Source organism: Streptomyces sp. NPDC111507, assembly GCF_055638955.1.
Genome location: NZ_JBVKBU010000003.1, coordinates 990,348 through 1,105,690 on the forward strand (window position 1 = coordinate 990,348; position 115,343 = coordinate 1,105,690).

The window sequence follows — 115,343 nt, forward strand, 5'->3', positions numbered from 1 at the left end:
CGCCACCCGCCTCGGCCTCACCGCCACCGGCGACACCGACATCGAGGAACTGACCAAGGCCCGCACCGCCGCGACCATCGCCGCGCTGGTCGCGGGCGCCCGGGGTGAGGCGGCCGAACCCGCGGGCCCGGAAGCCGGGCCCGCCGCCCCCGAACCCGTCGTCGTGGCGCCCAAGCGTCTCGTGATGCGGGAGTTCGATCTCGCCCCCGCCGATCCGGCGCCCTCCAGTGACCTGCTGATCGGCCGCAGTTTCCTGCTGCTCGGTTCCGGACCGGTCGCCGAGGCGCTGACGGCCCGCCTGACCGTGCACGGCGCCCATGCCGTGACCGCCGAAGAGCCTCCGGCCGAGGGAGAGTTCGACGGGATCGTGCACCTCGTCGCGCCGGACGCCCCGCCCGTCCTGCCGGACGTCTTCCCCGCCTACCAGCGGGTGCTGGCGGGCAATCCGCGCTGGGTGCTCGCCGCGGGCGCCTCCGCCGGGCTGCGCGGCTTCTTCCGCTCCCTCGCGCGGGAGTACCCCGAAACGGTCGCCCGAGTCGTCGAGCACGCGCCCGGCACCGCGCCCGAGGACATCGCCGCGGAGCTGGTCGCCGAGCTCACCGCGCCCGGCCACGAGCCGGTCGTCCTGCGCTCCCCCGGCACGAGGCGCGGACTGCGCATGGCCGAGGAGGGGCTCGGTCTGCTCGGCAGCACGGGCGCGGGGCCGGCCGGGGACGGTGCGGCCGAGGCCGCCGCGCTCGGCCTGGACGCCGACTCGGTCGTCCTGCTCGTGGGCGGCGCCCGGGGGATCACCGCCCGGTTCGCCGCGACCCTGGCCGCCGCGAGCCGCTGCCGGATCGAACTGTTCGGCCGCACCGCCCTGCCCGAGGGCGCCGAGAACCCGGTGCTCGCCGCCGCGGACACCGCCGGTGAACTGCGGAGCGCGCTCATCGCGGGCGGGCTGCGCGTCCCCGCCGAGATCGAGCGGGCGATCGGCCGGATCCAGGCCGAACGCGAGGTGCGCGCCACCCTGCGCACACTCGCGGCGCTCGGCTCCGAGGTCCGCTACCGCACCGTGGACGCCCTGGACGGCGACGCCGTGCGCCGGGCGGTGAAGGAGATCCACGCCGAGCACGGGCGACTCGACGGCGTCGTGTACGCGGCGGGCGTGATCGAGGACAAACTGATCGCCGAGAAGAGCCCGCGGTCCTACGACCGGGTGTTCCGTACGAAGGTCGACGGCGCACGCGAACTGCTCGCCGCGCTGGGCGAGTTGCCGGACGGGGAAGGCCCACGGTTCGCCGTGCTGTTCGGCAGCATCGCCGCGGCCCTCGGCAACCGCGGCCAGTCCGACTACGCCGCCGCCAACGACGCCCTGGAGACCCTCGGCGCCCGCTGGGCGGAATCCGGTCCCGGTCGCCGCGGACTGACCGTCCACTGGGGTCCATGGGCGCCGACCGGCGACGGCAACCACGGCATGGTCACCCCCGAGCTGATGCGGCACTACGCGGGCCGCGGCATCCAGCTCATCGACCCCGACGAGGGCACCATGAGCCTGCTGCGCGAGCTGGCCTGGGGACCCGAGGGCGACACCGCCGTCGTCTACACGGCGTCGGGCTGGTGACCGAGGTGACCGGTCCCCGCGCCGAACCCGTCGCCATCGTCGGCATGTCGGTGCTCTTCCCGGGCGCCCCCGACCTCGCCACGTACTGGCACAACCTGGTCTCCGGTGTCGACGCCATCACCGAGGTGCCGCCCGGCCGCTGGGACGCCGGAGAGTACTACGCGCCCGGCGCCGAGCCCCGAGCCGACCGGGTCTACTGCCGGCGCGGCGGCTTCGTGGACGAGCTGGCCGAGGTGGACGTCACCGAGTTCGGGATCATGCCGGCCGCGGTCCCGGCCACCGAGCCCGACCAGCTGATCGCGCTGCGGGTCGCCGCGGCGGCCCTCGCCGACGCGGGCGGACCCGACCGGCTGCCCGCCGACCGGCACCGGGTCGGTGTCGTGCTCGGCCGGGGCGGCTATCTCACCCCCGGCCTGGTCCGGCTCGACCAGCGGGTGCGGACCGCGAGCCAGCTCGTGCGCACCCTGGGTGAACTGCTGCCGGACCTCGGCGCCGACCGACTGGAGGCGGTGCGGCAGGCGTTCACCGACCGGCTCGGGCCCGAGGCACCGGAGTCCTCGATCGGTCTCGTGCCCAACCTCGCCGCGTCCCGGCTGGCGGGCCGGCTCGACCTGCGCGGGCCCGCCTACACCGTGGACGCCGCCTGCGCCTCCTCGCTCATCGCGGTCGACCACGCCGTGCGTGAACTCGGCAGCGGGCGCTGTGACGTGATGCTCGCGGGCGGGGTGCACCACTGTCACGACATCACCTTCTGGAGCGTGTTCAGCCAACTCGGCGCGCTCTCCCCGAGCGAGCGCATCCGGCCGTTCGACCGGGGCGCGGACGGCGTGCTGATCGGTGAGGGCACGGGCGTCGTCGTCCTCAAGCGGCTCGCCGACGCCGAGCGGGACGGCGACCGGATCTACGCCGCGATCACCGGCACCGGCGTCGCCTCCGACGGACGTACGACCAGTCTGATGGCGCCCGACTCCGGCGGCCAGGTCCGCGCGGTCCGTCAGGCCTGGGAGGCCGCCGGGCTCGATCCGTCCGCCCCCGGCTCGATCGGTCTCCTGGAGGCGCACGGCACCGCCACCCCGGCGGGTGACGGCACCGAACTCACCACGCTCGCCGAGGTGTTCGGACCACCACCGACGGACACCCCGGGGGACGCGCCGGACGCCGTCATCGGCTCGGTGAAGTCGATGATCGGCCACACCATGCCCGCGGCGGGCGTCGCCGGGCTGATCAAGGCCGCGCTCGCCGTCCACCACCAGGTGCTCCCGCCGACCCTGCACTGCGACGACCCGCATCCGGCGCTCGCCCGTACCCGGTTCACCCCCATCGGCGCCGCCCGGCCCTGGCGGACCGACGACCGGCAGCCGGTGCGCCGGGCCGCCGTCAACGCCTTCGGGTTCGGCGGCATCAACGCGCACGTCGTGCTCGAAGAGGTCGCGGTCGCCCGACGGCCGGCCGAGGTGTACGAGCCGGAGCCGGTGCTGCGGCTGACCGCGCCGACACCCGAGGCGATGGCCGCGCTCCTCGACCGCTCCGACTCCGCGCTCATCGCCGCCGGCCTCGACGAACGCGCCCCCGCCACCGATCCGGTGCGGCTCGCCGTCGTCGGGCCGACGGCCAAGCGGCTGGCGCTGGCCCGCAAGGCGGCCGCCAAGGGGAAGGGGTGGCGCGGTCGGGGCGACGTGTGGTTCGTGCCGCGTCCCCTGCTGGGCCCCGGCGGCGGCAGGCTCGCGTTCGTCTTCCCCGGCCTTGAGGCCGAGTTCGCCCCCAACTCCGAGGACATCGCCCGGCACTTCGGGCTGCCCTGGTCGCGCGCCGTCACCGACGCCACCGTGGGTGACGTGGGCCGGCAGGGCACCGGCGTCTTCGAGCTCGGCCGGCTCCTCGACACCGCGCTGCGCCGCCTCGGCGTCGTGCCGGACGCGCTCGCCGGGCACAGCCTCGGCGAGTGGACCGCGATGGCCGCCGCCGGGATCCACCCTCCCGACGAGGTGGACGCCTTCCTCGCCGGCTTCGACCCCGACGCGCTGAGCGTCCCCGGGCTGGCCTTCGCCGCGATCGGCGCCCCCGCCGAGGTGGTACTGACCGAGCTGGACGGCCGCGGGGACGTGGTCCTCTCCCACGACAACGCGCCCAACCAGTCGATGATCTGCGGCCCCGAGCCCGCCGTCGCCGCACTGGTCGAGGTGTTCCGGTCCCGGGCGGTGATCTCGCAGATCCTGCCGTTCCGCTCCGGCTTCCACACCCCGATGCTGGAGCCCTACCTTCGCCCGATCAGGAAGGCCGCCGAGGCCTACACCCTGCGCCCGGCCGCGCTGCCCCTGTGGTCCGCGACGACCGTCGCCCCCTACCCGGACGAACCGGCCGCGATCCGCGAGCTGTTCATCCGCCATCTGCTGGAGCCGGTCCGCTTCCGGCCCCTGGTGGAGACGATGTACGCGGCGGGCTTCCGGGCGTTCGTCCAGCTCGGCGCGGGGCAGCTCGGCTCGCTCATCGACGACACCCTGCACGGCCGCGACCACCTCGTGGTCCCCGCGCACTCCCCGCACCGCCCGGGCCTGCCTCAACTCCACCGCGTGGCGAGCGCGTTGTGGGCGGACGGGGCCGCGCCGGACCTCGTCCCGCTGCTGGGCGGCGCCTCGACCGTCGCACCGGCCCGTACGGTACGCCGTCCGAGCCGTCCCGTACGGCTGGACCTCGGCGGCGCGAACGTCTCGCTGGACGCGGAGACCCGCGACCGGCTGAGCACCGCGCTGGCCCGGCCGCCGCACACCGTGCCCCATGATGCGGGTGCCCTGGCGGAACAGGGCCCGCTGGGCGCGGAGTTGTCGGCGCTGCTGCGGGACGCGACGGCGCTCGCCTCGGACGTGGTGACGGCAGGGCGGCGCGGACGCGGGGCCCCGCCCCGCCCCCGTACGGGCGGCACGCCCCCGGAAAACGGCGCCGGTGTTCCCGCGCCCGAGCCCGCCACCCCCGAACCCCAGCACGAACCCAAGCCCGACCCCAAGCCCCTCGAAGCCACCCTCCACGTCTCCGTCGACACCATGCCGTACCTCCTGGACCACTGCTTCTTCCGGCAGCCCGCCCAGGCCGATCCCGCCGACCGCTGGCCCGTGGTCCCCGGCACCACCGTGATCGCCCACCTCATGGAGTTCGCCGAGCGGGCCGCGCCCGGCCGGCGCGCGGTGGCCGTCCACGACGTACGGCTGCACCAGTGGATCACCGCCACTCCGGCCGTCGACATCCCCGTACGGATCGTTCCCGAGGGCCCGGACAGAGTCACCGCCTCACTCGGCCCGTACGCCCGCGCCGTGGTCGAACTCGCCCAGGACCGCACCCGGTTCACGCCTCCGGAGCCCTGGACCTTTCCCGCCGCGCGGGAGGAGAAGCCCGAGCTGACCGCGGCGGAGCTGTACGCGCGCCGCTGGATGTTCCACGGCCCGCGCTTCCAGGGCCTGGACGAACTGACCGCGGTCGGCGACCGGCACGTACGCGGGGTGCTGGTCACCCCGCCCGCGCCCGGCGCTCTGCTGGACAACGTGGGGCAGCTCCTCGGCTACTGGATCATGGCCCGGCAGCCGGTGCGGACGACGGTGTTCCCGGTCGGCATGAAGGAGATCCGCTTCCACGGCCCGCACCCCGCTCCCGGCGAGCGCCTGGAGTGCCTGATCCGGATCACCTCCGTCACCGACGCCACCCTCGAGGCGGACATGCAGCTGGTCCACCGGGGGCGGGTGTGGGCGGAGTTCAGCGGCTGGCAGGACCGCCGGTTCGACAGCAATCCGCGCATCCGCAAGGTGGACCGGGAGCCCGAGCGGTACACGCTGTCCCGGATGCAGCCCGGCGGCTGGGCGCTGGTCCACGAGGAGTGGCCCGATCTGGCCACCCGCGAGCTGATCATGCGCAACATCCTGGCGGGCGAGGAACGCGAACGGTACGCGGCGCACGCCCCGCGCGGCCGGCGGCAGTGGCTGCTCGGCCGGATCGCCGCCAAGGACGCCGTACGGAGCGTGATGTGGGACGCCGGGGCGGGCCCCGTCTACCCGGCCGAGGTGAGGGTCGGCAACGATCCGGCCGGCCGCCCCTTCGTGACCGGCGGCTACGGCAGGACCCTGCCCGAACTGCACGTCTCCATCGCCCACCGCGGCGAGACGGCCGTGGCGATGGCCCGGAGGGAGGGTCCCTGCGGCATCGACATCGAGGAAGTCACCGACCGCCCCGAGACCACCCTCGCCGTGGCCCTCACCACCGCCGAACGCGAGCTGCTCACATCGCTCGTCCGCCGGCCCCGAGGAGCCCCCGAACGGCTCTGGTTCACCCGCTTCTGGGCCGCCAAGGAGGCCGTCGCGAAAGCGCGCGGCACCGGACTCGGCGGCGAGCCGAAGCGGTTCGAGATCACCTCGGTCGACGGCGACCGGCTGACCGTCCGCACCGCGGGCGAGGAGTACCGCGTGCGGCACTGTGCGCTGACCACCCCCCGGCCGTCCGCGGGGCCCGGCAAGGAGTACGTCGTGGCCTGGACGGCAGTCAACGATCAGGAGAACGAAGATGACCACTGAACTCGACCGTCCCGTGGGCCAGTCGGACAGGGGACAGGCCTCGGCGCCCGACGCGGCGACCGCGCTCGCCGACATCTCGGCCATCCTGCGCACCGTCCTGGAGGAGTACGGGCTCGACGACTCCGAGATCACCCTCGACACGTCCTTCCACGACGATCTGGAGCTGGAGAGCATCGACCTCGTCACCCTCTCCGCCCAACTGCGCGAGTTCTACGGCGAGCGCGTCAACTTCGCCGCGTTCATAGCCGACCGCGGGCTGGAGGAGATCATCGCGCTCACCGTCGGCGATCTCGTCGGCTACGTCGTGGACTCACTGGCCGTCGCGGAGGTGGGCTGACATGGCGACGATGCGGGTGAACGGCATCGACGTACACGTCCAGCGGCTGGGCCACGAGAGCGGCTCCCCGCGCCCCGTCGTGGTCCTCATCCACGGCCTGCTCATCGACAGCCTCGCCAGCTACTACTTCAGCCTCGCGCCGCGCCTCGCCGAAGAGGGCCTGGACGTCGTCATGTACGACCTGCGCGGGCACGGCAAGACCTCCCGGCCGCCGACCGGCTACCGGATGGAGGACTTCGTCGACGACCTCGACGGACTGCTGGACGCGCTGGTGATCGACCGCCCGGTGCACCTCGTCGGCAACTCCTTCGGCGGCGCCGTCGCGTACGCCATGGCCGCCGCCCGCCCCGAGCGGGTCGCGAGCGTGATCGCCATCGAGGCGGAGCCGCCGGCCCGGGCGTGGGCGCGGAACATGTACGAGGGCCTGGTCGGCGAACAGGGCGGACTGGTGGTCCAGCAGGTCACCCAATGGCTGCGGGAGAACCCGGGCGAGCGCAACGCCCGGCCGTTCCGGGCGGCGGGCCGGGTGCTCGACGAGACCGCGCTCGCCGAGGAGATCCCGCTCAGCGCTCTCCTCGACGAGGACCTGTCCGCGATCCGCTGCCCGGTCTTCGCCATCTTCGGCGGCGCGTCCAAGCTGTCCGCGCAGACCGGGATGCTGGAGGCCTCGCTCCCCCACTGCCGTACGGTCGTCCTGCCCGACCTCGGCCACTCGGTGCTGGTGGAGGCCACCCAGCAGACGTACGCCCTCGTACGCGACTGGCTACTGCTCGGCCAGGAGGCGCACGCGCTGCGGGAGGCCCGCTAGATGGGCCGGTTCCTGTTCGTGGTGCCGCCGCTGGTCGGGCACGTCAACCCGGCCGTGGGCACCGCGGCGGCACTCGCGGGGCGCGGGCACGAGGTCGCGTGGGCGGGCCACCCGGAACTCGTCCGCGCGCTCGTCGGATCCGACGCCGTCGTCTTCCCCTGCGCCCTCCCCGAGGACGGAATCTCCCGGCCCGCCGACCTGAAGGGGCCGGCCGCGTTCCAGTTCCTCTGGGAGAGCTTCCTCGTCCCGCTGGCGGACGCGATGGCGCCCGGGGTACGGGCGGCGATCGAGGCCTACGACCCCGATGTCGTCGTCTGCGACCAGCAGGCGGTGGCGGGTGCGCTGGTCGCCGAGTCCCTCGGGCGCGTCTGGGTGACCTCGGCCACCACCTCCGCCGAACTCGTCGACCCGCTGGCCGGTATGCCGAAGGTCGCGGCGTGGCTGGACGGGCTGCTGGCCCGGTTGCGGAACCGGATCTGCGACGGGGCCGGCTCGGCGGACCCCCGCTTCTCCCCGCACGGCGTCCTGGCGTACACCACCCGTGCGCTGCTCGGCCCGGCCGAACTGCCCGACCGGGTCTGGCTGGTGGGCCCGTCCGTCGCCGCCCGCCCCGCGAGTGGCGACGACTTCTCCTGGGACTGGCTGGACGCGTCGCCGCTGCCCACCGTCCTGGTCAGCCTCGGCACGGCCAACAACGACGCGGGGGCCCGCTTCCTGAACGCCGCCGCGCAGGCGCTCGGAGGACTGGCGGGCCGCGTGCGGGCGGTGCTCGTCGACCCCGGCGGCCTCGTCGGGGGCCCGGTCCCCGACAACGTCCTCCTGCGCCCGCACGTTCCCCAACTCGCCCTGCTCCCCCGGCTCGACGCGGTCGTCTGCCACGCCGGGCACAACACCGTGTGCGAGGCGCTGTGGCACGGTGTGCCGCTCGTCGTGGCGCCGATCCGCGACGACCAGCCGATCGTCGCCGGGCAGGTCGTGGGCGCGGGCGCCGGGGTACGGCTGCGGTTCGGCCGCGCCGACGCGGCCAGGATCCGCGCGGCGGTCGAGACGGTCCTCGACCCGGCCGGGGGCCACCGGAAGGCTGCCGAGGCCGTCGGGGAGTCCTTCCGCGCCGCGGGCGGCAGCGCCTCCGCCGCCGCCCGCCTCGCGGCACTGCCGGCCGTGCCGCGCGCGCGAGGCGGCGCATGAACGGCAACGGCACGACCGAGCAGCGGCCGCCGGCCGACGGCCGTCGTCCCGACCCGGCCCAGGGCACCGCCCACACCCAGGACCACGGCCCGAAGGCGCCCAAGACGCCGAGTCCGGGCCCGCGGGCGCCCCACCTGGCGCCGAGCGCCGACACGCCCTCCGCCGAGCGGACGGACATACCCGCACCAGAACCCGAACCAGCCTCGCCGCCCCCGCCGACCGGCTCGTTCGTCGCCCTTCTCGACTACGCCCGGCCCCACTGGCGTGTGCTGCTGCTCTCCCTCGTGCTCACTCTGCTGGCCGGCGTGTCGGGGCTGGTGCAGCCGAAGTTCGCGCAGGCGATCCTGGACCGGCTGGACGACGGCGGCAGCGTGGTCGCCCCGGTCGCGCTGCTCGCCGTGTTCCTGGTCGCGGGCGCCCTGCTCACCGGTCTCAACGCCTGGCTCCAGCAACGGACTTCGGAGCGGGTGGTGCGTGAGGTGCGGCGCGGTCTGGTGCACCGCCTGATCCGGCTGCGGGTCGCCGAACTGGACCGGCGGGCACCGGGCGACCTGATCGCCCGCGTCACCTCCGACAGCACACTGCTCAAGAGCGCCGCCACCGAGGGCCTGATCATGACGGTCAACGGCGTCCTGACCTTCGCCGGGGCGCTGTTCATGATGGCGACGCTCGACGCGCGTCTGCTCGGCGTCACGCTGCTCGTGCTGACGACGGTCGGTGTCGTGATCACCGTCGTCCTGCCCCGGATCAAGGCGGCCGTGGCCCGCTCCCAGGCGTCCGTCGGAGCGGTCGGCGCCGTCCTCGACCGCACCCTCGGCGCGGCCCGCACGGTCAAGGCCAACGGCGCCGAGGGCCGCGAGACGCGCACCGCCGAGGACGCGGTCGACGAGGCGTACGCCGCAGGGCTGGTCGGCGCCCGCTACAGCGCCCTCGTCACCATGGTCGGCGGCGCCGCCATCCAGAGCGCGTTCCTGGTGGTGCTCGGCGTGGGCGGCACCTTCGTCGCCCACCACTCGATGTCGGTCTCCGAACTGATCGCCTTCCTCCTGTACGTCTTCTTCCTGGCGAGCCCGGTGTCACAGCTGGTCGGCGGCGCGGCCCAACTCCAGCAGGGGCTGGGCGCGGTGGGCAGGATCCAGGAGGCGGGCGCGCTGCCGGTCGAGGACGACATCGACGCGACCGAACCCGCGCACACCCCCGCCCACGCCGCGCCACCTGCCGTCGAACTGACGGGGGTCGAGTTCGCCTACCCCGGCCGCGACCCGGCCCTGCGCGGCGTGAGCTTCACCGTCCCCGGCGGCACCCGGACCGCGCTGGTCGGGCTGTCGGGCGCGGGCAAGACCACCCTCTTCTCCCTCCTCCAGCGCTTCTACGAGCCGACCGCGGGCACCATCAGGATCGGCGACCAGGACATCGCGGCCCTGCCGCGCGCCGAGGTCCGGCGCAGGATCGCGTACGTCGAGCAGGACTCCCCCGTGATGGCGGGCACCCTCCGCGAGAACCTCCTGTACGCGGCGCCCTCGGCCACCCGGGAGCAGCTGGCCGAGGCCCTGGTCGTCACCCGTCTCGACGGTCTCCTCGCCCGCCTTCCCCAGGGTCTGGACACGCCCGTGGGCCCGCGCGGCGTCACCCTGTCCGGCGGCGAACGCCAGCGCCTCGCCAGCGCCCGCGCCCTGCTGCGCCGCCCCCAGGTACTTCTCCTCGACGAGGCGACGGCCCAGCTCGACGCCCGCAACGAACAGGCCCTCGGCGAACTCGTCGCCCGCACCGCGGGCCGCTGTACGGTCCTGCTGATCGCCCACCGGCTGTCCACGGTCACCGACGCCGACCAGATCGTGGTCCTGGAACACGGCGACGTCCGCGCCGTGGGCACCCACCACTCCCTGGTCGACGACGACGATCTCTACCGCGAACTGGCCGCCACCCAGCTCCTGGCCGCCGAGCCCCCTGCGTGACCGCTAACGGGCTCCGTGCGCGGCCCGGTACGCGGCGACGGCCATGACGACGACGGAGATCAGGACGATGCCGGCGCCGACGTAGAGCGGCGCCGTGTAGCCGAGGCCCGCGGTGATGGCCAGGCCCCCGAGCCAGGCGCCGAGCGCGTTGCCGATGTTGGACGCGGACACATTGGCGCTGGCGGCCAGCGCCGACCCGTGGGCGAAATCGGTGACGCGAGTGATCAGGCCGGGCACACTGGCGAACCCGAACAGGCCCATCAGAAACACCAGTATCACCGACGCGATGGCGTTGCCGGCCAGCAGGCCGAACACGGCCAGGGTGATGGCGAGTCCGAGCAGGGCGAGGACCAGGGCGCGGTCACGGTCGCGGTCGGCCGCTCGCCCGCCGACCAGGTTCCCGACGACCAGACCGACGCCGTACACCATCAGCAGCCAGGCGACATCCGCCGGGGAGAAGCCGCCGACCTCGGTGAACGTGTAGGCGATGTAGCTGAACGCGCCGAACATCCCGCCGTAGCCGAGCGCGGTGGCTGTCAGGGTCAGCCAGACCTGCCAGGACCGCAGCGCACGGAACTGGGCCCGCAGGCCGTCGGCCGGTGTCGGGTCGTAGCGGCCCGTCGCGGTCTGCGGCCGTGTCTCTCCCGCGCCGGCGGGGACGAGGGCGACGATTCCGGCCAGCGCGAGCAGGCCGATTCCGGTGACCGCCCAGAAGGCCGCTCGCCAGCCCCAGCGCTCGCCGACCAGCGCACCGAAGGGCACGCCCAGCACGTTCGCGACCGTCAGCCCGGCGAACATGACCGCCACCGCGCGGGACTTCTTCTCCGGCGCGACCAGACCGCGGGCGACCAGCGAGCCGATACCGAAGAACGAGCCGTGACACAACGCCGCCACGATCCGCCCGAGCAGCATCACCGGATAGCTCGGCGCGAGAGCGGACAACAGGTTGCCGATGACGAACAACGCCACCAGGCCGACCAGGATCGCCTTGCGGGGCAGCCGCGCCGTCGCCGCGGTCAGCGCGATCGCGCCGACCGCGACACTCAACGCGTACCCGGAGATCAGCCGCCCCGCGGCCGCCTCGGACACCGCGAAACTCGACGCCACCTGCGGCAGCAGCCCGGCGATCAGGAATTCGGTCAGCCCGATGCCGAACCCGCCGAGTGCCAGCGCGACCAGCCCACTCGGTATCCGTCGCTCCGCGATCAGGGGGCCAGGGCGCGTCTCGAACTTCACCTCAGCGTCAACCGGTACGTCAGCGGTGAGCGCCCCGTGATCAGTACCCGCACCCCGTCCGGGGTCAGGGAGCCGCTCAGCCAGGCGTAGCGTTCGCCCGGGTCGACCACCGCGGGCCGGCGGCCGCCCTTGCCGTTGCCGGGGCCGAAGGTGATGTGGTCGGTGCCGACGGTGTAGGTGGCCTCGCCGGAGACGAGTTGGAAGGTGTCCGGGGAGCCGGGGACGGGTTCGAGGCCGTCCCCGGTCAGGGTGCCGCCGGGGCGGAAGCAGAGTTCGAGGGCGAGCGGGCTCGCGCAGCCCTCGCCGGAGAGGTCGAAGGAGATGTCCCAGGCTCCGCCGCCGACCTCACGGACCAGGACTTCGGTGCGGAGTGTGCGGTACTCCTTCGGGCGGTGCGGGAAGTCCATCGCGGACCAGAAGCGGCTGTCGTCGGTCAGGGGGTAGGCGCCGTCGGGGCGGCGGTGCTCGGGGGGCAGCGGGTGGTGGAAGGCGCCGCGGACCTCGGCGTGCAGCCGCCAGCCGTCGTCCGTGCGCTCGAGTCCCTCCGCCCGGAAGTGGCCGAGTGCGAAGAACCGCGGGGCCAGCCGGAGCGAGTCGAGGATCGCCGCGCCCTTGCGCATCTTGAAGAAGGTCGGGTTGGTGGACAGGCCGGACGAGATGGCGTGCAGTTCCGGGAAGTCGGTTCCGCCGAAGACGCTCGCCGTGTGCGTGCCGCGGCGGACCCGGACGAGGCGGCAGCTGTCGTCGTGGTGCTCGAAGTCGTCGGGCAGGGAGGTCACTTCGGGCAGGGGGGCGGCCAGCTCCGGCCGGTCCAGGACCTGGGCGAGGCGCTCGCCGATCGGGGTCTCGCCGAAGGGCTGGTCGGTGCCGCGCTCCTGGAGCAGCGCGGCCACCGCCGCGAACCGTCCGTCTCCGTCGCGCAGCGCCATTTCCCGGTACTGGAGCCAGAACTCGGGCAGGTGGCGGACCCTCGTCTGGTCCTGGCGGCGCGAATGGACCGTCTCCACCTCGCCGTTGGGCTCGATGACGTACAGGTTGGCGGCCAGGTTGTCGCGTACGTTCGCGTAGAGGTCCGTACGTCCGTAGTGGCGGGCCAGTACGAGCAGCGCCGGATTGGTCACCGCGGCCGAGTAGTTGGGGCTGCGTTCGCTGTACTCGCCGCCGGGCAGCTGGTCGATGCCCTCCGCGAGCCACGTCTCGATGCGCTCGGGGTAGGCGGGGTCGGGCCAGCGGGCGTGGATGCGGGCGAGGGCCGCGCAGACCAGCCAGCGGTGGTTGGCGGTGTGGACGCCACCGGTGGCGAGGGAGGGGCCCGCCAGGCGCAGGATCCGCTCGATCGTCGCCCGCAGTTGGGTGGTCGGCTCGTGGGCGTCCTCGTCGAGCAGGTGGTGGATCAGGCTGAGGTCGACGATCGAGAAGGCGGTGTCCGCCGGGTTGCCGTCCGCCCCGTGCTCCCACAGCCCGTTGTCGTACTGCTCCTCGGCGAGCGCGTCGGCGAGTTCGGCGGCGGGGCCCAGGAGCGCGGCGGAATGGTGGTACACCGAGCCCTCGTGCACGTACACCGAGACGAGGGTGCGCAGCGCACGAGTGGCCGCGCGCGCCTCGCCGCCGTCACGGAGTTCGACGAGATCGGCGGCGTACCCGTCGAGGACGGCCTTGGCGCTGGTCTCGGCGGTCGCGGTGAGCAACTCGACGAACGCGGTGTCGAGGGGGACACCGGCGTCGGCGAGCGCGGCGAGGAAGGTCTTGCGGGCTGTCACTGGGGCTCCTGGGAGAGGTCGTGCTTGCTCTTCTACGGCGCTGTAGTCGATGTGCTTGTCTGTGTCCTCGATGTCATCGCCCCTCCCGTTCGGAAAGCGCTTGCACCTGGAGTGACCCTAGAGAAGGTACGGATGTCACTACAAGACGTACACCGATCCACGGGACGGATCGGGGGTAAGGAACTGCTGCCGCTGGAGGCGGTCCTCGCGAAGGGTGTGGTGGGGGTGGACGTGAGCGATGACCACCTCGCCGCCTGGCGCCTGGATACGCATGGCAACCCGGTCGGCGAACCCCAGCGCTTCTTCTACGAACGATCGGGCGCCGCCGCGCACCGGGACGCGCAGATCCGGTGCACGCGCTGACCCGCCTGCTGCACCACACCCGGCGCAGCGGGGTTCAGCCTCGCGGTGGGGAGTCGGGAGATCGGGCGGCGGAACCGCTTGTTGCGGCCGTGCCGCTCCCGGCCGGTGCCATCGGTGAAGTCGTGGCGGTGTATCCGGCGTACACCTCCCGGTGGGGCGCCCAGCACGGGCAGCAGCCCCTCACCAGCAGCAACCGCAAGGTTTCCCGGCACGATGCGGCGAGCATCGCGATCGGGCGACGCGCCCTCGGGCATCCGATCCGGCTGGGGCACCTCCCAGGCCCTTGAGGCACTGGGGGCGGAGCGTCCAGGCCCGACCGGAAACCCTCAGGCGTGAAAAACCCCGCCCCCACATTCCCGGACCACGCACCAGATGCGTGCCGCCCGACCGTGGAACGAAAGCGGGCGACCAGAACACCCAACACCGTTCGGGATGTTCGGCTGAGCGTCAGCCCTGGCCACAGGACGCACTCCCGCTCAGTCTCGAGGAACGGTACGTGTTCGCGACCGTGCCGCAGCTGCCGGCGCCAGGGAAGGCCAAGCCAAGTACCGTCTACCGCCCCTGACCGCCGCGCGTCAGCCCAGCCGCACCGGCAGTACCCGGTAGCCATGGCCGATGAAGGACTCGGCGAGGCGGGCCGGGCCGCTGGTGTCGTCGAGGCTCAGGTCCGGGAAGCGGGCGAAGAGCGCGGGGAGCGCGAGGGACGCCTCCAGGCGGGCCAGCGGGGCACCGATGCAGTAGTGGACGCCGTGGCCGAAGGCGAGGTGCTCCTTGTCCGCGCGGCCGAGGTCGAAGCGGCCCGCGCTCTCGCCGTGCCGCAGGGGGTCGCGGCCGGCCGCCGCGTACGTCGCCAGGATCGCGTCGCCCCGAGCGATCAGCGTGCCGTCGGAAAGCTTGATGTCCTCGACGGCGTACCGCAGCGGGAGGTTGGCGATGGAGGGCGCCCAGCGGAGGGTCTCCTCGATCACCTCGCTCCAGGGGATCTCGCCGCCGCGCACCCGGAGCAGCTGCTCGGGGTGGGTCAGCAGGGCGTGGACCGCGTTGCCGATCAGGTTGACCGTGGTCTCGTGGCCCGCGCCGATGACAAGGAGGAGGGTGTCGATCAGTTCGCTCTCGGCGAGCTGCGAACCCTCCTCGTCCCGGGCCGCGATCAGGGCGGTCGTCAGATCGTCGCCCGGCCGCTCACGCTTGGCGGCGACCAGTCCGGCGAGCAGTTCGTGGATCTCCCGGTAGGTGGCCATGGCCTGTTCGGGCGTGATGGTGGTGTCCATGTTGGCCTCGATGAGGCGCGCGGTGTCGGCGCGCCGGTCCTCGGGCAGGCCGAACAGCTCGCAGATCACCTGCATCGGGAGCGGGTGCGCGTAGGCGGACCGGAGGTCGACCCGCCCGTCGGGGGCCTCGGCCATCCGGTCGAGCAGCGTGGCGGCGAGTTCCTCGATGCGGGGCTTGAGCGCGTCCGTACGGCGTTTGGTGAACGCGGGCGAGACGAGTTTGCGCAGCCTGCGGTGGTCGGCGCCGTACGCGGTGAACATGTTGGTCACGCCGACCCAGAGGGTGATCCAGCTCTCGCGGTACTCGCCGCTGATCCAGGCGGGCCAGTGCTGGTTGGGGTCCTTGGAGACCCGGTCGTCGGCCAGGAGCCGCTTGAGGATCTCGTACTGGGTGGGCGCCCAGGCCCTTATCCCGCCCGGCAGTTCGATGAGGGCCGCGGCACCGCGCTCGCGCAGCAGATCCGCCTCGCCGTGGAGGTCGGCGCCCGCGGGGTCGATGACGTGGGGCTGGTCCGGCACGTGGACTCCTGCTCTCCGGGTCTTTGGGTCTCTGGGTCTCTGGATCTCTGGACCGGTTGATCACGGGGGTGCGGTGCAAACGGGGAGTGCTCCCCGGATAGCCTGGTGCCTGACGGACGGTGTGTCAACAGCACGGTAACGAGCGGGGGTTGTCCGTGGGCAGATCGAAATCGACGGGCGGGTGGTCGGGCGGCGCGGTTAGCATCTCGTGCCGTCGGTCTCGTGCGGCGGGGCTTCGGTGAGGGAAGCGGGGGCGTATGGGCGGGGAGTCGCTGACGGCGGCGGTGCGGAGTGGAGACGTGAAGGCGGTGACGGCCCTCCTGGCCGGTGCCGATCCCGACGCCGTCGACGACCGGGGCACGCCCGCGCTCTGCCTGGCGGTGGACGGCTTCGACCTGGCCACTGTCGAGGTCCTGATGGGCTCCGCCCGGCTGGACCGGGTCGTGGACGGCCGGACCCCGCTGCTGCGGGCGGTCGACCGTGGCGCCTCCGACATCGTGAACGCGCTCATCAACCATGGGGCGCAGCTGTGGCACAAGGACCCCGAAGGACGCGACGCCCTCGCGCTGGCCCGGTCCTGGCACGAGACGGATGCCGTGGCCGAGCTGCGCCGCAGGAGCGGTTCGGCGGGAACGGTGCGGCGCGAGACGGTTCGTGACGAGCACGGGGTGAGCGTCGAGGAGCTGACGCTGGCCGGCCTGACGGTCCGTACCGGGCACGGCGCGATCCTGACGGCGCTGGAGCCCCGGTACGGGATCAGGACCTCGTTCACCGAGCTGCTGTCGAGGGCGCTGGCCGAACCGGACGTCGACCACGAGATCTGGTGGGTGACGACGGATGTCCTCCAGCAGCGCCGCGATCGCGCCACGTGGGACATGTCCGCCGCGCTGCGGGACCGGCCGGACCCGCGGGAGCGGTACTTCGGTGCGGAAGTGCTCCGGCTGTTCAACCTCTTCGACTACAGCGACGAGGCACCGTTCGACGCCCCGCTGGTCGATCTCTTCCTGCCGTGGGCCGCGCGTGAACCGGATCCGCGCGTGCTGCGGCCCCTGACCGCGGGACTGTCCGGCGCCCTGGATCCACGTGCCGAGCGACCCCTGCACGACCTCGCCCGGCATGCCGACAGCAGGGTCCGGGGGTGGGCGGTCTTCGGTCTGCGGTACGGAGTCGACGCCGGGCGTCGTGACGCCCTGGCCACGGTCCTCGCGTGCACCCGGGACGAGGCGGCCGAGGTCCGCCGGGGGGCCTGCGCCGCACTGGTCTCCGCGCCCGCGGATTGCGAGGTCTCGGACGCGCTCGCGGCGTGCCTCACCGACGAGACGGAGGACGTACGGGTCACCGCGGCCGTGCAGCTGGCCCTGCGCGACGATCCGCGCGGGGACGAGATCCTGGCCGCTCTCGCCACCACCGACGAGGACGGTCCGTACTTCGGGCAGCTCTACGACGTATGGCGGCACCGCCGGGCATCGGACGCGGCCACGACGCGCTGACCCGCGGGGTCGTGGGTGGGTCGGGGCCGTGGCGGTACGTCGAGCCCGTCGCCGCCGGATCAGGCGTGGGCCGGGCAAGGGAGCCGCCGCTCGCTCCGGACGTGGGCGACGGGCTTGCGACATACCGCCACGGCCCCTTCCGTGCGTGCGCGGCTGCGGGTGAGTGGGGCGGACGGTCGGGCCGCCTACGATCGGGCCGTGGTCCTCTTTCAGCTGGAACGCGTGTCTCCTTCTCCCGTCGAAGCGAGTTGGCGTCGCCTCACCGACTGGCCCCGGCATGCCGCCGTCGTCCCGCTGACCCGGGTCACCGTGCGCACGCCGCCGCCGACCGGCGAGGGCACGGTGTTCGTCGCGCGGTCGGGGGCGGGCCCGTTGGTCTTCGACGACCCGATGGAGGTCGTCACCTGGCGGCCGCCCCGGGACGGGGGCGCGGGGAGGTGCCTGCTGGTCAAGCGCGGCACGTTCGTCACGGGGTGGGCCGAGATCGAGGTCCGTGCGGTGGCGGGCGGGGGCTCGCGGGTGCTCTGGCGGGAGGATCTGAACGTGCGGTGGCTGCCGCGGTTCTTCGACCGGCCGCTGGGGTGGGCGGGGCGGTGGATGTTCGGGCGAGCGGTGGAAGGGCTGCTGCGGCCGACCTCCCCAAGATCCTGACGCTCCGTGCCTGCGGCGGGTCGCACGCCGGTGCATGAAACGGGGTAATTGTAGGCTTTACATCATGAATACACGGCTGGCTCTGCTCAGCGCGGTGGACCCTGGTGTCACGGAGAGTGAGATCTTCCGGCTGACGCTCCAGCACGCGGTGGGAGAGCTGAGTGCCCTGGGGGGAATGATCCATCTGCGGGGCCCCATGTCCGCCCTGCGCCTGGTGTCGGCGGCCGGCCTTCCCGCGGTCCTCACCCGGCCCTGGGAGATCATCGACCAGGAAGGCCCGTTGGCCCCGGCCCGGGCCCTGCACCAGGGCCGGGGTGTGTGGATTGCGCCGGGCTCCGGCGAACAGCCCGGATCCGGTGCGGTCTCATGGCCCGGGACCGGGCTGGCGGCCGTGCCGGTGTTCAACAATGACCGCGGTATCGGCGCGCTCACCGTGGTGATGGGCGACCAGGGGGAGCCCACCGTCGAGCAGTGGGGTTTCCTGCAGGCCGTGATCGCCTGGACCGAGGAGCGCATGCGGCAGGCACCGCCGCCCGCTCGGCCGCCCCGGGAGGAACTGAGCGGTGACCGGCTGCGGCAGGCTCTGGAGGAGGTCCGGGTCGGCTCGTGGGACTGGAACGTCGAGACCGGCGAGCTGGTCTGGGACGAGGCCGCCCTTGAGATCTACGGCACCAGCCCGGCCGAGTTCACCGGCAGGATCGAGGACTGGATGAGGATCGTCCACCCCGACGACCTGGCGCCGACCCTGGGGGCGGCGGCGAAGGCGCTCCGGGACCATACGGTGTTCGAGGCCGAGTACCGGGTGCGCCGCCTGGACGGCACCTACGGATGGACCCAGGCCCGCGCCCGGGCGACGTACGACGCTCAGGACGAACCCGTACGGATGATCGGCGTGGCATGGGAGAGCAACGAGTCCCGCTCCGCCCGCGACGCGCTCAGCCGGGCTCTTCGCCATATGAGTGACGGCTTCCTCGCCGTGGACGACCGCTGGCGGATCACCTTCCTGAACCTGGCGGCCGAGCGCATGCTGGGCTCCTCCGAGGAGGAGCTGTTCGGTCGCGTCCTGTGGGAGCTTCCCTCCGTCCGGCAGGTCCCCGATCTGGAGAAGCGCTGCCGGGAGGCGGCCGCCGTGGACCAGCCCGCCGGCTTCGACGTGGATGCTCCGAACACCGGGCGCCGCCTCCACCTGCGGCTGGTCCCGGGGCCCGACGGCCTCACCCTCTACTTCACCGACGTGACCGAGATCCGGCGGCACGAGGACGAACGGTCCGCCGCCGAGCAGGCCGCCGCCGAGCGCGCCGCCCGGATCGCCGAACTGACCGAGTCCCTCGCCAAGGCGACGACCTCCCGGGACGTGGTGGACGCGGTCGCGCAGCGCGTGCTGCCGCCGTTCGGCGCCACCGGCCTCCTGGTTCAGGCCATCGAGGGCAACCGGACGTACAACGTCGGCTCCGTCGGCTATCCGGCCGCCTTCCTCGACTCGATCAACGGCCGTATGCGGGTGGCCCGCGACCCGGTCTGGGACCCGATCCTGACCGGCACGCCGCTGTTCATCTCCTCAGCCGCCGAGTACACGGCCCGCTACCCCGAACTCGCCGCCCGGCCGCGCCAGGCGGGCAAGCAGGCCTGGGCGTTCATGCCGCTGACCGTGTCCGGACACACGTTCGGGTCGTGCGTGGTCTCCTTCGACCGGCCGCGCCGTCTCAGCGACGAGGAGCGCACCCTGCTGACCACGACCAGCGCCCTCGTCGCCCAGGCCCTGGAGCGGGCCCGGCTCTACGACGCCGAACACACCCGTTCCCAGGAGCTCCAGCGCAGCCTGCTTCCCAGCTGTCTGCCCGAACTGCCCGCGTGCACCGCCGCCGCCCGCTACCTCCCCGCCGGACAGGGCATGGACGTCGGCGGCGACTGGTACGACATCATCCCTCTCTCCGGCGGCCGGGTCGCCCTGGTCGTCGGTGACGTGATGGGCCACGGGCTGCCCGAGGCGGCCACCATGGGGCGGCTGCGCACAGCGGTCCACACCCTGGCCGACCTCGAGCTTCCCCCCGACGAGATCATGAGCCACCTCAACGACATCGTCGGCGGCATGGCGAAGGAGTCCTACGCCACCTGCCTGTACGCGCTCTACGACTCCACCACCCATATCTGCTCCGTCGCCCGCGCCGGGCACCCCCCGCCCGCCGTGGTCCACCCCGACGGCAGTGTGCATTTCCCCGAGGTCGCCCCCGATCCGCCGCTCGGCGCGGCGGAGCCGCCCTTCGAGACCTTCGAGATGGCGGTGCCGGACGGGAGCCTGCTCGTCCTCTACACCGACGGCCTGGTCGAGTCGGCCACCCGCGAGATCGACGACGGCATGGCCGAACTCGCCCGGCTGCTGCGAGCCGCGCACGAGGGTCCCGGCGACACGGCGGCCGACCTGGAGCGCCTCTGCGACACCGTCACCGCAGGACTGCTCCCCTCCGAGCACTCCACCGCCGACGACGCGGCCCTCCTCATCGCCCGCCTGCACGCGCTGACCGAGGACGACATGGCTTCCTGGCTGCTCCCCGAGGACCCGCGAGCGGCCGGGCAGGCCCGCCGCCACATCCGCGAGCAGCTCCACACCTGGGGCCTGGACGACCTGACGCCGACCACGGAACTCCTCGCGAGCGAACTGGTCGGCAACGTCGTGCGCCACGCGAAGGGACCCGTGCGACTGCGCCTGCTGCACGGCCCCGAGCTGGTCTGCGAGGTCTTCGACGGGAGTCTGACCGTGCCGCGCATCCGCCGGGCGTCGGAGACCGACGAGGGCGGACGCGGACTGCAACTCGTGACGGCGCTGTCCCAGCGCTGGGGCACCCGCTACACGGCGACCGGAAAGTGCATCTGGACCGAGCAGCCGCTGTTCGGTCCGGAGGGCCCGACAGGGCTGCCCACCGACGCCCTGGACCTTCCGTTCCTTAACACCGAGGAGTTCGCCCGGGACCTCGACGAGCTCACCTCCGGGGACCGGGAACTGCCGGGCCCGGCCCCCCAGTAGCCGACCGGCTGCCGCATCACCCCCGCACTCCCCCGACGCCGACGCGGCTCAGGCCACCGACCCGATCCGCCGCGCCGGAACCGACATCGCGTCGTGGTGGATCGGCGTGTGTGCCCCGGTGAGCGACACGCCGCTCCCTCCGCGCCGGTCGGCCACGATCTCCGAGGCGATGGACAGGGCCGTCTCCTCCGGGGTGCGGGCGCCCAGGTCGAGGCCGATGGGGGACCTGAGGCGCGCCAACTCCAGCTCGGTGACGCCGACTTCGCGCAGGCGGTCGTTGCGGTCCAGGTGGGTGCGCCGGGAGCCCATCGCGCCGACGTACGCGACCGGAAGCCGCAGCGCGAGCCGCAGCAGCGGTACGTCGAACTTGGCGTCGTGGGTGAGGACGCACAGGACGGTCCGGGCGTCCACCTCCGTGCGCTCCAGGTACGTGTGGGGCCACTCGACGACGATCTCGTCGGCGTCGGGGAAGCGGGTGGCGGTCGCGAAGACCGGGCGGGCGTCGCACACCGTGACGCGGTATCCGAGGAACTTGCCCATGCGGACCAGCGCCGACGCGAAGTCGATCGCGCCGAACACGATCATGCGCGGGGGCGGCACGGACGACTCGACGAGAACCGTGAGCGGTGCTCCGCAACGAGAGCCCCGCTCTCCGATCTCCAGGGTGCCGGTGCGGCCCGCGTCCAGGAAGGCGCCCGCCTCGCCGACCACCGTGCGGTCCAGCTCCGGATGGGCGCCGAAGCCGCCCTCGTACGAGCCGTCGGGGCGGACGAGCAGCGCCCGGCCCCTGAGTTCGGCGGGACCGCTGACGATCCGCGCGACCGCCGCCGCCTCCCCGCTCGCGGCGGCGGCCAGCGCGGAGCCGAGCACCGGCCGGGCGGGGTCGCCCGCGCGGACCGGTGTGACGAGGATGTCGATGATGCCGCCGCAGGTCAGACCGACGGCGAAGGCGTCCTCGTCGCTGTATCCGAAGCGCTCCAGGACACTCTCGCCGTCCTCGAGCGCCTGCCGGCACAGTTCGTAGACCGCGCCCTCCACGCACCCGCCGGAGACCGAGCCGATCGCCGTGCCGTCGGAGTCGACGGCGAGTGCGGCGCCGGGCCGGCGGGGCGCGCTGCCGCTGACGGCCACCACGGTGGCCACGGCGAAGTCGCGTCCCTGCTCGACCCACCGGTGCAGCTCTTCGGCGATGTCCAGCATGTCTCGGTCTCCTTAACAGGGGGTGCGTGGAGGGTCGCGGACCGGAAGAGGCGTGTCAGTGCACGCCCATCCAGCTCTCGATCGGATTCAGGGCGAAGAAGACGAGGAAGATCGCCGCCAGGCCCCACATGAACGCCCCGATCTCCCGGGCCTTGCCCTGGGCGATCTTGATGGCGACGTACGACAGCACTCCGGCCGCGACGCCCGCGGTGATGGAGTACGTGAACGGCATGACGACGACGGTCAGGAAGACCGGGATCGCGGTGGCGCGGTCGGCCCAGTCCACATGGCGGGCGTTCATCATCATCATGGCGCCGATGACGACCAGTGCCGCCGCCGCGACCTCGCCGGGGACGATCGCCGTCAGCGGGGTGAAGAAGAGACAGGCCGCGAAGAACAGACCCGTGACGACGGAGGAGAGACCCGTACGGGCGCCCTCGCCGACCCCGGTCGCGGACTCGACGAAGACCGTCTGGCCCGACGCGCCCGCGACCCCGCCGACCGCTCCGCCCGCGCCGTCGATGAACAGCGCCTTGGACAGGCCCGGCATCCGGCCCTGCGCGTCGGCGAGCTTGGCCTCCGTGCCGACGCCGATGATGGTGGCCATCGCGTCGAAGAACCCGGCGAGGACCAGCGTGAAGACGATCATGCCGACCGTCATCACTCCGACGTCGCCCCAGCCGCCGAACTCGACCTTGCCGAAGAGTGAGAAGTCCGGCATCGAGACCGCGCTGCCGTGCAGTTCGGGGGCACCGCTCGCCCACTGCTTGGGGGCGATGACGCCGAGGGCGTTGAGGACCACGGCGAGTACGGTGCCGCCGACGATGCCGATCAGGATCGCGCCGGGGATGCCGCGCGCCTGGAGCATGAAGATGGCGAGCAGCGTGGCGGCGAAGAGCAGGACCGGCCAGCCGGCGAGTTCACCGGCCGGGCCGAGGGTGACCGGGGTGGCCTTCCCCTGGTGCACGAATCCGGCCTTGTAGAAGCCGATCAGCGCGACGAACAGGCCGATGCCCATGGTGATGGCGTGTTTCAGCGCCAGCGGGATCGCGTTCATGATCATCTCGCGCAGGCCGGTGACGACCAGGAGCATGATGACCGCTCCGTACATCACACACATGCCCATGGCCTGCGGCCAGGTCATCTGCGGGGCGACCTGCGAGGAGAGCACTCCGGACACGGAGAGTCCGGCGGCGAGGGCCAGGGGAACCTTGCCGAAGAAGCCCATCAGGAGCGTGCTGAAGGCCGCCGCGAACGCGGTCGCGGTGATCAGCGCGTTCTGGCCGAGCGTGTGCCCCGCCGCGTCCTTTCCGGACAGGATCAGGGGGTTGAGCAGGAGGATGTACGCCATCGCCATGAAGGTGGTGACGCCGCCGCGCACCTCACGCGCGACCGTGGATCCCCGCTGGGATATGTGGAAGTAACGGTCGAGCCAGGACCGCCCGGCCGGGACGCGGGTACCCGCACCCGCGTCGTCGGCGACGGTCCTGGGCTCCACTGACTGCTGGGTCATGGTGCCATCTCCCAAGGTTCACAGGGGCACCCGCGTCAGCAACCACGGTGGTTGCTGCGGGATTTGGGATGGTGCACGACCCGGGGGACGGCCCGAGACGAACAGAGGGTTACTTGCCGGTCAGGTGCTCGGGACGTACCGGCGTCCTGTTGAGCTCCAGACCCGTCGCGTTCCGGATCGCCGCGAGGACGGCCGGGGTGGACGACAGGGTCGGGGCCTCGCCGATGCCACGGAGCCCGTACGGGGCGTGGTCGTCGGCGAGTTCGAGCACGTCGACCGGGATGGTCGGCGTGTCGAGAATCGTGGGGATGAGATAGTCCGTGAAGGAGGGGTTGCGTACCTTCGCGGTCCTGGGGTCGACGATGATCTCCTCCATGACCGCGATGCCCAGGCCCTGGGTGGTGCCACCCTGGATCTGGCCGATGACGGACAGCGGGTTGAGCGCCTTGCCGACGTCCTGGGCGCAGGCCAGCTCGATGACCTTGACCAGCCCGAGTTCGGTGTCGACCTCGACCACCGCGCGGTGCGCGGCGAACGTGTACTGGACGTGGCCGAAGCCCTGTCCGGTGCGCAGGTCGAAGGCCTCGGTCGGGCGGTGCCGCCACTCGGCCTCGATCTCGACGGACTCGTCGCCGAGCACGTCCACCAGGTCGGCCAGCACCTCGCCGCCGTCGGTGACGACCTTGCCGCCCTCCAGGAGCAGCTCCGCGGTCGCCCAAGCGGGGTGGTACGTACCGAACTTGCGGCGGCCCAGCTCCAGGACCTTCTCGCGGACGAGTTCGCAGGAGTTCTTGACGGCGCCACCGGTGACGTACGTCTGCCGCGACGCGGACGTCGAACCGGCGCTGCCCACCTGGGTGTCGGCCGGTTGGATGGTCACCTGGGTGACGCCCAGCTCGGTGCGGGCGATCTGCGCGTGGACGGTGACGCCGCCCTGGCCGACCTCGGCCATCGCGGTGTGCACGGTCGCGACCGGCTCGCCGCCGACGACCTCCATGCGGACCTTGGCCGTCGAGTAGTCGTCGAAGCCTTCGGAGAAGCCGACGTTCTTGATGCCGACCGCGTAGCCGACACCGCGTACGACGCCCTCGCCGTGCGTGGTGTTGGAGAGGCCGCCCGGCAGCTGCCGTACGTCGGCCGCCTCGCCGGCGGTGAGCCACTGCTGCTCCGGCGGCAGCGGCATCGCCTTGACCCGGCGCAGGAGTTCGGCGACCGGGGCCGGCGAGTCGACGACCTGTCCGGTCGGCATGACGGTTCCCTGCTCCATCGCGTTGAGCTGACGGAAGGCCACCCGGTCCATGCCCACCAGGTCGGCGAGCTTGTCCATCTGGGCCTCGTAGGCGAAGCAGGCCTGGACCGCGCCGAAGCCGCGCATGGCGCCGCAGGGCGGGTTGTTGGTGTAGAGGGCGATGGCCTCGATGTCGACGTCGTCGACGACGTACGGGCCCGCGCCCAGCGAGGAGGCGTTGCCGACGACCGCGGGGGAGGCGGAGGCGTAGGCGCCGCCGTCCAGGACGATCCGGGCCTTCAGGTGGGTGAGCTTGCCGTCCTTGGTCGCCCCGTGCTCGTAGGAGAGCTTCGCGGGGTGGCGGTGCACGTGCCCGAAGAAGGACTCGAAACGGTTGTAGACGATCTTGACGGGCTTGCCGGTGCGCAGGGCGAGCAGACAGGCGTGGATCTGCATCGACAGGTCCTCGCGTCCGCCGAACGCGCCGCCGACGCCCGAGAGCGTCATCCGGACCTTGTCCTCGGGCAGGCCCAGGACGGGCGCGATCTGGCGCAGGTCGGAGTGCAGCCACTGGGTGGCGATGTAGAGGTCGACGCCACCGTCCTCGGCGGGCACGGCGAGACCGGACTCGGGGCCCAGGAACGCCTGGTCCTGCATGCCGAAGGTGTACTCGCCCTTGACGACGAAGTCGGCCTTCTTGGCGGCCTCTTCGACGTTGCCGCGGACGATCGGCTGGCGGTGCACGATGTTGGGGTGCGGGACGTGGCCGATGTGGTGGTCGTCGCGGCCCTCGTGGATCAGGACGGCGTCCGGCGCGGTCGCGGACGCCTCGTCCGTGATGACCGGCAGCTCGCGGTACTCCACCTTGATCTTGGCGGCGGCACGGCGCGCGGTCTCCGGGTGGTCGGCGGCGACGATCGCGACCGGCTCACCGTGGTGGCGGACCTTGCCGTGCGCGAGGACTGGGGTGTCCTGGATCTCCAGGCCGTAGTTCTTCACCTCGGTCGGCAGGTCGTCGTACGTCATGACGGCGTAGACGCCGGGCGTCGCGAGGGCCTCGCCGGTGTCGATGGAGACGATCTCGGCATGGGCGACCGTGGAGCGCAGGATCTGGCCCCAGAGCATGTCCTCGTGCCACATGTCGGACGAGTACGCGAACTCGCCGGTGACCTTGAGGATGCCGTCGGGGCGGAGCGTCGACTCGCCGATGCCGCCCCTGGTCTTGGAGCCCTGCGTGAGGTTGGTGGGTGTACCCGTGGTTCCCATGGTCAGACCGCCTCGGACTGCCGGGCGGCCGCGAGGCGGACCGCGTCCATGATCTTCTCGTAGCCGGTGCACCGGCACAGGTTGCCGGAGAGCGCCTCGCGGATGTCCGCGTCGGTCGGCGTGGGGTTGCGCTCCAGCATCTCGTCGGCGGCGACCAGCAGACCCGGGGTGCAGAAGCCGCACTGGACGGCGCCGGCGTCGATGAACGCCTGCTGGATCGGAGAGAGTTGTCCGCCCTCGCCCGTGTGGGAGTCCTGGGGCTTCGACTCCCAGCGCCTGGCCTCGTCCAGCGAGGTGCCGCAGGAGCCGGTGGCGCAACCGCCTTGCTCAGCACGCTGCTTGGCGAACTCCGCGAGGCCCTCGACCGTGACCACCTCGCGGCCCTCGACCTGGCCGGCCGCGACCAGGCACGAACACACCGGCACACCGTCCAGGCGGACCGTGCAGGAACCGCACTCGCCCTGCTCGCAGGCGTTCTTGGAGCCGGGCAGGCCCAGCCGCTCGCGCAGCACGTACAGCAGGGACTCGCCCTCCCACACGTCGTCGGCTTCCTGGGGACGGCCGTTGACCGTGAAATTGACGCGCATTACGCGACACCGTCCTTCTGGAATGTCTGGCCGTCAGTGCCGCGGTACGACTCCCAGGTCCAGGTCAGGGTGCGGCGCGCCATGATGCCGACCGCGTGGCGGCGGTAGCTCGCGGTGCCCCGGACGTCGTCGATCGGGTTGCAGGCGGCGGAGCAGAGGTCCGCGAACTGCTTGGCGACCGACGGGGTGATGATCTTGCCGTTGTCCCAGAAGCCGCCCTCGTCGAGCGCGGCGTTCAGGAACTCCTCCGCCGCCTTGGCGCGGACCGGCGTGGGCGCGGCGGAGCCGATGCCGGTGCGGACCGTACGCGTCTGGGGGTGCAGGGCCAGGCCGAAGGCGCAGACCGCGATCACCATGGCGTTGCGGGTGCCGACCTTGGAGTACTGCTGGGGGCCGTCGGCCTTCTTGATGTGGACGGCGCGGATCAGCTCGTCGGGCGCGAGCGCGTTGCGCTTCACGCCGGTGTAGAACGTGTCGATCGGGATCAGGCGCGTTCCCCGTACGGACTCGGCCTCGACCTCGGCGCCGGCCGCGAGGAGGGCGGGGTGGGCGTCGCCGGCCGGGGAGGCCGTGCCGAGGTTGCCGCCGACACCGCCACGGTTGCGGATCTGGGGAGAGGCCACGGTGTGGGAGGCCAGGGCCAGGCCGGGAAGCTCGCCGCGCAGGTTCTCCATGATCCGGGTGTACGGGACGGAGGCGCCCAGGCGCACGCTCTCCTCGCCGACCTCCCACTCGCTCAGCTCGCCGACGCGGTTCAGGTCGAGGAGGTACTCGGGCCGGCGGTGATCGAAGTTGATCTCGACCATCACATCGGTGCCACCCGCAATCGGCACAGCGGTGGGGTGCTCGGCCTTCGCGGCGAGCGCCTCCTCCCAGCTGGCGGGGCGAAGGAAGTCCATGAGTGGCTCTCTTCTTCGTATCGTGGGTCGTTCTGATCAAGCCAGATCGTGTGCGGCGGCCCGGGCTCGTTCATAAGTTGTTCACGTGGAGTGAGGTCAGTACACCGCGCTGTCCTCCACCGGGGTCAGTCACCGAAACCATGAAGGAGTTGGCTGGCCAGGGCGGTCATCTTGTAGATTCGTATGAACGGAGGTCATCAGTAACCTCCTCGTTTTCCTATGGAAACGACAGGAAACATCCAGCACACGCTGGGACCAGGGAGTACGGCTCGCGGACCCGCTCGCCCATTGCTCACCTTCAGATCCATCGTAGATTTCGAGACAAGAACGGCGGCGACGAGAATGCGGCTGCGCGCACTGCTGGACACCGACGCGCTGGGCCTGCGGCTGCTCGGCGGCGAGGACGAGCTGGACCGCACCGTACGCGGTGTGATGACCACGGACCTCAAGGACCCCAGCCGCTACCTCTCCGGCGGCGAGCTGGTCCTCACCGGGCTCGCCTGGCGGCACGGCGCCGCGGACTCCGAGCCCTTCGTACGGATCCTGGCGGCCGCCGGGGTCGCGGCCCTCGCCGCCGGTGAGGCGGAGCTCGGCGACATCCCGGAGGACCTCGTCCTGGCCTGCGTCCGGCACCGGCTGCCGCTGTTCGCCGTGCACGAGTCGGTGGCGTTCGCGACGATCACCGAGCATGTCGTACGACAGGTCTCGGGCGAGCGCGCCGGGGACCTCGCGGCCGTGGTGGACCGGCACCGGCGGATGATGACGTCCGGCCCGGCGGGCGGCGGCCCCGACGTGGTCCTCGACCTGCTCGGCACCGACCTGGACCTGCGGGCCTGGGTGCTCTCCCCCACCGGACGCCCCATCGCCGGTTCGAAGCTCGCCGGGGCCGCGCTGCCCGCCGACGTGTCCGCGAAGCTGGCCGCGGAACACCTCGCGGCGTCACGCACCGGGCGGCGCGGACCGCACCGGGTGCTCGTGGGCACGACGACGTACTCCCTCTTCCCGATCCGCTCCTCCGGGCGCTCCGCGGCCGCCTCCCGCGAGGTGCGCGAGACGGTGCTCTCCGACTGGCTGCTCGCGGTCGAGGCGGACGCCGGCGACTGGCCCGCGGAGCGGCTCGACCTGCTCCAGGGCGTCACCCAGCTGATCGCGGTCGAGCGGGACCGGCGGGACGCGGCGCGCACGGTACGGCGCCGGCTCGCGCAGGAGGTCCTCGAACTGGTGCAGACGGGGGCGGCACCCGCGGAGATCGCGGCCCGGCTGCGCGTCGCCGCGCCGGTGCTGCTGCCCGGGCTCGGCGCCGCACCGCACTGGCAGGTGGTGGTGGCCCGCGTCGAGTGGGAAGGTGGCGAGGTCGAGGGCGGGCCGGTCGCCCAGTCGCTCCTGGAGGAGATCCTCGTCGACCCGCTGACCAGCGGCCCCGAGCCCTCCGACCGGATCGCCGTCGCCCATACGGGTGAGGAGGCGATCGCGCTCGTCCCGCTTCCGGCGGTCTCCGCGGAGCACGACGGCTCCGAGTCGGGCGTGCTCGCGGACGCCCTCCTGGAGGCCGTACGCGACCCGCTGTCGGCCGGCCTGAACGACGACGGGCGGCTCACGCTCGGCGTCAGCGCCGCCGTGCACTCGGCCGAGGGCCTGCGCGGCGCCCTGGAGGAGGCCCGGCACGCGCGCCGGGTCGCCGCCGCCCGCCCCGGCCGGGTCTGCGCGGCCGGACACCAGGAGTTGGCCTCGCACGTCCTGCTCCTGCCCTTCGTTCCGGACGACGTACGCCGCGCCTTCACCGCGCGCCTGCTCGACCCGCTCCGGGACTACGACCGCCGCCACCGCGCCGAACTCATCCCCACCCTGGAGGCGTTCCTCGACTGCGACGGCTCCTGGACGCGCTGCGCCACGCGGCTCCACCTGCACGTCAACACACTGCGCTACCGGGTCGGCCGCATCGAGCAGTTGACGGGCCGGGACCTCTCCCGCCTCGAGGACAAGCTCGACTTCTTCCTCGCGTTGCGCATGAGCTGAGGTCACGGGTCCGTGCGGCACGTGTCAGCAAGTGCCGCACCAGTCCCACGACTTTGTGAAATCCTTCACCCACCCCCTTGGCCGGGTGCCGCGATCCGTGCTGAGATGCCACCACTCAACAGCTCAATGGCGTGCTCGGGGAGGGCAACGTGGCGCATACCGCCATGTCTGGTTCCGGAACGAACGCAGGGGACGATCCACTCCAGACCGCGGTATGGCGGCTGCGCTCGCGCGCCTGCTGGGTCGACGCGGCCGCACTGCTCCAGCCCGGGACGGCGGGTCCCGCACTGCAAAGAGCCTCGCTCCTCGTCGAGCGGTGCCTGTACACCGAGCAGGGCTGGGCCGAGGCGGAGGACGCGCTGCGGACGGCGGAGGCGGTGGCCCAGAGCGACGACGAGCGCGGGGCGGCGGCCTGTGAGCGCGGGCAGCTCGCGTACGCGGCCACGCTGCTCGGGGTGCGCGACCGGGCGGACGAGGCACGGGCCGCGCTCGGGCGGGCCGCCGCGCTGATCGCCCCGGGGGCGCCGGGGCGGGCGCTGCTGGACTTCCGGCGCGGGCTGCTCGCCGAGAACCTCGCGCAGTCGCCGCAGGCCGCGCGGGCCGCGTACCGGCGTGCCCACGCGGGCGCTGTCGCCCAGGGCGACCCGCTTCTGCTCTCCTTCACCTGGCGGCACCTGGCCGGACTCGCCCTACGGGACGGGGAGTTGGCCGAGGCACGGCACGGGTTCGGTGAATCCCTGCGGATCCGGGAGGAGTTGGGGTACTTGGTGGGCACGGCTCCGGCATTGGCCTCGCTCGCGGATGCCGAGACCGAGCCGGAGGCGACCCGGTTGCGGGCGGAGGCGGGGCGGTTGTTCCGGTTGCTCGGGGGTGTGCCCACCTGGTTGGCCCGGCAGTTGACTCCGCCCGCGGCGACGGCTTGAGGTTGCGAGGAGGCTGCGGATTCGTCGTGGCTGGTCGCGCGGCTCCCCGCGTTCGCCGGACCGGGTCAGTCGCTCTGGACGTGTGCCAAGAGGTTACGGGCGAAGTTCCCCACCGCGGTCCGGAGTTCGGGGTCGTGGGCGACGTAGACCACGACCCCGACGATGACGATCAGGACCAGGAGGCCGCGCAGGCCGCCGCCCCGGGCGCCGGTGTGCGGCACGGGGCGGTGCGTGTGGGGCGCCCCGGTGTGACGGGCGTGGGCCTGGGCCATGTCGTGCGCGGCGCGGTGGTGGCGTACGTGGTTCTGGTGGATCTGCTGGGCCTGCTGAGCTTGCTGCATCGCCTGCCAGGACGGGTCGGGCATCGTCTTCTCCCCCGGTGTGCTGCTGGTACCCGGGGACACGCGTGCGGGGCCGTCCGGGTTCCCGGCGGCGCGTCCTGTTGCCCGGCGCCCACGGAGCCGTGACGTCCGCCAGGGGAAGGGGACGTACCGGCCCTAGTTGTCGGCGAAGTGCTCTCGTACGAGGGACTGGACGGCCGGGAGGTCCTGGGCGGTCAGGGCGTCCAGGAGGGCGAGGTGCTCGGCGGCGTCGGCCACGAGGTCCGCGCGGCCGCGCGGGACGGGGCCGCCGACGAGGGGCCACTGGGCCCGGCGGTGCAGGTCGTCGGCGATCTGCACGAGCTGGTCGTTGCCGGCGAGGGCGAGGATCGCGTGGTGGAAGGCGCGGTCGCACTCCGCGTAGGTGGCACGGCACCCCGCGGACGCGGCACGCGCCGCCGCCTCGGCGAGCGGGCGCAGTTCGGCCCAGCGCGCGGCGGGCACCGTGCGGGCGAGGCGCAGCACCACCGGGACTTCGAGGAGGGCGCGGATCTCGGCGAGTTCGGCCAGCTCGCGCGTCCCACGCCGGACGACCCGGAAGCCCCGGTTCGGTACGACCTCGACGGCACCTTCGAGGGCGAGCTGCTGCATCGCCTCGCGTACGGGTGTGGCGGACACCCCGAAGCGTTCGCCGAGCACGGGCGCGGAGTACACCTGGCCGGGGGCGAGCTCGCCCGCGACGAGGGCGGTGCGCAGGGCGTCGAGGATCTGCCCGCGGACCGAGGCCCGCTGGACCACGGGGCGCGCGCTCTCCACGCGGGGGTGCGGGATGGGCGGCTCGCTGTGGGTGTGCTCGCCACGGGCCCCGGACGCGGACCCGGACTCGTCCGAGGCGACGCCCCGCTCCCGCTCGGCGTCCGCCACCCGCGCCTGTGCGGGCACCCGGACGGACGCCGTACGGATGTCCGGGGCCGCCGACCCGGTGGAACCGCGCGCGCCCAGCGAACCGGCCTGCTCCACGGGGTCCTCCTCCGGGCTTGGTGGTACTTGGGGGTCATTGCGGCGGTTGTTACCCGTCCGTCAAGCACCATAGGCGCACATGGCCCCAGTTCAAACATCCGATATTGAGGGTAAGGTAAGCCTAACCTTTCAACGATCGTGAAGCGGGGTACCCGTATGTCCGCTGCCGCCCTGGCCAGGGGCCCCCTGGGCCTCGCCGACGGCCACCCCGCCCGCTCGGCCGTCACGGACGCCTACACCCGGCTGACCGAGGTCTTTCCGGGGCTGAGCGTGCGGGAGCTGGGACACGGGGAAGCGGCCCCGGAGGGCGAGGGCTGGGTCGGCGCCGCCGGGCTCGCGGCGGGCGGGGTGGACCTCGACACCTTCCTCGCCTGGGACGAAGCGCAGGTCATCAGGGACTACGGGCAGCGGGCGCGCCCGGACGTGGTGGCGAGCTTCGGGCTGCACCGGTACGCCTGGCCGGCCTGTCTGCTGATCACCGCCCCGTGGTTCCTGCTGCGCCGGGTGCCCCGCCTCCCTGTGGAGCGCGTCACATTCCAGCGCACGCTCGGCCGGATGGCGGTGCGGATCGAGGAATTCGCCTGCCTGCCGGGCGACCCGGCGGCCCAGCTGCCCGGCGCCCGGGTCGTCCCGGACGAGGAGGCACTGCGGGCCGAGGTGCGGGCGGCGACGGCCGAACACCTGGAGCCGGTCCTCGGCGGCTTCGGCCCGCGCATGCGGCGCCGCGGCCGGGCCCTGTGGGGCATGGCGACCGACGAGGTCGTCGAGGGTCTCTGGTACGTCGCCGAACTGCTCGGCGAGGAGCGGCGCGCGCGGCTCGAGCTGGAACTGCTGCTGCCGGGGGCGACCCGGCCGTACGTCGGTTCCGCCGCGTTCCGGGAGCTGAGCGGCCCGAACGGGGAGTCCCTGCCCACCCGCGACCGGGCGAGCTGCTGCTTCTTCTACACCCTGGATCCCGAGGACACCTGCGTCAACTGCCCGCGCACCTGCGACTCGGACCGCATCGCCAAGTTGACGGCCATCGCGAGGGATTGAGCACCGCCCTCGCCGTACGGACGGGCCTCTCGGGTGCTCTAAGATCAACTCCGAATAAGGCTCCTGGCGGGTGCCCGACAGATGACAGGCACTTCACAACTTCCTCACTTGTCGCAGGAACTTTCCGTAGAACCATCCGTACGGGTAATCTTATTCGCACTCAGCTCCCGTCCCTCGCGCGGCAGTTCGAGCAGAATGTCGCCCTGCGCATCCCCTTGCACTCTCTTGGCGGCCTCTTGCCCCGAAACCCCCTGAGGGTCGACGGGCGTGGGCCAATATGGCGGGCGTTACGCCCTATCCCAATGCAAGGGACCCCAGATGAGATTGACCGACATATCGCTGAACTGGCTGCTTCCGGGCGCCGTTTTGCTCCTGGGACTGCTGGCGGCGGTGGCGGTGCTCGCGCGCAGCAAGCGGTCCGGGGAGAACACGAGCAGCAGCAACGACGACTCGTGGGAGCGCAGCGAGGAGCGCCGCAGGCGTAAGGAAGCCGTCTACGGCACGGCCTCCTATGTACTGCTCTTCTGCTGTGCCGCGGTCGCCGCGGCGCTCTCCTTCCACGGCCTCGTCGGCTTCGGCCAGCAGAACCTCGGACTCACGGACGGCTGGGAGTACCTCGTCCCGTTCGGTCTGGACGGCGCGGCCATGTTCTGCTCCGTCCTCGCCGTGCGCGAGGCCAGCCACGGTGACGCGGCGCTCGGCTCCCGGATACTCGTGTGGACCTTCGCCGGTGCCGCCGCCTGGTTCAACTGGGTGCACGCGCCCCGGGGTGTGGACCACTCGGGCGCTCCCCAGTTCTTCGCGGGCATGTCCCTGTCGGCCGCCGTGCTGTTCGACCGGGCGCTGAAGCAGACCCGCCGTGCCGCGCTGCGTGAGCAGGGCCTGGTCCCGCGTCCGCTGCCGCAGATCCGTATCGTCCGCTGGCTGCGCGCACCCCGTGAGACGTACAGCGCCTGGTCGCTGATGCTCCTGGAGAACGTCCGCACGCTGGACGAGGCGGTCGAGGAGGTCCGCGAGGACAAGCGCCAGAAGGAGCAGAACCGCCTGCGCCGGCGGAACGAGGAGCGCGTCGAGCGGGCGCACCTCAAGGCGCTCAGCCGCGGTCACCGGGGCCTGCCCGGCCGTGGTGGCGGCGGCGGTGGCCGGCAGCAGCTGGAGACGACCGTGGAGCGTGCTCCCGCGCAGGCCACCGCGGAGCCTGCCATAGCGCCGGAGCTGCCCGTACGCTCACGGCCCTCCCTTCAGCCCGTCCGCAAGAGTGGTGACCCGATCACGGTCGATCTCACCGCGGAGGACGACACCATGGCCCTGCCGCGACTCGACTCCCTGGAGCGCAAGCTCAAGGACCTGGAGCAGCAGTTCGGCTGAGACACCGGGGTGGTCCGGCCGTTGAACGGCCGGACCCCGGACAGGAATTACGGCGGCGCGGTGACTACACCGCGCCGCCGTCCAGTTCGAACCAGACCGACTTGCCCACGCCGTGGGGGCGTACCCCCCAGGCGTCCGCGAGGGACTGGACCAGGACGAGGCCTCTGCCGTGCGTACCGTCGTCGGCGATCGGTACCCGCAGTCTGGGCCTGCGTCCCACGAAGTCCCTTACCTCCACGCGGAGTCCGCGGGGTCCGACGGTGGCCGTCAGGACCGCGTCGTGGTCGGTGTGGATGAGGGCGTTGGTGACGAGTTCGCTGGTCAGCAACTCGGCTATCTCGGACTTCTCCGGCTTCCCCCAGTGCCGTAAGAGTTCCCTCAGCGCTCTGCGGGCCTCTGGCACCGCCCGTAGATCGGCCCTGGCCAGCCGCCGCCTGAGCTGCGGGGCGGCCGGGTCCCTCGTGCCGTCGGTCGCTTCTTCCTCCACTGCCTGTGCCGAGGAGGCCCCGATGGCCACGGGACCGCCCCCTCGTACCTGCCTCTTCATGACCCCCGCCTGCATGCCGATGTCGGGTTCCCCTCCTGATCGAACATGTTCACGGGAATCCATGCCCCATCGGGGACGCGGCAGTCATGTCGAATGGTCAACCACCGGCCAATCCCGAGCGGAAGCACGGCGTCGCGCCGAGGCGGTGGCCCGTGGGGCTCCTCCGCCCTGACGTCAGGGCTCTCCGGGGCCGGCCCGCGCGACGGCGATCCGCCCCGTGGACAGCCCTGCTTGCCCAGCTCAACGCCTGTTGAGGCGCACGGTTCGGCCCCGGCGCACGGCGGCGGCGCGCCCGGCGGACCCGCACCACCCGGTGCCTCCCCTCCCCGGCGACGTGTTGACCGCGGGCGCTCGGCCCATCTACCGATGCTCGACTGCGGGTATGGCCGTACTCGACGGGGAGTCGGCGCGGCGGCCCGAGTGCGGTGGTGGTGGTGCCGCTCCACTTACGGAACTCGGTGGCGGGCCCAGGAAACGGTCAGGGACGCGGCACGTTACGCAGGTTGGAGCGGGCCATCTGCACCATCCGGCCGACTCCCCCGTCCAGGACCATCTTCGACGCCGACAGGGCGAACCCGGTCACCATCTCCGCGCTGATCTTCGGCGGGATGGACAGGGCGTTGGGGTCGGTGACGACGTCGACGAGGGCCGGGCCCTTGTGCTTGAAGGCGGCCTTCAAGGCGCCGGTGAGGTCCTTGGGCTTCTCGACACGCACACCGTACGCCCCGCACGCACGCGCGACGGCCCCGAAGTCGGGGTTCTTGTTCGTCGTCCCGTACGAGGGCAGCCCGGCGACCAGCATCTCCAACTCGACCATGCTCAGGGCGGAGTTGTTGAAGAGGACGACCTTCACCGGCAGGTCGTACTGGACGAGGGTGAGGAAGTCGCCCATCAGCATGGCGAACCCACCGTCTCCGGACATCGAGACGACCTGCCGGCCCCGGTCGGTGAACTGGGCCCCGATCGCCATCGGCAGCGCGTTCGCCATCGAACCGTGCGAGAACGAACCGATGACCCTGCGGCGTCCGTTGGGCGAGATGTAGCGGGCCGCCCACACGTTGCACATCCCGGTGTCGACCGTGAACACCGCGTCCTCGTCGGCGAGTTCGTCGAGGACGGAGGCCACGTACTCGGGGTGGATCGGCACGTGCTTCTCGACCTTGCGCGTGTACGCCTTCACGACACCCTCGAGCGCGTCCGCGTGCTTCTTCAGCATCTTGTCGAGGAAACGGCGGTTCCCCTTGGGCTTCACCCGGGGCGTCAGACAGCGCAGGGTCTCCTTCACATCGCCCCACACCGCCAGATCCAGCCTGGAGCGGCGGCCCAGGCGCTCCGGCCGGACGTCGACCTGGGCGATCTTGACATCGTCCGGGAGGAAGGCGTTGTACGGGAAGTCGGTGCCGAGCAGGATCAGCAGGTCGCACTCGTGGGTGGCCTCGTAGGCGGCGCCGTAGCCGAGCAGACCGCTCATACCGACGTCGTACGGGTTGTCGTACTGGATCCACTCCTTGCCCCGCAGCGCGTGTCCGACCGGGGACTTGATCTTCTCCGCGAACTCCATGACCTCGGCATGCGCCCCCGCCGTGCCGCTGCCGCAGAAGAGCGTGATCCGGTCGGCCTCGTCGATCATCGCGACGAGCTTGTCGATCTCGGTGTCGCCGGGGCGGACCGTGGGCCGGGAGGTGACGAGGGCGGTCTCCAGCGCCTTGTCCGGGGCGGGCTCGGAGGCGATGTCGCCGGGGAGGGAGACGACGCTGACGCCCGACTGGCCCACCGCGTGCTGGATGGCGGTCTGCAGCAGCCTCGGCATCTGCTTCGGGTTGGAGATCATCTCGTTGTAGTGACTGCACTCGCGGAAGAGCTGGTCCGGATGGGTCTCCTGGAAGTAGCCGAGGCCGATCTCACTGGAGGGGATGTGCGAGGCGAGGGCGAGAACCGGGGCCATGGAGCGGTGCGCGTCGTACAGACCGTTGATGAGGTGGAGGTTGCCGGGGCCGCAGGAGCCGGCGCAGGCGGCGAGCTTGCCGGTGATCTGGGCCTCGGCGCCCGCGGCGAAGGCAGCCGTCTCCTCGTGCCGGACATGGATCCAGTCGATCGCCGCGTTGCGCCGGATCGCGTCCACCACCGGGTTGAGGCTGTCGCCGACGACGCCGTACAGGCGCTTGACGCCCGCACGGACGAGGATGTCGACGAACTGCTCGGCGACGTTCTGCTTGGCCATGCTGCACGCACCTCTTTGTGATCCATGGATCCGGCGGGTCCCTCGGTTCATCCGTCGGGTCCATGAATTCACACGGTGCGCCGTTACGCCTCCCAAACGGCCGCGACGGTCCGGTCGTCGGCGTATCCCTTGACCCGTACCTGGGTGTCGGCGAGGAACGCGGCGAGACCGGGCGGCTCGGCCGCCGACCACCGCGCCGTCAGGTGCTCGCAGAACTGCGGTTCGCCGCGCAGGGGCTCCGCGAGGCCGCCGGTGCACAGCAGCAGCGTGTCACCCGGTCGGGCGACGGAGGCGCGGAAACGGAAGGGTTCGCGGGGCGGTTCGGGGGCTGGTTCGTACGGGCTCGGGGGCGTGGTGATGCCCAGGTCCATGGTGAGCCGGTCGCCCTCGGGGGTCTCGTGCGGCAGCGATCCGAAGCCGACCACGGCCTCGCCGGTGGTCTCGGCGACCCGCGGCTCGATGTCCTGCCACTCGCCGTCCCGCAGCCGGAACAGGCCGCCGGAGCCGACCCCGAAGAAGACGCGTGTACGGCACTCGGGGTCCCCGGTGAGCAGCAGGCAGCGCAACCCGGCGGTGTACTCCTCGGGTTCGATGCCCTGTTCGGCGGCGCTCGCGCGCAGCTTGCCGAGAGTGCGGTCGGTGAGCCGGTGCAGGCCCGACTTCAGGTCGCCGCGACGGGCCGCCCTTATGTCCTCGGCCAGCCGCGCGTGACTGCGGCCCACGGCGCGCCCGATCCACCGGCACGCCTCGGCCGCCGCCCGGTGCGCGCCGGGAGTCGCCCGGGCGCCGGTCGCCATCGCCACCAGCACCAGCGCGTGCTCGCCCGTTCCGAAGCGGGCGGTGAGCAGGGAGTCCCGGCGGGGCTCGCCCCTGAAGCGCGCGGAGTCGCCACGCACGGAGGCCGCGCGCAGGGTGCTCGCCCCGTAACGCGCCCCTTCCATGACCGTGTCGGCGACCAGGTCGTCGAGGTCGTCCGGATCGGCGGGCGGGAGGGCGGTGGGCTCGGCGTCGTAGGTGGGCGGGCCCGAGCCGACGTAGTCGACGGGCGGCGGCTGCTGGGGGACGGTGAGGACCGGCTCGGGGAGGGCGTCCACGGGGGCGGCCGCGCCGGGCGGGGCGGGATCCGGCGGCGCGGTGGGGCGCGGCGGCACCGCCGCGCCCGGCGATTCCTCGGACGTACGGCCACGCAGCGACTCGGCGTGGAACCCGGGCGGCGTCGGTCCCGGCGGAAAGGCCGCGGGGGTGGGCGGTTCGGTGGGCGGACGTTCCCAGGAAGCCGAGGGCTCTTCGTCACCCCCCGAGGAGCGCGGATCCACACCACTCCGAGAGAATCCGGTGGCCCCACTGCTCCACCAAGGGCCGGGCTCCGCATCGGCCGGCGAGGGACCGGGATCGTCCCCGCTCCCTGAAGGGCCCAGGTATCCGCTGCTCCACGAAAGGTCCGGGTCCCCGTCACCCCGGGAGAAGCCGGATCCCTCCCCGCCCCCCGGGAGGCCAAGGTCCCCGCCGCCCCGGGAAGAACCCGAGTCCCCGCCACTTCGCGAGGAGCCGCGCCCCTCGCCGCCCCACAGGGGACCGGGATCCTCCCCGCTCCCCGAGCGGCCGTTGTTCTCCCCGCTCCCCGAGCGGCCGTCGTTCTCCCCGCTCCCCGAAGGGACGGCGTCCTCGGTCTCCGAGGGGCCCGGGGCGGCGTCCGCGCTCGTCGAGGGGGGCAGGTTCTCGGCGTGCCGTGCCGGGTCGAGGAAGCGGTCCGGTGGGTCGGACCGGGGCTCGTGGTCCCAGCGGGCGAGGCGCCGGCCCGGTGCCTCGCCACGCGGGGTGGCGCCGCCGCCCCGTTGCTCAGGGACGACGGGAGACCCGTCCGGCTCGGGTGGCGCGGTGCCCGATCCCACCGTCCCCGCGGCCGACGCGAAGCGGTCGTCGAGGGAATCGGCCGCGGGCGTGGGCCCCGTGTCCCCGGTGGCGTCGTACAGCTGCCTCCACCAGTCGTCCTCGTGACCGGTAGGCCTCTCCCCCTGCTGGCTCATGCCCCTGATTGTCCACCGAGAGAGCCGGATGAAAACGGGGCATCCGGAAAAACCGGCCACGGGACTGGTAGTCGAACGGCATGTCGGGTGACGTATCGAACGGCCTTATGAGTGGTGAGGGTTGACGAAGGGTCGGACGTCGCGTCGAACCGGACGTCGCGTCGAAGCCGCCGGACGATTCCACCCCCCACGGGAGAACCGCCCGGCGGCGCCCTGAGTGTGACCTGCTTCCCTGAGGTTCCCCTGTGACGCGCGTTGCCGCGCTCCCCAAGGCGCCACTCCCAAGATCACTCCGCCCGCGTCCACGCCGGCCGGTCCGGCCCAAGTCGGGCATTACGGGCGACTGTTGCTGCCGCGGTGCCGTGAGCTTGGCAGAGTTACGTGTGCTGCGGCGATGATGTGCCGAGGCGGGTTTGCGCCGTGGCCGATTTCCGCCAGGTCACGGCCGGAACGGGATTCGGGGAGGGCATCGCCGCATGCTGGGAGCGATAGGTCTGGACGAGACGCACGAGTCGGCGTACCGGGCGCTGGTGTCCGTGGGCGCCGCCGACGTGCCCGACCTCGCGCGGCGGCTCACGCTCGGCGAGCACGACACCGAGCGCGCCCTGCGCCGACTGGAGCGGCACGGTCTCGCGGCCCAGTCCTCGGGCCGCCCAGGACGCTGGGTCGCGGCGCCGCCCGGCGTCGCCCTCGGCGCACTGCTCACCCAGCAGCGGCACGAGCTGGAGAAGGCGGAACTGGCGGCCGCCCTGCTCGCCGAGGAGTACCGCGCCCAGGCCACCGAACCCGCCGTGCACGACCTGGTGGAGGTGGTGATCGGAGCGGCGGCGGTCACCCAGCGGTTCCTCCAGCTCCAGCTCGGCGCGGCCACAGAGGTGTGCGCGCTGGTCACCGGGACCCCGATGGTGGTCTCCGGGATGGACAACGACGCGGAGGAACAGGCCGCGGGACGGGGCGTCGGCTACCGCGTGGTGCTCGAACGCGCCGTACTCGACCAGCCCACCGGCCTCACCGAACTGTCCGCCGCCCTCAGCCGCGACGAGCAGGTACGGGTCGTGGACAAGGTGCCGACCAAGCTGGTGATCGCCGACCGGACGCTCGCGATGGTGCCGCTCACCTCGCACACCGCGGAGCCCGCCGCCCTCGTCGTGCACGCCAGCGGGCTCCTGGAGCTGCTGTCGGGCCTGTTCGAGTCGGTGTGGCGGGACGCGCTGCCGCTGCGGCTCGGCAGCCGGGGCGTCATGGAGCAGGAGCCGGACGGCCCCGACGTCACCGACCTGGAGATCCTCTCCCTGCTGCTGGCGGGGCTGACCGACGCGAGCGTGGCCAAACAGCTCGACCTGGGCCTCAGGACCGTACAGCGCCGGGTGAAGCGGCTGATGGAGCTGGCGGGCGTCACGACCCGGCTCCAGCTGGGCTGGCACGCCTACGAGAAGGGCTGGGTGGCCCGCGACTGACCTGCGCTCTCGCGCCCGCTCAGTCACCCTGGACAGATGGGAGTGTGGGAACTCCTGCTGGTCGGCGTGGTGATCGTGCTCGGCCTGTGCGGAGTGCTGGTGCCCGGTGTGCCGGGGTCGTGGCTGGTCTGGGCCGCGGTCCTGTGGTGGGCCCTGACCGACCCCCGGGCCCTCACCTGGGGCGTACTGGTGGGCGCGACCGTGGTCCTGGTGCTGGCCCAGGCGATCCGCTGGGGGCTGCCACCCCGACGGCTCCGGGAGGCCGGCGCCACTCCCCGGATGGCCGTGTACGCCGGGGTCGGGGCACTGCTGGGTTTCCTTCTGCTGCCGGTGGTCGGCGCGGTCCCGGGCTTCCTCGGCGGGATCTATCTCTACGAACGGCCGCGGCTGGGCGGCCACGGCCCGGCGAAGGCGGCGGTGGGGACGGTCATGCGGTCGGGCGGCTGGAACGTCCTGACGGAGCTGTTCGCCTGCCTGCTGGTCACGGCCGCATGGCTGGCCACGGTGATCTGGGGCTGACAGCGCTGCCAACTGCGCCAACCGAGCCAACACATCGGATCTCTCCCTTCATATTGACGGGCTGCAGTCACTTCTCTACGTTGCATCGCGGGATAGCTCCGATGAATCGATGAATCGCCCGAAGTGCAGTCGCTAGAGCCGCCTGGAGGCACCCGCATGCCCAGCCCGTCCAGACGTACCGTTCTCGCCACCGGATCCGCCCTCGGCGGCACCCTGCTCGCCGGAGGCCTGCCCGCCCCGGCCCGGGCGGCCGATCACGCGGACACCTCCGACCCCTGGCGCACCGTCCTCGACGACGCCGATCTGGTCTGGCAGCGGATGCCGAAGACCTGGTACGAGGGCCCGTACCTCGGCAACGGCTTCCTCGGCTCCGGGATCTACGCCGAACCGGGCGCGGAGACCGGTTCCTTCTCAGCCGTGCGCTTCAACGTCCAGCACTCGCAGGTGCAGGACCACCGCCCCGAGTTCGGCTCCCTCTTCGGCCTCGCCCGTCTGCCCATCGGCTGGTTCACGCTGGAGCCGGTCGGCGCGATCAGGGGTCTGGACTGGCGGCTCGGCCTGCGCGACGCCGAGCTGACCGGCACGCTCACCACGGACAAGGGCACGCTCACGCTCCGCGCCCTGGTGCACAGCTCCCGCTCGGTCCTCGCCGTCGAGGTGACCCCCAGCGAGGGCGAGCGCGACTTCCGCTGGGTCTTCCACCCGGCGGACGCGATCAGCCCGCGCGCCGACTTCAAGCCCCTCCCGGACGGCTACCAGGGCAACCCGCCCGCCGAGGTCGCCACGCACGACGGCGTCTCCACCGCCGTACAGCCCCTGCTGTCGGGTGGACAGCATGTGACGGCGTGGCGGGAGCGGACGCGGGGCAGAACACGATGCCTGTACGTGCATGTCGCGCACTCGTATCCCCGGTCCACGGCGCTGGGCCGGGCGCTCGCCACCGTGCGCGGGGCGTCGGCGCTGCCGTACGACCTGCTGGCCGGAACCCATCGTGCCTGGTGGCACGCCTACTACCGCAAGAGCTTCCTCTCCCTCCCCGACGCGCGCATCCAGCGCTTCTACTGGATCCAGCTCTACAAGGCGGCGTCGGCGGCCCGGCGGGACGCGCCCGTGATGGCGACCAGCGGCCCCTGGCTGGAGTCCACGCCCTGGCCCAACACCTGGTGGAACCTCAACGTCCAACTGGAGTACTGGCTGATCCACGGCTCGAACCATCTCGAACTCGACGCCGTGACCAGGGCGTTGAGCGAGTTCCGGGGCAATCTGTCGAAGGAGGTGTCGGACCGGTACCGCGCCGACTCCCTCGGCATCCCGCGCACCACCGACCCGCAGCTCGTCAACGGCGCTGCGGGCACCCTCACCGGCTACGGCGTCGGCATCCCCGGCCAGGACCCGCCCACTCCCGAGGTCGGCAACCTCACCTGGGCCCTGCACAACGTCTGGCTCAGCTACCGCCACACCATGGACGAGTCGATCCTGCGGGACGTCCTCTTCCCCCTGCTGCGCAAGGCGGTCAACTACTACCTGCACTTCCTGGAGCCGGGCGCGGACGGGAAGTTACACCTGCCCGCCACCTTCTCCCCCGAGTACGGCGGCAACTCGCGCGACTGCAACTACGACCTGATGCTGCTGACCTGGGGCTGCCGAACCCTGCTGGAGTCGGCCGAACTCCTCGGCGTCGACGACGCGTTGGCGCCGCGCTGGCGCGAGGTGCTGGCCAAGCGGGTGCCGTACCCGACCGACGCCAACGGCTTCATGATCGGCGCTGACATCCCCTTCGCGAAGTCCCACCGGCACTACTCGCATCTGCTCGCGGTGTACCCGCTGTACGAGCTGACCGGCCGCACCCCCGACGAACTGGCCCTGATCGAGAAGTCGTTGGCGCACTGGGTGGGTTTCGAGGGCGCTCTCCAGGGCTACACCTTCACGGGCGCCGCCTCGATGTCCGCGCTGCTCGGCAAGGGCGAGGACGCTCTCAAGTACCTCGGCCAGCTCATGACCCGCTTCATCCAGCCCAACACCATGTACAAGGAGTCGGGCCCGGTCATCGAGACCCCGCTGTCGGCCGCCCAGTCCCTGCACGACATGGTCTGCCAGTCCTGGGGCGGCGTCGTCCGGGTCTTCCCCGCCCTGCCCGCCGAGTGGGCGGACCTGACGGTCCACGACTTCCGCACCCAGGGCGCGTTTCTGCTCAGCGCGGTACGCAAGGGCGGCGCGACCCGCTGGGTCCGGCTGGTCAGCGAGGCGGGCGCGCCCTGCGTCGTACGGCACGGCGTCGCGGGCGCGATCGACGTGCGGGACGGGCGGGGACGGCCGCTGCGGTACGAGACGGTGGGTGACGGGACGATCCACGTCGCCCTGCGCCGCGGCGAGTCGGTGCTGATCACCGCGAAGGGCGACCACCCGGACCTGACCGTCACGCCGGTACGGCCGAACGCGGACGCTCCCCGGTGGGGGCTGCCCGCTTAGAGAAAGAGCGTGTCAAGGTCGATGTCGTCGGCCAGCGCCTGCATCCCCGTGTCGTTGAAGTGGAGGTGGTCGCCGGGGTCGTAGGCGGGCAGGATGCGGTGCGGGTCGGCCGGGTCACGGACGACGGCGTCGAAGTCCGCGACCGCGTCGAAGAGTTCGGCGTTGCGGATGAAGGCGTTGACCGTCAGCCGGACCGCCTCACGGGACTCCGTGTAGGCGCTGTATCCGCCGTACGGGGTGATCGTGGCACCGACGACCCGGATCCCGCGGGCGTGGGCGCGCTCCACGATCCGGCGGTACGCGTCCTCGATGGCGAGGGGATCCGTCTGCTCGGGCGTGCCCTTGATGTCGTTGATGCCCTCCAGCACGATCACCGCGCGCACCCCGGCGCGGGAGAGCGCGTCGGCGTCGAGGCGGGTCAGGGCGCTCGGGCCGCCGTTCTCCAGCAGGAGGCGGTTTCCGGAGATCCCCGCGTTGAGGACACCGAGGCGGCGGTGCTCGGGGAGCATGCGCAGACGGGCGGCGAGCAGGTCGGGCCAGCGGTGGTTGGCGCTGGACGTCGAGCCGGTGCCGTCGGTGAGGGAGTCCCCGAGCGCGACCACGCTGCCCGCGGCGGGAGCGCCGAGTACGTCGACCCCGGTCACGTAGTACCAGTTGTCGAGGGTGACGGTGTACGCGGTGCCGGGCTCGTCGGCGGTCCGGTCCCCTTCGCGGGCCAGGAAGTTGGCCTGGAATGCGGAGCGGTGGTAGGTCGCCGGGCCGGAGTCGGCGGGGGTGTGGACCGAGATCAGGAGGTTGGCGTCGGCCGGGATCGGCAGGTCGACCGGGTCGCTGACCATGTCCTGCCCCACGGGAACCGTCACGGACCGGCGGCCGGCGAACGTGGCGACGCGCAGCGACCCCGGGGCGGCGTTCGGGCTCATGGGCCTGCCCCACTCCTGCAACGCGACGGTGACGGCGTCGAGTTGGAGCGGCGCGGCGCCGAGCCGGTTGGAGACGCGGACGCGGGCGGCGCTGCCGCCGACGCTGGTGTGCACGACGTTGCGGATCGAGGCGCCGGGCAGGGCGGGGGCGGTTCCGGAGGGGGCGGTCTCCCAGGTGCCCGTCCAGCGGGCGTGGTCGTCGTCGTGGCCGCGGCCGGTGAGCTGGGTGGACCCCGCATCGGCGCTCGCGGCCGGCGGGACGAGCGCCAGAACGGTCACCAGGGCGGTGAAGAGATGGCGAGCCTTGATCACGCGGGTCATGCGGTATCGCTTCCCTCCCCCCGGGCCGGTCAACGAAAGGTCACACCGTTGGCCGTGCCCACTCACCCGCACCACTGATTCGTAGGACCTATCGTTCGATCGTCCCGAACAGAGCGACGTCCGAACCGCTTTGGGGCGGGAGACCTAGGACCAGGACCCGATGCGGTCCGCGGACGGGCGTGTTTGGCTGCTTCCATGACCGAATTCAGCGAGGCGGAACGCGCCTACCTCACCACGCAGCGGCTGGGTCGGCTGGCCACCGTCGACGCCCACGGGCAGCCGCAGGCGAACCCCGTCGGCTTCTTCCCGCAGGACGACGGGACGATCCTGATCGGCGGTTACGCGATGGGCACCACGAAGAAGTGGCGCAACCTGCGCAAGAACCCGAAGGTGGCGCTCGTCGTCGACGACATCGTCAGCCACCAGCCGTGGAAGGTGCGCGGCATCGACATCCGGGGAGAGGCCGAACTCCTCACCGGCCCCCACGACTTGGGACCGCACTTCAGCGAGGAGCTGATCCGTATCCATCCCCGGCGCATCCACAGCTGGGGCCTGGAGGACTGACCGGAGCCCCGACGGCGCTTGGTAGGGTCACCGACCATGACCGCCACGGAACCCACCGTCCTGGCCACGTCGGGTGGTCACCGCGTCGGCAGCCGCACCTGGCTGACCTTCGACGCGCTCGTCCACCACGCCGTCGAACTGTCGGGCGTGCACGGGCGCCGGCCCCGGGTCATGTACGTCGGTACCGCGATCGGCGACGCCGAGCACTTCGCCGCCCGGATGAGCGAGGCGGCTCGCGTGGCGGGCTTCGACCTGACGCCGCTGCGCCTCTTCCCCATGCCCAACTTCGATGACATCGAGGCGGCGGTGCTGGAGCAGGACGTGGTGTGGGTGATGGGCGGTTCGGTGGCGAACCTGCTCGCCGTATGGCGCGTGCACGGACTGGACGCGATCCTCCGTCGCGCGTGGCAGGCCGGAGTCGTCCTGAGCGGGGTGAGCGCCGGTTCGATCTGCTGGTTCCAGGGCGGCACCACCGACTCCTTCGGCCCCGAACTGCGCCCGCTCACCAACGGTCTCGGCTTCCTGCCGTACGGCAACGGCGTCCACTACGACACCGACCCCGGCCGCCGCCCCCTGATCCACCGGCTCGTCGCCGAGGGCACGCTGCCGCTCAGCCACTGCACCGACGACGGCGTGGGCCTCGTCTACCGCGGCACCGAACTCGTCGAGACCGTCAGCGAGACACCGGGCAAGGGGGCGTACGTCGTCCGGCGGGAGGGGGACCGGGCGGTCGAGGAGCGCATGGAACCGCGCCTGCTCCCGGCACCGCGACACTGACGCTCCCGACGGCCACCGGGGGGGGCTTCACTCCAACTCCCCGGCCGCCCTGAGGTGTTGAACGGCGTACGAGCGCCACGGGCGCCACGCGTCCGGCACATCCACCCCCGGCGGCACCACGTCGGGGTCGCCGAGCGCGCGCGTACGGATCTCGGCGGCGGTAGGGCCGTCCAGCCCCGGCAACGCCAGCAGCGCCTCCTGCGCCTCGTCGCGCTCCGCGCCCGCGTCCAGCCGCAGGGTGCCATCGGCGAGGGCGGCGGTGAGCGCGCCGAGTGGGCCGTCCGGCTCGGCCTCCGCGAGGACGGCCGGCTCCGGGAACACATGGGTGAGCGTGCCGCTCGGGGCGTCCAGCGCCTTCCCGTACCGCCGCACCAGCCGCTCGGCCTCCGCCCGCCCCACCAGTGCGCGCACGGCCAGCTCGTCCGGATCGGCGGCGCCCGGCGAGCGCAGGCCGGGGCGCGCGGCGACCAGCGGGGCCAGCCGGGGATCGGCGCCCAGCCGCTCGTCGACGGCGTACGGATCGGCGTCGAGGTCGAACAGCCGGCGCAGGCGCTGGACGGCGGTGGTGAGGTCGCGCAGGTCGGTGAGGTGGAGCCGGGCGTCGAGCCAGCCGCGCGAGCGCTCGTCCACCGCGACGATTCCGGTGCCGTACGGGAGGCGCAGGGTGCGGCGGTACGTACGACGGCCGGGGGTGCCGTCGATGTCCTCGACCCCCGGGACCGCCTCGTGGGCGAGCAGGTCGAAGACGGCGGCGGACTGGTACGGGCCCCGGTGGGCGAGGCGCAGCGGGATCCCGCCGGTGGGGGTGACGGGGCGCCGGGCTCCGGTCCCGCCCCTCGGCGTGGCGGCCGCGCGCAGATCGCTCGGCGTCGAGGCGTACACCGCGCGGATCGTGTCGTTGAACTGCCGGACGCTGGCGAACCCGGCCGCGAACGCGATCTCCGTGATCGGCAGGCCGGTGGTCTGGAGCAGGACGCGGGCGGTGTGGGCGCGCTGGGCGCGGGCGAGGGCGACGGGGCCCGCGCCGACCTCCGCGGTGAGCTGCCGCTGCACCTGGCGGGCGCTGTATCCGAGCCGGACGGCGAGCCCTCCGACCCCCTCCCGGTCGACCACGCCATCCCCGATGAGCCGCATGGCGCGCCCTACGACGTCGGCCCGCACGTTCCACTCCACGGAGCCGGGTACGGCGTCCGGGCGGCATCTGCGGCAGGCCCGGAAGCCCGAGCTCTGCGCCGCGGCGGCCGTCATGTAGTACCGCACGTTCTGCCGCTTCGGCGTCACCGCCGGGCAGCTGGGCCGGCAGTAGATCCCGGTCGTCTCCACCGCGAAGAAGAACTCCCCGTCAAACCGGGCGTCCCTGCTCCGCACCGCCTCGTACCTGGTCTCCGCGTCCATCACACCTACCAGTCTGCGCCGCCCCCACTCCATCGACTGGCGGCTTTCAGACACAGCGCTCAACCCAGAACCTGATCCCGCGACCAAGCGACCCGGCCGGCCGGGGAATGCGGGGCGAAGCCCCCGCCTCAGCGGCGCGGGAAACTGCGCGCCCAGCCCCCACCGGCCGGCGGCCGAAGACCCCACCCAGGGGGGCCTGGGGCGCAGCCCCGGGCCCCCGTTCCGCGCAGGCTCAGTGCCAACGACCCCGTTTGGCGTCCATCGCCGCCCTCCCCTCCGCCCCCTTCCGCTTCCAGTCCCGTCGAATCTCCGCCCGCACCCGCGCATCCGTCTTCGCGACGATCCGCTGGTTCTCCCGCAGCAGCTTGCGATAGCTGGCGAGGCGGCGTTCGGGAAGGACACCGGAGTCGACGGCGGCGAGCACCGCGCAGCCGGGCTCCGCTTCGTGCGCGCAGTCGTGGAAGCGACAGTCGGCGGCCAGCTCCTCGATCTCGGAGAAGACCTGCCCGACGCCGGTCTCGGCGTCCCAGAGGCCGACCCCGCGCAGTCCGGGCGTGTCGATGAGGACACCCCCGCCGGGGAGGGCGAGAAGGTTGCGGGTCGTCGTGGTGTGGCGGCCCTTGCCGTCCACGTCACGCGCGGCCCGTACGTCCATCACGTCCTCGCCGATCAGTGCGTTGGCGAGGGTCGACTTGCCCGCGCCGGACTGTCCGAGGAGGACGGACGTGCCGCCCGACAGCACCGCCGCGAGTACGTCCAGGCCCTCCCCGGCGCTGGAGCTGACCGGCAGCACCGGGACCCCGGGCGCCGTCTTCTCGACGTCCTGGACAAGGTGTCCGAGCGTCGCCGCGTCGGGCACGAGGTCGGCCTTGGTGAGGACGACCAGGGGTTGCGCACCGGACTCCCAGGCCAGCGCGAGGAATCGTTCGACGCGGCCGAGGTCGAGTTCCAGGGCGAGGGACACCGCGACGACGGCGTAGTCGACGTTGGCCGCGAGGATCTGCCCCTCGGAGCGCTTGGAGGAGGTGGAGCGTACGAAGGCGGTACGGCGCGGCAGATACGTGCGCACGTAGCGCGGGTTGCCCGCGGGTTCGACGGCGACCCAGTCCCCGGTGCACACGACCCGCATCGGATCGTTCGGCGTCACGAACGCGGTGTCCGCGCGCAGCACCCCGTCGGTGGTGACCACGTCGCACTGACCGCGGTCGACCCGGATCACCCGCCCGGCCAGCAGCCCTTCGGTGGCGTACGGGGCGAACTCGTCCGCCCAGACGTCGTCCCAGCCGTAGGGAACGAGCGCGGCGAACGGTGAAGAGGGGAAAGCGAGAAAAGCGGAAGTCAAGGGAGACCCTTCACAAGGGCGGCCCCGGCACGCGCGCTCCGGCGCGGAGAGAAGAGGAAGGTCAGCCGGTGGCCACGGAGGTGGACTTGATGAACTTCTGGATGCGGGCAGCGCCCATCTCGAAGACAGCCATCGGTCACACCTCCCAAGCCAGAAACCAAGCCACCAGCGGCAACCCCAGGTCGCCGCTCGAACAGTACCGACTGTAGAGATACACGGACCGCGGCGCCATCGAATTACCGCGCACCCGACGGCGATCCCGGGCCGGGCTGCCCGGTGGTCCGTGGAAGTGCCTGTTCGGCCCAGATCACCTTGCCCTGAGGGGTGTACCGGGTACCCCAGCGCTCGGCCATCTGCGACACCAGGAACAGGCCCCGGCCTCCCTCGTCCATGGTCGCCGCGTACCGCAGATGCGGCGAGGTGCTGCTGCTGTCGGCCACCTCGCAGATGAGCGTACGGTCGTGGATCAGCCGTACGTGGATCGGCTCGGAGCCGTAGCGGATGGCGTTGGTGATGAGCTCGCTCAGGATGAGTTCCATGCTGAAGCCGAGCTCGGACAGGCCCCACTCGTCGAGCTTCTGGGACACGGTCTCGCGCATCCCGGCGACGGCCGCCGGGTCGAGCGGCACGTCCCAGTCGGCGATCCGGTCGGACGGCAGCCCCCGGGTGCGGGCGATGAGCAGGGCGACGTCGTCCTTGGGGCGCCCGGGCAGCAGTTCGTCCAGCACGGCCTGGCAGCTCTCCTCGGGCGACCGGTCGGGGTGCCCCGCCAGCGCGTCGCGCAGCAGTTCCATGCCCACGTCCAGGTCGCGTCTGCGGTCCTCGATGAGGCCGTCCGTGTACAGGACGAGCTGGGCGCCCTCCTCGATGTCCAGTTCGGCGGTCTGGAACGGCAGGCCGCCCAGGCCGAGCGGAGGTCCGGTCGGTACGTCCACGAAGCTGACGGTTCCGTCGGGGTGGACGAGCGCGGGCTCCAGGTGGCCCGCCCGTGCCATGACGCAGCGACGCGTCACGGGGTCGTAGATCGCGTACAGGCAGGTGGCGCCCACGACGCCCGCGGCACTGTCCGTGCCCTGCTCGTCCTGGTCGATGCGGCCGACCAGGTCGTCGAGATGGCTCAGCAGCTCGTCGGGGGGCAGATCGAGGGTGGAGAAGTTGTGCACCGCGGTCCGCAGCCGCCCCATCGTGGCGGCCGCGTGCAGACCGTGGCCGACCACGTCGCCGACGGCCAGCGCCACCCGGCTCCCCGGCAGGGGAATCACGTCGAACCAGTCCCCGCTCACGCCCGACTGGGCGGGCAGGTAGCGGTAGCCGACGTCGAGGGCGCTCTGCTCGGGCAGGGCCCGCGGCAGCAGGCTGCGCTGGAGGGTGACCGCCACCGCGTGCTCGCGGGTGTAGCGGCGGGCGTTGTCGATGCTGACAGCGGCGCGGGCCACCAGTTCCTCCGCCAGCGACAGTTCCTCCTCGTCGAAGGGCTCGTGCTGCTTGGCGCGCCAGAAGTTGGCCACGCCCAGCACGACACCGCCGGCCTGGATCGGGGCGGCGATGAGGGAGTGGATGCCGTAGTCGACGATCTCCTTGGTGCGCTCCGGGTCCTGCGCGTGCCAGCCCACGGCGGTCGACAGGTCGGTCACCAGTTCGGAGCGGCCGCTGCCGTAGCCGCGCGCCTGGGGCGTGGAGGGCACGAAGTCGATCAGCCGGCCCCTTTCGTAGAGCGGATGGTCGTTCCGCAGGCCGCACACGGCGATGCGTCGCAGGTCCGTCGCCGTGGGGGCCGGCTCCTCGCCGTGCAGCACGGCGTCGGCCAGGTCGACGGTGACGAAGTCGGCGAAGCGGGGAACGGCGACCCGCGCCAGCTCGTCGGCGGTGCGCCGTACGTCCAGGGTGGTGCCGACGCCGAGTCCGGCGTCGTACAGCAGCTTGAGCCGTTCCCGTGCGACCTCCGCCCTGCCGGTGACCGCCTGGAGCTCGGTCGAGTCGCGCAGCGTCACGACCGTTCCCTCGATGCCTCCGTCGCGCCCCGTGGGCCGCTGGTTGACCGCCAGCAGCCGCTCCCCTGCGAAGTGCACCTCGTCGGTGGCCTCGCGCCCGGAGACGAGCAGCTCCACCGTCCCGGGGTCGAGGTTCGACAGCTCCGACACGAGTCGTCCCTCGGCGTCGGGGGGCAGCTCCAGCAGCCGTCTGGCCTCGTCGTTCGCCAGCAGCAGCCGCCCGTCGCCGGCGACGATGAGCACTCCTTCGCGTACGGAGTGCAGCACCGTGTCGTGATGGTCGTACATGCGGGTCATCTCTTCCGGGGCCAGGCTGTGGGTCTGTCGGCGCAGCCGCCTGCCCACCAGTGCCGTCACCCCGGTGGACACCACGAGTGCCCCGGCCCCGGCGCCCAGGATGATCGGTAGTTGACGGTCCACCTGGTTGGTCACGTTCTTGACCTTCAGACCGGCCGACACCAGGCCCACCACCTTGTCCCCGGTGTCCTTGACGGGGACGGTGGCCTGCACCTCCTGGCCGAGCGGCCCGTGCACGCTCTCCGTGTAGACCTGCCCCGCCAGCGACGGCCCGATGGTGCCCACGAACCGCTTGCCGATCAGGCCCGGTATGGGGTGGGTGTAGCGGATGCCCTTGGTGTTCATGACCACGATGAAGTCGACCCCGGCGGCCCTGCGGGCCGCCTCGGTGAGTGGCTGGAGGATCTTGCTCGGGTCGGGGCTCTTCAGTGCCGCCACGATCCCGGGAGCGTGCGCGAAGGTCTCCGCCGTGGCTATGGAGCGGCGCTTGGCCTCGGCGGTGGTGTCCCGCTCCGACTGGAGGGCAAGGGCGAACACACCGCAGGCCACGAGCAGCACGACCAGGGCCACCTGAAGAACGAACACCTGCCCGGCTACGCTTCGCGGGCTTCTGCTGACCAGTGGCCTGAGTGAGAAGCGTCGAAAACCGGCGAAACGATTCGCCATGTGACCTTTCTAGCACTGGTGATCCCGAGCGGCCATGGCCCACCCGTGACCCATGATCGCCCGGGGACGCGCCCACCCGCCGAGGGCGGCGGCACGAGCGCGAGCGGTGGCATCTCTCCGCTGTACCGTCTCCGGAGACGATCACCGGGAGGGGCGGGATGACGAATGATCTCCGGTTCGGTTGGGAACTGAGCGGCACCGGCTGGGCGACTTGCCGCATCGCGGACAGCTCTTCGGAGTGGCAGAGCCTCGTCAGCTACTGCACCGATGCCCTGGCCGACCTGCTCCATGGTGTCGCGGGCCTCTACGGCACCTTCGCCGTCCAGCGCTTCTCCTTCGACCTCGAACCGGCCGAAGTCAGGTGGGTCCTGAGAAGCAGGGGCTCGGACGTCGATATCGCGATCTATCGGTTTCCCGACATGTCCACGAGCTTGGACGTGCCCGACCGAGAAGGCACACCCTCCTGGACCTCCACGCAGACCCGCGGCCTCCTCGGGCACGTCGTCATGGAGGCCGCTCAGTCGGTGCTTCGGCTCCACGGTGAGGACGGCTATCTGACGAAGTGGCTTCAGCACCCGTTCCCCGTCGCCGCCCTGCAGGACCTCCGTCGACTGCACCTCCAGCACGACGGGTGTGAACGCGAGCACGATGTGGCGTTTCCCTAGCCTGGACACGCATGGACACACCTGGACACACTCGAACATACATGGGTTTACAGGACGATCAGGACGATGGTGATGAGCACGGCGATCACGGCGAAGCCGACTCCCATCACGCAGCCCGGGTTGTTCGTCAGGTCGGAGAGCCGGGACAGGAGGGTGGGGGGTCTCGGCGGGGTGGAGGAGGGCTCCGGGGCCGTCGCGGGGGCCGGGACGGTGTAGGGCGGCTGGGAGGCGGACAGCGGCTGCGGAGCGGAGAGCGTCTGCGGGGTGGAGGGGGCTCGCTCGCCCCGGCTGAGCACGTCGCGCAGGATCTGCTGCCACAGGACCGGCGGCAGGTCGGGGACCTGGCCGTTCGCCGGGGCGATGATGCTCTGGCGGAGCCAGTTGCCCCCGGTGGGGTGGCTGTCGCGGGTCATGCGGTGGAGCAGCTCACGCAGATCGCGCAGATAGCGCTCTTCCCGGGCCAGCGGGGCGACGGCCCAGGTGAAGAGGTCGGCAGCCCGGGTGACCATGGCCGTCCTGGAAACGGGTTCCGGGCCCTGTCCGTACGGCGTGAAGTACAGGCCGTTGTGGAGCACCTCCGCACACAGGTCGTGCCGCATCTCCGGTCGGCGCTCCTGGAGCCGGTGCTCGTTGCCCAGCTCGTCGAGCAGGAGTTCCACGGACTCCGGTGGCAGATCGGCGGAGCGCAGCTCGCCCAGGAGCAACTCGTCGGGCAGGGTGCGCAGACGCGCCGCCAGGAGGCTACGTTGCATGTGGTTCTGGCGCCGATGGTCACGGAGGTCCTCGTGGAGCCCGTACGCCTCCTGGGCGGGAGTCCGGACCGGCGCCTGGACCGGCGTCCGCAGCGGGCGCGGAGGGGCCATGGGGAGAGGATCCTCGGGTGCCGGGGCCGCGTAGGTGTCCGGATACGGGTCGGCGTACGAGTCCGGATGCGGGTCCGAGTACACGTCCGGGTGTGGGTCGAGGTGCGCGTCGAGGTACGCGTACGGCTTCGGGAGCAGCGGCGGGGGCGGGGTCTCGGCCCGTTCCCGGCCCTCGTCCCACACGTCCCCCTCGTCCCCCTCCCCGACCGGACCTGGTTCCGCGGAGCGGGGCGCGGGTGCCGGCGTGTCGGTGCGCGTGCCGGTCCGGCGGTCGGTGCTGAGGATCTCGCGCAGCAGGACGCGCCGCCGCGCCCACTCCAGCCCCGCTCCGCCGGCGAGCTCATCGACCAGCTGGGGCACCCCGGCGGCGGCGTCGGGATGCGCGAGGAGGTGATCCAGGAGGTGGTCCACCAGTCGGGCGGCCGCCTGGTGCTCGAAGTGGGGGGTGACCCGACGGCCCGTGACCCGGGCCAGCGGACCGGCCCCGCCCGCGTCCGGCTCCCAGTGCGGGACACACGTGAGACGCAGCTGATGGGTGTCCACCGTGTCGTGGGTGGCGAACGTCCACTCCTGCCCCAGCCAGCGCCCGAAGAGCAGGAACAGCCCCAGATACACCACCGGCACGGTGTCCTGGTCCGGCCAGCCGGGCTGCCCCTTCTCCTCCGCGAGCAACGACACCCGCTGCGCCGGATCGCGCAGCCACTCCGCGGCGACCAGGATCAGCGCGTGCTTGACCGCCGGCAGCAGCTCCAGCATGGCCGGGAGCCGCTTGCGCGCCACCGCGTCGAGCTTGGCGCACTCGATCACGCGCAGGCCTCCGGAGGCCTTCTCGGCGGACTCCCGGTTGCCCCAGCCGCCGTAGGAGAGGCCGAGGCACTGGCGGGTCTTCAGGGTCCCGGGGTCACCGATCAGAACGTGGCTGATCGTGCTGGGCCGGCCACCGCGGTCGGTGGTGGGCCAGCGCTGGACGAGCATGACGTCGCCGTCGTGGGACAGGGTGCGTACGACGCTCTGCCGTGCGGCGGCCGTACCGGACACCCACAGCAGCGGGCCCAGCTCCCGGCCCAGTTCCTCGGCGCGTTCGGCCGGGCACGAGTGGGCGACGGCCTTCATGCCGGTGCCCTGACGGCCCTGGTTGCCGTCCCACCGGAAGACGACCTGGTGCACCGAGCCCCCGGCGCCGCCACCGCCCGGCCCGTGCGCGCCGGCCTGCTCCCCGTGGGCGGCCGGACCCCTCCGCTCCCGGAAGTCGCTCACTCGATCCTGGAAGTCGCTCGCTCGATCTTGGAAGTCGCTCGCTCGATCTTGGAAGTCGCTCACTTCGCCTCACCTCGCGCGGATCCCGCGGCTCCCGCCGCTCCCCCGGTTCGTCCGGCCCTCGCCGACGGCACCGCCTCGAACGCGGGCGCCTCTCCCACGGCGAACGCCTCGGCGCCGCCCGGCACTTCGACCATCCCATGCAGCGCCAGCAGCGCCAGCAGCGGCTCCAGCACCCGCCGGGGCCCCGCCCCCGCCGGATAGCGGCCCTGGTCCTCCTGGCCGCCGGTGGCCGACGCGACATGCAGGGTGCACCGGCGGATCGCGTCGAAGGGGCGCAGCCAGGCCGGGCCGGCGTGCTGCCGCAGCAGCCCGTACACGTCCCGGCTCTCCTCACGCGTCCGTTCGGGGTCGAGTGAGGTGGCCGGTGCCCGGCCCAGCCACCGGTCGACGGGCGGCTGGAACCGCAGGAGGTCCGCCTTGCCGAGCACCATCGCGGCGGCCACGTCCAGATACGGTCCGTTCTTCGGCAGCCGGTCGAGGACGGTGCCGAAGGCGAGGTCGCCGTCCCGGTTCACCTCGACACCCCAGCGTTCCCTGGCGTGGTCCAGATGCGGCAGCGGAAGGGCCAGCGCCGGGTCGACGACGAAGATCAGGGCGTCGATCCCGAGCAGGAAGCGCAGCGCGGCGTCGGTCCGTACGAGGTCCTCGCCGCCGAGGTCGAAGAAGGCGACCGGGCGTACCTGCCCGTGGGCGTCGGTGATGAGGAGGGACTCCACGAAACGCGCGAAGCCGTCCAGGCCGAGGGCGCCGGTGTGGTCGAGGACCTTGCCGTTGCGCAGCGGCTGCACCCGTTCGCGTACGAATCTCGCGTGCTGCTCCGGGTTGACGGACTGCCACTTCAGGCCGAACGGCTCCAGGCCGCCGTCGGTGATCTCCGCGATCATCTGGGTCAGCAGATGGCTCTTGCCGGTGGACGACTGGCCGACCATCGCGACGGTCAGCGGGCGGCCGTAGGTGAGGTAGGGCACGGGGATGAAGTGCTCGGGGAAGTCCCGGTCCGCGGTGCACTTCTGGACGGCACCGCGCATGACGTCCTGGCGGCGCAGGGCGTTGCCGATCGTCGAGACGTCCAGCGGCTTGTACTGCATCCTGCTGTCGGTGACGAAGAGCGAGGCGAGGTCGAGCTGGATGTGCTCCAGGCAGTACGGGCACAGCACCTGGCCGTCGCTGCTGCGCCCGGCCGGTGCACCGGGCCCCTGGTGGGTGACGGGCGCCTGCCGCTTGAGGTGCAGCGCCTGCTCGAACGCCTCCCGGTGCGCGCGGGTCTCGTCGGCGGGCACGGTGAGCGTGACGCGCCGGGCGGCCCCCGGCGCCAGCAGGTCGAGCAGGTGCGCGGGGGTCGGCCGGTCGGCCGCCAGCGGGGCGAAGGCGCCCCGCAACGTCTCGGCGAGCACCCGGTGTTCGCCGAGGTCGGTGGGTGCCCGGTCACCGGGGCCTGGCCGGCCGGTCACCAGCTGGTAGAGCACCTGGGCGGCGCTCCACACCGCGTCCCGGGGGTCGACGAGCCCCTCGCCCCTGCGCTGCTCGGGCGAGCAGAAGGGCGCCCGGCCCCACCGGGTCCTCGGCCGTCCGGTACGGGCCGCCCCCTCCAGTCCCCAGAGCTGGACCGAGGCGCCGTCCCAGAGCACGGTCGCGGGCGAGATGCCCCGCAGCACCAACTCCTGGCTGTCCAGCAGGCACAGGGCGAGCATCAGGTCGCGGGTGAGGACCCGTTGGTCGGTCGCGGACATCACATGGGTACGCGCGAGGGCGGCGCCGCGCGGCGCGGCGTACAGCAGGAACGGCTCGGCCGCGTCCAGCTCGTAGCCGACGATCCTCGGGAAGAGCGCCGTGTACTCCGTGTCGTCGAGGGCCCGGTGCAGGTGCAGGGCGGTGCCCGCCTCCGCGTCGAGCAGGGCGCGCGCGGCCGGGTTGGCCGCGTCGGCGGCGTTCAGGCGGACCTGGACGCACTGCTGCCCCTCGTCGTCGAGCAGTCCGTTGCGGATCAGCTGGGGCAGCAGCGGATCGCGGCGGGACTCGGGGCCGAAGCGGACGGGGGCGACCCGGCGGCGGCCCGAGGGGACGGTGAACGCGAGCGTCTTCCAGCGAGGACCGTCCGGCTCCGTCAGGCGGGGTTGCGAGGTGCTGGTCACCAGCGGTTGCCGTCCTCTCGGTCGTACGGGTGCGCCGGGCCGGTATGCGGGGTGCGGGTCACCAGCTGTCGCCGTCCTCACGGTCGTACGTGTTCTCACGGTCGTACGCGTCCGCGCCGTCGTACGGGTCGAGCCCGTCGGCCGGGGAGTTCTGGCGGGAGCGAACGGTGTCCACCACGCCCATCCGCAGCGGGGTGAGCCGGACCAGGCCGGCGTAGCGTCCCGAGGAGGTCCACAGCGTCTGCTCCGGTGGTACGCAGCCGGTGGTCCGCCAGGTCTTCTCGACCTCGTCGCGCACGGCCTGAGGAGCGAACCTGATCCACACCGCGGCCGCCGGGTCCCGGCTGAGCAGCGTTCCCTGCTCGGGTGAGGAGAGCTGGACCACGGCCTGCCGGTCCGCCTCCGTGCCGACCAGGTCGGCCACCCGGCGCGGGTCGGTGCCCAGCAGATTCGCCGATCCGGCCCGGGTGCGGTGGTCGGCGGCGAACGGGGGCGGGGCCAGTACGCCGTTGTGCTGGAGGTGGCGGCGGGCCGTCGAGAGCAGGTCGCGGACCCGTTCCTCGGTGCGCCGGACGGCGAGGGCGCCCGCCTGCCCGCGCTCGACGGCACCCCAGTACGGCTCCATCGCCACCATCGCGGCGTCCGTCAGATCACCGGCCAGGGCGGCGACGAGTTCCGGTCCGCCCTCACCGTTCTCGCGGTCCAGCCAGCGCGGAACCCCCGCGGTGCGCTCCGCCCACGGGTCGGCGGGCCCCGCGGACTCCGCGAACTCACCCCGCGCGCCGGGCTCGCCGGGCTCGCTCCAGGAAGCCCCGTCCTGCCAGGCGTACGCGCTCGCCCAGTCGCTGTCCCCGTCGTCGGGCACCGCGAACGCGTCCGTCTCCAGGACCGAGGCACTGGCCAGCCAGTCGTCCGCGTCGAGCGGCTCGGGGCCGGACGCGCCGGTGACCGTGGGCCGCTCGGGCTCGGGCACCGCCTCGGCCGCCGCGGCGGCGGCCGTCGCCCGCAGCATGCCGGCGACGGACCGGGCGGCGTCGGCGCAGTGCAGGCGCTCCTCGACGGCCCAGTGTTCACGGACCGCCTCGGCCAACAGGGTGTCGAGGCCGTCCAGGGCCCCCCGCAACGCGGCGGTGGCGTGGAAGGCCGCCCAGGAGTCGATCGCGGCGCGCCACAGCCGGCGTGCCGTCTCCACCGCGACACCGAGGCCCACCAGGAGACCGACGGCGCTCAGCCAGAGCGGGGGCTCGACCGCGTACGCCACCGCCACACCGGCCGCGGCGCCACCGAGTGCCGCGGCCCGGGGACCCCAGCCCCAGCGGCCCGGGCGTCCCGCGCCCCGCAGCCTGGCCGCGCCGAGCAGCGCCACCGCGAGGAAGACCAGCGGGACGGCGATCGCCAGCGCCGCCAGCGGCCCCCGCCACAGGCCGCCGAGCAGCCCCGCCACGGCCGCCGCGGGCAGCGCGCCGCGCCCCGTGGCCACGATGCCGTTCCCCACGACGGGCCGCCGGGACACCGCTTCGGTGGCGTGGTCGGCGAGTTTGCGCACCAGTGCCGAACCCGGTACGGGCTCCACCCGCCCGGCGAGGCCGGTGAAGCGCTGGGCCACGGACCGCAGGGCGAGCCCCTGTCCCAGCAGCTTTCCGGCGAACTCCCGCAGTCCCTCCCCGATCCGCTCCCCCATGCCCTCGGCCGAGGGCACCCGCAGACCGAGGGCCCCGAGCCGGGCCGCCGTCTCTGCGGCGGACGACGCCGTACCTGAGCCGCCGCCGCGCAGGGCCGTGCCGACGAGGTCCCGGTACTCGCCGAGCGCCTGGTGCGCCTGGTCGAGGTCCGCCTCGAACGCCTGCCTGCGGGAGGCCCACAACAGCCCGGGCAGGGACCGCAGTCCGGCCAGCGCGTCCTCGGCGTAGTCGAGTGCCTGTACGCAGGCGGCGTATGTGCTGTCCGCCACGCCGCCCGGCTCCCGGTGCCGTTGGTCGCGGCCGCCCCGGCCCGCCACCAGACTCCGAAGCGGCTCCGGCAGATCGGCGCCGGAGGAGGCGGTCACCAGCAGGTCGGGGGCGAGTTCCGTGTCCTCCCCCGCGAACCTGAGGAGCGCGTCGCGCCAGGCCCGGTCGCGCACCTCGAGGGGCAGGTCCTGCTCCAGCAGCCGCACGCCGGGCGCGGCGACGGCGTCGGGCAGCGTCCCGAGGCCGTCGAGGACCCTCAGGTAGACGTCCGGGACCGACAGCACGTCCACCAGGACGGCGAGCGCCTCCGGGGCGTCGGGCTCGGGCTGTTCCAGCGCCGTGCGCGCGGAGCGCAGATCGCCCGCCCACAGCAGGGCGGTGCCCGAGGCCCGCAGCACCGCGGGCCGTACCAGGCGCCGGTCGGGCTGGAAGGCCTCGTCCTCGCCCGCGTACGAACCGGGTGCGCTGCCCACCAGCAGGACCAGGATCCTGACCTCGCCCACGGCCCGGTAGGCGGTGAGCAGTTCGTACTGCCGCTGGTGGTCGGTCAGCCCGGCGGGGGTGTCGACCACCAGGAACAGCGGGTCGTCGGGTTCGGGCAGCCCGGCCCGGCCCAACTGCCGGGCGACACTGGCCCGCAGGGCCTTGGCGGTGTCGAGTTCCGCCGCGCCGCTGCGCAGGTCCAGCTGGATGACGGTGCCGAGATCTTCGGACGTCTTCACTCCGGGTCACCGTCCCAGGGGTTGCGGCGGGGGCGTTCGCGCTCGCCGTCGTCGCCGTACGGGCCGGGGTCATCGGGCTCGTCCCAGGGCACCGAGGGCCGGTCGGCGCCGCCGGAACGCCCGTTGACGCGGTCGCTCCGATCACCGCGATCGCCCCGCTCATCGCGACCGGCCCGATCACCGCGCTCGGCGTCGTACCTGTCGTCGTACCCGGCGTCGTAGTCGTCCACGGACGCGCGGCGCGGACGTTCCTCCGTGCCGCTCGGGTGCTTGTCGAAGGAGGCGCGCGGTGCGGTGCCCCAGTCGTCGTCATCGGGCACGGCACGCCGGGGTTCGGGGAACTCCTTGCGCACGCGCGGCGCGGGAGTTCCGCCGCGTACGTGCTCCAGCAGCGTGCGCAGCGTCGGCTGGACGGCACGCTGGTCCCCGAATTCGGTGTCCAGCGCGGCCGGCAGTGTCTTCGCCCAGAACTCCCACAGCGGGCGCACCCAGCCCTCGACCCGCTCGCCGCCGCGCTCCCGGCGCTCGGCCAGCAGTTCCAGCTGGCGCGGGGCGGTCTTCTCGACGAGTTCGACGAAGAGGGGATGGGGTTCGCTCACGCTCCTGGCGAGACCGAGCGGCTGGGCCCCCATCAGTTTGCTGCAGTAGTCCTCCACGGTCCGTTCGTCGTCGAGGACGGTCCAGCGTTCGTACGACCGCAGCAGCTCCGCCCAGCTCGACACGCCGCCGGGGAAGTCCCCCAGCCGCAGCCGGACGCCGGGCACATGGGGGCCCTTCTCGGGGAACAGCCGCAGCCTCAGCCGTTCCGGCGACGCCGGGTCGCCGTCCACCACGTCGACCTGGCCGTTCCACATGCAGCACAGCAGCCGGTGCAGGATGACGCGGCGGTCCTCCTCGCTGCTCACCATCCAGCTGTCCCGGTAGCCGAGCCGCTGCCGCCAGCGCAGTACGTCCTGGGCCTGTTCGGAGTCCTTCGCCCTGGCCCACTGGCGCAGCACCTTGCGGGCCTCGGGGACCTGGGTGAGGCTCATCTCGCTGCGGAAGAGGACCACGGTGACGGAGTCGCTCTCCACTCCGCGGTACTCCACGGAGTTCTTGGCGTCGGACGGCAGCCGCAGCGCCTTGCCGAGGTACTCCTGCACCTCCTCCACGGCCTGCACCCGCGGGTGGGTGACCAGGACCCGCAGCGGTCCGGTGCCCTCCGGGGTGAAGCCCACCGGCAGCAGCCCGGTCAGCTTGCGGCCGAACAGGTCGAGCGCCTCCTTGCTGACCTGGTCGGCGGCGTCCGCGTCGCCCGCCGCGGCGGCCAGCAGGGTGCCCATGGCCGGCAGCAGCGGGCGTTCCTCCAGGTGTTCGCCGCTCTCCGCGAACAGCCGGGTGATACGGCCCTCCAGCTGTGCCTTGACGACCGCGACCGCGTTGTCCGGATTGCGGCGGCTGAGGGTGTGGACCTCACGCCAGGTGTCCCCGTCGATCATCCTGAGCAGGAGCGCGGCCTCGTCGTCGTTCTCGCGCATTCCCTCCCTGCGGATCAGCCGGGTGACGACGTCCTCGTAGAAGTGGTTGAGGGTGCGCTGCGGCGGCAGCAGATACGAGATCCCGGTGCGGTCCTCGTACAGTTCGAGGCCCTTCTGCGCGGAGATCTTGCGTTCCTGGTCGGAGTGTTTGCGGAAGGCGTTGACCAGGCGTCCGAGGTCGGCCCCGGCCGTGTTGGCGGGCGGCTGCCACTGCTGCTGCTGTTCCCGCCAGGCCTCGTGCCACACGGTCCGGCTGCGCCACTGGTACCAGAGGTCCTGCTCCTGGAGGGCTGCCTGCACGTCGTCGTCGCCCCAGCGGGCCGGTGACATACCGGCCAGCCTGCCCTTGATCCTGGGGGTCTTGGGCGGCTGGTCGGTCACGCCCGGCGGGCGCTGGGGGGCGCGGGAGCGGCTGTCGAGCATGCCGAGGAAGCCGAGCCGGGCGATCGGTTCGTCGCTGTCCGGGACGCCTCTGACGATGCGTTCGGCGAGGAAGGGGTCCACGGTCTGGAGGAGTTTGTCGATGGCGGGGCGCGGGGCGAAACGGTCGGCCATCGAGGCGGCCTGGCGGTCGGCGATGGACTGGAGGTCGGACAGCAGCCGCTGCATGTCCGTGAGCCGTTCGCCGAGCGCCTGCTCGATGGCCTTGCCGCCGCGCGGCAGCGGATCGGGTTCCGGGACGGCCAACTGGGCGCGTTCCCACAGCTCTTCGAGGTGGGAGTCGGCGAACAGCTGCCGGATCAGCGGCACCGCGTTGTCGCGCAGCGCGGTACGGGGCCGCTCCACGAGATCGGTGACCGCCTCCCGCAGCAGGCGGCCCGCCACCAGGTCGGCCAGTTGGTCCATGGGGGCGGTCATGGAGGCCACCAGGCTGGTGGAGACGCCCTGCCGGCCGATGCCGGTGGGGGACACGGCGCTGCGGTGCACGCCCCGGTTGATGAAGCTCGCGGCGAAGGTCTGGAAGTCGTCGTCGGTCGCCGTCGCCCGGCCCCGGGGGCGGCTGTCGCCCAGTTCGGTGCCGATCAGCGACATCACCAGGGAGACGATGGAGCGGCGCAGGTCGTCCTGGCGGATGCCGGCGGTCGGGCTGAACAGGAAGGCCGTGGGCAGGATGCCGGTGCGCAGCCGGATCGGTGTCGTGCCCGGGTAGCGGATGCCGAGCCCGGAGTCGAGGTCGAGGTCCAGGTCGCCGATCTCCGTTCCCTCGCTCGGCGCGTTCTGCGCGTCGACCAGCCGGAACAGGTCGACCAGCGCGCGGGCCGCGTTGAGCTCCGCCTCCCGTCCGCCGCCGCCCGCCGAGGAGAACGAGGACGGCATCACGACCAGCGGGTAGATCTTCACCCCGTCGAAGCGGCGCAGCTGGAAGGCGTGGTTGATCAGGTGCAGATAGTCCAGGAAGATCCCGGCGCCGGTGCCTCCGGCCACCGAGAACGCGACGAACACGTCGCAGCCGTTGACCTTGCCGCCGCCGAGCTCGGCCAGTTCACCGGCGGACTTGGCGATGGCGTCGATCGCCTGGAGCAGCGGTTCGAGGACCGGGGCGAGGCTGTGCCGGAGCGTGGCGAACAGGGCGGCCCGTCCGACGGTGGGCAGTTGGCCCGCGCCGTTGTGCAGCGGGGTGACCTTCGGTTCGTCGGTGCGCGGCGGCAGCCAGTCGGCGACCTCGTCGCGCAGGCTCGCCCTGAGCATCTTGGTCAGTTCGGGTGACGCGTCGAAGTTCGGCAGCAGGTTGTGGGTGGCCCGGGAGGTACGGGAGTACGCGGCCCGCAGCGAGGGGTCCACGTTGAACTGGGGCAGCCGCTGGAGGTCGGACTCGCTGTAGTCGGCGTAGACGAACTGGAGGCAGTCGGGCAGCTGGTAGGGGGCGTGTCCGCTGAGGTGGCTGAGCGCGACGCCGTCCGGTCCGCACAGCTCGGCGCGCAGTTTGCGTTCAAGTTCGGCGCCGACCAGGCCACCGGTGCCGCCCAGGCCGACGAAGAGCATCGGCTGGAAGATCTTCATGGGTTTCCTCCCCGCTTGCGGCCGCCCTGGCGGCCGGTTCGTGCTCGGTACGTCCGTGGAGTGCGCGCGGCACGGCGGCCGGGCCGCGGTGCGGTGCGCGGGGGCGGCCCGGTGACGCGTCGGGCCGCCCGTGGCGTCACAGGTACGACCCGTACGAGCTCCCGCTCTCGCCGGTACCGGTCGCGGAGGTGGTGGAGCCCGCGGTCGTCCGCGCGGAGGGCCGCGGCCGGCGGACCTTCGAGGCGCGGGTGTCCTCGCCGAGGGCCAGGCTCAGCGTGTCGGTCAGCTGGACCTGGCCGCGGGCGGGCAGCGGGGTCCGGCCGCCGCCGCGCTTGCGCAGCACCGCTCCGCCCTCGGGGCTGCGCTGGACGGCGTACGGGCCGTGGGCGCGCCGTTCGATGCGGGGGCTGCGGTGGGGTTCGACGACGGCGAACTCGTACCACTGCTTGTGTCCATGTCCTGCGAGGTGCTCGCCGAGCACGTCGCCCTCCGCGGAGACCAGCCGCAGCACCAGGCCGAACGGGTCCCTGCGGGTGCGGCGTTGGCGCAGCCAGGCGAGGACCGCCACGGTGGCCAGCGCGATCAGCGCGGCGGCGGACATGAACGCCCACCAGTACTTCGCCCAGATGCCCGGCTCGGGTGTCACCCGCACCGAGAGCGGGGTGCGCACCAGTGTCCGGTCGTGGTCGGTGGTGTCCACGACGGTGACCGTGCCGCCGAGTTGCAGTCCGCTGTCGCCGAGGCGGTCGCCGAAGACGTCGCGGGGGGCGACCTCGACCGTGACCTTCCGGGTGCCGGACTCGCCGGGCTTCACCTGGATCTCGGCCGGGGTGACGGTGAGCAGTCCGGACTTGAGGTCGGCGACGGACAGCCGCAGGGTGTGCGCGGTGTCGCTGGTGTTGTGGACGGCCAGCGTGCCGGTGACCGTGGAGCCGGGGTGGGTGTGCGCGGTGGGCAGTTCGAGCGCGGTGGTGACGGGCAGTGCGCCGGGGGCGATCTCGCCGCCCTCGCTGCGGGTGTCGGCGCTCAGCCCCGAGGCCGTCAGCGTCCCGCTCACCTTCAGTGCCCCGTCGGCGCTCTTGGGGATCTTCACGGAACCGGTGAAGGAGCCGTCGCTCGCCTTGGAGTCGGGCCCCTGGCCGTCGTCGGTGAGGCGCAGCGCCAGCGGGTCGAAGCCGGAGCCGGTCAGTTCACTGCGGACGCGCAGCCCCTCGTAGTCGCGTGCGTCCTTGATCTCGTAGCCCTCGCGGGTCTGCAGGCGCATGGTCACCGTGACCTTGTCGCCGGCCTGCGGGGACGGCGGGTCCATGGTGATGGCGCCGCGCAACTCGCCCTGCCACAGCACGCTGACCGCGACGGGCAGGGAGCGGTGGCCCTCCGGCGCCTCGGCCTTCACGCGCCAGGTGCCGGGCACCGGATCGACGATCTTCAGCGCCTCCACGGTGCCGCTGCCGCCGGCCAGCTCGAAGCCCGACTTGCGGTACGTCCCCGTGGTGGGGACCTGGTGGCCGTTGGGGTCGAAGTAGGTGATCTTCACCTGGGGGTCGCCCTTGTCGACGACGATGCTGCCCACGGTCGCCAGCGGTGAGATGCCGATCTCCAGGGTGGCGGGGGGCCGCTTGCTGGGGCCCTGTTCGTGGCGCAGGCAGTGGGCAGCGGCGAAGATCTTCTCCAGCATGGGGCCGACGTCCTTGGCCCCGGAGACCTTGCCCGCGCTCGGGCGGGCGGAGGGCAGTTCGACGCAGCCCTTCTGGTATCCGCCGGCGGCGATCCGGTCGAGCTGCGCCTTGTCCGGGTCGGATCCGAAGCCGAGCGGCCAGATCTGTACGTGCTGTGCGGCGGCGTTCTTCAGCTCCTGCGTCAGCTGCTGTTCGCCCTCGTCCTTGCGGTGCGCGGGGTCGCCGTACTTGGGGCTGTCCTGGACGTCCAGCTTTCCGTCGGTGAGCAGGAACAGCACGCGGGGCTGGGAGGGGTCGGTGCCGGTGATGAGGTCGTGGACTCCCTGGCGTATCGCGCTCGGGAAGTCGGTGCCGGTGCCCTCGTTCTTCGTGCGGCCGCGCAGCTTGCCGACGCAGGTGCCGATCGTCTCGCGGCCCGCCGCGTCCAGCGTGGTACGCGGGCAGACCGGGTCCACCGCGCGCTGGACGTCGGACTCGGCGGCGGCGAAACCGAAGACGGTGGCGTGGGAGGAAGAGGAGACGTCGCCGAGCGCGATGCGTGCGGCGGCGGCCTTCTCGGCCTTCATGTCCTCGGGCGCGAGGCTGGCGGACTCGTCCACGGCGATGGAGTAGTTGACCGCCGGGAAGGCGGGTTCGGAATCCGCCGCCGCCACCGGATCATGACCGGCGGGTGCCAGCAGGGACACGAGCACCGCCAATCCGCCGAGCGCGCCGACCGCGCGGCGGCGCACCCGGCCCCTTCCTGTCTGCCGTCTTCCCGTGATGCTTTCCACGGCCGTCCCCCTGGTTCCTTGGTTCGTCTCTGTGTCGTGTACGTGCTGTGCCGCGTGTCAGCGGGCGGTCAGGCTCCAGGCCAGTGCCAGCGCCGTGGAAGGGGCGAGCGAGCCCACTCCCCAGCGGATGGCCCGGTACTTGGCGGACAGGATCGAGCTGACGTCCACGGCCTGGACGAGCAGCCATCCGGCGGTGTCGCGTCCGGCCTCGGTGACGTCGGCGGTCAGCCCCGCGAGGTCGCGGGGGGCCAGCAGATCGCCGAAGTACGTCACCCCGTCCCGGCCGCGGACCGTACGGGTGCGCGGCATGAGCGCCCCGACCAGCGCGGTGACCGCCACCACCCAGAGCACGCTCGCGAGGATCAGCGTCACGTCGGCGAGCCCGCCCCAGTCGGGCGGGCCGTGCCGCCCGATCAGGAACGCGGGCAGCGCCAGCGTTCCCGAGAGCAGTACGGCCGCTTTCGCGTCGGCCCGGCCGAGGTCCTCCCTGACCGTGCTCAGCAGCCGTTCGGCGATGCGCTCCCCCCGGTCGGACCCGTGCGGACCCCCGTCCGGCACGGGCCCGACCGGGTCGGGGGAGGTGCGCGCCGGGCCGTCGCCGGTCACCGGTCCTCCTCCGCCCAGGACCATCCGTCGTCCCGGGAGCGTCCGCGGCGGCGCGGCGGTTCGGGTTCGGCGTCCTGGGGGTCTCCCGAGTAGGGCTCTCTCGCGCGTGGTCCCCGGTCCGCCCGGGAGGGCGGTTCGTCCGCCACCCAGTCCGGGGTGAACGGCTCGTCGGCGGCCGGCGGCAGCTGCGGGGTCTCGCGGCGGGCGGGCAGCGAGCCGATCGGGCCCTGGAGGGGGTGGCGGCCCTGGTTGAGGAGGTTGAGGGCCTGGGTCTCCATGTCGTTGGACTGGATCTGGCCGCTGGCGACCATGGCGAAGAGCCGGTCGACCCGTTCCTTCTCGTCCTGGCGGCCCTCCTGGCGGATCTTCTCCAGGAAGTCCTTGGCCGCCTCGGGTTCGGCCGCCAGCATGTAGCTGAGCTGTTCCAGCTCGCCGCCCTGCAGCATCTTGCGGAACGAGGCCTGGTGCACCCGGGTCACCTCGGCCGAGGCGTGCGCGTCCCGGATGCCGTCCATGTGCTCGATCGTCCGGTCGTCCACCCGCAGGCGGACGTACAGCCGTACCCGCATGCCGAGTTCGGTGCCCAGCTCGGCCCAGCGCCCGCCGGCGCACTCCAGGGTGATGGCGCGGTCGGCCTGTTCGGCCTGGGTCACCCGGTAGGCCGAGGACACCTCGCGCAGCCGCTCGAGGACCGGGGCGGTGAGCCGCTGGGCGACGTCGGTGACGACCTCGGTGGCGGCCAGATGGGGATCGGTCACCGTCCAGTGGATGTCCACCTCGGCCTTGAAGAAGGTCGTCCCGCCCGCGGCAGGCAACTCCATCTGAAGCGTCGTCACATAGGTGCCGAGCGCGATCTCGCAGACGGTGTACGGCCGGGCCAGCGCCCGCTTGTCGACGTGCCGGACGCCGGAGACGGTGACCACGCTGTAGCCGCCGTTGCGGTAGAACAGCACCGAGGCCTTCTGGGCGCTCACCTGCGGGTATCCGCCCGTCGGCGCGTACTCCCGCAGGAAGGGACCCGCGGGCCCCGCGGCCTGCTTGCGCGCCCTCAGCCGCTCCCTCGCCTTCGCCCGCGCGTCCTGGTCCTCAGCCATGGCTGTCCTCCTCGCCCGTCCTCTCCTTCGGCGGGACGGCGAGCCACCACAGGGTGCGCGCCTGAGCGTCGGGGAGCGGATTCTCCGGATCGTTCATCATTCGGCGCAGCAGCCAGTCCAGCCGCCGTCGGTCGTTCTCCTCGGTCGCCAGCGCGGGCAGCAGCGCCGCCAGCCCCGGCCGAGTCCCCTCGGTACCGTCCCGGCGCACCGCCGAACGCAGCAGGGACTCCAGCGCGTCCAGGGCCACGTCCTTCGAGCGCGCCGTGTTCAGCGCGCTCCACATCAAGTCGGCCATGGGGAGCACGAGTTCGGGGCGGGGCACGGCGAGGGCGAGCGGCAGTGGCCAGTCGGCGTGGTCGGCCAGCGGGGAGTCGGGCTCGTCGGACAGCACCTCGTCCACCGAGGTCACGGCGAGCCGGACGGTGGTCACCAGACCGAGGTCCTGGTACGCCGCGCGCTTGTGGTGGGTCCAGTCGGCCACCCGCCGCAGCACCTTGGCACCGTCCGGGAGCGCCAGCAGCCGTACGGCGTTGAACGAGGCGACCGCCAGCTGCTCCCCGTCGTCGCGGACCCCGATCCGGGCCAGGGCGTCCAGGGCGTCCTCCGTCGTGTCCGCGGCGTTCCCGTAACCCAGTGCCATCGCCGCGGTCCAGCGCAGCGGCTTCGTCCCGTACCTGCTCCAGTCGTCGACCAGCTTGCGCACCGCCTTGCGGTGCGACGCGTGACCGGCCGCCTGGTCGAGGGTGGTGGCCGCGAAGATCCTCCGGCGGGGCGTGGCCGCCTCGGCGAGCGGCCGGATCAGCTCCGCGTATCCGTGGTCGAAGTCCCGTGCGCACAGCTCCCCGGCGGCCACCGCGGCGCGCATCCACACCTGGGGGCGTGGATCGTCCGCGAGCAGCCGCAGCCAGCGCACGATCGGTGCCCGGACGGGGAAGTGCCGGTCCCAGATCTCGGTGAGCACCGCGGAGGGCAGGGCGGATCCCCGGTACCAGATCAGCCGGGCCGGAACCTCGGTTCCGGCCACCTCGAGCCGGCCGTCGGTCAGTTCGGCGCGCGAGAGAGCGAGATCGGCCTCCGGGTCGTCGCAGAACAGCGGGCGGGCCGGGGTGTGGTCCGGATCGCACTGCACGGACAGTTCCCAGGTCAGCAGATGGGCGGCGGCGGCCACGGCGCTGTGCGAGGCGCCGCCCAGTACGGCGAGGGCGATACGGAACGCCACCGGGTGGAACAGGGCCGCCGTACCCGGCCGGCCCGCGTCGCCCTCCGGCCCGGCGGGGGGCGCCGTCAGCGCCCGGTCCACTCCGGCGAACCACTCCTGGGCCTGGTCGGCGGCGAGGCTCCGGCAGCCGGCCAGCAGTTCGTCCCGGGAGACCTCCCCCAGCTGGTGTCCGGCCAGCAGCGAGGCGAGCAACTCGGCCTCGGCGGGGCGCAGATCCTCCAGTCCGACCGCGTCCTTGACGTCCTGGCGGACCCACAGTTCCTCCGCCCCTGCGAGCAGGTCCTCCAGCCGGACCTCACCGTCCGGGGCGGCGGCGGCATGCTCCTCCAGCCGTTCCCGTAACCGGGTGGTGAGCAGTTCCTGGGTGGGTGCGGGAGGGCAGAGTTTGCCGTACCGCCCGGCCAGCAGCGGGTTGGCCGCCGACCCGACCGTGACGACGACCACCGCGTACGACTCGCACCGTGCCAGGGCCGCGGCGAGCCCGTCGAGGTCCATCTCGTCCGGGGGCAGCGCACCGGGCCCGGTGAGGGAGAGCTCCAGCAGATACCCGGTGCCGCGCCGTGCCTCCTCGCCCTCGCCGGCCAGGGAGCCCGCCAACTTCCGCACCCCACCGTCCGGATCGACCCGGCGCACCCGGGATCCGGTCCCGGGCTCCGTGCCCGTGGCGTCCGCCGCGGGGCCGGTGACCTCGTCGAGGAGCGAGAGCGCGGTGCTGGTGCGTCCGGTGCCGGGGGCGGCGACGAGCACCAGCAGCCGACGGGTGCCGAGGGCCTTGCGCAGCTGCACGTATCCCCGCGGTTCCACATGGACGCGGCGGAGCCTGCGCAGTTCCTCGTCGGGCACGGGTCCGCTGCGCATCCCCGCACCGGAGTGGCGTGCGTCCATCCGCAGGTGGATGTCACCGATGTGGGCGCTCTGGAAGTACGAGCGGTCGAAGCTGTTCAGGTCCCGGCCGGTGTCGAACAGCATCCGGGTGGCGCGGCGGGCCCGCGAGGCGGCGGCGAGATCGGTGGTCCCGTCCTCGCCCTGCTCCTCGGCGAGCGGATCGCGGGTGTGCTCCTTGAACCGCCCCGCGGCGCGCTCGCGTTCCTCCTCCTGCTTCTTCTCCTGGTCCTTCTTGACGTCGCCCTCTTCCGGGGCGTCGTTCCCCGCGGCTCCCTCGTCGCCTTCGGCCCTGCCCTCGTCGGCACGGGGCGGGTCGTTCCTGGCCTTCCCGTCGGCCTCGGGCGAACGGGCGTCGGCCCCCTTGTGGGGTACGGGCTCGGCGGCGCCGCCCGGCTGCTGATCGTCGCTCACTTCGATCAGCCCTTCCGTCGGTCGGCGTCGCCGGTGATCCGCCCGATGTGCACGGGCTGCTGGTAGACGTTGTCGCTGTGCTGCGACATGTCACCGTGGACGGTGTAGTGGGCGCCGGGAGCGTCGGCGCGGTCCTCGCCGTCGACGCCAAGGGCGTCATCGACGAGATCGCCACCCCGGGTGTCATCGACGTCATCGGCGCGGTCGGCGTCAGGTGCCGTCGGTGCGGCGGTGGGGATCTCGGGAGCGGGCCGGCCGGGAAGGTGGAACCAGGCGGTGACCTCGCCCTCCTTGAGCTCCAGGCGGGCGGAGGAGTAGTGCGCGGGCTCGATGAACTTGCCGCCGCTGCTGACCACGTCCTCGTAGAGCGACTGGGAGGTCACCAGCACGAGGTCGGCCCGCTCGGCGTCCAGCAGTCGCCGGGCGAGCGGCGAGTCGGCCAACCGGCAGGCGAGGTCGACCGCGCGCCCGCTGATGCCCCGGCCGTCGTGCCGGACAGGCCCGACGTGCATGCCCACCCGAAGCCCGAGGGGGACGCGCAGGCCGCGGTTCTCGTCCCGCAGGTTCTCGTGCACCTCGACCATCCACAGGCCGAGCAGCCGGGTCACCGCGATCCGGCCGGCCACCGACAGGAGCACACCGTCACCGCGGTCCTCCATGTGTACGGCGTCCCGCGCCACCTTGGCGTGGGTGAAGGCCGCCTCCAGCACTCGGTAGATCCGCTCGCGCATGCGCGGCTTGTCGACGTCGTCGTATTCCCCGGAACGCCGGGCGTCGACGCTGATCACCAACTCGTAGCGTGCTTCGGTGAGATCCATCGCGTCGTGGTCCACCCCGTGCCCCCTTGTTCTCTCCACTTGCCGTCCCCCTCAGCGTCGGGCCCGGGGACGAAGGCCGTCTGTAGCCGTTTACACACGACGAGGCGTGGGTTACGGCAAGGCGTGGGTCTACTCCTGATGACCGTCCGCGAGGAGTGCGAGCAGTTCGGGGTCGAGGATCTCCACCATCCGGTTGCCGGTCCGCACGACGTGCTGGGTGCGCAGCAGCTTCAGTGCCTTGGCGACGGCTTCCCGGGTGGCTCCGATGGTGGCGGCCAGTTCGTCCTGAGCCAGTTGGACGACGGTGCCCGTGTGCGTGGCGCCGCCCGGTACGGCCGGGTGGTAGGGGCCGGACGGCTCGGCTCTCGACAGTTCGGTGAGCCGGCTGGCCAGCCGTTGCAGCACGGTGAGCGAGGCGAGCGCGGACCGCTCCTGGTCGGCGCTGCGCAGCCGGAAGGTGAGCTGGCGTATCACCAGACCGCTGACGCGGGGGTGCAGGGCGAGGAACCGGCGGAACGCGTCCCCGGATATGACCTGGGTCTCGGTCGGACCCAGGGCGCGCACGGTGGCGCTGCGGGGATGCGGGTCCAGGGCGGCCATCTCGCCGAGCAGTTCACCGGGACCCCGCAGACCGAGTATCAGCCGCGTGGCACCCCGGTCCGTCGCCACGGAAACGGTCACCCAGCCCCGAATGATGATCAGGACGTGACTGGACCGGTCGCCCTCCGTCAGAAGATGGGCATCGGCCGCGTAGTGCTTCCGGCTGCCGAGAGCCATCACGCTCTCGCGCTCCTGCGGGGTCAGAGCGCGCGCGAAAGCCAGCTCATTGCCGAGCAGCCCCATGGCCACGCCCCCCGCCGCAATCATGCCGCCTGACTTTTCAGAGGCGTTGATGGTGGCAGAGCGAAGCATTGAGCCGAGTGAATTACGCCAGATCGGCAGTACTGGTCGGTAAGTGCCGAAGTGCCAGGTGGGTCGCCCGGGGGTGCCGTCCCCTCAGGACGCCCCCACCACCGGTGACCACGGCCGAACCGTCCGCCTCCACTCCCGCCCCACCGACGACCTTGAGGTCAGGACCCACGCCGAACGGCCGGCCCCGTCGATACGGGGAACCGGCCGGAGCGGCGGACTTGGCGAAAAATCAGGTTTCCGCCGCCGGAGGGGTGGTGGGGAGGTGGTGACGGGGTGAGAGGACGGTGTCTGGTTCTTCGCGCGTCACACCGGCTCGCCGCGCGTCACAGCGGCTCGTCGCGCGTCACACCGGTCGGCCGGATGTTCAGCCGGCGGCCTGGCAACTGGCCTTGTTGAGGGTGAAGTTGCGCGCGGCCGAGTTGGTACCGGTCCAGGAACCGAGGAAGCCGAAGGTGAAGGTGCCGTGCGCGGCGACGGTCTTGTTGTAGTCGGCGGCGGTGGCCGTGACGTGGGAGTCGTTCTGGGTGAAGGTGCCGTCCCACATCTGGCCCACGCGCTGGCCGTCCTTGAAGGTCCAGCCGAGGCTCCAGGTGGCGAGGGCCTTGGTGGAGGTGACGGTGACGGTGGCCTGGAAGCCGTCCGGCCACTCGCTCACGATCTCGTACTTCACCCGGCAGTCCGGCGCGGCACTCTTCGTGGAACCCTTCGCCCCGCCCTGCTTCCCGGCGGGCGACGAGGACTCGCCCTGGGCCTCCTGATCGGAGTTGCCCGCCGGACGCGAGGTCGAGTCCGCCACCGCGGGCGAACCCGCCGTCCCCGAACCCGACTTCGTCTTCGAGCCCGAGGGGAAGGAGGGGCCCGGGTCCGCCACGGACTGCCCGTCCGTCGACTCGCCCTGCGCGGCGTTCGCGCCGCCGTCCTTGGAGCCGCCGAAGGGCATCAGCGAGACCGTGAGCGCCAGTGCGGACACGAGCACGGCCGTGACCAGGATCCCGGTCCTGCCGATCCGGGGCCGGACCGGCTTGCCCTCGTTCAGCCCCGTGTCCACCGCCGCGTCCGTGCGCCCGCCGATCAGGCCGGCCTCGGCGGCCCGGCGCCGCCGTTCGAGATACGCGAGACCGCCCCAGCCGATCACACCGCTGGAGAGCGCCGCGGGCAGCCCGCCGCCGTGCAGCCGCAGACAGGCGGCGGCCTCCGCGCACTCGACGCAGCGCGCCATGTGCCGGGAGAGGTCCTCGGGCGTCTCGGCGCTGGGTGAGCGGGTGACCGCGTCGAGGAGCCGCGCATAGCTGCGGCAGTGGGCGTCCATCGGCGTGTCGAGGTGGTTGCGGTGGCAGCGGTCCCGGAACAGCGCCCGCACCTGGGCGAGTTCGGAGGACGCGGCCGCCGGATCGAGACCGAGCCGCCGTGCCACCGCGGACATCGGCAGCGACTCGACCTCGGCCAGCCACAGCAGAACGGCGTCCGGCTCCTGCATGTCCCTGAGACCGCGCAGCGCGAGCGGGCGGTGCAGCGGCGGTCCGATGTAGCGGGCGGCCTTGTCGGAGTGGAGCCACAGGCGCAGGTCGGGGTCGAGCCGATGGCCGAGCCCGTTCGTCTCCCAGGCGGCGGCCACGGTACGGACGGAGGCCAGCAGCAGCGGAATGCGGGGCAGCCTGAGCGCCCGGCGTCCGGTACCGGTACTCTTCGATGCCGCGGTGGCGGCGCGCAGTTCGTCGATGCCGTGTGTGAACGCCTCGGTCGCCAGCCGCGTGGCCGAGGCCGAACCGGACGTGCACAGATCGGCGTACGACAGGACCGCGTCCCAGCACTCCGAGAGCAGTGCGGCCTCGGCGGCGTTCTGGGGGGTCGGCAGGTCGGGCATGGGGGGCTCCTGCATCAACTGCTTCCAGGTGCAACGTCTACAAACGTCTGACCAACGTGATCGTCAACTCACCCTCTGTACAAGGGAGTTGAGGCCGTCTCAACGACGGGGCCCGAGCCTTTCACGCTTCCCGCACAACTGACAAGCGAGGTATTCAATTACGGTGGCAAGCGGTTGCGGCGCCGTCCGTCCGAGCGCGCGCAGCCTCCCTCCCGCCGTATGGAAGGTGATACGGAAGGGAGGCCGATACGTCTCGATCGCCGTCGACTTTTAAGAGGTTCTGCTCAGAGGTTCTGCTCAGAGGTTCTACGGAAGCTTCGGCTCGGCCGCTTCCGCCACCACGGGTTCCCGCGCCGGGAGGCTGTCCATGAAGGAGCTCACCGAGAAGACCGCCTGGCCGGGTCCGGGAGGGCCGTATCCGGGCGGGGAGGACAGCCCGAAGTCCTCCATGGTCGAACGGTAGGCCTCCAGCAGCCGGATGTGGTACTCCAGCGGCGCGCCCTGGGGGTTGGCCTTGCCGAGCGGGGTCGTGGGCTCCGGGCACCAGGTGGTGAAACGGGGCGTGATGCCGTGCGACATGAAGAAGCGCAGCCCCTCGGTGGTGGAGGCGATGGCCTCGTCGACGGTCGTGAAGCCGAACGGCTCCGCCATCTCCACGCCGGCCACGAAGTTGGGGATCACGTTGCGCGCGCCGAAGACCTCCGCCGAGTCGAGGATGCGCTTGTGCCACTCGTCGCGGCCGACGTAGCGCTCCTTGCCCGGGCAGTACAGCTCGAAGAGCCGCCGGTCCCACACCTCGTAGTTGGGGTGGTAGATCTGCACGCCGTAGTCCTTGAACCGCTGCACGTCGTCGCGCGGCAGTGCCTGCGCGACGACCTTGCCGATCCAACGCCCCGGGAAGCGCTCCTCGATGGCCTTGGCGTAGTGGCCGTAGAAGTCGGCCTCGTCGCGCCCCTGCAGCTTCGAGGTGATCGCGCCGCCGGTGAGGGTGTACGCGGTGGATGCCTTCGCCGTGTCGTACCGGTCGATGATCTCCAGGGCTTCGAGGACCTCTTCGACGTCCTTGACCCCGGTGTACGGGCGTCCCGCCGCCTTGTGCTGGCGCCAGTTGTGGTTGATGTCGCAGTACTGGCACTCCTCCTTGGCACCGAAGTACTGGCAGACCCGGAAGACGGTGAGGTAGATCAGATAGCCCCACTGGATGGTGGGGGCGACCTCCATCACGGACTTCCCGTTGGAGAGCGTGTGCCGGTAGTACTCGGGCATCGGCGGTACGCCGACGTCGGCGATCCGCTTCCCGTCGAGGTAGAGCCCGAGCACCCCTTCCTCGTCGGCGGCGACGCGGTAGGGCGAGGCGGGGTTGACGCGTACGGAGACGACCGTCCGGCGCAGGTCGTACGGGCCGCCCGTGAGGATGATCTCCTCGGGCGGGCGGCGCAGGGCGGCCTCGCCGAGCTCGGGCAGGGTGCCGTGGTCGAAGGAGAAGATGAAGTACGACTTCGGCTTGACGTCACCGTCCTCGTTGTCGGAGAGCGCCGACTCGTCGAAGGCCACACCTCCGCGGAGCAGGTCCTCCTTGAAGACGGCCTCCCGCGGTACGTGCGGGAACCGCTCCATCAGATCCTCGACCAACGCGGTGCGGCTGCCGACCATCCCGTTCTCCTCGCTCCCGACTCGTTCAAGTCCTCGTGCTCGACTCCTCACGGTATGCCCCTGCCTGCGCGTCAGCCGTGCCGGGTCCCCTCGCAGCGCACGACGCGCCTCCGGCGGCAGCGCCGGGCCGGACTCGGGCGCGCCCCAGGCGGCCGCGAACGACAGGCCCCCGGCCCAGAGCCCGAGGACCACGTCGAGAACACCCGTACGACCTCTTCGAAAGCCAACGCGAACAGGCCCCCCGCGGGTGAGGCCGGGACGAGCCCCGAGCCCAGATCCAGCGACTGACGCGGACCAGAGCCCCAAGCGCTGCGCCGAGGCGCGGCCCCGGGCAGGGGGTCGGGGGCGCAGCCCCGGAAGGGGGTCCGGGGCGCAGCCCCCGGGGATGGGATGGGTAGGGGCGGCGGGGGCGAGGGAAGTCTGGGGCCGCGTCACGCCCCCCGTTCCAACACCCCCACATCCACCCCGAACTCCACCCCCTCCCCCGCAACAACCCGCTCCGCCTCGGAGAGAACCGTCAGACCCAGCCGAGTGAGCTCGTTGCCCTGGGAGCCGGCGAGGTGGGGGGTGATGAAGGCGTTGGGGAGGTCGTAGAGGGGGCTGTCGGCCGGCAGCGGCTCGGGGTCGGTGACGTCGAGGATCGCGCTCACCCGCTCGGCCCGCAACGCCTCGATCAGCGCGTCGTGGTCGACCAGCGAACCCCGCGCGGTGTTGATGAGAACCGACCCGGCCGGCATCAGACCGAGTTCACGGCGACCGATCAGGTTCCGGGTCTCGGGGGTCTGGGGGGCGTGGACGGTGACGATGTCGCTGGTGGCGAGCAGGTCGTCGAGCGGGAGGAGAGGGACCCCCAGCTCGGCCGCCCCGCCCTCGTCGACATACGGGTCGGTGAGGCTCACCCTCAGATCGAAGGGACGCAGCAGTTCGATCACACGGCGGCCGATACGGGACGCTCCCACGACACCCACACGGCGGCCGTAGTTGCCGATGCCGGGAACGAGGGCCCACCCGGGCACAGAGCGCCGCACACGCAACCGGTCGCGCTGCGCGAAGAGGTCCTTGCCGGCGAGAAGGATCATGGCGAGGGTGTATTCGGCGACGGGCAGCGCGTTGGCGACGGCGGCCGAGGACACCACGAGGCCGCGGTCCCAGACCGCCGGGGTGGTGAAGCCCTTCACCGAGCCCGCGGAGTGCAGCACGGCACGCAGTTTCGGCGCCGCGTCCAGCGTGACCGCATCCAGCCGCGGGCAGCCCCAGCCGGTGATCAGGATCTCGGTCCCGGCGAGCGCCTCGCGGACACGAGGCCCAGAGAAGTCCTCGGCCACCAGCGCGGGATCGATGTCCACGACCTCACGCAGTCGGGCCATCACCTCGGGCGGAAAGATCTGCGGCACGTTCTCGGCGGACATGGCGAACATCGCCACGGGACGCTCGGGCAAGGAGTCAACCCTCCGGCTCGGTGACTACGGGACAGGGCGACGCAGCAAGCGCTCTCTACCACTTCTACCGTAACCGCAGCCCGCCACGCGCGACAGGGGACGGGCCCGGGACACCGGACCGGCGAACCCCGAGGTAGTTTCCAGCAGTGGCCACCGCACGGCCGCGCACGGCGACCTTCCGGGGAGGCACGACAGGGATGACAGAAACCCTGACCAACTGGGCCGGCAACATCACGTACACCGCCAAGGAACTGCACCGCCCGCACACGCACGACGCCCTCGTGGCGCTCGTCGCGGAGAGCGCACGCGTCCGCGTCCTCGGCAGCGGGCACTCGTTCAACACGATCGCCGAGCCGGGCGACGACGGCGTACTGGTCTCGCTCACCGCGCTGCCCCCGACCGTGGACGTCGACTCGACCGCCCGTACGGTACGGGTCGCGGGCGGCGTCCGGTACGCGGAACTGGCCCGCCGGGTGCACGAGCACGGGTTCGCCCTGCACAACATGGCCTCCCTCCCGCACATCTCCGTGGCGGGCTCGGTGGCGACCGGCACCCACGGCTCGGGCGTCACCAACGGCTCCCTCGCCTCCGCCGTGCGCGAGGTCGAGATCGTCACGGCGGACGGCTCGACCGTCACGATCGGTCGCGACGACGCGCGCTTCGACGGTGCCGTGACCTCCCTCGGCGCACTCGGTGTCGTCACCGCCCTCACCCTCGACCTGGAACCGGACTTCGAGGTGAGCCAGCACGTCTTCACCGAACTTCCCCTCGCCGGGCTCGACTTCGAGACGGTGGCGGCGACGGCGTACAGCGTGAGTCTCTTCACCGACTGGGGGCGTCCGGGCTTCCGGCAGGTGTGGCTCAAGCACCGTGCCGACCAGCCGCTGCCCGACTTCCCCTGGGCCGCGCCCGCGACCGAGGCGATGCACCCCGTGCCGGGCATGCCCGCCGAGAACTGCACCCAGCAGTTCGGAGTGCCCGGACCGTGGCACGAGCGACTGCCGCACTTCCGGGCGGAGTTCACCCCGAGCAGCGGGGCCGAGCTGCAGTCCGAGTACCTGCTGCCGCGCCCGCACGCGCTCGCGGCGCTGCACGCCCTCGACGCGATCCGCGAGCACATCGCGCCGCTGCTCCAGATCTGCGAGGTGCGCACGGTGGCCGCCGACCGGCAGTGGCTGAGCCCCGCCTACGGCCGGGACACCGTGGCCCTGCACTTCACCTGGGTCGAGGACACGGCGGCCGTCCTGCCGGTGGCGCGTCGGGTCGAGGAGGCGCTGGAGTCGTTCGACCCCCGGCCGCACTGGGGCAAGGTGTTCACCACGCCCGGGGAGGTGCTGCGCGGGCGCTACCCACGACTGGACGACTTCCGGGTCCTGGCCGAAACCATGGACCCGGCGGGCAAGTTCACCAACCCCTTCGTGCGGGACTTTGTTCACCCCCTTTCCTAACCCCTTGTCGAAAGCCATCGCCAGGCCATAGCCTTGCGCCGCGCCGGGACCGCCGAGGGCCTGTCCGGCGGAACAGGTCGCAGGAAACGGGCGGTGCCTCATCGACGCCGGCGAGCGGGCCTTGGTGCGTGCGGCCGCAAGGCGGAGGAGGGAGTCGGCGGCATGATCCGCCGGACAGGCCCTAGCCCCGCTGTGCCGTACGGAGGACCGAGGTGGCAAAGCAGGTGAAGCGGACATCGCGCGACATCCGCACCGCGAACCGCTACGAGGTGCTGCGCCAGATCATCGCCGCGTCCCCCACCTCACGACAGGAGTTGGCGGCGGCCACCGGGCTGAGTCTGGCCACGGTCGCCACGCTCGTCGGTGAACTGCTCGACCTCGGGATGCTGACCGAGGTCGGGTTCGAGGACTCCGCGGGGGGCCGCCCCCGGGGACTCGTGGCCGTCAACGCGTCGGGGGGTGCGTTGATCGGCGTCGACATCGCGGAGACGTACGTCCGCGTGGAGCTGTTCGACCTCGCGCTGAACGTGCTCGCCCGCGCCGCCGAGGACATGCGCCCCGGTGAGAGCCGCCCGGAGCAGGTCGTCGGGCATGTCGCCGCGGCCGTCGGCTCGGTGGTCGCGCAGGCCGGGGTCGAGGGCGCGCGCGTCCTGGGCGTCGGGGTCAGCGTGCCGGGCCAGGTGGACCGCGACACCGGCATCTCCGAGTACGCGCCGAACTGGGACTGGCACGACGTGCCGCTGCTCGACCTGCTGGCCGAGCACATCGCCTACCCCCTCCACCTCGACAACCCGCTGCGCGCCTGCGCGGTCGCCGAGCTGTGGTTCGGCGCGGCCCGCGGTCGCGGGGACGCCGTCGTCGTCAACCTGGGCACGGGGGTCGGTGCCGGACTCGCGCTCGGCGGCGGGCTGCACCGCGGGGTGAGCAACAGCGCGGGCGAGTGGGGCCATACGACGCTGGTGCTCGACGGGCGGCCGTGCCACTGCGGCAACCACGGCTGCGTGGAGACGTACGTCGGGGCGCCCGGGATCATGCGGAACCTGCGGGAGTCGAGCCCGGAGAGCCCGCTGCTGCATCCCGACGACCAGACCGCCACCATTGACGCCCTGTCCCGCGGGGTCGCCGCAGGCGACCCGGTGGCGCTCCAGGTCGTCCGGGACACCGCACGCTATCTCGGCGCGAGTGTCGCGGACCTGATCAACCTCCTCAATCCCGAAGTCGTCGTGCTCAGCAGCTGGGTGGCCGCCACGCTCGGCGAGCCGCTGCTGCGCGAGGTGCGCGAGGCCGTCGCCCGGCACGCGCTGCGGCGACCGCTGGCCGCCACCGAGATCGTCCTCTCCCCCATCCCCACCGACCCGGTCTGCCTGGGCGCCGCGACCTTCGCCCTGGAGGGCGCCCTGAACCCGCTGGGCCACAAGCCCGCCGCCGGCAGGGCCGTCCCGCGCCGCACCGCTCTCTAGGGGGCCGTGGGCCGCCGGGCCGGCGGTCCGCCAACTCGCCCTGCCCACGCCCCTGTTCGATCCACCGAACCGCAGACAACGCTTCGAACAGACTTCGTCCAACCCCTTGCCGAAGCCTTAACCGAAGGTTAGCGTCCCGCACCTCACAGCGATTTCGAGCCGCAGCCGTACAAGAGACAAGGACGTCACCATGTCGGCAATGAGCAGCAACTGGGACCGTCGATCCGTCCTGCGGGCCGCAGCGGGGCTGGCCGCGCTGGGGCCGCTGGCCGCGTGCGGAAGCAACAACGGGCGGTCCGGGGGCGGGAGTTCGGGCAAGTCCATCAAGCAGTACTTCCACGCGTACGGCGAGGCCGGCGTCGAGGACGCCCTCAAGCGGTACGCGAAGGGCTACGACAAGGCCGCGGTGAACACGCAGTGGATCACCAGCGCGGACTACGAGAGCAAGCTCTTCTCCGCACTGCTCACCGACAACGCCCCCGACGTGTTCGAGTTCCACCCGCAGATCCAGCTCATCAAGAGCGGTCAGGTGGCGGACCTGAGCGACATCATCGATCCGGTCAAGTCCGACTTCAACCCGGCCGACATCGCCTCGCACACGGTGGACGGGAAGATATACGGCGTCCGGATGATCGACGACCCCCAGTTCTTCTTCTACCGCAAGTCCGTGCTGGAGAAGGCGAAGATCCAGCCGCCGACCACCCTCGACGAGCTGATCGAGGCCGCGGCGAAGCTCACCACCGGCAAGGTCAAGGGCCTGTTCATCGGCAACGACCTGCACGCGGTCATCAACCCGCTGATCTGGTCGTCCGGCGCCGACACCCTCGACGCGAAGAACCAGATCGCGTACCACACGGAGGGCGTCAAGGAGGGCATCAAGAAGATGCGCACGCTGTTCACCAGCGGCCACCTTCTCCTCGACGCCCCGACCGACTACTGGGACCCCTCCGCGATCGTGCAGGGTCTGACCCCCATCCAGTTCTGCGGTATGTGGGCCATGCCGGTCATGCAGAAGGCGCTCGGCGACGACCTCGGGATCTTCCCCTTCCCGAAGGTCACCGACTCCGGCAAGCAGTCGGTCGTCAACGGCGGCTGGTCGATGTTCGTCAACGCCAAGGGCAAGAACGTCGACCTGGCCAAGGAGTACGTGAAGTGGCTGTGGATCGAGCAGAAGAAGTACCAGGAGGACTTCGCGCTGTCGTACGGCTTCCACATCCCGCCGCGCACGTCGATCGCCGCGACCGCCACCAAGCTCAAGACGGGCCTGCCCGCTGAGGGCGTCAAGCTCTTCAACGACTTCGGGCACTTCGACAACATCGGCTGGACCCAGGCCATGATCACCGCGCTGGAGGACGTCTTCGCCAACTGCGTCCGCAAGAACGGTGATCCGGAGGCGGCTCTCGACCAGGCCGACAAGACGGTCAACCGCGAGCTCAAGAAGCTCTTCGGATAGCCGGACGGAGACCGACGGACGGGTTTCGACATGTCGACCACCACCACGCGCGGTGTCGCGCGCCCCGCCTCGGCCAAGGCCTCACCGGCCAGGCCGCGGCGGGGGCTGCGGGGCAGCAGCACCTTCAACTTCTGGCTCTTCACGAGCCCTTTCCTCATCGGCCTGACGGTCTTCGTCTATGTGCCGATCGGCTGGAGCCTCTGGCTGAGCTTCTTCGAGGCGCGCTTCACGGTGACGCCGAGCAAGTTCGTCGGTTTCGACAACTACTGGCAGATGCTGCAGGACAGCAAATTCACCGGCTCGCTCGTCACCTTCACCGTGTTCGCCGCCTTCATCGTGCCCGCCACCTGGGCGCTGTCGCTGGGTCTCGCCCTGCTGGTCAACCGGCTGCGTTTCATGAAGGCGTTCTTCCGGTCCGTCTTCTTCCTGCCGACCGCGTGCAGTTATGTCGCCGCCGCGCTGATCTGGAAGATGTCGATGTTCAGCGGGGTCCGCTTCGGCCTGATGAACACGATCCTCGGCTGGTTCGGCGTCGAGAACATCGCCTGGCTCGCCAACCCCGATCCGCCCTGGTACTGGCTGGTCATCGTGACGCTGCGGCTGTGGCTGCAGGCCGGTTTCTACATGATCCTGTTCCTCGCCGCGCTGCAGAACATCCCGCCCGAGCTGTATGAGGCCGCCGCCATCGACGGCGCCAAGCCCGGCTGGCAGACCTTCCGTTACATCACCCTGCCGCAGCTGCGGGCCACCTCGACCGCGGTGATCCTGCTGCTGGTCATCGCCGCCTACCAGGCCTTCGACGAGTTCTTCAACCTGCTGGCGAAGACGACCTGGGGCCGGCCGCCGCTCGTCGAGCTGTACTACACCGCGCTCGGCGAGAGCCAGGACTACGGCGAGGGCAGCGCGGGCGCGGTGATCCTCACCCTGCTGATCCTCATCGTGACACTGGCGCAGGGCAAGTTCCTGGGCTTCGGAAGGGGTGACGACAAGTGACCGCCACCGTTCCTCCGGTCGCTCCGGTCGACAAGCCGCGCCGCGTCAAGCGCGGCAGCGTCATCGGCAACACCGGCCTGTACGTCTCCATCGGCGTCGCCGCCCTGCTCTTCCTTGTCCCCTTCTATCTGATCGCCCGCAACGCGCTGTCGACGGACCCCGAAATCACCGGCGAGAACTGGAAGTTCTTCCCCACCAACCCCCAGTGGGGCAACGTCACCGAGCTGTTCCACGACACGACGGTCGATTTCGGCCGTTCCCTGTTCAACTCGGCGGTCGTCGCCGTCCTGATCACGGTGGGCACCCTGCTGGTCTGCTCGCTCGCCGGCTACGGCCTGGCCCGTATCCCGTACAAGCACGCCAACAAGATCTTCTACATGGTCCTGGGGACCCTGATGGTGCCGCCCGCCGTCACCTTCGTGCCGAGCTTCGTACTGGTCTCCTCGCTGGGCTGGGTCGACAGCTACCGGGGTCTCGTCATTCCGGTGCTCTTCAGTGGTTTCGCCTGCTTCCTCTTCCGGCAGTACTTCCTGGGGTTCCCCAAGGAGTTGGAGGAGGCGGCGCGCGTGGACGGGCTCGGCTACTGGGGTGCGTACTGGCGCATCGTCGTACCGAACTCCCTGAACTTCTTCGCCGCGATCGCGACCATCACCTTCATCAGCGGCTGGAACGCCTTCCTGTGGCCGCTGGTCATCGGCCAGGACCCGAGTGCCTGGACGGTGCAGATCGCGCTCTCCTCGTACATGACCAACCAGACCGTCAACTACCACCTCATCTTCATGGCCACCGCCATCTCCATCCTGCCCCTGGTGTTCGTGTTCCTCTTCCTCCAGCGCTGGCTAGTGCAGGGGGTCGCGCAGACGGGCATCAAGGGCTGATCGACACGCCAGACGGGCACCAAGGGACGATCTAGGAGACCGATGTCTTTCCGCACGACTTCCGCCATTGACTACGTCGAGGACGTCTCGCCGGGCAGCGGGGCGCTCCCGCCACGCGCCCGGTACGCGTCCTCCGACGCGCGGTCCTTGTCACTGAACGGCAGTTGGCGCTTCCGTCTGTCCCCCACCGCCGACGCCGAGGACGACTCGTTCGCGGCGGAGGGGTTCGATGCCGGGGACTGGGCCGAGGTGTCCGTCCCCGGCCACTGGGTCCTCCAGGGGCACGGTTCACCGATCTACACCAACCACCTCTACCCGTTCCCGGTCGACCCGCCGCGCGTGCCGACCGGGAACCCTACCGGCGATCATCTGCACACCTTCGACCTGCCGTCCGACTGGCCCTCGGACGGCGGCGCGGTGCTGCGCTTCGACGGGGTCGAGTCCTGTGCCCGGGTCTGGCTGAACGGCACCGACATCGGGGAGTTCAAGGGGTCGCGGCTGCCGCACGAGTTCGCGGTCGGCCATCTGCTGAAGCCGGGCGGCAATGTGCTGGCGGTCCGTGTCCACCAGTGGTCGGCGGGCTCGTACCTGGAGGACCAGGACCAGTGGTGGCTGCCGGGCATCTTCCGGGACGTCACGCTCCTGCACCGCCCGGCGGGCGGCGTCCTCGACTTCTTCGTGCACGCCTCCTACGACCACGTCGAAGGCCTCGGAACCCTGCGCGTCGACTCCGACGTCGACGGCCGGGTCACCGTGCCCGGCCTCGACATCGATGTCGCGACCGGCGAGTCGGTCACCGTCCCGGTACTGCCGTGGACGGCCGAGACACCCCAGCTGTACGACGGCGTGCTCGCGACCGAGGGCGAGCGCGTCCCGCTGCGCGTCGGCTTCCGCACGGTCGCCCTGGAGGACGGCCTGATCAAGGTCAACGGCACACCGCTCCTCTTCAAGGGCGTCAACCGGCACGAATGGCACCCGGAGCGGGGCCGGGCCCTGGACCTGGAGACCATGCGCGAGGACGTGCTGCTGATGAAGCGGCACAACATCAACGCGGTGCGCACCTCGCACTATCCGCCGCACCCCGCCTTCCTCGACCTGTGCGACGAGTACGGCCTGTGGGTCGTCGACGAGTGCGACCTCGAGACGCACGGCTTCACCGAGCAGGCCTGGCGCGACAACCCCGTCGACGACGACCGCTGGACCCCGGCCCTGCTCGACCGGGCGGCCCGTATGGTCGAGCGCGACAAGAACCACCCCTCCGTCGTCGTCTGGTCCCTCGGCAACGAGGCCGGCACCGGGCGCGGGCTGACCGCCATGGCCGAGTGGATCCGCGGCCGGGACGGCTCACGCCTCATCCACTACGAGGGTGACATCGACTGCCGTGACACGGACGTCTACTCGCGGATGTACGCCGACCACGCCGAGGTCGAGAGGATAGGCCGCGGCCTCGACGGCGGTACCCACAAGCGCCGCGGACTCCCCTTCATCCTCTGCGAGTACGGGCACGCCATGGGCAACGGTCCCGGCGGGATCGCGGACTACCAGCACCTGTTCGAGTCGTACGACCGCATCCAGGGCGGCTTCATCTGGGAGTGGATCGACCACGGCATCAAGGACGAGTGGTACGGGTTCGCCTACGGCGGCGACTTCGGCGAGGAGCTGCACGACGGGAACTTCGTCTGCGACGGGCTGCTCTTCCCCGACCGGACCCCGTCCCCGGGCCTTGTCGAGTACAAGAAGGTGATCGAGCCGGTCCGGATCGTCGGCGACGCGGCGGACGGGAGCGTGCGGGTCACCAACGGCTACGACTTCGCGGATCTCTCCGCGCTCGCCTTCGAGTGGTCCTACCAGGTCGACGGGGAGACCGTCGAGGCGGGCGTCCTGTCGGTGCCGGAGCTCGCCCCGGGCGAATCGGCGGACGTGAAGCTGCCGGATCGGCCGGCCGCCTCAGGGGGCGGGGAGACCCAGTGGACGGTACGGGCGACGCTCGCGGCCGACACGGTGTGGGGGCCGAAGGACCACCTGGTGGCCTGGGCGCAGTTCCCGCTCTCGGCTCGGCCCTTGACCGCCGTGGCGCAGAGCGACGGACCGGTCCTCGGCGAGGGGCAGATCACCCTGGGCCCGGCGGCCTTCGACGCCCGTACGGGCGCGCTGCGGTCGATCGGCGGGGTCGATGTCAGGGGACTGCGTCTGGACGTGTGGCGTGCGCCGACCGACAACGACAACGGGGCGGCCTGGCAGCCAGATCTGCGCTATGGCCCGCTCTGGCGGGAGCTGGGCCTGCACCGGATGCACCACCGGCTGGAATCGGTGGAGTTGGGCGACGACGCGCTGACCGTACGGACCCGGGTGGCACCCGCCGCCCGCGAGGTGGCCCTGCGCACGGTCTACCGGTGGACGTCCGACGGAACGCGGCTGCGGCTGACCGTGTCCGTGGCACCCGAGGGCGACTGGAGGCTGCCACTGCCCCGGCTCGGGATCCGGCTGGGACTCGCGGGCTCGGTACACGGGGCGAGGTGGTTCGGCGGCGGCCCCGGCGAGGCCTACCCGGACACCAAGTCCGCCTCCATGGTGGGGTGTTGGGAGTCGACCATCGACGGACTCCAGACGCCGTACGTCCGTCCGCAGGAGAACGGCGCTCGGGCCGACGTCCGCTGGGTGGAGATCGGCGGGCTGCGGGTCGAGGGCGAGCCGGAGTTCTGGTTCACCGCGCGCCGCTGGACGTCGGAGCAGCTCGACGCGGCCGAGCATCCCACCGATCTGAAGGCCGGTGACACGGTCTGGGTCAATCTCGACCACGGGCAGCAGGGCATCGGCTCGCAGTCGTGCGGTCCGGGCGTGCTTCCGCAGTACCAACTGCGTCCCGCGCCCGCCGAATTCACGTTCCACTTCTCGGAGATCCATGGCTGACACCCTCACGAGGACCGCGGCCGGTCGGCAGCTCTTCAGCCGACCGGCCGCGGTCGCGTCGTGTATCGGATTCGTCCTCATCGGCATGCTGCAAGCGCTCTACGGCCCGGCGGTCCCGGGCCTGCGCGCGCAGTACGGCCTCTCCCCCTCAGCGGCGGGTCTCGGTCTGAGCCTGCACTTCACCGGGGGTGTCGCGGGCGTCCTCGCCTTCAACGCGATTCACTCCCGGATCTCCAACAGAGCGATGCTGGCGACGAGTTACGCGCTGATGGCGGCGGGCGGCGCGGGCTTCGCACTCGCCGCGAACTGGCCGCTCGCGCTCGCCGCCGCGTTCCTCGGCGGCCTCGGCTTCGGCGGGATCGACTACGGCCTCAACCAGCTGTTCGCGGTCGGCTTCGGCGACCGTTCGACGGCCATGCTGAACGTCCTCAACGCGCACTTCGGCATCGGCGCGGTCCTCGGCCCGGCACTGGTCGCGTGGCTGGGGCCCGACGACTACCCCTACGCCTTCGGAGCGTGCGCGGTGCTCGCGGGGGCGCTGATCCTGTGCACGGGAGGGGTGCGCAGCGAGGCGCCGCCCGTCTCCCCGGCCGGGCGGCCCGCCCCTTCCGGTGGCCTGCTCTCCCGCGTCCTGGTGGGCTTCCTGCTCCTCTACATCCTGAACGTCGGCGTCGAGGCGGGCGTCGGCGGCTGGGAACCCACCCACCTGGAGACCGTCGGCTACGGCGCGACGGTCGCCGCCTCCGCCACCTCCGTCTACTGGCTGATGATGACCGCGGGCCGCTTCCTCGTCGTCCCGATCACCCTGCGGTACGCGCCCGAACGCATCCTCGCGGTCTGCGCGGCCGGGATGACCGCGTGCCTGCTGCTGGCGCTGATCCCCGGGGCGGCGCCGGTGGCGTACGCCGGTGTGGGTCTGTTCATCGCGCCCGTCTTCCCGACCGGCCTGCCGTGGCTCAACAAGGCTCTCCCCCAGGCGAAGAGGGCCGGGGCCTGGGTGATCGCGGCGTCGATGACCGGCGGGGTGGCGGCCCCTCCGCTGCTCGGCGTGGGCATCGAGGCGTCGGGGATCCACGCCGTCCCCTGGCTGCTGACCGCCCTGTCCGCGGCCTCGCTCGTGGCCACCCTGTGGCTGATCGCACTGACCCGGAAGGCGTCCGCATGAGCGGCAGCATCCAGGTCCGGGGGCTGTCCCGGACCTTTCACACCACCGTGCGCCGCCCGGGCTTCTCGGGCGCGCTCAAGTCCCTCGTCAAGCCCGAGCGGGTCGCGAAGGAGGCCGTCTGCGACGTCACCTTCGAGGTGGCGCCGGGCGAACTGCTCGCGCTGCTCGGCCCGAACGGCGCCGGCAAGTCCACCACCATCAAGATGCTCACCGGCATCCTCACCCCGACCTCCGGCGAGGCGCGCGTCGCCGGCGTCGTCCCCTACCAGGAGCGCGAGCGCAACGCACGCAACATCGGAGCGGTGTTCGGACAGCGCACCCAGCTGTGGTGGGACCTGCCGGTGCGTGAGTCCTTCGCGATCCTGCGGGACATCTACGGGGTGCCGGAGCGTGAACACCGCGTCCGGCTCGGCGAGTTCGACGAGCTGCTCGCCCTCTCCTCCTTCTGGGACACCCGCGTACGCCATCTCTCCCTCGGCCAGCGGGTGCGCTGCGACCTCGCCGCCGCGCTGCTGCACGACCCGCCCGTGGTGTTCCTCGACGAGCCCACCATCGGCATGGACGTGGTGGTCAAGGAACAGGTGCGCGGCTTCCTGAAGCACCAGGTGGAGGAGCGTGGCCGAACCGTGTTGCTGACCACGCACGACATGACGGAGGTCGAGCGGCTCGCCGAGCGGGTCGTCCTCATCAACCACGGGCGGCTCGTCCTCGACGGCACCCTGGACGAGATCAGGCGCAGGTTCGGCTCGACCTGGCAGGTGCGGGCCACGCTCGCCGATCCACAGGCGGCGATCGCCCCGCCGCCGGGCATCGCACTGCTGCGCCGCCAGGGCCCCCAGGTGGTGTTCGGGCCGGACGGGCCCGGCGCCCCGACGGTCCACCAGGCGCTCAAGCAGGTCGTCGAGCGGTACGAGGTCACCGACCTCGCGATCGACGAGGCGGACCTGGAGGACGTGATGCGGGCGGCCTACGTCCAGGCGGAGGCCGCGTGAGCACGGCCGTCCCCGGCGGCTGGCGGGCCGCCCGGGTCACCCCGCTCGGCGAGCTGCACACCCCGCCCCGGATGACCGCCGCGCTGCTGCGTCTCGTCGTGCAGGTGGTGCTGGTGGCCTCGCTGTGGCGCGGCCTGTACGCGACGACCGGCACCACCGCGGGCCTCACCCGCGACCAGGCCGTCACCTACGCCGTGCTCGCCGTACTGGCCACCCGGATCAGGGCGTTGGACCAGTACTCGGGCCGGGACACCGTCCAGCAGCACATGCACTTCGGCACCATCGTGTACTGGTATCTGCGCCCGCTGCCCCCGCAGCGCTACTACGCGTTGCGGGCGCTCGGCGAACAACTCTACGGATTCGTCTGGGCGTTGACCGGATACGCGGTGTGTCTGGCCGTCGGGTTCGTACAGCCGCCCGGGTCGGCGGCCGTCGCGGCGGTGTTCGGGCTGAGCGTGCTGCTCGGCCAGTGGGTTCTGTATTACGTGATGCTGGTCATCGACCAGCTGTGCTTCTGGACGCTCCGCAACGGCGCCGCGATCCTGATCCTGGTCTTCGCGCAGAACCTGCTGTCCGGGGTGTACGCGCCGCTGTGGTTCTTCCCCGACTGGTTCATCACGCTCAGCCGTTTCCTCCCCTTCCAGGCGACGCTGAGTGTGCCGCTGTCGCTGTACGTGGGCCGGATCCCGGTCTCCCAGGCGGGTCCCCAACTCGCCCTGCAGGCCGCGTGGGTGGTGGCGCTCGCCCTGTTCACCCGGCTGCTGTGGCGCCGGGCCGCCCGGCGTGTGATCTCGCAGGGAGGCTGAGCATGACGGACGGACCGCACATGACGCACAGGCCGGACACGACGGACGGGCCGCACACGACGGACGGGCTCGGCACCTCACTGAAATCCCTGCGGATCGTGTGGCGCATCACGCGTCTCAACTTCCGCGCACAGCTGGAGTACCGCTCCGAGTTCCTGCTGATGATCGCGATCGGCGCGATCTGGCAGGTGTCGGTGATCGTGTTCGCGACGGTGCTGCTCACCCGGTTCACCGGGATGGGCGGCTGGGCGAGCCAGGACGTGCTGCTGATCGCCGCCACGCGGATGCTGGCGCACGGCCTGTTCGTGCTCCTCCTGGGCCGGGTGCACGGACTGGCCCGGCACATCCAGGAGGGCGTGATCGACACGTATCTGGTCCGCCCCATGCCGGTCCACCGGCAGCTCCAGCTCTCTGTCTTCCCCACAAACGCGATCGGCGACCTGACGGTGGCGACCGGGCTGATGGTGGGCGCGCTGACCCGCAGCCAGCTGGACTGGAACGCGGCCCGGATCTCGTACCTCGTCGTCTGTGTGCTGGGCGGGATGCTCTTGGAGGCGGCCCTGTTCACGGCGGTGGCCTGCGCGTCGCTGCGCTTCCCGGCCGCCGACTACTGGGGGCGCTGGCTGGAGGAACTGCTCGGCACGTTCGGCAGCTATCCGCTCAACGTGCTGCCGCGCGCGGTCGGCGGTTTCCTCACCTTCGGACTGCCGCTGGCCTTCGTCGCCTACTTCCCCGCCGCCGTGCTGACCGGACACGGCGGCGACTCGGGGGTGCCGTACTGGCTGGCGGCGGCCTCACCGCTGGTGGGGCTGCTCGCCTATCTGGGCGCGCGGCTGCTGTGGCGCTGGAGCCTCGGCCACTACTCCGGGGTCAACGGCTGACGACCGGTGCGCCGGCCCCGTCCGTACGGGGCCGGCGCACCGGGGTGAGCAGGGCCAGCAGGGCGACGAGCACGCAGCAGGCGCCCGCGACCATGCCCACCGCCGCCGTGCCGTGGCGCCCCGCGGTCCAGGTGAGGACGGCCGCGCCGGCGGGGGCCGCCGAGTAGTGCAAGGTCCAGAACGCCGAGGTGACCCGGCCGAGCAGATGCTCCGGAGTCACCTCCTGCCGCAGCGACATGGAGCACGTACCCGCCACGCTCCCGAAGCCCAGGAAGACCGCGGTCAGGGCGGCGACGGCCGGCACGCTGCGGGCCCAGCCCAGACCCGCCAGCGCGCATCCGCACACCGCCACCGAACCGATCCAGGTCGGGCCGAAGCCCAGCCGTCGGCGCACCCGGGCCACCAGGAGCGCCCCGGCGATCGTGCCGAGCGCGCCGACCGCGAACACGGTGCCGACCGCCGCGTCGTCGCGGCCGAGATCGTGCTTGAGGTGGTAGATCAGCAGGTCGTTCAGTCCGAGTGTCAGGAAGCTGAAGAAGGACAGCAGGACGGTCAGCACGCGCAGCACCGGATGCCGGACCAGGAAGGACACCCCGGCGAGCAGATCCGTCCACAGCCGCCGGACCGCTCCCGTTCCGGCCACGGGTCCCGGTGCGGGGCGTGTGCTGCCCTTGAACCGTACGAAGCCGACACAGGCGGCCGACACGCCGAAGCTCGCCGCGTCCACGCCGACGGCGGCGGCTGGCCCGAGCCACGCCGCCACCAGCCCCGCGCCCACCGGACCGGCCACCCCGGCCGCCGCCGCGGTCGCGTTCAGCCTGCCGTTGGCCTCCGTGATCCGCTCGACGCCGACGAGGTTGCGGACGACGGTGACGTAGGCGACGGAGAACAGCATGCCGACGGCCTCGCACAGCGGCAGGACCACGTAGAGCAGCCAGATCCGCGGTCCGAAGACCCAGACCAGCGGAATCACCGCGTACAGGGCCATACGGACCAGATCGCAGGCCACCAGCAGTTTCCTGCGGTCCACCCGGTCGACGACGACCCCGGCGAAAACCCCGGCCACGACCGAGGCCGCCCCGCCGACGGCCGTCAACAGGCCCATCTGCGCGACGGATCCGGTCGCGCGTAGCACGAGCAGCGGCAACGCGATCAGGGCGAAGGAGTCTCCGAGGACCGAAAGAGTCTGCGCGACCCAGAAGACACCGAAGTCACGGTCCCGCCGCAGCGGCTGTGGGGGTTCTTCGTCGACCGTGCCTTCTGCGGCCCGCTCCAAAGCCCTGGGATCTCTCCCGCGCCACGCTCTGAACGTCACCGCGCCGGCCCCCGTCACCCGATCCAGTCGTCGACCAGCGTAGAGCCTGTCCGGCGGATCATGCGGCTACTAACCAGGCTGCGACGATGGACCACTCGGCCGACATGCCCGAGAGTCTCGCCGAGCCTGCGTCACCGGCCCAGGCGAATGACTACGACCGCTTCGCCGAGGCGTACTCGGCGGAAACCGAGAACAACCTCGTGAACGCGTACTACGCGCGGCCCGCGATGTTGGCCCTCGCCGGAGACGTGGCCGGCCGCCGGATCCTGGACGCCGGTTGCGGCTCGGACGCCCTGTCCGCCGCACTGCGCGACCGCGGTGCCCTCGTCACCGGCATCGACGCCAGCGCCGGAATGCCGGCGCTGGCGAGGCGGCGGCTCGGTGACGACGTAGCCCTGCACGTGGTCGACCTGAACGACCGCCTGCCGTTCGCCGACGGTGCGTTCGACGACGTGGTGGCGTCGCTGGTGCTGCACTACCTGGAGGACTGGGGGCCGACACTGGCCGAATTGCGGCGCGTGCTCAGGCCCGGCGGCCGGCTGATCGCGTCGGTGGAACACCCCTTCGTGGCCTACACGTTCCAGGAGCCTCGGTCCGACTAGGTTCCCCGACGACTTCCATGACCTCTCGACCAGAACCTGCTTCCTGTTCTTCGTCGTCGAGGTGCCGCCGTCGGACACCGGCTCGGGGCCCTTCGAGAGCGGTCACCTGGCCTCTGAGCCTGCCCGATTCGCGGCGAGTTGTCTTGCTCACACAGTGGGCCGTTGCTAAGCCTTGGGCACTCGACTCCATGGAGGACGCTGTGTATCAAGAGGCCCCTCTTCCCGTTCCTCCGCGTTCACGTGTCCGGGGATTCGTCTGCGCCGTCACAGCCACCGCCCTCGTCACGCTCACCGCCGCGGCGAGTCCCCCCGACGCGGACATCCGGACCGCGGCGGCCCCGGCAGCCGTGGTCCGCGAGTGGAACGCCATCGCCACCGACACGATCAAGACCAGCCTTGGCCCCCGTCCCTCCGGGCAGGCAGCGATCTGGGAGGGGTTCGTCTCCGTCGCCGTGTACAACGCCGTGGTGGGGATCGAAGGCGGCTACGCCCTGTACAAGTGGCGCGAGCGCGGTCCGGCCAAGGCATCCTCCGCGGCGGCCGCCGCCACTGCGGCCCACGACGTGCTGCTCGCCTGCTTCCCTGCCTTCAAGGAGCGGCTCGACACCGCCTACGCGGACTCGCTCGCCGCTCTGCCGGCCGGTCAGGCCAGAGACCGGGGCGTCGACTACGGAAGGCGCGCCGCTGCCCGCATCATCGAACTCCGGGAAGGGGACGGAAGGTTCGCGGACGTTCCGTTCACCGCTTCCCCGGCACCGGGGGTCTGGCGGCCCACCCCGCCCGCGTTCCAGCCCTTCATCGACACCTGGCTCGCCAGGCTCCGGCCCCTCCTGCTCGCCTCCCCGCAGCAGTTCCGCCCCGGCGGACCACCCGCCATCTCCTCGGCCGCTTACGCCAAGGATCTCCAGGAGTTGAAGGCCATGGGCGCGAAGACCGGCTCGGGCAGGAGCGCGCGGCAGACCGAGACCGCCCTCTTCTTCAGCGGCAACCTGGTCGAACAGGCTCAAACAGCCGTACGAGACCACGCCGCCCGGCACCGGCTCGGCATCGCCGAGACGGCCCGGCTGTTCGCCGCGGTGAACGCGGCGGCGACCGATGCCGTCGTCACGGCATGGGACACCAAGCTCCACTACGGCTCCTGGCGGCCGATCACCGCCATCCGCCTCGCCGACACCGACGGCAACCCCGCGACGACGGCGGACCCGGCCTGGGAGCCGCTGCTCATCACCCCACCACACCCGGACTACATCGCCGGCCATACGACCGTCGCCGCTGCCGTGGCACGCGCCCTGACCGGCGTCCTCGGCACCTCGCACATCGACCTCTACGTCCCCTCCGAGGTCACCGGCACCACGCGGTTCTACGGGTCCGCCGACAGTCTCAACCGGGATGTCGTCGACGCCCGTGTGTGGGGCGGCGTCCACTCCCGCACGGCGGACGTGGCCGGCTGCCGGGCCGGCACCCGCGTGGCCGCCTGGGCCCTGGCCCACTACTTCCAGCCGGTCACCAAGGACGGCACCCAGCTGTCCCCGCCGACACGAACGGCTCGGCAGGACAGGCTCGCCGAGCCCAAGTGCGGCGACGCCACCGACTGAACCACCGAGCCGAAGAGGGCCCGGCGTCGTGCCGGGCTTCCGATCCTGCCCTGAGTACCGGATCAGCGGGTGGACCCTTCTTCCGGTCGGCAGGCACTCGGGCGTCAGGGCGCATGCGGATGTTCCGCCCCGTCAGTACCAGCGGACGTGGGCGGCCGCGGCCTGGCCGGTACGCGCGGCGTGGCGCAGCACACGCAGCGGGCCGTCGAGGAGCTCGTCGGCGGGGTGGTCAGGGTCGTCTCCCGCAGGAAGTCCCCGAACCAGCCCGGCAGCCGCAGCACCGCGTCGGGACCGAGCGGGCAGGCCACGGCCGAGAACTGATCCACGAGTCGGCCCCGTGCCGTGCATCCGGCCGTCCTCTACCGCCCAGTACTGCAGGGGCACTTGTCGCGGGGCTGACGCTGGGGTCGAGCAAGGGCTGAGATCACGAGGACAATGCGGCCCGCTCGGATTCGGCCAGCAATATGCAGAACTCGTTGCCCTCCGGGTCCGCGAGAACGACCCAGCCCCAGCAGTCGGTTTTGCGGTGGAACTTCGTTGAAGTGCAAGGCCGGGCCGCCGGGCTGCGTGATCGCTATGTTCGTCACCGTTGAGCCCATGCGCGCGATCATGTCCGAGCGGCGCCCCGCCCGCCACGGCCGGACCCCGCGACCCTGATGGGGTCTGTGAACGCGGCTTGGTGATCCGCCTCAACCCGCCTACGACCCCTGACAGCGCCTCGTGGAAACAGCGGCGGTGGCGCTACGCTGCTGTGCCGTGCAGGAGACACGTCTCGACACTGCTCGGATCCGGGCGGCTCGCCGGGTGATCGACCCGGTCTTTCTCGACACTCCGCTGTACCGCTGCGAGGCGCTGGAGCCCGGCCTCGGGTGCACGGTGAGCATCAAGCTCGAAACGGCGAACCCGGTCCGCAGCTTCAAGGGCCGCGGCACCGAGGTGGTCGCGAGCCTGCTGGCCGACCATGCCTCGCGAGCCGCGGTGTGCGCGAGCGCCGGCAACCTTGGTCAAGCCCTCGCGTGGTCCGGTCGCGGCCGGGGGCTCGACGTCACCGTCGTGGCATCCCGCTTCGCGACTCGGGCCAAGCTTGATCGCATCCGCGCACTGGACGCCGGGTTGGAGCTGGTGGACGGCGACCACGAGATGGCTCGCGAGCGGGCGGCGGCCATCGCACGGTACGACGGCATCCGGCTGGTCGAAGACAGCCTGGACATCGAGACCTGCGAGGGCGCGGCGACCATCGGCCTGGAACTGGTGGACACCGCGCCGTCGTTCGACACCGTCCTGATCGCTCTCGGCGGCGGGGCGCTGGCCACCGGCGTGGGTCATGTGGTGAAGGCGTTGGCACCCGAAGTCGAGGTGATCTGCGTCCAGCCGCTGGGCGCACCGGCGCTGACACTCTCGTGGCGCAGGCGACGTGTCGTCACCACCGACTCGACCGACACCATCGCCGACGGCGTCGCCGGCCGGTATCCCATCCCGGCCGTCCTGGACGACCTCCTCCTGGTCGCCGACGACGCCGTCCTGGTCCAGGAGGCGTCGATCATCACCGGTATGCGGATGCTCCTCGACCACGCCGGCCTCGTCGTCGAACCTTCGGCCGCGCTCGGCATCGCCGCGATCCTCGAAGACCGCGACCGCTTCGCCGACCGACACGTCGTCACCATCGTGTGCGGCAGCAACGTCGACGTAGACGCCTACCACCGCTGGGTCGGCGCGGATCCTCTCCACAGGTCCTGACGATTGCTCAGGCCGACGCCCGAACCAGCCGCACATGACCGCAGCTTCCCCAACTGGGAGCGGGGCGTGCAACAGGGCCGGGCCCGTCCTTGTCGTCGAGGGCATCCCCCAGCAACCGTGGGGCGGTCGGGTGGGCTACAGGTAGTCCTCCAGGCGGGCGACCGTGAAACCCTGTTCCTGGATATGGCGTAGCAGGTTCGCCGTCATCCGCGTCATCGTCGTGCCCTTGAGCTCGGACGGCCCGCGGAAGTGGGCCAGAATGATGTCGCCCGGGTGGAGCTTCTTGACGGCGCCCTGGTACTGCATGTTCTTGATCTGCATGGACTCGCGCCAGAGGACGATCTTCTCAATGCCGCAGGACGCCGCGGCGGCCCGGGTGTTCTCGTTCCAGTTGCCGTAGGGCGGACGGAACAGCCGTGGCATGGTGCCGTATCGATCCTTCAGCTTCTTCTGCTGGCCGCAGATCTCCTGCTTCTGGGCCTCCGCACCCAGGGTGCGGAGGTTCGGATGAGTCAGGGTGTGGTTCTGGATGCCGTTGCCCAGTCGCTGGAGTTTCTTGAAGTAGCCGTAGTCGGCGCGGATGACGGAGTCCGTCAGGAACATCGTGAAGGGGATCTTCAGCTCCCGCATCATCGTCACGAACTCCGGGTCCTTCTCCGCCCCGTCGTCGAACGTGAGGAAGACGATGTTCTCCTTGGTGGGTATCTCGCTGATCACCGGCACCCGGCCTCCGGCAGCCGCTCGCCCCGTCGGCTTGGTCGCGGGCGGGGCGGGCGGAGCGGCCAATGGTTTGATGCCCCACTTGCGGTAGGCGGCCTCGGCGCCCACCCGCGCGCCCGCGTCGCCGCGGGGAAGCCGTGCGGACGGTGCGGGACGGACCGCCGTGCCGGGACGGGAGTCCGCCGAGGGTTCGGCCGTGCAACCCGTCGCACAGCCCGTCGCGAGAAGGACGCAGGCCAGCACCGCCCCACTGATTCGCCTGTCCACCGTGTGCCACCCCATGTCGTCCGTACGCCGCAGCCCGTCCGCCCTCCTTGATGACGAACAGATGTCCGAGGTTCCATTCCGGACGCGACGGATGGCACTGAGCGCCGGCCCGCAACCAGCGGTCCAGCGAGGAATCCGGGCCCAGCACCGGGATGCGGGACGGCCCGCACACGGCGTTGCCGAGCAGGCCGACCTTGAAGCCGCTCACCCGCACGCCCTGCGGCTTGGCGCCGCTCACCTCAGTGGCCTGGGGATTTGTGGTGCGTAGCCCCCAGCCTGCTGTTCCCTCGGCCAGGTTGAACGGCGTTTTCGTCCGCCGTGGAGGTGGCGCCTACCGGATTCCCTGTCACCGGCCGGGACTTCGACATCGGTGTCGTGAGCGGCGACCAGTGCCACCGTCACCGCGCCAGATGTCGCCGACCGCACTGAGGGCGGCCTACCGCCCGAAGACCGTCTGCCGGACGCCGGACGCCGGCTGTCTGCCGCGATGCGTGATTCCCCGTGTGTGACATTCGGTCGGGCCTCTGCGCTGGACAAGTGCCGCCTGTCGATCAAGACAGCGGCAGCGCGGGCAAAGCGCCGGACCTCTCTGCTCGTACTGCCTTCCGCGGAGTTCAACTGCAGACGTCCTACCGAAGGAAGCGACCGAATACCGTGCGCATAAGACAGTTCGCAGAAAGTGCAGCAGTCTCGGCAGCCCTGAGCCTCTCACTCCTTGGCTTCGGAACGACCACGGCCGCCGCGGACACCAGTACCTCACTGCCGATCAGCTCGTATCGGGACATAGCTGTCGACGCAGCTCATCAGCAGGTCTTCCTCAGCGACCCGTTCGGCGGCAGCGTTCTGGTGACGGACTACACGGGCCAGGTCGTGAAGCAGATCAGCGGTGAGGCCGGCGCCTGGGGAATCGCGCTCTCCAGCGACTCCAGGACGCTGTACGTGGCACTCCGCGACGCCGGCGCGATCGCCACGATCGACACCGCCACTCTGCAGGAGACCGCCCGGTACGACACCGGCACCGGCGCAGGCGCCTACGCCGGTCCGACCTCCCTCGCGTCGGCCGGAGGAAAGATCTGGTTCGGCTACAGCACCGACACCTGGAACGGTGCCCTCGGCTCCCTGGACCTGAGCGGCCCGCAACCGGTCGTCACACGGGGCCAGGACCTCGGCACGTTCCGCGGCGCGCCCCGCCTGGCCGCCACGCCGCAGGATCCGGACACTCTCGTCGCCGCCGAGTCCGACGGCAACGACGCCACCCTGGCGGTGTACGACGTGAGTACCGGACAGGCCAACGTACAGGCGAAGCGCGTCGATCCAGGGCCGGACGGGTGCTCGAGCCTGCAGGACCTCGCCTTGACGCCGGACGCCGCGCGGGTTGTTGTCGCCTGCGCCTCGCCCTATTACCACCAGGCGTTCCGCACCGCCGACCTGGCGGACGACGGCACCTACACCACCAGCCACTACCCCAACGCGGTGGCCATCGCCCCCGACGGCACGATCGCGGCGGGCGTCGACGGCGCCTCCTCGCCCGACGTCCATCTGTTCACGCAGGGCAACTCCACGGCCTTCAAGACCTGGGACTTCCCGTCGTCCTCCGCCTACGCCACCACCACCCTCCTGCCGGCCGGTCTGGCCTGGGCACCGGACGCCAGCCGGATTTTCGCGGTCACCGAGGACAGCAGCTCTTCGTCCTTGACGCTGGAGGTCCTGGACCACCCGCAGGTCGCCACCGCCGTCACCGTGCACGCACCCACCTCGTCACCCCGGAATCAGAACCTCACCCTCACCGGAAAGCTCGAAGCGCCCGTGGGGTTCGGCACCGGAAGCACCGTCGACATCTGGCGGCTCGACGACCCCTTGGCGGGTGAGGGCACGCTGATCGGGTCCGCGGCCGTCGCCGCGGACGGCACGTTCAGCTACACCGACCGTCCGAGGGCCAAGGGCGATGTCCAGTACACCGTCCAGTACGCGGGCGACGCACGGCACGCGAGTGCCTATGGCACGGCCACGGTCGACATCACCTCTGACTGAGTCCCTTCCACGTCGCGCCACGGCTCCCGGCATGAAGCGGCCTTCACGACCATGTACGCCGGTCGTGAAGGCCGCTTCATGTTGTGGGACCGCGTACGCCGGTCGGTGTGGCGCACCGCGCCTTCGTGGGGCTTGGGCTACTTGATGTAGACCAGGCTGTCGGTGGTGACGGTGGGACGGCCGCTGGTGCCGACCACGACGATCTTGACGGTGTGCTTGGCGGCGGCGGACCAGGTCTTGGTCCAGATCGCCTGCCGGTACAGGGTGGTGGAAGACCTCAGGTCGACGGTGGAGACCTTGGTGCCGTCGACGTAGACGTACGCCTGGCCGGAGCTGGAGGCGCGGGAGACCACCCAGGCGACGGAGCGTCCGGTGAAGGTCCAGGTGAGGCCGGCGCCCTTGGAACCGCTGGAGTAGGACTGGCCGCCGAGGTAGCTGGTGGAGGAGCGGGTGGTCCAGCTGCCGGACTTCGTAGCGGCGGTCTCCTGCAGTATCACCGGGGTGTACGAGGGGGAGGACGTGCGGTAGTTGCCGGCGTAGTCGTAGGCCCGCATCGACCAGATGGTGGCGGCGGAGGACTTGGCGGTGCGGCTGGAGGTGGTCGTGGTCGGGCCGAAGGTGGCGGTGGTGGGCGACAGCAGCTTCACGTAGCGCAGGGCCTTGTCGTCGGTGGCCTTCCAGCCGAGAGTGACAGGGATGGCGCTGGTGCTGACGGTGCCGGAGCGCAGGGAGAGCTTCGGGTTGGTGGTGAAGGTCGGTGCGGTCGTCTCCGCTGTGACAGCCAGCGCGGCACTGGTCGCGGTCTTGCCGGACTGGTGCACGGCCCGCACGGCGACGGTGTGGCTGCCCAGGGCCAGGGTGGCGCCGGCGGAGGTGGCGGTGCCGGAGGTGGTCGCGACGGTCTTGCCGTCGACCAGCAGCTCGAACCTGGAGATCAATGACGCTGGTGTGGTGGCCGTCCAACGGACGGTGATGCCGCCCTTGGTGTAGTACGTCGAGCCCGAAAGGCCCGCGCCGTCGACCGAGCTGACCTTCAAGCCCTGCACCGGGCCGGCTGCCCAGGTGCGGATGGTCGGCAGTTGATCGTAGAGCAGGCCGCCGGGGCACTGGGTGTTGTAGCCGTCCCGGTGGCCGGAGATCCGCTGGAAGGTGTATGTGCTGCCCGCGGTGAAGTTGGTGTTGGAGTAGTTGTGCTGGCTCGCGCCTGCGGTCAGCCGGGTGGTTCCGGCGGGATCGGCGCCGTACTGGCCGAGCTTCCAGGCCGCCAGGCGGGCGACTGACGCCAGCGTGGCGTTGGTGGCGCTGGTGGAGGTGTAGTCACCGAGCACCGCGACGCCTGCGGACTCCCGGTTCCAGCCGTAGGTGTGTGCGCCGAACACCGGAAGACCGACGCCGCCCTTGCGGCCCTCGAAGATGGTGCCGCATTTGTCGACGAGGAAGTTGTAGCCGATGTCCTTCCAGCCGCTGACCTGGACGTGGTACGCGTGGATGCTCCGGATGATCGACGCGGAGTCGGCGCAGGAGTAGTCGTTGGCCCCGTCGGTGTGGTGGACGAAGACCGCCTTCACGTCCGCGTTGTACTCCGGCGCCTCGGGGCTGAGCGACTCGTCGGCACCCCAGTCGGCGCGCGAGACGATCGGCGGTTCGGGCACGGTGGACGGCGGCGCCGAGGGCGACGCGCTGGAGGACGTGCTCGGCGACGGCGACATGGAGTCCGTGGGGGACGCCGACGCGGAGGGCGGGACGGAGGGCGGGACGGAGTCGGTGGCCGCGGGCGTGGTGTCCGTCGCAGCCGGGGACACGGTGGTCTGGCCGTCCGTCGGCGTGGCGGAAGAGCCGTCACCGGGCGCGGCGGAGTCGGTGGGCGCGGCGGAGTCGGTGGGCGCGGATGCCGTGGCGCCGGGACTCTCATCGGCGACGAATGCGGCCGGCTCGGCGGTGCCGCCGGCCTTGGTCTCGGCGTCGGTCACCACCCCCGGGTCGACCAGGTTGACCTCAAGGCCCTTGGGCAGAGCGGAGCTGCTGGTGCCGTTCTTGCGGATGACCTGCACCTGCATGCCGTCGGAGGGACCGACCCACAACGGCTCGGATGCTCCGCGCACTCCGACGCCGGGGTTCTCCAGCGGGTCGACGTTCAGTTCGAGGTCCTGCCAGGCGCTCCACTGGCCGGTCCCGAGGCTGCGGGTACGTACCTGCGCCGTGCCGTCAAGCCGCTTGGCCGCCCCCGTCCAGGAGACGCCGAGCATCGAGAACTGCTCGGTGTCCGTGCGCGGCAGCTCCCGCTTGTCGCCTGTGCTGCCTTTCAGCGCGAGGTCGTACACCTTCGCCGGCCGCTTGGCCCGGCCGGCCGCGCCGGGATCGGAGGACGGGCTGGCGACGGCGTAGGTCACCACGCCCCCGCCTCCCAGGACCACCGCACCGAGCGTCAGCCACGCCCGTCGTTTCATGTTCAGCGGTCTGTACACATGCGACGTACGACGACCCACGACGTATCCACCCCTAGAAGGCCCGGAAAGGCCACAGAAAAAAGTCATATGAGGCACACCCGTCACACAGGTGGCCGCCCTCTACAGCGCACCGCGTCCGACGAACATCACGGGGCGACAGACCGCGGTGACGCAGATCACTGCGCTGCCGGGGTCAACGGCACCGGTGGTGGTGGCATTTGGGGCGCGTTATCGGGGCGCCCGGTGCGGGGGCGGCCGTGCTGGTCGCCCTCTTGCCGGTCTTGCCGTTCCGCTTGACGGGGGCCGCGGACGAAGAGGGCGTGGGAGCGCCGGGCTCGTCGGCGCCGTGGCCGAGGGTGACGGGGGCGGGGAAGGGGGCATCGGGCAGACCTGCGAGGGCGTCACGCATGTAGTGGGTCCAGATCTCGGTGGGGATGTCACCGCCGAACACCTTCTGCAGACCACCCACGCCTGCCAGGGACTGCAGCTGTGGGTGGTTCGAGTCCTCTCGGAAGAGGACGACAGAGGTGGCGAGTTGCGGGGTGTAGCCGATGAACCAGGCCGAACGGTAGTCGTCAGTGGTCCCGGTCTTGCCCGCCGCGGTCCTGCCGAGAGCCTGGGCCTTGGTACCGGTGCCCCGGGCGATGACGCCCCGGAGCACGTCGGTGACGTTGCCGGCGACCGATGCCGGCAGGGCTCTCGCGGGGGCGGGGGCGGAGAAGCCGGCCAGTGCCGAGCCGTTGTGGGTGACCTTCGTCACCGAGTAAGGGGAGGCCTGCATCCCGTCGGCAGCGAAGGTCGCGTACACGCCTGCCATGCGAATGGCGCTCGGTGTCGAGGTGCCGATGTAGAAGCCGGCGCTGGGGGCGGCGAGACTGCCCGGGCGCAGGCCGAGGGTTTGTGCCGTCCTCGCCACGTTCCCGTAGCCGACATCTTCTCCCAGTTGCACGTACGGCGTGTTGACCGACTGCTCCATGGCCTTGCGCAGAGGGATGTAGCCCCAGCGCTGGGGGGTGTCGTTGTGCTGGTGGAGGAGTCCGGTGGGGTCCTTGGGGTCGGCGACGCGGTTGCCCTGCTGGTCCTTGATCTCGATGCCGTCGTCAGCGTTGAACCTGCTGGCCGGGGTGATCGGCTCCGGGGACTTGCCGGGTCGCAGTACGGCTCCGTGCTGGAGCGCGGCGGCGAGGACGACGGGCTTGAAGGTCGATCCCACCGGGACGCCGGAGGTGTCGGCGTTGTCCGAGTAGTGGGCGTGGTCGAAGCCGGGGCCGCCGTAGACGGCGAGGATCCTGCCGGTCGTGGGTTCCACCGAGGCTGCTCCCACCTGGACGTCCCGGTCGACGGGCCGGTGGGCGGGGTCGAGGCGTTGCGTGCGCACCGCGGCGACAGCCCTCGTCAGTTCCGCCGTCCTCTTCCTGTCGAAGGTGGTGTGGATCTGGTAGCCGCCCCTGCTCAGGCTGCTGTCGGTGATGGCCGGGTCGTGTGTCTCGGCATACGACCTGGCGAGCTGGACCAGGTAGCCGGTCTCGCCCGTGAGTCCCGAACCGGGGGTCCACCTCCTGGGTACGGGGAATCCGGCGGCCGCGTACCGTGCCCGCTGTTGTGTCGTCAGCTTGCCGGTCTTCACCATCCGGTCGAGCACCCAGGACCAGCGTGCTTTTGCCTGTGCCCTGGCCGCGGGATCGGATTCCGCGTGCTGGAAGAGGCTCGGCTCGTTGACCGCTGCGGCGAGGAAGGCTCCCTGGCTCACGTCGAGCCTGTCCACGGGGAGGTTGTAGTACATGCGGGCAGCGGCCTGGATGCCGTTTGCCTGACGGCCGAAGAAGCAGGTGTTCAGATACCCCTGGAGGATCTGCTCCTTGGTCATGGCGGCGCCGATCTTGGTGGAGATCAGCAGTTCCTTGAACTTGCGTGAGACCGTCTGCGACTGATCCAGGTAGGTGTTCTTGACGAACTGCTGGGTGATCGTCGATCCGGACTGGACGGAGCCGCCCTCGGCCATGTGGAAGACGGCGCGGAGGATTCCTTGCGGGTCGATGCCCGGGTCGGTGTAGAAGGAGGCGTTCTCCGCGGCGATGAAGTCCCACCGCACGTCGGCGGGTACCTGCGAGAGCGATACGTTCTGCCGGTTGACGCTGCCGTCGGTGGCCAGGACGGTGCCGTCCGACCAGTAGTAGACGTTGTTCTGCAGCAGTGCCGTGGGATTGGGGTCGGGGATGGTGACCGTGGCGTAGGCATAGCCGACCGCCGCTGCCGTGCTGCCGAGGAGGAGCAGGAAGAGCGCCAGCAGGTGGCGCACCGACGGCAGCCAGCGGCGCGGGCCCGTCCTGTCTCGGCGCGGGTAGTCGATCCAACGTTTCTTCTGTGGCGCGCTTCTCCTGTCGCGGCCTGGCACGTCCTGTCGTGGGGCCTGGTCACGGTGTGCGGCCCGGCGGCCCGTGGCGCGGTCACCCCCGGCACGTGTGCCGCCGACGGAACGCTGCGGCGGTCGGCGCCGGTGTCCGCTCATGGACTCTGATCACTGTCCTCTCAGTACCACTGTGGTGTCTCGGACGGTCCGGGCTGCCTGAACCGGGGTGTGGTCGGGTGCGTGGAATCCGGAGGAATCGACGCGGACGGACCGCCGGGGGTCCGTCCCCGTCGCACGGGTGCCGTACTCCGAGTGCGTCCACTGCGCGAGCCGTGCCCCCTGTCCTGGCCGACCGACGCGGTCGTCCGCATGGAAAGAGCGAACTCGGCCGGAAGTGTTACACCTCGGCCTCGCCGTACGGACCAACTGGACCGAAAGGAACGAACATGCCCATACATAGGCAATCGCGACGACGGCTTGCCCGGGGGCCCGCGCACGGGAGGACGGCCGGCGTGCGCGAGGCCGGCGGAGAGTAAGCATGCCGTTTCACCCTCGGCGGGGGCGGACACGCGGTGCCTCAACCGGCCGCGGATTCCCCACCCGAACCCTTCGCGCGCCTCAGGCCGGCAGCCACTTCACCACAGCGTCTCCGCACTCGGCCGTCTGTGCGTAGAACGCCCTCAACTCCTGGTGCGCCGCCGCGAACGCGCACCACGCCTCGGACTCCGCGGCCACGCCGCCGTAGCGCGGCAGCAGTTCGTCGCGGGCGAAATCCCACAGCGCGTCGAAGTCGGCCCTCGCCAAGAACCTGGCCACCCGGCGGGCCTGGGCCGCCGTCAGCACCAGGAACGGCGGCTTGTGCCGGTCGGTGCGGAACACCCGTCGGCCACCGAGAACGACCTGGCTCTGGGGCCGACCCTCGGCAGGATGCGCGGGAGCGCCGGCATAGATGCGCTCCTGGTCCAGATAACGCTTGCCCAGCGCCCCTTCACGGTGCCGGCCGACCCGGTGCCGGACGGTCTCCGAGTCGTCATCGAACAGCCGTTCAAGCCAGGTCGTGCTGTTGCGCAGCGCGGGAGGCGGCACCGCTCGCAGACGGAGGTAGGTACTCATGCCAGAGGGAGCGCACGGGGACGCCGAAGCATTACGTGGCCCGACGGACCCCGTTGCGGGGAAGGCACCTCGACCGTCGTGCGCGCGAGGGTGGGGCGACACGCGCCAGTTGCCGGGAATCTCCCGGACCAGGGTGACGGATCGACCGCCGGCCTCGCTCTTTTCGTATGTGACGACACAGCGGGAGACGAGAGCCCTTCCGGCCGCCCCGTCCCTCTCCGTGCCGCTCACGAGGGGAGTCGGAAGCGGCACGGAGAGAGGTCCCGGGGAGGGTGCGGCGGTCGCGCCGCGTCCACGCACACCGGATCGACGAGGCGCCAAGGAGGTCTCACCCGACCCGGGATGCCCTGGCGTTGTGACACTTCTGTGAGATCACACGCTGGTCACCATGGGGCCGTCGATGCGACCGGAGCACGACGGACGGCAAGCACTCGCCATGAACCCGGTACGAACGAGGACAGTCTTGGGCCAGGTACGACAAGCCCGGCGCGTACAGGCGTACGACGGGGAATTGGGCACGGCAGTCGCGCGGGCCCAGGACGGCGACGAGACCGCTTTCGCGGTCGCCTACCGGATCGTGCAGCCGGGCCTGCTCGGCTATCTGCGCGGCCTGGTCGGCGACGACGCGGAGGACGTGGCCTCCGACGCCTGGCTGGAGATAGCCCGCGACCTCGGCCGTTTCAAGGGGGACGGGGCCGGGTTCCGCGGCTGGACCTCGACCATCGCCCGGCACCGGGCGCTGGACCATCTGCGCCGCCAGCGCGTGCGGCCCCGGCCAGGCGGGACCGAACAGGACGTACTGGATCTGCCCAGCCGGCACAGCACCCATGAAGAGGCTCTGGAGGCCCTGTCCACCGAGCGGGCGCTGGAACTGGTCCGCGGGCTGCCGCGGGACCAGGCCGAGGCCGTGCTCCTGAGGGTCGTCGTCGGCCTGGACGGTCCCGCCACCGCTCGCGTCCTCGGCAAGCGCCCCGGAGCGGTGCGCACCGCCGCCCACCGAGGCCTGAAACGCCTCGCCCGCCAGCTGGGCGTCGCCGGCGAAGCGGACGAGGGTGTGACGGATGAGGCTTCCCGAACGCTGGGGAAGTCGAAATGAACGGCAACGGCAACAGTGACCGACGGACAGGCATCACGCCCGGTACGCCGAACGAATCAAACCGGTCGAACAGGAACGGAAGCGGACATGGGTGAACGGCTGAGCGGCGACGGAGCTCCGGGCCGTCGACGTGTGCACCCCGGCGGCGCCGCGTCCGGCCCGTGGGAGGTGCGTGACGCCACCACGCTGGAAACGATGCTGGGCGCCGCCCTACGCGAAGGTCATCTCGACCCCGAGGCCGAGCAGCGGGCCCTGGCCGGCTTCCGGGCCACCCAGGGCGCAGGCGCGCACCGGGCGCGTACCCGGCGCCGGGACGACTGGCGGCTGCCCGCGGAGCGGCGTGCCAGGCGTCCTGTGAAGATGACGTTCGGCGTGGTGTTCGCCAGCCTCACGCTGGGTGGAGTCGCGGTCGCGGCCATCGGTTCCGTCGGCTCGTCCACGGACGGTGACGGTGCCGGGCGGGGGGCCGCGCACCCGTCGGCGGTCGCCCCGGACCAGCCCGGCGGTCAGGGCTCGTCGGCACCCTCCGGCGGCCACGGACCTACGGACGGCCCAGCCACCGCCAAGAACACCGAAGCCCACTGCCGCGCCTACGAGCACATCAAGGACCGCGGCAAAGCGCTCGAGGCGACGGCCTGGCAGCAACTCGTCACGGCCGCCGGCGGTAAGGACCACGTCGCCGCGTACTGCTCCGAGCAGCTGGCGCGGGCGACGGCCGCGCCGGGCAGGTCCACCGGCAACGGCAAGGCGGGGAGCACGGGCGCCTCCGGCAACAACTCCGGCGGCACGAACAGCGCGGCCGGAAACGGCCAGGCAAGCGGCGACAAGGGCAACGGGAAACACAAGTAGCCCCTGGCCCCCGCCGTGCCCGATCAGTGCTCGATACGGACGGCGAACCGCCCGTCATGGCCGGGGTCTTGGTCCGCGGTGCCCGCCGAGAGACCGGCCGGGCGCGTCCCCGGGTGCCTCAAGGCGGCGGCAGGAAATTCGGAATCCCGCCGTGCACTTCATCGGCTTCCTTGTCCCGCCCGAGCGCACGGAGGTTCATCTCCAGACGCGTGCGCGTGTGCTTGGTACCCGAGTAGTCCTTTCCGGCCACTGCCTCGATTCTCGGCAGCAGGCCGGCGTTGATGACGCGTGCCGCCTCGTAGTCGCCGAGCTTGTGCAGGGTGATGGCGATGCCCGCCTGCGCGTCGAGCGTCGTCAGGGAGTTTTCTCCCGACACGCGTCTGTGGCGCCGGTGGATCTCCTGGTACAGCGTCAGCGCCCTCTCCAGCTCCCCGAGCCCGAAGAGGCTTCCCGCGAGGTTCTGCGTGGCCAGGATCGTCGTCCGGTCGTCCTTGCCGAGCCGGCGCTCACATCGCCCCACGGTGCCAGTGTTCAGCCGGAACGCGGCGCCGAAATCCTGGAGTTGGTTGAGACACGCACCCATGTTGCAGGCCGCGAGGAGGGTGTCGGGATGGTCGTCGCCGTGCTTCCCCGACCGCAGCCGAAGAATCCTCTCGAACACCGGCCGGGCCCTTTCCGAGTCGTCGAGTGCATGCAGGCAGGCGGCCAGCCGTCCAGCAGCCTCCAGGGTGTGGTCGTGCGACTCCCCGATCCACGTCTGCCAGTCCCTGTGGACGAGCTCCGCCAGGAGAGCACCGGGATCGGCCTGGTCGGCCACGTAGAGATACCGGAGGACGCTGATCACCAGGGAGCGGAACCGCTCCGGTTCGCTGCTCGGCACACCGGCCTCGCGCAGATAGCCGAGCAGCGTCTGTACGTCCGCCGTGATCAGTTCGTACGAGGCCCACGTGCTCGGATCGTCCGGGTCAAGGTTCGGCAGGGCCGCGAGCCGGTCCCGGGCCGTCCGGCACACCGCGGCCGACTCTCCGGCGGTGCTTTTGCGGAACAGGTTCAGGACGTCCGTGTGCGCCTGCCGCACCGCGGGGTCGACGGGATGTGTCACGACGCGTCCTGCCCGTCCGGACGGCCCGCACGGGCGGCGGCGGTGGCGACGAGTGGCGCCAGCCGGACACCGTCCACGACGTCGGGCGCCGTACCCGTGGGAGAGGTACAGGCGAGACCACGGGCGACGGCCGAGCCGAGCGTGGCCGCCGCGTCGGTGCCCAGTGCCTCGAGCACGGCGTCCGGCGCGTGTTCCAGCAGTGACATGGCGAAGGACCAATTCGTCGACGCGACTTCGTAGAACTTGCGCAGCGCGACCGTCGGCGCGCGCTCCAGCAGGACGGGAAACAGTCGGGCCGTCGCATCGGCCGGGATCCAGCTCTCGCCCGGCCAGTGGAGTGTGCAGCGGCCGGCCTCGTGCAGGAGGGCGACGGGGTCCACCAGGTCACCGAGGAGCTGCGAGGCTGCCAGGGTGGCCAGGGCGTCCACCCCGATCGCGGAACCGTCCGAGGCCGTCGCGACGACCGCTTCGCCCAGTTCACGGAGTTCGCGCTCGTGTTCCGGCCTGACCTCCGCGGCGAAGACGAGCAGGTCGGCGGCTGCGGGAAGCGGACCGTCGTCGAGTATCTTCCGTACCTTCCGGGTGAACGCGGAGCTGAGAGGTGCTCCGGGTTCCGGGGTCACGAGGTCCACTGCCGCGTCGTAGACCGGGTCCTCGAAACGTATGTGCCGCGGCTTGGCGCGGTAGCCGGGCACCTCGCGGGCGATCCGGTGTTCCTGGTACGCGGCTGCGGCCAGTGCGCTCCTGGTCGGCGCGTCGCTCTTCGTCAGGTCCTGTACGGGGCTGAGGTTCAGCAGATGGAATTGTGTGAAGTCGGGATGAGGGCGCTTGCCCGCGATCAAGTCGTTGGCGTACACCAAGGACCCCCACGCGAGAAGAGATTGCCCATAGGCGTGCTCGAGGTACGCCAGCCCTTCAAGTCCTCGCATGTCCTCCATCCGGCAGCCCAGGGCATGCACGGCCAGCTCGAAGCGAACACGGTAGTCGGCACGGACGTACGCCAACGCGTAGTTCTCCCCCACCGTCGCTCGCATCTCGGCGACGCCGATGGTCCATCGGTAGCGCGGCAGTTCCCCGAGTGCTCGGTCGATCTCCTTCGAGAAGGCGTCCGCGTCACGGCCATGATGGGAATCGCTGTTGTCGGGGCCATGGGCGGCCCGGTGCAGTTCGGCGAAACCGATGGCACGCTCGGCGGGATCGGCGATCGAGCCGATGAGGGATCCCGCGCGGGGGAGGTCCCGGTGCGCAAGCCGCCCCGCGAACCGGCGTACCACTGCGGCCGTGCTGCTGTGCGCCCCCAGTTCGACGGCGCGGACCACGTCGGCCGGGGTGCGGAAGAAGTGGTTCCGCGCACGGGCGGACCAGTGCTGGTCGACGTTCATCCAGGCCGCGACTCCGAAGACGTTCACCTCTTCCGCCTGGTTTCTGGCGGGAGGCTCGCTCGACTCGTGAGTGGCACTCGCGAGGCTCGCGCCGGCACCATCGCCGCCTCTGAGCGGGGCGGGGTTCTCCACGCTGCGCAGCGCCTCGTCCAGGATCGCGGCGGCCTGGGCCTCCTCACCCCGGGCGAGGTGGAGATGACCGACGCAGGCGAGAACCGAATACCGGTCGCGGCCGTGCACGGCCGAGGTCGCGGACCCGGCCGGGCCCCCGGCGCCCCGGCTCCAAGACACGTCGTCGCTCCAGTCGTCGCTCCAGTCATCGCTCCATCCGGTCCGCTGGATGCCCCTGGCCATCTGTGCCGCTCTGGCCAGGTCGTACGCGGCCATACGCCGTACGACGCCGATCAGGTCATCGTCGCGCCGCATGCTGCGGAATCCGTTCGCCCGAGGATCGGCGGACGGCCCGGGGACGGCGGCGTGGGCACGTTCGACGAGCCGCAGTTCCTCCGCTCGGTCCGACTCCCCGAGGGCTTTCATGGCGTCGAGCCTCGTCCAGGTAGTGAGGGCCTTTGCCTGGTACCGGTCGAGGAGAGCCCGTGCGCGCTCGGGCGACCCCCAACGGGTCCAGAGCCCCGCACCGTCAAGGACGGCGCGCTCCGTGATGCCGTTGACCACGACCGTGTCCAGGCGGGCAAGCAGGAAACGGGCAGTGGTCCGGTCCACATCCGCCAGCACCCTTGCCGCTCTGGCCAGTTGGGGGCCGAGCTCCTTCTCGTCCCCGGCCACGAAGACCTGGGCGCGCACCTCGGCGAGGACGGCCCGGCTGGTGTCCGGGTCGTACGCCGCCCATGCGGAGGCCAGCCTCGCCAGGCCAAGGAGACGGACTGCCGGGCCCACGCTCTCCAGGGCCGCCTCGGCCTCCCACAGCAGCTCGACAGCGCTTGCGGAGTCCGCACGCTCGGCCAGCTCCAGGTAGTCCGCCCAGCGCTCACCGCTGATGCCGCCGATGAGTGCCCGGGCCCGGTCCACCTCCTGCTCGGCGGCGGCGACCGCGGCGACGCGGTACACAGCGTCCGGTTCCCTCTCCGGGCCCTTCGATCGCGGCGCCGTCTCCTGTCCGTGCCGCCACAGCCGCAGGGCGCGTTCGAGGTCGTGAGGTGCCAGCAGCCGTGCGGCCACCTCGATCGCTCTCCACGCGTCGATGTCGCTGTTGCGGCCGACGCCCTCGCTCGGAACCGACAACGCGGACTCGACGAGCATGTCGAGCAGTTCGTCGACCGAGGGTGTGCCGGGGCCGGGACGTGCGTGCCGCAGGATCTCCACGAAGGCCATGAACTGCCACAGCGACGGACTGATCCCGTTCGCGTGTTCCAGCGCGTCCTTGACGCGGCCCGTCCGGGCGAGCAGCCCGATCACCCGCGGCGGCAGCGCACCGCTGGACTGCGCGGCCTGGTGGCGTACGACGCCGAGGTACGTCATCGCGGGGAGACCGGTGGCCACGGGTGCGGTGTCGGCCATGTGATGGGCGATGCTGTCCACGAGTTCGAGAAATCGGCGCTCAGCCTTGAACTCGTTTCTGACGGCGCGCCGCAGACCGGCGCAGACCAGGTCGGCAGCCTCGGCGAAGACACTCGAGCCGGACTTCAGGATGTGGGCGACGAGGTACGTGAGACCGTAACGGTCCACCAGGGACCAGTCCACGTCAGCCCAGTTGGGTGCGCTGCCTCGGTAATGGCGGGCGATCCGTTCGTGCCATCTGGTCTCGTCGACCCAGCACTCCGGGTGCTTCTCACGGGCTTCCTCTCCGGCGAGGAACTCGTTGATGGAGGTGTGGAAGAAGGCGATCCGATCGCTTCGGCGGTCCAGGAGCCAGCGCAGGCTCGCGAGGACCTTCCGCGCGGACGCGTCTCGGACAGGGGTGCCGGACAGAGCCATGAGCTGCTCCTCCGTCAGTGCCTCTCTCGCCACGGTCAGTACGCCGATGAGCGGCAGGCCCGCCCCTGCCCAGTCGTCGGCCGGCTCACCGGTGCCTGCCCTCGGCCTGGTCATGAGTTCCTCGCGGACCAACTCCACGAAGAAGCCGTACAGTCCCGGCAGCCGGCCCGGTACGCCGTTGAAGGCGAGCAGCTTGCCGACGAGTTCGTCGTCGCGTTCCTCGGTGGCGTCGATCAGCGCCCGCGTGTACGTGGCCAGATAGAGAAAGTTTCCGGCGGAACGCTGGACAGCCTGCCGCTTCGTGCTGCCCGGGAGGTTGCCCCTGGCGCGCTCGGCGGCGAGAACGGCCGGCCGCTCCAGGACGAGGTGCGCGTAGGTGTGGAGGTCGCCCACAACCTGGGGTGAGTCGGCGTCGATGACCACATCGGTGAGCCGTTCCTCCCGGGCCGAACGGAACAACCGGATCCCGGCGTGCGGCCGGGAAGTCATGATCACTTTGACGTTGGCGGGCAGTTCGGGGGAACGGGTCAACCAGTGCAGCAGCCCTTTTCTCGGCTCCGCCGTGTGGTCGTCGGCTATCTCGTCCAGCGCGTCGAGCAGGATGACGATCCTGGCCTCGGGATCCTGTTCGGCCAACACCTGCGCGGGCCCGATCAGCGCCAGGTGCGCCAGGTTGTCGGGGTCGAGAAGACGGGGCTCCAGGTGCGCCGTGCCGATGTCGACGGCGATGACCTCGCCCTCCACGTTGCCGAGGCGCTGTTGGACCTCCAGGGTGGCGGTGCGGTGGAAGGGTGAGACCTTCAGGTCGTCGATCCTGATCCCGATGACCCGGCCCTCGGCCTGTACGGAGTCGATGTGCTGCTGGACGACGACCGAGAGGCGTTCCAGTTCGAAGAGCTCCGGGCGCACCCGTGCGAGCTGATGTCCGATGCTCAGCAGAAACGACTCGGTGTCCCCGCCGGTGACCGCGGTCCGGCTGTCCCGTCTGAAGAAGTAGCGGAGCCGGTCGGGATGGGCGCGCGCGATACCGGCGAGCAGGCTGGTCTTGCCCGCTCCTGGCTCGCCCGTCACCAGGACGTACTGGTCCTCCTCCGACTTCAGGGCCCGCTCGACCTCGTCGTACAGCCAGGCGCGCTCGACGAAGTCCGCCCCCGTGCACGCCCGGACCACATCCTCGAAGGCGCGGCGCGCCCGGGTCCGTCCGGCGCTCACCTCTTGTCCCCGGAGGTTTTCTGTTCCATCCCGACCACTACTGCGCCGGGCCCCACCTGGCCGGCCTTGACGATGCCCTCGAAGGCGCCCGTGGGCCGGTCCGTGCGCACTCCGGCCACGTACGCATCCGTCACATCGCCCACGTCCACATGGCCCCGCACCACGTCCACCTCGCGCCGCTCGCCCTCCACAGCGGACCGCAGGTCCAACTGCCGTACATCGGCGCCCGGCAGCCAGATCCAGGCCGCCCCCCGGTACTCCTTCTCCTTGACGGGCACCTCCTGGAACTCGTGCTCGCCGAGGGTGGTGTACGCGTTCCTCTTGACGACGTCGTGGAAGACGGTCGCCGACAGACCGACAGCCAGACAGGCTCCCGGCATCTGATCAAGGGCAGCGCGCAGGGCCGCGCAGTCCCGGATGCGACCGATCTCGACCGGCGCACTGCCGACGAAGCCGTTGGCTCCCGGTGAGGTCTCACCGAAGTGGACGGCTGCCCTGAGCCTGAGCCGTGTCGCCGGCGCCCGGCCGCTGTTGAAGGCCCGCAGACTCGCCTCCAGACTGCGCATGAAGTCGTCGACCAGGGCCGGCTCGGAGGCTTTCCTGGGCAGGACCGCGAACAACGAGTCCCCGCCTACCTGGGTCTTCCATTTCGCACGCTTCAGCTTGGCCGCGTCCGCCGCCTCGTCCAGCGACCGCTTGATCGCCTCCTGGAACTGGCGCTGCGTCAACGTGTCGGCGCCGCCGTATCCCTTCGCGTCGACGGCCAGCAGCAGTCTGCGCTCGAAGGCTCCCGCATCGCCCGGCTCGTCCTTACCGTTTCTCGCCATGACACCTCTCGGTACACGCACTTCGGGGGGAATACCGGCGCTTCACCCAACCCCACCGCAAACCCATGGGGTTGCTCCACAAAAGCCCGGCGCCCGCTCCCCCCTTGCGGGCGCCGGCCATTGAAGTCGTACATCCGGGTCCCGGTGGGGACCCTGTATTTCCACGGGGTTCCGCGTGGTTTCACGGAATGCCGGGATCTGCTGGGACTCGCGAGGCCCGTGCGGCGGGGAGAAGGGCCGTGTACTGCGGCCCGAGAACCCGTAGAAGTAGCTGGTCCGGTCGTGGCGATCGCCCGCTTACTGGACTGAGCACGCCGCCGATCAGAGGAGATCTCCATGGCGCCAACCGGACAGGACGCCGACAGCCGCCCCGCGCAGTACATGTTCACCGCACTGCAGACCACCCACCAGCACGCGGACGCCAAGGCCGGCATCCTGGCGGCGGTGCAGGCCGGGCTGGCCGGCACGGCAGGGGCATGGAGTCGTGGGATCGTGCGCGTCTGCGAACAGGGAGGCGTGGCCGGAGTGTTCGCAGGGACGCTGTTGGCCCTGTTCGTCTGCGGACTGATCGGTGGGGCGGTGAGTCTGGCCGCGGTGCTGAGCCCGAGGCTGCTGCGGGACCGGGCCGCCAACCGCTACGGCTTCGTCCACCTGGAGTCGGGCCCCGACATCCTGCCCTCCGAAGGCGTGCCCGCGGACGACCCGGCGGAGCGCCGGGAGTTGTCGCACACCGTGCGGTTCCTCGCCCACGTCGCCGTTCTCAAGTACCGCTGGCTGGCGGGGGCGGTGGCGTGCACGGCCGTCATGGGCGTGAGCGCGGGGCTGAGCGTGGCCCTACAGCCGGTACTGGGCTGACGTCGGTTCGGCCGCGGTCATTGGTCCACCAGGTCCGCGAGCCGCCTGAACCGGGGCAGGTCCCTGATGAGGGTGGCACGGTAGCCCGTCTCCACCAGGTCCTCTTCCCGCAGTTCGCGCAGGACCTTCTGGATCGTCGTCTCCGCGGCGCCGATCAGCGTGGCAAGCTCCGGCTGCGTCAGCCGGATGTCGATCACCACCCTGTCGGACCGGGGAGTTCCGTAGGACGCGGCGAGCTCCACCAGTACCCGGGCCAGACGCACTTTCGCCGGATACCCCCGAAAGTCCAGCCGCCTGCGGTTGGCCCAGCGCAGCCGGTCGGCGACAACCGCGGTCAGGGCCATGGAGACCTCGGGACGGCGCAGCAGGAGTTCCCTCAGCGCGCCGTCAGGCAGCACTCGGGCGGTCAGCGGACCGCACGCGGTGACCGTGGCCGAGCGCGGGGCGGACCCGTCCATGGCGGCCATCTCGCCCACCGTGTCGCCGGCGGCCCTGACGGCGAGGAGCGAGGTCTCACCGTTCTCCACGACCGCCGTGACCTTCGTGAGTCCGGACAACAGCAGCAGTACGTGCCGGTCGTTCATCCCCTGCCGCAGCAGCACGGCATCCGCATCGAAGCGGACCTCGGTCCCCAGGCCGAGCAGTTCCCGCCGGGCCTGGGGCGGCAGCCTCCCCAGCAGACTGCGCACCGGCCATTCCCCGGACCAGCTGGGCACCGTCACGTGCATCCGCCGTCTCCTCCCGCGTTCCGGCATGGTCACCGAGAAGAGTCTCTCCGGGACAACCGAGGCAGACCGACCGCCGACCACTGGCCATCAAGACCTTTCCGCAGCGCGGCGTTCCCGACAAGATCCCTGTGCACCTGCACGTACTCTCCACCGATACCCGCACCCGGCGGACGTCGGTACGGCGCTGATCACCGCTCTGTTCCGCGGGGCTTCCGCCCCAAGCCTTGACCCACTGTCGGCCCACCGCCCGGTGGGGCGCGGGCGCCGGGCACGTACACGGTCTCCGACACGAAGGGCACCGAGCAGCAGTTCCTCGTCGCCGAGGACACCAAGATCGTGGGCTACGACGACATCTGCGAGGCCGTGAACACGGGTCCAGGCGGCGAGGGCGGCACCGAGTGCACTGAGGCCCAACTGGAGAAGGCCGCCAAGAAGGGCTTCAGCGCGGAGGTCGTGATCAGCAACGGCATCGCGACCACCATCCGCGACGACCACTGAGCCACACCCCACGCAAAGCCGGTGGTGGACCGCGCCTTGACGCGGGCCACCACCGGCTCGGAGTCGTTCCGGCCGACTTCCCTGGATCGTCCTCGTCGGGTCAGTGGTCCGCGCAGCACGGTGTCGGATCCGGGACCTCGAACGGGACCAGTGTCCCGCCCGCGGCAGGCATCGCGGCCAGGACCAGTCGCCCTTCGCGCCACTCCGGTCGTACGTGGTCGCGTGTCACGAGGCGCTGGTCGGGCGGCGGCGGATCCGCCGTGCCCAGCACCACGACCCGGTCGATCGCGGAGTGCGACAGCAGTTCCGCGACCGTCAGCGTGCCGGTGAGGTCCACGGCGCCGGGGTACAGCACCGCACGGCCCATCGCGTCCGGGGCTCCTTGGGACACCTCGTACCCCTGGGCGGTGAGCCGTTCCCGGACGGTCTCCAGGAGCGCGAGCGACGTCGTGGCGAAGGACAGCGCCACGCGCGGCCGATCACCGCGCACCAGATGGGTACAACCGAACGTGCCCTCGGGGAAGGCCAGTTCGGTCGCGACCGCCCGGAGCAGGTGATCGGCCTCGCGCAGGGTCTTCACCTCGGTGTCGACCCCGATGACGTACCGCGGGTTCACGACGGCAGGACCCACACCGGGTTGGAGTAGAACCACAGGTCCTTCCACGGGTCCGCGTCACCGACGACGTCCACGGCCGGGCCCGCCGGGTCGATCGCCGCGCCCATCAGACCGGTGGCGGAACGGTTGCCGTCGGTGCCGCGCAGCCGGACGTACACCGGGCGGTCGATCGCGCCGAGGGAGTACGACAGACGCACCACGCCCGTGGACTTGTTCACCTCGTACGACTGGACGACCTTGGCGGTCGGCGCGGTGAAGGTGTCCTTGTCCGCGACGGCGCCCGTGACATCACCCTGGATGACATCCACGCGGGCCAACTTCGGTACGAAACCAGCCCAGTTGGGCCCGTCCGCGAGCGCGATGTCGACCGTCAGCGTGACCCTCTGCCCCTTCTTGACGTGCAGCGCGCCGCCGAGGGTCGCCCAGCGGCTGCCGCCCGCCACCCGCGCGTCGAGGCCGCTGATGAGCTGCCCGTGGTCGACCCACACGCGTCCGGCGCGGATGCCGTCCATGACGGCGGCGTACGAGAAGCCGTCGGCACCGACGTGGGTACGGCTGTACTGGCCGGGCCAGTAGTCGCCCTGGGTGAGGTCGACCTTGCCGCCGTAGACCGGGTCGGTGTGCTTGCCGTTGGCGAGGAAGTCGCTGTCCGGGCCGCCCCGCACGGCGGTGTCCGTGTACACCTGGTGGGAGTCGGAGTTGGCGGTGATCCACCAGGGCTTGCCCTCGGCGAGGAGGCTGTCCCACAGGCCGCCGACCGTGGCGGTCATCCAGTCGAAGCCGCCCCAGGTGCGGTAGCTCTCCAGCGGGTAGCCGCCGAAGGAGTCGACGCTCGGGCTGTTGTCGTACAGACCGCGCCCGCTGCCCATGCCGTACGCCTTCGGGATGCCGCCGCCCTGGTGACCCGGCGC

General features: G+C 71.6%; 78 protein-coding genes and 3 pseudogenes (1 of these 81 only partly in view). 39 read left to right on the forward strand and 42 right to left on the reverse strand.

Annotated features, from left to right (window positions below):
- From ACZ7M2_RS17085 to ACZ7M2_RS17110, 6 genes are all read left to right on the forward strand, one after another.
- Positions 1 to 1,603, forward strand: a 1,603-nt coding sequence (locus ACZ7M2_RS17085) for an SDR family NAD(P)-dependent oxidoreductase (RefSeq protein ID WP_471595907.1), incomplete at its 5' end; no start/stop codon positions are given.
- Between the two features lie 44 nt (positions 1,604 to 1,647).
- The gene (locus ACZ7M2_RS17090) at positions 1,648 to 6,156 is read left to right on the forward strand and encodes a beta-ketoacyl synthase N-terminal-like domain-containing protein (RefSeq protein WP_471596039.1); all 4,509 of its coding nucleotides are present in this window, start codon (positions 1,648 to 1,650) and stop codon (positions 6,154 to 6,156) included.
- Positions 6,146 to 6,493, forward strand: coding sequence for an acyl carrier protein (locus tag ACZ7M2_RS17095; RefSeq protein ID WP_054236986.1), 348 nt, complete (start codon positions 6,146 to 6,148; stop codon positions 6,491 to 6,493). Before ACZ7M2_RS17090 ends, ACZ7M2_RS17095 begins: the two co-directional genes overlap by 11 nt.
- A 1-nt stretch (position 6,494) precedes the next feature.
- Positions 6,495 to 7,301 carry an alpha/beta fold hydrolase gene (locus ACZ7M2_RS17100; RefSeq protein WP_351429072.1) on the forward strand — a complete coding sequence of 269 codons (807 nt, stop codon included), beginning with the start codon at positions 6,495 to 6,497 and terminating at the stop codon, positions 7,299 to 7,301.
- The gene (locus tag ACZ7M2_RS17105) at positions 7,302 to 8,489 is read left to right on the forward strand and encodes a glycosyltransferase (RefSeq protein WP_471595908.1); all 1,188 of its coding nucleotides are present in this window, start codon (positions 7,302 to 7,304) and stop codon (positions 8,487 to 8,489) included. It abuts the gene before it with no gap.
- Positions 8,486 to 10,444 carry an ABC transporter ATP-binding protein gene (locus tag ACZ7M2_RS17110; RefSeq protein ID WP_471595909.1) on the forward strand — a complete coding sequence of 653 codons (1,959 nt, stop codon included), beginning with the start codon at positions 8,486 to 8,488 and terminating at the stop codon, positions 10,442 to 10,444. Before ACZ7M2_RS17105 ends, ACZ7M2_RS17110 begins: the two co-directional genes overlap by 4 nt.
- A gap of 3 nt (positions 10,445 to 10,447) precedes the next feature.
- On the opposite strand, the gene ACZ7M2_RS17115 is transcribed toward ACZ7M2_RS17110, so the two are convergent.
- On the reverse strand, positions 10,448 to 11,635 hold the full coding sequence (locus tag ACZ7M2_RS17115) for an MFS transporter (protein ID WP_471596040.1): 1,188 nt from the start codon (positions 11,633 to 11,635) through the stop codon (positions 10,448 to 10,450).
- Between the two features lie 41 nt (positions 11,636 to 11,676).
- A complete protein-coding gene (locus ACZ7M2_RS17120) occupies positions 11,677 to 13,440 on the reverse strand; it encodes a hypothetical protein (RefSeq protein WP_471595910.1) in 1,764 nt (587 codons plus the stop codon).
- Positions 13,441 to 13,626: 186 nt separating this feature from the next.
- Between ACZ7M2_RS17120 and ACZ7M2_RS17125 the strand changes: the two are divergent.
- Positions 13,627 to 13,830 (forward strand): annotated as a pseudogene (locus tag ACZ7M2_RS17125) (IS200/IS605 family accessory protein TnpB-related protein); the annotation flags it as partial.
- 548 nt (positions 13,831 to 14,378) lie between these two features.
- Here ACZ7M2_RS17125 and ACZ7M2_RS17130 read toward each other — a convergent pair.
- Positions 14,379 to 15,593 (reverse strand): cytochrome P450 family protein, encoded by a 1,215-nt coding sequence (locus tag ACZ7M2_RS17130; protein WP_471595911.1) that lies wholly within the window; start codon positions 15,591 to 15,593, stop codon positions 14,379 to 14,381.
- A gap of 257 nt (positions 15,594 to 15,850) precedes the next feature.
- On the opposite strand from ACZ7M2_RS17130, the gene ACZ7M2_RS17135 reads away from it, so the two are divergent.
- The 3 genes from ACZ7M2_RS17135 to ACZ7M2_RS17145 all read left to right on the forward strand — a co-directional run bounded on the left by ACZ7M2_RS17135 (position 15,851) and on the right by ACZ7M2_RS17145 (position 20,756).
- Complete coding sequence (locus tag ACZ7M2_RS17135; RefSeq protein WP_471595912.1) at positions 15,851 to 17,083, forward strand: ankyrin repeat domain-containing protein; 1,233 nt, start codon at positions 15,851 to 15,853, stop codon at positions 17,081 to 17,083.
- Positions 17,084 to 17,281: 198 nt separating this feature from the next.
- Entirely contained in the window at positions 17,282 to 17,734 is a 453-nt protein-coding gene (locus tag ACZ7M2_RS17140; RefSeq protein ID WP_471595913.1) for an SRPBCC family protein, read from the forward strand.
- 64 nt (positions 17,735 to 17,798) lie between these two features.
- Positions 17,799 to 20,756: a SpoIIE family protein phosphatase gene (locus ACZ7M2_RS17145; RefSeq protein WP_471595914.1), complete on the forward strand. Its 2,958-nt coding sequence runs from the start codon at positions 17,799 to 17,801 to the stop codon at positions 20,754 to 20,756.
- Between the two features lie 48 nt (positions 20,757 to 20,804).
- On the opposite strand, the gene ACZ7M2_RS17150 is transcribed toward ACZ7M2_RS17145, so the two are convergent.
- From ACZ7M2_RS17150 to ACZ7M2_RS17170, 5 genes are all read right to left on the reverse strand, one after another.
- Complete coding sequence (locus tag ACZ7M2_RS17150; protein WP_471595915.1) at positions 20,805 to 21,956, reverse strand: XdhC family protein; 1,152 nt, start codon at positions 21,954 to 21,956, stop codon at positions 20,805 to 20,807.
- Between the two features lie 55 nt (positions 21,957 to 22,011).
- Positions 22,012 to 23,469 carry an NCS2 family permease gene (locus tag ACZ7M2_RS17155; RefSeq protein WP_471595916.1) on the reverse strand — a complete coding sequence of 486 codons (1,458 nt, stop codon included), beginning with the start codon at positions 23,467 to 23,469 and terminating at the stop codon, positions 22,012 to 22,014.
- 109 nt (positions 23,470 to 23,578) lie between these two features.
- Positions 23,579 to 25,963, reverse strand: a complete 2,385-nt coding sequence (locus tag ACZ7M2_RS17160) for a xanthine dehydrogenase family protein molybdopterin-binding subunit (RefSeq protein ID WP_471595917.1) — start codon at positions 25,961 to 25,963, stop codon at positions 23,579 to 23,581.
- Positions 25,964 to 25,965: 2 nt separating this feature from the next.
- Positions 25,966 to 26,550, reverse strand: coding sequence for a (2Fe-2S)-binding protein (locus ACZ7M2_RS17165; protein ID WP_471595918.1), 585 nt, complete (start codon positions 26,548 to 26,550; stop codon positions 25,966 to 25,968).
- Positions 26,550 to 27,449 carry an FAD binding domain-containing protein gene (locus tag ACZ7M2_RS17170; protein ID WP_471595919.1) on the reverse strand — a complete coding sequence of 300 codons (900 nt, stop codon included), beginning with the start codon at positions 27,447 to 27,449 and terminating at the stop codon, positions 26,550 to 26,552. Before ACZ7M2_RS17170 ends, ACZ7M2_RS17165 begins: the two co-directional genes overlap by 1 nt.
- A 342-nt stretch (positions 27,450 to 27,791) precedes the next feature.
- Between ACZ7M2_RS17170 and ACZ7M2_RS17175 the strand changes: the two genes are divergently transcribed.
- Together ACZ7M2_RS17175 and ACZ7M2_RS17180 are read left to right on the forward strand one after the other, a co-directional pair.
- Positions 27,792 to 29,465, forward strand: a complete 1,674-nt coding sequence (locus ACZ7M2_RS17175) for a PucR family transcriptional regulator (RefSeq protein WP_471595920.1) — start codon at positions 27,792 to 27,794, stop codon at positions 29,463 to 29,465.
- 149 nt (positions 29,466 to 29,614) lie between these two features.
- Positions 29,615 to 30,388: a hypothetical protein gene (locus ACZ7M2_RS17180; protein ID WP_352048393.1), complete on the forward strand. Its 774-nt coding sequence runs from the start codon at positions 29,615 to 29,617 to the stop codon at positions 30,386 to 30,388.
- A 65-nt stretch (positions 30,389 to 30,453) separates the two neighbouring features.
- On the opposite strand, the gene ACZ7M2_RS17185 is transcribed toward ACZ7M2_RS17180, so the two are convergent.
- Together ACZ7M2_RS17185 and ACZ7M2_RS17190 are read right to left on the reverse strand one after the other, a co-directional pair.
- A complete protein-coding gene (locus ACZ7M2_RS17185) occupies positions 30,454 to 30,753 on the reverse strand; it encodes a hypothetical protein (RefSeq protein ID WP_471595921.1) in 300 nt (99 codons plus the stop codon).
- Positions 30,754 to 30,885: 132 nt separating this feature from the next.
- Complete coding sequence (locus ACZ7M2_RS17190; protein WP_471595922.1) at positions 30,886 to 31,728, reverse strand: GntR family transcriptional regulator; 843 nt, start codon at positions 31,726 to 31,728, stop codon at positions 30,886 to 30,888.
- 156 nt (positions 31,729 to 31,884) lie between these two features.
- On the opposite strand from ACZ7M2_RS17190, the gene ACZ7M2_RS17195 reads away from it, so the two are divergent.
- Both ACZ7M2_RS17195 and ACZ7M2_RS17200 read left to right on the forward strand, forming a co-directional pair.
- Positions 31,885 to 32,763, forward strand: coding sequence for a (2Fe-2S)-binding protein (locus tag ACZ7M2_RS17195; RefSeq protein WP_471595923.1), 879 nt, complete (start codon positions 31,885 to 31,887; stop codon positions 32,761 to 32,763).
- Positions 32,764 to 33,081: 318 nt separating this feature from the next.
- Positions 33,082 to 34,131, forward strand: a complete 1,050-nt coding sequence (locus ACZ7M2_RS17200; RefSeq protein WP_067375661.1) for a DUF2637 domain-containing protein — start codon at positions 33,082 to 33,084, stop codon at positions 34,129 to 34,131.
- Between the two features lie 64 nt (positions 34,132 to 34,195).
- On the opposite strand, the gene ACZ7M2_RS17205 is transcribed toward ACZ7M2_RS17200, so the two are convergent.
- From ACZ7M2_RS17205 to ACZ7M2_RS17215, 3 genes are all read right to left on the reverse strand, one after another.
- Complete coding sequence (locus ACZ7M2_RS17205) at positions 34,196 to 34,678, reverse strand: ATP-binding protein (protein ID WP_352048390.1); 483 nt, start codon at positions 34,676 to 34,678, stop codon at positions 34,196 to 34,198.
- Between the two features lie 478 nt (positions 34,679 to 35,156).
- Positions 35,157 to 36,899, reverse strand: coding sequence for a pyruvate dehydrogenase (locus ACZ7M2_RS17210; RefSeq protein WP_352048389.1), 1,743 nt, complete (start codon positions 36,897 to 36,899; stop codon positions 35,157 to 35,159).
- A gap of 83 nt (positions 36,900 to 36,982) precedes the next feature.
- Positions 36,983 to 38,926 (reverse strand): PP2C family serine/threonine-protein phosphatase, encoded by a 1,944-nt coding sequence (locus ACZ7M2_RS17215; RefSeq protein WP_471595924.1) that lies wholly within the window; start codon positions 38,924 to 38,926, stop codon positions 36,983 to 36,985.
- Between the two features lie 476 nt (positions 38,927 to 39,402).
- Here ACZ7M2_RS17215 and ACZ7M2_RS17220 point away from each other — a divergent pair, with 476 nt between their 5' ends.
- The 3 genes from ACZ7M2_RS17220 (at position 39,403) to ACZ7M2_RS17230 (ending at position 43,371) form a co-directional block, all read left to right on the forward strand.
- Positions 39,403 to 40,383 carry a helix-turn-helix domain-containing protein gene (locus tag ACZ7M2_RS17220; RefSeq protein WP_352048387.1) on the forward strand — a complete coding sequence of 327 codons (981 nt, stop codon included), beginning with the start codon at positions 39,403 to 39,405 and terminating at the stop codon, positions 40,381 to 40,383.
- Between the two features lie 36 nt (positions 40,384 to 40,419).
- Complete coding sequence (locus tag ACZ7M2_RS17225; protein WP_471595925.1) at positions 40,420 to 40,902, forward strand: DUF456 domain-containing protein; 483 nt, start codon at positions 40,420 to 40,422, stop codon at positions 40,900 to 40,902.
- Between the two features lie 156 nt (positions 40,903 to 41,058).
- On the forward strand, positions 41,059 to 43,371 hold the full coding sequence (locus ACZ7M2_RS17230; RefSeq protein WP_471595926.1) for a glycosyl hydrolase family 95 catalytic domain-containing protein: 2,313 nt from the start codon (positions 41,059 to 41,061) through the stop codon (positions 43,369 to 43,371).
- Here the strand turns inward: ACZ7M2_RS17230 and ACZ7M2_RS17235 are convergent.
- Positions 43,368 to 44,615: an SGNH/GDSL hydrolase family protein gene (locus ACZ7M2_RS17235; RefSeq protein WP_471595927.1), complete on the reverse strand. Its 1,248-nt coding sequence runs from the start codon at positions 44,613 to 44,615 to the stop codon at positions 43,368 to 43,370. The two genes, ACZ7M2_RS17230 and ACZ7M2_RS17235, sit on opposite strands and share 4 nt — an antisense overlap.
- Positions 44,616 to 44,810: 195 nt before the next feature.
- On the opposite strand from ACZ7M2_RS17235, the gene ACZ7M2_RS17240 reads away from it, so the two are divergent.
- Together ACZ7M2_RS17240 and ACZ7M2_RS17245 are read left to right on the forward strand one after the other, a co-directional pair.
- On the forward strand, positions 44,811 to 45,179 hold the full coding sequence (locus tag ACZ7M2_RS17240) for a PPOX class F420-dependent oxidoreductase (protein WP_075031088.1): 369 nt from the start codon (positions 44,811 to 44,813) through the stop codon (positions 45,177 to 45,179).
- 36 nt (positions 45,180 to 45,215) lie between these two features.
- Positions 45,216 to 45,956 carry a Type 1 glutamine amidotransferase-like domain-containing protein gene (locus ACZ7M2_RS17245; RefSeq protein WP_471595928.1) on the forward strand — a complete coding sequence of 247 codons (741 nt, stop codon included), beginning with the start codon at positions 45,216 to 45,218 and terminating at the stop codon, positions 45,954 to 45,956.
- A gap of 27 nt (positions 45,957 to 45,983) precedes the next feature.
- Here the strand turns inward: ACZ7M2_RS17245 and ACZ7M2_RS17250 are convergent, their stop codons facing one another.
- The 3 genes from ACZ7M2_RS17250 to ACZ7M2_RS17260 form a co-directional block, all read right to left on the reverse strand.
- Positions 45,984 to 47,351: a bifunctional transcriptional activator/DNA repair enzyme AdaA gene (locus tag ACZ7M2_RS17250; RefSeq protein WP_471596041.1), complete on the reverse strand. Its 1,368-nt coding sequence runs from the start codon at positions 47,349 to 47,351 to the stop codon at positions 45,984 to 45,986.
- A gap of 232 nt (positions 47,352 to 47,583) precedes the next feature.
- Positions 47,584 to 48,693 (reverse strand): ribosome small subunit-dependent GTPase A, encoded by a 1,110-nt coding sequence (gene rsgA / locus ACZ7M2_RS17255; RefSeq protein WP_470056505.1) that lies wholly within the window; start codon positions 48,691 to 48,693, stop codon positions 47,584 to 47,586.
- Positions 48,694 to 48,929: 236 nt separating this feature from the next.
- Complete coding sequence (locus tag ACZ7M2_RS17260) at positions 48,930 to 51,647, reverse strand: SpoIIE family protein phosphatase (RefSeq protein ID WP_471595929.1); 2,718 nt, start codon at positions 51,645 to 51,647, stop codon at positions 48,930 to 48,932.
- Positions 51,648 to 51,805: 158 nt separating this feature from the next.
- Between ACZ7M2_RS17260 and ACZ7M2_RS17265 the strand changes: the two genes are divergently transcribed.
- Positions 51,806 to 52,312, forward strand: a complete 507-nt coding sequence (locus ACZ7M2_RS17265) for a hypothetical protein (protein ID WP_471595930.1) — start codon at positions 51,806 to 51,808, stop codon at positions 52,310 to 52,312.
- A 47-nt stretch (positions 52,313 to 52,359) separates the two neighbouring features.
- Here ACZ7M2_RS17265 and ACZ7M2_RS17270 read toward each other — a convergent pair whose 3' ends face one another.
- The 13 genes from ACZ7M2_RS17270 to ACZ7M2_RS17330 form a co-directional block, all read right to left on the reverse strand.
- Positions 52,360 to 54,495 (reverse strand): hypothetical protein, encoded by a 2,136-nt coding sequence (locus ACZ7M2_RS17270; RefSeq protein ID WP_471595931.1) that lies wholly within the window; start codon positions 54,493 to 54,495, stop codon positions 52,360 to 52,362.
- On the reverse strand, positions 54,492 to 56,627 hold the full coding sequence (locus ACZ7M2_RS17275) for a hypothetical protein (RefSeq protein ID WP_471595932.1): 2,136 nt from the start codon (positions 56,625 to 56,627) through the stop codon (positions 54,492 to 54,494). The genes ACZ7M2_RS17270 and ACZ7M2_RS17275 overlap by 4 nt, the downstream gene beginning before the upstream one ends.
- Before the next feature lie 58 nt (positions 56,628 to 56,685).
- Entirely contained in the window at positions 56,686 to 59,298 is a 2,613-nt protein-coding gene (locus ACZ7M2_RS17280; RefSeq protein ID WP_471595933.1) for a hypothetical protein, read from the reverse strand.
- On the reverse strand, positions 59,295 to 62,816 hold the full coding sequence (locus ACZ7M2_RS17285) for a tubulin-like doman-containing protein (protein WP_471595934.1): 3,522 nt from the start codon (positions 62,814 to 62,816) through the stop codon (positions 59,295 to 59,297). The genes ACZ7M2_RS17280 and ACZ7M2_RS17285 overlap by 4 nt, the downstream gene beginning before the upstream one ends.
- Positions 62,817 to 62,952: 136 nt before the next feature.
- A complete protein-coding gene (locus ACZ7M2_RS17290) occupies positions 62,953 to 65,226 on the reverse strand; it encodes a VWA domain-containing protein (protein WP_471595935.1) in 2,274 nt (757 codons plus the stop codon).
- A 99-nt stretch (positions 65,227 to 65,325) separates the two neighbouring features.
- Positions 65,326 to 65,874 (reverse strand): Pycsar system effector family protein, encoded by a 549-nt coding sequence (locus ACZ7M2_RS17295; protein ID WP_352051505.1) that lies wholly within the window; start codon positions 65,872 to 65,874, stop codon positions 65,326 to 65,328.
- Complete coding sequence (locus ACZ7M2_RS17300) at positions 65,871 to 66,968, reverse strand: hypothetical protein (protein ID WP_471595936.1); 1,098 nt, start codon at positions 66,966 to 66,968, stop codon at positions 65,871 to 65,873. The genes ACZ7M2_RS17295 and ACZ7M2_RS17300 overlap by 4 nt, the downstream gene beginning before the upstream one ends.
- On the reverse strand, positions 66,961 to 69,483 hold the full coding sequence (locus ACZ7M2_RS17305; RefSeq protein ID WP_471595937.1) for a hypothetical protein: 2,523 nt from the start codon (positions 69,481 to 69,483) through the stop codon (positions 66,961 to 66,963). The genes ACZ7M2_RS17300 and ACZ7M2_RS17305 overlap by 8 nt, the downstream gene beginning before the upstream one ends.
- 5 nt (positions 69,484 to 69,488) lie before the next feature.
- Complete coding sequence (locus ACZ7M2_RS17310; RefSeq protein WP_471595938.1) at positions 69,489 to 70,316, reverse strand: hypothetical protein; 828 nt, start codon at positions 70,314 to 70,316, stop codon at positions 69,489 to 69,491.
- A gap of 114 nt (positions 70,317 to 70,430) precedes the next feature.
- Positions 70,431 to 71,144, reverse strand: coding sequence for a Crp/Fnr family transcriptional regulator (locus tag ACZ7M2_RS17315; RefSeq protein ID WP_067375693.1), 714 nt, complete (start codon positions 71,142 to 71,144; stop codon positions 70,431 to 70,433).
- 433 nt (positions 71,145 to 71,577) lie between these two features.
- Positions 71,578 to 73,077: a cellulose binding domain-containing protein gene (locus ACZ7M2_RS17320; protein WP_471595939.1), complete on the reverse strand. Its 1,500-nt coding sequence runs from the start codon at positions 73,075 to 73,077 to the stop codon at positions 71,578 to 71,580.
- 306 nt (positions 73,078 to 73,383) lie between these two features.
- Complete coding sequence (locus ACZ7M2_RS17325) at positions 73,384 to 74,730, reverse strand: radical SAM protein (RefSeq protein ID WP_352051500.1); 1,347 nt, start codon at positions 74,728 to 74,730, stop codon at positions 73,384 to 73,386.
- 431 nt (positions 74,731 to 75,161) lie between these two features.
- Positions 75,162 to 76,169: a hydroxyacid dehydrogenase gene (locus ACZ7M2_RS17330; protein ID WP_471595940.1), complete on the reverse strand. Its 1,008-nt coding sequence runs from the start codon at positions 76,167 to 76,169 to the stop codon at positions 75,162 to 75,164.
- A 197-nt stretch (positions 76,170 to 76,366) separates the two neighbouring features.
- Here ACZ7M2_RS17330 and ACZ7M2_RS17335 point away from each other — a divergent pair, with 197 nt between their 5' ends.
- The 10 genes from ACZ7M2_RS17335 to ACZ7M2_RS17380 all read left to right on the forward strand — a co-directional run bounded on the left by ACZ7M2_RS17335 (position 76,367) and on the right by ACZ7M2_RS17380 (position 89,155).
- Complete coding sequence (locus ACZ7M2_RS17335) at positions 76,367 to 77,617, forward strand: FAD-binding protein (protein WP_471595941.1); 1,251 nt, start codon at positions 76,367 to 76,369, stop codon at positions 77,615 to 77,617.
- Positions 77,618 to 77,841: 224 nt separating this feature from the next.
- On the forward strand, positions 77,842 to 79,077 hold the full coding sequence (locus ACZ7M2_RS17340; RefSeq protein WP_471596042.1) for an ROK family transcriptional regulator: 1,236 nt from the start codon (positions 77,842 to 77,844) through the stop codon (positions 79,075 to 79,077).
- 190 nt (positions 79,078 to 79,267) lie between these two features.
- Complete coding sequence (locus ACZ7M2_RS17345; protein WP_471595942.1) at positions 79,268 to 80,530, forward strand: ABC transporter substrate-binding protein; 1,263 nt, start codon at positions 79,268 to 79,270, stop codon at positions 80,528 to 80,530.
- Between the two features lie 30 nt (positions 80,531 to 80,560).
- Complete coding sequence (locus ACZ7M2_RS17350; RefSeq protein WP_403694447.1) at positions 80,561 to 81,523, forward strand: carbohydrate ABC transporter permease; 963 nt, start codon at positions 80,561 to 80,563, stop codon at positions 81,521 to 81,523.
- A complete protein-coding gene (locus tag ACZ7M2_RS17355; RefSeq protein WP_471595943.1) occupies positions 81,520 to 82,401 on the forward strand; it encodes a carbohydrate ABC transporter permease in 882 nt (293 codons plus the stop codon). The genes ACZ7M2_RS17350 and ACZ7M2_RS17355 overlap by 4 nt, the downstream gene beginning before the upstream one ends.
- Before the next feature lie 42 nt (positions 82,402 to 82,443).
- On the forward strand, positions 82,444 to 85,311 hold the full coding sequence (locus tag ACZ7M2_RS17360) for a glycoside hydrolase family 2 TIM barrel-domain containing protein (protein WP_471595944.1): 2,868 nt from the start codon (positions 82,444 to 82,446) through the stop codon (positions 85,309 to 85,311).
- Entirely contained in the window at positions 85,304 to 86,476 is a 1,173-nt protein-coding gene (locus tag ACZ7M2_RS17365) for an MFS transporter (RefSeq protein WP_471595945.1), read from the forward strand. Before ACZ7M2_RS17360 ends, ACZ7M2_RS17365 begins: the two co-directional genes overlap by 8 nt.
- Positions 86,473 to 87,468, forward strand: a complete 996-nt coding sequence (locus ACZ7M2_RS17370; protein ID WP_471595946.1) for an ABC transporter ATP-binding protein — start codon at positions 86,473 to 86,475, stop codon at positions 87,466 to 87,468. The genes ACZ7M2_RS17365 and ACZ7M2_RS17370 overlap by 4 nt, the downstream gene beginning before the upstream one ends.
- Before the next feature lie 71 nt (positions 87,469 to 87,539).
- Positions 87,540 to 88,274 carry an ABC-2 family transporter protein gene (locus ACZ7M2_RS17375; RefSeq protein WP_190171599.1) on the forward strand — a complete coding sequence of 245 codons (735 nt, stop codon included), beginning with the start codon at positions 87,540 to 87,542 and terminating at the stop codon, positions 88,272 to 88,274.
- Between the two features lie 20 nt (positions 88,275 to 88,294).
- Positions 88,295 to 89,155 (forward strand): ABC transporter permease, encoded by an 861-nt coding sequence (locus ACZ7M2_RS17380; RefSeq protein WP_471596043.1) that lies wholly within the window; start codon positions 88,295 to 88,297, stop codon positions 89,153 to 89,155.
- On the opposite strand, the gene ACZ7M2_RS17385 is transcribed toward ACZ7M2_RS17380, so the two are convergent.
- On the reverse strand, positions 89,145 to 90,431 hold the full coding sequence (locus ACZ7M2_RS17385; protein WP_471595947.1) for an MFS transporter: 1,287 nt from the start codon (positions 90,429 to 90,431) through the stop codon (positions 89,145 to 89,147). The two genes, ACZ7M2_RS17380 and ACZ7M2_RS17385, sit on opposite strands and share 11 nt — an antisense overlap.
- A 143-nt stretch (positions 90,432 to 90,574) precedes the next feature.
- Here ACZ7M2_RS17385 and ACZ7M2_RS17390 point away from each other — a divergent pair.
- The 3 genes and pseudogenes from ACZ7M2_RS17390 (at position 90,575) to ACZ7M2_RS17400 (ending at position 92,988) form a co-directional block, all read left to right on the forward strand.
- Positions 90,575 to 91,241 (forward strand): annotated as a pseudogene (locus ACZ7M2_RS17390) (class I SAM-dependent methyltransferase).
- 19 nt (positions 91,242 to 91,260) lie between these two features.
- Positions 91,261 to 92,667 (forward strand): vanadium-dependent haloperoxidase, encoded by a 1,407-nt coding sequence (locus ACZ7M2_RS17395; protein ID WP_471595948.1) that lies wholly within the window; start codon positions 91,261 to 91,263, stop codon positions 92,665 to 92,667.
- Between the two features lie 180 nt (positions 92,668 to 92,847).
- Positions 92,848 to 92,988, forward strand: a complete 141-nt coding sequence (locus ACZ7M2_RS17400) for a hypothetical protein (RefSeq protein WP_471595949.1) — start codon at positions 92,848 to 92,850, stop codon at positions 92,986 to 92,988.
- 103 nt (positions 92,989 to 93,091) lie between these two features.
- Here the strand turns inward: ACZ7M2_RS17400 and ACZ7M2_RS17405 are convergent.
- Positions 93,092 to 93,196: pseudogene (locus ACZ7M2_RS17405) on the reverse strand (VOC family protein); the annotation flags it as partial.
- A gap of 227 nt (positions 93,197 to 93,423) precedes the next feature.
- Here ACZ7M2_RS17405 and ACZ7M2_RS17410 point away from each other — a divergent pair.
- Positions 93,424 to 94,404 (forward strand): threonine ammonia-lyase, encoded by a 981-nt coding sequence (locus ACZ7M2_RS17410; protein WP_471595950.1) that lies wholly within the window; start codon positions 93,424 to 93,426, stop codon positions 94,402 to 94,404.
- Positions 94,405 to 94,539: 135 nt separating this feature from the next.
- On the opposite strand, the gene ACZ7M2_RS17415 is transcribed toward ACZ7M2_RS17410, so the two are convergent.
- Positions 94,540 to 95,406 (reverse strand): polysaccharide deacetylase family protein, encoded by an 867-nt coding sequence (locus ACZ7M2_RS17415; protein ID WP_471595951.1) that lies wholly within the window; start codon positions 95,404 to 95,406, stop codon positions 94,540 to 94,542.
- A gap of 639 nt (positions 95,407 to 96,045) precedes the next feature.
- On the opposite strand from ACZ7M2_RS17415, the gene ACZ7M2_RS17420 reads away from it, so the two are divergent.
- Positions 96,046 to 97,422 (forward strand): YncE family protein, encoded by a 1,377-nt coding sequence (locus ACZ7M2_RS17420; protein ID WP_471595952.1) that lies wholly within the window; start codon positions 96,046 to 96,048, stop codon positions 97,420 to 97,422.
- Between the two features lie 137 nt (positions 97,423 to 97,559).
- Here the strand turns inward: ACZ7M2_RS17420 and ACZ7M2_RS17425 are convergent, their stop codons facing one another.
- The 3 genes from ACZ7M2_RS17425 to ACZ7M2_RS17435 all read right to left on the reverse strand — a co-directional run bounded on the left by ACZ7M2_RS17425 (position 97,560) and on the right by ACZ7M2_RS17435 (position 103,332).
- The gene (locus ACZ7M2_RS17425; protein ID WP_471595953.1) at positions 97,560 to 99,869 is read right to left on the reverse strand and encodes a peptidoglycan recognition protein family protein; all 2,310 of its coding nucleotides are present in this window, start codon (positions 99,867 to 99,869) and stop codon (positions 97,560 to 97,562) included.
- Positions 99,870 to 100,062: 193 nt separating this feature from the next.
- Positions 100,063 to 102,168: a transglycosylase domain-containing protein gene (locus ACZ7M2_RS17430; protein ID WP_471595954.1), complete on the reverse strand. Its 2,106-nt coding sequence runs from the start codon at positions 102,166 to 102,168 to the stop codon at positions 100,063 to 100,065.
- A 669-nt stretch (positions 102,169 to 102,837) separates the two neighbouring features.
- Positions 102,838 to 103,332 carry a DUF1877 family protein gene (locus ACZ7M2_RS17435; RefSeq protein ID WP_471595955.1) on the reverse strand — a complete coding sequence of 165 codons (495 nt, stop codon included), beginning with the start codon at positions 103,330 to 103,332 and terminating at the stop codon, positions 102,838 to 102,840.
- A gap of 436 nt (positions 103,333 to 103,768) precedes the next feature.
- Here ACZ7M2_RS17435 and ACZ7M2_RS17440 point away from each other — a divergent pair, with 436 nt between their 5' ends.
- Together ACZ7M2_RS17440 and ACZ7M2_RS17445 are read left to right on the forward strand one after the other, a co-directional pair.
- Positions 103,769 to 104,428: an RNA polymerase sigma factor gene (locus tag ACZ7M2_RS17440; protein WP_471596044.1), complete on the forward strand. Its 660-nt coding sequence runs from the start codon at positions 103,769 to 103,771 to the stop codon at positions 104,426 to 104,428.
- 87 nt (positions 104,429 to 104,515) lie between these two features.
- On the forward strand, positions 104,516 to 105,277 hold the full coding sequence (locus ACZ7M2_RS17445; protein WP_471595956.1) for a hypothetical protein: 762 nt from the start codon (positions 104,516 to 104,518) through the stop codon (positions 105,275 to 105,277).
- Positions 105,278 to 105,395: 118 nt separating this feature from the next.
- Here the strand turns inward: ACZ7M2_RS17445 and ACZ7M2_RS17450 are convergent, their stop codons facing one another.
- Genes ACZ7M2_RS17450 through ACZ7M2_RS17460 form a run of 3 tightly spaced genes read right to left on the reverse strand, consistent with a single transcriptional unit; the run spans position 105,396 to position 111,735 of the window.
- Positions 105,396 to 106,379, reverse strand: coding sequence for a tetratricopeptide repeat protein (locus ACZ7M2_RS17450; RefSeq protein ID WP_471595957.1), 984 nt, complete (start codon positions 106,377 to 106,379; stop codon positions 105,396 to 105,398).
- Positions 106,376 to 110,908, reverse strand: coding sequence for a hypothetical protein (locus tag ACZ7M2_RS17455; protein ID WP_471595958.1), 4,533 nt, complete (start codon positions 110,906 to 110,908; stop codon positions 106,376 to 106,378). Before ACZ7M2_RS17455 ends, ACZ7M2_RS17450 begins: the two co-directional genes overlap by 4 nt.
- The gene (locus ACZ7M2_RS17460; RefSeq protein ID WP_471595959.1) at positions 110,905 to 111,735 is read right to left on the reverse strand and encodes a hypothetical protein; all 831 of its coding nucleotides are present in this window, start codon (positions 111,733 to 111,735) and stop codon (positions 110,905 to 110,907) included. The genes ACZ7M2_RS17455 and ACZ7M2_RS17460 overlap by 4 nt, the downstream gene beginning before the upstream one ends.
- Positions 111,736 to 112,071: 336 nt before the next feature.
- Between ACZ7M2_RS17460 and ACZ7M2_RS17465 the strand changes: the two genes are divergently transcribed.
- Complete coding sequence (locus ACZ7M2_RS17465; protein ID WP_471595960.1) at positions 112,072 to 112,590, forward strand: Pycsar system effector family protein; 519 nt, start codon at positions 112,072 to 112,074, stop codon at positions 112,588 to 112,590.
- Positions 112,591 to 112,607: 17 nt separating this feature from the next.
- On the opposite strand, the gene ACZ7M2_RS17470 is transcribed toward ACZ7M2_RS17465, so the two are convergent.
- Positions 112,608 to 113,318: a Crp/Fnr family transcriptional regulator gene (locus ACZ7M2_RS17470; RefSeq protein ID WP_471595961.1), complete on the reverse strand. Its 711-nt coding sequence runs from the start codon at positions 113,316 to 113,318 to the stop codon at positions 112,608 to 112,610.
- Positions 113,319 to 113,654: 336 nt separating this feature from the next.
- Here ACZ7M2_RS17470 and ACZ7M2_RS17475 point away from each other — a divergent pair, with 336 nt between their 5' ends.
- Positions 113,655 to 113,816: a hypothetical protein gene (locus ACZ7M2_RS17475; protein WP_471595962.1), complete on the forward strand. Its 162-nt coding sequence runs from the start codon at positions 113,655 to 113,657 to the stop codon at positions 113,814 to 113,816.
- A 100-nt stretch (positions 113,817 to 113,916) separates the two neighbouring features.
- Here the strand turns inward: ACZ7M2_RS17475 and ACZ7M2_RS17480 are convergent, their stop codons facing one another.
- Both ACZ7M2_RS17480 and ACZ7M2_RS17485 read right to left on the reverse strand, forming a co-directional pair.
- Positions 113,917 to 114,432 carry a hypothetical protein gene (locus tag ACZ7M2_RS17480; RefSeq protein WP_471595963.1) on the reverse strand — a complete coding sequence of 172 codons (516 nt, stop codon included), beginning with the start codon at positions 114,430 to 114,432 and terminating at the stop codon, positions 113,917 to 113,919.
- Positions 114,429 to 115,343: the 3' portion of a PHP domain-containing protein gene (locus ACZ7M2_RS17485; RefSeq protein WP_471595964.1), read on the reverse strand. Its footprint extends 804 nt past the window's final position; 915 of the gene's 1,719 nt are visible here — the last part of the coding sequence; the start codon falls outside the window, past its right edge — the gene reads right to left on this strand; the stop codon is at positions 114,429 to 114,431. The genes ACZ7M2_RS17480 and ACZ7M2_RS17485 overlap by 4 nt, the downstream gene beginning before the upstream one ends.

Bases quoted from the DNA above. Each gene is read 5' to 3' on its own strand.
- ACZ7M2_RS17090 (WP_471596039.1), top strand. From the start codon at position 1,648: ATGTCGGTGCTCTTCCCGGGCGCCCCCGACCTCGCCACGTACTGGCAC.
- ACZ7M2_RS17095 (WP_054236986.1), top strand. From the start codon at position 6,146: ATGACCACTGAACTCGACCGTCCCGTGGGCCAGTCGGACAGGGGACAG.
- ACZ7M2_RS17100 (WP_351429072.1), top strand. From the start codon at position 6,495: ATGGCGACGATGCGGGTGAACGGCATCGACGTACACGTCCAGCGGCTG.
- ACZ7M2_RS17105 (WP_471595908.1), top strand. From the start codon at position 7,302: ATGGGCCGGTTCCTGTTCGTGGTGCCGCCGCTGGTCGGGCACGTCAAC.
- ACZ7M2_RS17110 (WP_471595909.1), top strand. From the start codon at position 8,486: ATGAACGGCAACGGCACGACCGAGCAGCGGCCGCCGGCCGACGGCCGT.
- ACZ7M2_RS17135 (WP_471595912.1), top strand. From the start codon at position 15,851: ATGGGCGGGGAGTCGCTGACGGCGGCGGTGCGGAGTGGAGACGTGAAG.
- ACZ7M2_RS17145 (WP_471595914.1), top strand. From the start codon at position 17,799: ATGAATACACGGCTGGCTCTGCTCAGCGCGGTGGACCCTGGTGTCACG.
- ACZ7M2_RS17150 (WP_471595915.1), bottom strand. From the start codon at position 21,956: ATGCTGGACATCGCCGAAGAGCTGCACCGGTGGGTCGAGCAGGGACGC.
- ACZ7M2_RS17155 (WP_471595916.1), bottom strand. From the start codon at position 23,469: ATGACCCAGCAGTCAGTGGAGCCCAGGACCGTCGCCGACGACGCGGGT.
- ACZ7M2_RS17160 (WP_471595917.1), bottom strand. From the start codon at position 25,963: ATGGGAACCACGGGTACACCCACCAACCTCACGCAGGGCTCCAAGACC.
- ACZ7M2_RS17165 (WP_471595918.1), bottom strand. From the start codon at position 26,550: ATGCGCGTCAATTTCACGGTCAACGGCCGTCCCCAGGAAGCCGACGAC.
- ACZ7M2_RS17170 (WP_471595919.1), bottom strand. From the start codon at position 27,449: ATGGACTTCCTTCGCCCCGCCAGCTGGGAGGAGGCGCTCGCCGCGAAG.
- ACZ7M2_RS17175 (WP_471595920.1), top strand. From the start codon at position 27,792: ATGCGGCTGCGCGCACTGCTGGACACCGACGCGCTGGGCCTGCGGCTG.
- ACZ7M2_RS17185 (WP_471595921.1), bottom strand. From the start codon at position 30,753: ATGCCCGACCCGTCCTGGCAGGCGATGCAGCAAGCTCAGCAGGCCCAG.
- ACZ7M2_RS17195 (WP_471595923.1), top strand. From the start codon at position 31,885: ATGTCCGCTGCCGCCCTGGCCAGGGGCCCCCTGGGCCTCGCCGACGGC.
- ACZ7M2_RS17200 (WP_067375661.1), top strand. From the start codon at position 33,082: ATGAGATTGACCGACATATCGCTGAACTGGCTGCTTCCGGGCGCCGTT.
- ACZ7M2_RS17205 (WP_352048390.1), bottom strand. From the start codon at position 34,678: ATGAAGAGGCAGGTACGAGGGGGCGGTCCCGTGGCCATCGGGGCCTCC.
- ACZ7M2_RS17210 (WP_352048389.1), bottom strand. From the start codon at position 36,899: ATGGCCAAGCAGAACGTCGCCGAGCAGTTCGTCGACATCCTCGTCCGT.
- ACZ7M2_RS17215 (WP_471595924.1), bottom strand. From the start codon at position 38,926: ATGAGCCAGCAGGGGGAGAGGCCTACCGGTCACGAGGACGACTGGTGG.
- ACZ7M2_RS17220 (WP_352048387.1), top strand. From the start codon at position 39,403: ATGCTGGGAGCGATAGGTCTGGACGAGACGCACGAGTCGGCGTACCGG.
- ACZ7M2_RS17225 (WP_471595925.1), top strand. From the start codon at position 40,420: ATGGGAGTGTGGGAACTCCTGCTGGTCGGCGTGGTGATCGTGCTCGGC.
- ACZ7M2_RS17230 (WP_471595926.1), top strand. From the start codon at position 41,059: ATGCCCAGCCCGTCCAGACGTACCGTTCTCGCCACCGGATCCGCCCTC.
- ACZ7M2_RS17235 (WP_471595927.1), bottom strand. From the start codon at position 44,615: ATGACCCGCGTGATCAAGGCTCGCCATCTCTTCACCGCCCTGGTGACC.
- ACZ7M2_RS17240 (WP_075031088.1), top strand. From the start codon at position 44,811: ATGACCGAATTCAGCGAGGCGGAACGCGCCTACCTCACCACGCAGCGG.
- ACZ7M2_RS17245 (WP_471595928.1), top strand. From the start codon at position 45,216: ATGACCGCCACGGAACCCACCGTCCTGGCCACGTCGGGTGGTCACCGC.
- ACZ7M2_RS17250 (WP_471596041.1), bottom strand. From the start codon at position 47,351: ATGGACGCGGAGACCAGGTACGAGGCGGTGCGGAGCAGGGACGCCCGG.
- ACZ7M2_RS17260 (WP_471595929.1), bottom strand. From the start codon at position 51,647: ATGGCGAATCGTTTCGCCGGTTTTCGACGCTTCTCACTCAGGCCACTG.
- ACZ7M2_RS17265 (WP_471595930.1), top strand. From the start codon at position 51,806: ATGACGAATGATCTCCGGTTCGGTTGGGAACTGAGCGGCACCGGCTGG.
- ACZ7M2_RS17285 (WP_471595934.1), bottom strand. From the start codon at position 62,816: ATGAAGATCTTCCAGCCGATGCTCTTCGTCGGCCTGGGCGGCACCGGT.
- ACZ7M2_RS17300 (WP_471595936.1), bottom strand. From the start codon at position 66,968: ATGGCTGAGGACCAGGACGCGCGGGCGAAGGCGAGGGAGCGGCTGAGG.
- ACZ7M2_RS17315 (WP_067375693.1), bottom strand. From the start codon at position 71,144: ATGGGGCTGCTCGGCAATGAGCTGGCTTTCGCGCGCGCTCTGACCCCG.
- ACZ7M2_RS17320 (WP_471595939.1), bottom strand. From the start codon at position 73,077: ATGCCCGACCTGCCGACCCCCCAGAACGCCGCCGAGGCCGCACTGCTC.
- ACZ7M2_RS17325 (WP_352051500.1), bottom strand. From the start codon at position 74,730: ATGGTCGGCAGCCGCACCGCGTTGGTCGAGGATCTGATGGAGCGGTTC.
- ACZ7M2_RS17335 (WP_471595941.1), top strand. From the start codon at position 76,367: ATGACAGAAACCCTGACCAACTGGGCCGGCAACATCACGTACACCGCC.
- ACZ7M2_RS17345 (WP_471595942.1), top strand. From the start codon at position 79,268: ATGTCGGCAATGAGCAGCAACTGGGACCGTCGATCCGTCCTGCGGGCC.
- ACZ7M2_RS17350 (WP_403694447.1), top strand. From the start codon at position 80,561: ATGTCGACCACCACCACGCGCGGTGTCGCGCGCCCCGCCTCGGCCAAG.
- ACZ7M2_RS17360 (WP_471595944.1), top strand. From the start codon at position 82,444: ATGTCTTTCCGCACGACTTCCGCCATTGACTACGTCGAGGACGTCTCG.
- ACZ7M2_RS17365 (WP_471595945.1), top strand. From the start codon at position 85,304: ATGGCTGACACCCTCACGAGGACCGCGGCCGGTCGGCAGCTCTTCAGC.
- ACZ7M2_RS17370 (WP_471595946.1), top strand. From the start codon at position 86,473: ATGAGCGGCAGCATCCAGGTCCGGGGGCTGTCCCGGACCTTTCACACC.
- ACZ7M2_RS17375 (WP_190171599.1), top strand. From the start codon at position 87,540: ATGACCGCCGCGCTGCTGCGTCTCGTCGTGCAGGTGGTGCTGGTGGCC.
- ACZ7M2_RS17380 (WP_471596043.1), top strand. From the start codon at position 88,295: ATGACGCACAGGCCGGACACGACGGACGGGCCGCACACGACGGACGGG.
- ACZ7M2_RS17395 (WP_471595948.1), top strand. From the start codon at position 91,261: ATGGAGGACGCTGTGTATCAAGAGGCCCCTCTTCCCGTTCCTCCGCGT.
- ACZ7M2_RS17415 (WP_471595951.1), bottom strand. From the start codon at position 95,406: ATGGGGTGGCACACGGTGGACAGGCGAATCAGTGGGGCGGTGCTGGCC.
- ACZ7M2_RS17425 (WP_471595953.1), bottom strand. From the start codon at position 99,869: ATGAAACGACGGGCGTGGCTGACGCTCGGTGCGGTGGTCCTGGGAGGC.
- ACZ7M2_RS17435 (WP_471595955.1), bottom strand. From the start codon at position 103,332: ATGAGTACCTACCTCCGTCTGCGAGCGGTGCCGCCTCCCGCGCTGCGC.
- ACZ7M2_RS17440 (WP_471596044.1), top strand. From the start codon at position 103,769: ATGAACCCGGTACGAACGAGGACAGTCTTGGGCCAGGTACGACAAGCC.
- ACZ7M2_RS17445 (WP_471595956.1), top strand. From the start codon at position 104,516: ATGGGTGAACGGCTGAGCGGCGACGGAGCTCCGGGCCGTCGACGTGTG.
- ACZ7M2_RS17460 (WP_471595959.1), bottom strand. From the start codon at position 111,735: ATGGCGAGAAACGGTAAGGACGAGCCGGGCGATGCGGGAGCCTTCGAG.
- ACZ7M2_RS17465 (WP_471595960.1), top strand. From the start codon at position 112,072: ATGGCGCCAACCGGACAGGACGCCGACAGCCGCCCCGCGCAGTACATG.
- ACZ7M2_RS17470 (WP_471595961.1), bottom strand. From the start codon at position 113,318: ATGCACGTGACGGTGCCCAGCTGGTCCGGGGAATGGCCGGTGCGCAGT.